Consider the following 114466-nt stretch of genomic DNA (forward strand, 5'->3'; position numbering starts at 1 on the left):
CCTCGTCTTCGTCGACGCGCCCTGCACGGGCACCGGAACCTGGCGCCGCCGGCCCGATGCCAAGTGGCGCCTGAAACCTGGCCAGCTGGCCAAACGCCAGCAGGAACAGACCGACATTCTCGCCAATGCCAGCGAATTCGTGAAGCCGGGTGGACGACTGGTCTACGCGACCTGCAGCTTCCTGATGGAAGAGGATGAAGACCGTGTGGCAGAGTTCCTCTCCGGCCATCAGGACTTTACCGAGGAAGACGCCGCTGAAATGGCGATCGCCTCGGGCCTGCTGACCGATGAAGGCGCCGCCATGGTCCGCAACTACCGCGGCCCGTCAGGATCGGTCCGCCTGACCCCGCGCCGGGCGGAAACGGACGGTTTTTTCTTTTCGGTGCTCAGGAAGTCTGGCTAGGGCTCAGAACCCCGGCGCGAACAGTTTCGTCAGCAGGACGCGCTGACGGGCGGAAAGTTCCGGTCGCCAGATCTCGAAGATCAGAACGAAGCGCGACTCGGCACTCTCGTTCCAGGCTTCGTGATTGATGGAGTCGTCGAAGATGAACATCTTGCCGGGCTTCCATTCGCGCGTGTCGTTGCCAACGCGAAAGCCGCATTTCTCTGGAATGATCAGCGGCAAGTGACAGACAAGCCGGGTATTGAACATGCCAACATGCGGCGGAATCCGAGTTCCCGGTTTGAGCTGCGAAAACAAGACTGACGGGCGTGGCGACGGAAAGGCATCGGCCCCAATCGCGTCGATCGCCGCCATTGTCTTCGGGCACGCCGCAATGTTCTCCGCGATTCGCTCGCCCTGTTTGACGAGGTAGAACGCACTCCAGTCTGTGCTGTTGAGCAGTGGGGAATCTCCCGGCGCGCCTTTCTGGTTCCGGTCTTCGACATAGGGAGAGAATCTTGCCGCCTGACGGGCCTCCGCCAGCACAGCTTCAAGTTCTGCCCGGATGGTGTCGGTTTCCGCTTCCAATGCGGCAGTCCACGGGAATTCATCGCGGTGGAAAAATTGCCGGTTCGGCAGGCCGGCATACAGAAACCGCGACGGCTGGGAATAATATGGCCGCTTCCGTTCGGCGAGGATCTGGAGAGATTCGATCAGGAGCTCGTCCTCGGGCTCGCTGCCGAGCTTATGAACATCGATGAAATCATCGACCGGATGGCGAACGTTCTGAACCGGGCGGGACAAGGCCTGCCGGGCCCGGACGAGGAGGTCGGCAATTTCCGGTGACTTGTTCCCAATCGCTTCTGCTAGCGGAACGGCCTGTTCAAAGAAGGATCGCGCGCGAAGAGACTGGCCGCAGGAGTCCAGGAACATGCCCATGTAAAGCAGCGCACGCGGATTTTCCGGTTCGCGGCGGATCGCTTCTGCAAGTGCCTGTTCGGATCCGGCCATGTCCTTGTTCAGCGATCGCGCATGAGACAGCACAATCCAGATATCGGCGCCTGGCCAGCCAAGTTCTATTGCTTGATGAAAGGCCGCCTCGGCTGCCTGGCCATTGCGCGCATTGAGCGCCTGCATGCCCTGACCGGCAATCTGGCGCGCCTTCTGAAGATTGCTGTCCATGGAAGTCGTCCTTTCGCAGGCCTTGTCCGGTCAATTCCCGGTGACGACTTTCTCTCCGGAGAAAGTGGAAATCGCGCCGAGGAATTTCGCGATTTCGGTACGCTCTTGCTCAGACAGTTCCGGACGCCAGATATCGAACAGGAGGACTACCCGGATTTCGTTCCCATCATTCTTCGCTTCGTGTTCGATGCTATCGTCAAAGATGCACACTTTACCTTCCTGCCAATAATGAGTTTCGCATCCGACACGAAGCCAGGCGGGGCCGGGCACCAGGACCGGGAGGTGACAGATCAGGCGGGTGTTGATCAGTCCGTGATGCGGTGGAATATGTGCGCCAGGTTTGAGCAGGGAAAACAGGACCGACGGCGCCTGTCCGGGCAGGCGGTCGAGTGGAATGTTCTCAAAAGCGGCGGCGGTGACTGGGCACCGTTCGCAATTTTCCTCCACGCGCTCGCCGTCCTTCCAGAGGTAAAAGGCGCTCCAATCATCATTGCCGACAAGCTTGTGGCTCTTCACGTTCGGTTGGCTGTCATGACGCTCCAGATAGGGCCGGAAGGCCGCATGATCCTCCAGAACGCCCATCAGTTCGCGTTTGATGTCGGCCGTCTTCGCTTCGAGGCCGGCGACCCAATTGAATTCGGCGGTGTCGTAGAACTGGATCTGAGGCAGGCCGGGAAAATAGTATTTCGTTGGCTGCTGGAGATAGATACCGGATTTGCCGAGGAGAATATCGACCGATTGGTCGAACCGTTTGCTCCGCCTTGCCTTCGGCAGCTCGCCTTCGATAAAGGCTTCATAGCCTTGCGCATATTCTGCGAGACGGGCTTGCGCCCGTTGGACACCTTGCCGGATCCCTGGCGCCACTTGTCCGCCGGCAAGCTGGATCGCTTGCAGGGCGCCAGAATAGGCGCGGCTCGCATCCTGAGTACGTCCGCCGGCGTGCTGGACGTCTCCGAGCAGCAACAATGCTCCAATGTCCTGCGGCACTTCCTTGAGAACAGAGAGCAGCAACTCGGCTGCCTCGCCAAATCGGCCAGCGCGGGCATGCTCAAACGCAGCCTGTTTGCGGCTTTCCAGGGGGAGGGTGGTTGTCATTCCGGCAGGAAATGCCGGTCCGTCAGCAGGGTCAAGCGCCAGTAGCGCCGCAGCCGCATCTTGATGTGGACGAATCTCTCATCCTCGGCTAAGCGGCGCCATGACTGACCAGAGACACGAACGCGCCCTTATCGTCGACTTTGGAAGCCAGGTGACTCAGCTGATCGCCCGGCGTCTTCGCGAGAGCGGCGTCTACTGCGAAATACACCCCTTCAACAAAGTTGATGCTGCGTTTCTGGCAGATTATGCCCCGAAGGCCATCATCCTCTCAGGCGGCCCGTCCAGCGTCACCTGGGAAGGCAGCCCAAGGGCGGACGATGCCGTCTTCAGCCTCGGCGTTCCGGTACTTGGAATCTGCTATGGCCAGCAGGTGATGATGGAACAGCTGGGCGGCAAGGTCGAAAGTGGTACCAGCCGCGAATTCGGTCGGGCGTTCATCGAAAAGGTCGTCGATGACCCGATCCTTGAAGGCCTTTTCCACGCCGGTGACCACGAGCAGGTCTGGATGAGCCATGGCGACCATGTTGCCGACATGGCGTCCGGCTTCGGCGTAATCGCGAAATCCCCTGGCGCACCTTACGCAATCATCGCGGACCCGGAGCGGCGCTTCTATGGCACGCAGTTCCATCCGGAAGTCGTTCACACGACCCATGGCCGCCAGCTGCTTCGCAATTTCACGCATGGTGTCGCCGGTCTGAAGGGCGATTGGACGATGGCTGCATACCGCGCTGAAGCAGTCCAGAAGATCCGTGATCAGGTCGGTGAGGGGCGCGTGATCTGCGGCCTGTCTGGCGGGGTCGACTCCTCGGTTGCCGCTGTTCTCATCCACGAAGCGATCGGCGACCAGCTGACTTGCGTCTATGTCGATCACGGGCTGATGCGCGCGGGCGAAAGCGATCAGGTCGTGAACCTGTTCCGCGAACACTACAATATTCCGCTGGTCCATGTGGATGCGTCGGACCTCTTCCTCGGCAAGCTCGAAGGTGTGACGGATCCGGAGCGCAAACGGAAAATCATCGGCGGCCTGTTCATCGACGTTTTCGAAGACGAAGCGAAGAAGATCGGCGGCGCGGATTTCCTTGCTCAGGGAACGCTTTATCCGGACGTGATCGAGAGCGTTTCTGCGCTCGGTGGACCGTCCGTCACGATCAAGAGCCACCACAATGTTGGCGGCCTGCCGGAACGCATGAACATGAAGCTGGTCGAACCGCTTCGCGAATTGTTCAAGGATGAGGTCCGCGCGCTTGGCCGGGAGCTTGGCCTGACCGATGCCTTTGTCGACCGTCATCCGTTTCCGGGCCCGGGCCTTGCGATCCGTATTCCGGGTGCAATCACACGCGAGAAGGCCGACACGCTGCGCAAGGCCGATGCGATCTATATCGAAGAGATCCGCAAGGCGGGTCTCTACAATGAGATCTGGCAGGCTTTCAGCGTCCTGCTGCCTGTAAACACGGTCGGCGTGATGGGCGATGAGCGCACCTATGAAGCCGTCCTCGCGCTGCGGGCTGTGACATCCACAGATGGTATGACTGCGGACTATTATCCCTTCGAGCATGAATTCCTCGGCCGCGTCGCGACCCGGATCATCAATGAAGTGAAGGGCGTCAATCGCGTCGTCTACGATGTGACGTCGAAGCCGCCCGGTACAATCGAGTGGGAATGATTCCGCGTCTCTCGCGGACTATCGCGAACGATCAATAAATTCAACAAATACAATAGCTTGATACCGATTTTCGTTCGGTGTCTATCGCCTTCTATCGCGGGCCAACGGAACATTCTGACGGTATCGCCTGACGGTATACAAATTGCCTCTTCCTGCCTAAAGTCAAAATACCGTCAGCCCATTTTGGCGGCCTGACGGTATTTTTTCGGCATAACGCATTGAAAAATAAGTTTTTTGTTGTGGAAAATTGGCCATTTCGGCCTGACGGTAAAATTGGTGGGAAGGAGGCGCAACATGCTGACCGATATTGCAATCAAGTCTTTGAAATCAAAGGATAAACCCTACAAGGTCGCAGACCGGGACGGTCTCTATGTGTCCGTCGCGCCGACGGGCACCAAGACCTTCCGCTACGATTACCGTGTGAACGGGCGCCGGGAGACGCTGACCATCGGGCGTTATGGCAAGTACGGGATCACGCTGGCGGCTGCGCGCGAGAAGCTGATCGATGCGAAGAAGCTCGTGGATGAGGGTGTCTCACCCGCCAAGGAAAAGAAGCGGGCCAAGGCCAAAGCGAAATCCGAAGGGACGTTCGGGGAGCTTGCTCAGCGCTGGCTCGCTGAGAGCGAGATGTCGGACTCGACCCGCGACATGCGTCGTCACATTGTCGATCGTGACCTGATCCCGGCGCTGGGCAATTACACCTTGCGCGAAGTGACGAGCGAGGACGTCCGTCAGCTCTGCGACAAGATCAAGAAGCGGGGCGCGCCTTCAACGGCGCTGCACGCCCGCGAGTTCATCAAGCTCATCTACGCCTTCGCCAATTTGCACGGCATCCGTGTCGAGAATCCCGCCGAGGAGGTCGATCCCCGGTCGATCGCGCGTGTCCGGCCCCGCGACCGCTCGCTCACGCCGCTGGAGATCCGGGTCCTCTATCGCGTGCTCGAAGAGATCACCGCCAATCCGACGCTGAAGCTCGGCGTGAAATTCATCCTGCTGACGATGAAGCGCAAGACCGAGGTCGCCCATGCGACATGGGATGAAGTCAGTTTCCAGGATGCGGTCTGGACCATCCCGAAGAAGCGGATGAAGACCGGCCTCGACCACAATGTCTATCTGTCGAACCAGGCGCTCGATATTCTGGTGGCGCTTAAAACCTGCGCAGGCGGATCGAAATACGTCTTCCCGTCGCGCTATGACACGTTTCGCCCGATATCGAATGCGACCTTCAACCGGATCACCGACAGCGCCCACAAGCTGGCAAGCGAGATGGAGCTTCCGCTGGAGCCTTTCACCGTCCACGACCTGCGGCGCACGGGCTCGACGCTCCTGAATGAGCTTGGTTTCAATCGCGACTGGATCGAAAAAAGCCTCGCGCACGAAGACCGGCGCTCTTCGCGTGGGGTCTACAACAAGGCCGAATATGCAGACCAGCGCCGCCACATGATGCAGGAATGGGCCGACATGATCGATGCCTGGGCTGCGGGTGAAAGCCGCAAGCCGAACATCATCCCGGAGAGCATGGCGGTCTACGCCGCTGATCCGAGGGTGGGGTGATCGTCACTTCCGGTTCGGGCGCAGAAGGAGTCTTTACGACCGGCATGAAGCGTAGGCCAAAGCTGACGTTTGCGATTGCGGCGCGAAGCAGCGCTGATGGCGCCAAACGGCCAATCGTGGATCCCAGGTCAGATTGGATGAATGTCGTGGACAATCCCATGTTGCAACACATCGGTCTAAGTAGGAAGGTGTAACTATGGGGGGCACCGTGGACATCAAAGACATTTTCCCGCCGCCTGGTCACGTGCAGCGCTTGAGGTGCTCTGACTGCGACGGTTGGCTCGATCTCGCTTATGCTGACTTCGACGAAACTGTGTCAGGGGCGCGGATAGCCATCAAAGGGCTGCCCGTACTTCGGTGTTCTACGTGCGAGAAGGACTATCTTCCGGACCGATCGCGCATCTCGATCATCCGGCTGCACGAGCAGTGCGTGTCCAAGGTATCCGCCGGTGTCACCGTAACGCGTAGGAAGCTTGAAGACCGCTACCCCTTCACGGACGTGCCGTTCCAGTATGATGCGGACGACTACGAATACCTGCCTGGCCTTCGCGGGCAGGGGGACGGTTTTCTCACACTTGTGTTCTTCAAGAGAGGGGTCTTGCTGAAATACGACACGGCGTCGGGCTATCGCCTGACGTTTGCGTCTCGGACGTACGGCACGATCACCACGGACGAAGACAACCAGATAAGCTTTGGCATCAACCGAAATGGCCGCGTCGTGATGTGGCTCGGCGACATCGCGACATTGCCCGTGCCGGAACAGTATTACCTGCTGTCTGAAAACGTGGAATCGGATCACTCCATCGGCAGCGAATTCTACGATGGACAGATCGACTGCATATTTTCCGATCCAACACCGGAAAACGACCTACTCGCGGCAAGGACGGACTTCCTCGAAGCTGCCAGGATGCATTTTGGAGCGACGCTCGCCCACCTTGAAGCCGAAGTGGTGGCGATCGCCCTCGACTTTGCGAGGCCGCTCACAGACAGCGTGAAGAACCAACAGCATGCGGCGGACGCGCTCAACAAGATCCACGTCGAATCTCTGGATACACAGGCCATCGGGAAGTTGCTGAGCGCGGCCGGAGGCGATCCCAAAGGCCTTGGCGGCCTGAAGCGCCTGCAGACACTACTTGAAACGCTTCCCGGCAGTTCCGCAATTTCGAATCTCATGCTGCCGCTCTTCGTGACCTACGATCTCCGGGTGGCAAACCTGCATCTCACATCTACGGGGACGGCGTCGGACAAGATGGACGATATCACGAGCCGCCTTGGTCTCCCGGCCGCCGCGCCGTTCTTTGATGTCTACGACGCGCTGGTGAAGCAGCTTGCGGCGGCTTATCGCGGGTTGCAGGAGCTCCTCACCCCGTAGCTGCAAGAGGCGGTGGCTGATCTTTCGCGGCCTCTAGTCCAAGACGGGGCCAAGCGATGCACTGTGCCTTCGTCAGCTGCTTGTTCAACTCATCCTGCGGTGGGCGGCTCGGAAGATGCTTTGGCGGTGTCGCAGTCAATACGACTTAACGATTGGATGTCTGCTAACGGGCGCGCTGCCTACGAAACGCAGCATTGTCCGCAATGAGGGATATTTGAGACAGTTCACCGCATTCGATAATCCGGATGCGGTCCGCAGCCTTCGCGACCCTTGCGCCTTTGGGCGTCGATCCACTCCAGCACTTCGGCGAGGGGCCAGACGACGCATCGGGGTGTCAGGTAGAACCGCTGCGGAAATTCGCCCTTCTGTTCGAGTTCGTAGATCGTCGTATCGGAGAGCGGCACAAGCTTGCGAAGCTCCGGCCGCCTGACGGTTCGGCGCCTGAAGATGTCGGCGGGCGTGATCCGTTCAGGATCGGTTGAAGTGACCGGAGCAGGGGCCTTTGGCGGCGGGTTCAGGTCCCGCGCGAAATCCCTAAGCCCTGTGCGCCCGCCCTCCTTTACGCGATGCAACATGACGCACTCCGATTACACCGTCTTCGCCCGGTTCCACACCATCACGCCGGTGCCGTCTTTCTCGTTCTCGAAGAAGGCCGCGCGCATGGGGCTGGCAAAGCTCGGGTCGTCGAGTTTGACGGCGAGGTAGGGCGTTTCGCCATCCTTGCTTTCCTGACGCCAGGCAGCGCCGAGTTCGGCCCCGCCGGCATAGAGGCGGAAGTCGGGGGCACCGTCTGAGGCCTTGTCACTGTTGGGAACAAGCTGGGCTTTGACATTGATGGTCATGGTGCGGATGGTGCCGGTATAGCTGCCTTCCTTCAGGGTGAATGTTCCGATCTGTGCCATGGGTTTAGGTCTCCGTGCTGGCGGTTGAATGAAGGGCGCGTCGCGCCCGCTTGAACCCGGCGTCGGACGCCAGGAAGCTCTCGATCATGGCCGGGATCAGCGCTTCGGGCTTTTCCTCCGCGCCGTAGGTCTGGCGGTAGATTTCGGCATAGTCGCTGAGCGCGCTGGCGAGCTCGGGATCGACCGAGAGGCTCATGCGCACCGGGGTGCGGTCGGGTAATTGTCCGAGACGAAGGGTCATCGTGTGGCTCCTTGGGGATGGGGTCTGAGAATGAGATCGCGGGTGACGACCACGCGCACCGGCCAGCCGGGGCGCACGCGGATGGTTGGCTGGATGCCAAGATTGCGCTCGACGACGCGTTGACCGGCCTGGTTGACGGTGTCGGTCGTGCCGCGGCGGATGGCGCGTTCCAGGTCGCCGTCTCCGTCTGCGCCAAGTTCGGCGCCGACGCCGAGAATGGTCGCGAGGCCTGCCGCGAGGAACACGCGGTCCCAGTGGTGATCGGTGCGGTCGGACAGGCCACGAACATGACCGCGATCATGATGAAGTTATGAAAAAACGAAATCGGCCCCAGCATGTCGCTGATCTCTTCGAGCAGCGGCTGACCGGCATCGAGACCGACACTGGCAATGAAGCCGGGGCGCAGGAGATCATCGGCAGTCATCGTCCCGCCGCCAGCGGTCACGCCAAGCTCGGCGAAACTGTCAAAGACGATACCGGCGAGGAGAGAGAAGTTGCCGATGATGAAGGCGAAGAAGCCGACATAGAGCACCTTCTTCAGGAGCCCGGCGATGACGTCCGTGTTCTGGCTTAGCGCCCAGAACAGGCCCGCCAGCGTGATGTCGATGGCGATGAGCGTGGTCGACAAATAAGCGACATCGCCCGCCAGCAGGCCGAACCCGCTGTCAATGTAAGCTATGAAGGTCGCAAGGAAGGTGTCGATCACGTCCATGGCGCGCTATTCTCCGAGGAAGGCCCGGGTGCGTGCGCGACCACGTTCGGCTTCGGCGAGTTGGCGCGCCCGCTCCAGCGCCTCGGCGCGGTAATGGGCCGCCATCATGGCTTCCATTTGCATGAGCTGCTCGGTCTGCAGGGCTTCGATCTGGTTGCCGGCCTGGGCGACCTGGAGATTGCCGACGGCGGACTGGCTGTCCGCGATCAGCCGGTCGAGGCTGTCACTGTCAGCCCGCGCTGTGGAGACGACCTGCGCCGTGACGGTCAGGCTGTCCCTGTAAGCTGTGCGCGATTGCCGCCAGCGGGCGCGGGCCTCTTCGACGAGCACGGCCTGACGCGGCGGCTCGGCGCCATAGTCTTCCGGGTACACCTCTTCATACTCGCGCTCGATTTCCTCGACGCGGTAGCCGATGCCTTCGGCCTCGCGCATCAGCTCCTCGATGCGGCGCATACGGCGCAGGATGTCGTCAGCGATAGAATCCGGCAGTGCTTCCAGATCGCGCGCCATGTTTTCCAGCATTTCGATTTCATGGGTGAGCTGCTGGATCTGCTGGTTGACCTCCTGAAGCGAGCGGATGGCCTGGTAGATGTTCTGGATGTGATTGGCCGGGTCATACACCGTCCATTGGGCCGAAGCGGGCGGCGCGATGAGGATGGAGAGCGGCGCGGCGCAGATCAAAGCGGAGGCAAGTATGCGTTTCATCGGGGGCTCCTATTCGGCGGCGAGGATGTGGGAGGGATTGAAGGGCGCGTGCGCCTCAGGCTCCGGCGCATGGCCGGGCCAGCGGGTGAGAAGCTCGGCTGCCCAGGGCAGGCCCTTTTCGATCAGCCAGCAGGCGGAAAAGCCGTCGCCTTCCGTCTCGGCCCAGATGCGATCCATGCGGGCCTGGTCTTCGGGCGATGACGCGCCGCAGACGGACAATGCAATCGGCCCGAGGCCAAGATCGAAGACACGGGCCCCGAGGGGCGACTGGTAGTAATAGTCGCGCTTCGGTGTGGCCCTGCTGATCAGTTCGATCTGGCGCGCGTTGAGGCCGAACCGCTGATAGGTCTCGCGGGATTGTGGTTCCTGCGCGCGCTCGTTCGGCAGGAAGATGCGCGTGGGGCAGGATTCGACGAGGGCTGGCGCGATGGTGCTGTTCGCAATGTCGGCAAGGCTTTGCGTCGCGAACACGACGGACACGTTCTTCTTGCGAAGGGTCTTCAGCCATTCACGGATGCGCGCGGCAAACATGGGATCATCGAGGAAGAGCCAGGCTTCATCGAGGATGAGCAGTGTTGGCCTGCCATCAAACCGCGCTTCCAGCCGGTGGAAGAGATAGGTGATCACAGGCGCCACGGCGCCTTTCGCATGCATCAGCTCTTCCATCTCGAAGCAGACTGTGTCGGCGAGCGCGAGGCTTTCATGGTCGGCATCGAGGAGCCGTCCGTGCGGACCTTCCAGCGTGAACGGATGCAGCGCGGATTTGAGCGTGTCGTCCTGCAGCATCAGGCTGAGGCCTGTCAGCGTGCGTTCGGGTTCAGGCGCTGAGCTGAGAGACTGGATCGCTTCCCAGAGCTTTGCCTTGAGGTCCGGCGTCATCGCGACGCCTTCATTGGTGCAAAGACCCGCGAGCCAGTCGGCGGCAAAGCTTGCGCCATGTTCGGTGTCGATATCTTTCAGCGGCTGGAGACTTGGCGCGCGGGCACCGCCGAGATCGATATGTGCACCGCCCATGCAGAGCGTCGCGGCGCGGGCCGAGCGGCCCTTGTCGAACAGGAAGACCTGCGCCCCCTCATAGCGCTTCCATTGCAGGGCTAAGAGCGAGAGCAGAACAGACTTGCCCGCGCCGGTCGGGCCGACGACCAGCGTATGGCCGACATCGCCAATATGCAGGTTCAGGCGGAACGGTGTCGTGCCATCGGTCTGCGCCTGAATGAGCGCCGGGGCGTTGTGGTGACGATTGGTGTCTTCGCCCGCCCAGACGGCCGAGAGCGGCACCATATGGGCAAGGTTCAGCGTGTGCAGAATGGGCTGGCGGACATTGGCATAAGGATGACCGGGCAATGAGCCGAGCCAGGCATCGACCGCGTTCAGTGTTTCCCTGATCGCGGTGAAACCGCGGCCATTCACGATGCGCTCGGCAATTCGGATATGTTCGTCCACCGTGCGGCGGTCGGGGTCAGCAACGGTGATGGTGGTCGTGACATAGCCGTAGGAAACGAGATCACTGCCCAGTTCCTGCAGCGCCGCATCGGCGTCAGCGGCCTTATTGTCAGCGTCATTGTCGACGAGCGCCGCCTGCTCATTGAACATGGTCTCACGCAGCACCGCGCCGATGGATTTGCGCTTGGCGAACCAGTGGCGGCGTTTCTTGCCGAGGACTTTCTCGGCTTCGGCCTTGTCCATCGCGATGAACCGGGTCGCCCAACGATAGGCAAAGCCTTGACGGTTCAGCTCGTCGAGAATGCCCGGCAGGGTCGTGGCCGGAAAGCCGAGAATGGTCAGCGTGCGCAAATGCGCCTCACCAATCATCGGTTCGAGCCCGCCCGCGAAGGGCTCATCGGCGAGAATGGCGTCGAGGAAGACCGGCAGTTCCGGCGTCACGACCGGGTGGCGCTTGGTTGAGATCGTCGAGTGCAGATAAGTCAGCGTCTCGTCGTCAGAGAGCTTCGCAATCTCGGCGAGGCAGGTGGCCAACAGATCAAAGACGCGGTCAGCGTGCTGCTGGAAGGTCTCAAGCCTATGCCGCCAGGTCGCGGCGTCTTCCGTTTCGACACGCTGGATCAGGGCCTTCTCGGCGCGGCCGGTGGCATCGGCGGGCGGCAGCCAGAGCAGGGTCAGATAATACGAACTCTCAAACCGGGTTCCGGCTTCTTCCGCCTGTAATGACCGTTCCTGATCGGTGAGCCAGGTCAGCGCATCGGGAAACTCCGCCTCCGGATAGTCATGCACTTCATGGCGCTGGGCTTCGAAGAAGAGGGCCCAGCCCGAGCCGAACCGGCGCAGCACATTATTGACCCGCGCCATGACGGAGACGAGTTCTTCTTCCGTCGAACTTTCGAGGTCAGGGCCGCGATAGCGGAACGTCGTCTGGAAGCTGCCATCCTTGTTGAGGACAACGCCCGGCGCCACGATGCAGGCCCAGGGCAGATAGTCGGCCAGAAGCGTCGGCGCGTCGGCATATTCTCTGAGGTTCAGCATGTCAGATGCTCCTTGTGGCGCGTCGAGCGGCCTGCGACGGCCATGAAATCCGGATCAGACCGCGCCATGAATACCGCTGCCGAATGCCCCACCGCCCAGAGCACAAGGCCCGGTATCCAGAGCTGGAGGCCGAGGCCGACAGCAGCCGCGAGGGTCCCGATGGCGATGGCGGCGGTTCTTGGCGCGCCCGCCATCAGGATTGGCTCGGTCAGGGACCGGTGGAGCGGGATTTCATAGCCGTCGGCAGACATCAGATGAGCGCTCCGCCGCCGAACGAGAAGAAGGTCAGGAAGAAGCTTGTCGCGGCAAACGCGATCGAAAGCCCGAACACGATCTGGATCAGCTTGCGCATGCCGCCCGAGGTCTCACCAAAGGCCAGCGTCAGGCCGGTAATCGTGATGATGATCACCGCGACGATGCGCGCGACCGGTCCCTCGATCGAGGTCAGGATCTGATCGAGCGGGCCTTCCCAGGGCATGCCGGAGCCTGCCGCATGGGCGGGACCGGCGATCATCAGGCCGAGGCCGATACAGGCCGCGACCTGCACCGTTCGGTTTACGGTCTGGAGGTGGGTGTAGAGGGTCATTGGGTTTCTCCATGTTGGACGAGGGACAGGGAACGGGAGACGAGCGGGGCGGTCTGATACCCCTCGCCGTCAAAACCTGTGACTCGCAGCGCCTCTTCGACGCGGCGCTGGCCGCCCGCGCGGCTCATGAACACGACCACGTCAATCGCCTCTGCGATGAGGTCGAAGGGCGCGCGCGGTGTGGCTTCCAGGGTGAGCTGTTCAAGCCGGGTTAGCGCGCCGTGTGCGGAGTTGGCATGAAGCGTCGTGATCCCGCCCGGATGGCCGGTGTTCCAGGCCTTGAGGAGGTCGAGCGCTTCAGGCCCCCGGACCTCGCCGACAATGATCCGGTCGGGTCGTAGCCTTAAGGTCGAGCGGACAAGGTCCTGCAGGCTGGTGCTGCCGCGATGGGTGCGCAGCTGCACCACATTGGGCGCGGCGCAGCGCAGCTCGCGCGTGTCTTCCAGGATGACAATGCGGTCGTTTTGGAGTGAGGGTTCTGCCAGCAAGGCATTGGTGAACGTCGTCTTGCCGGACGATGTGCCGCCCGCGATGAGGATGTTGGCCTTGCTGGCGATAGCGTCTCTGAGCGCCTGTGCCAGCGCCGGAGCCAAGGCGCCCTGGGTGACATAGTCGCCGAGTTCGAACGGCGTCGTCGCGGGCTTGCGGATCGAAAAGCATGGGCTGGTCGAGACAGGTGGGAGAAGCCCTTCAAACCGCTCGCCGCTGCCGGGGAGTTCGGCCGAGACGATCGGGGACTTGGCGTGAGCGGCCTCTTCCACCCCGGAGGCGACCAGGCGGATAACGCGCTCGCGGTCGCAAGGGGCAAGTGTGTGCTGCGAAATGATGACGCCCACGCCAGCCTTCTCGATCCAGACCGAGCCGTCCGGATTGGCCATCACCTCGATCGTGTCCGGCGCTTCCAGCGCCTCACGCACCACCGGGCAGAAGGCCGTGCGCAGCATGGTGCTGCGCCGGGTTTCTGTTTCGGTATGGTGCGCATGAAGGGACATATCCCAGGGCTCCGACTGTTCATTTCAACAAAGCCAAGGATCGCAGACGGATGAATTCTACGGGAGTGTGAATGGCGGCAAATGGAGGCCGAACGCGGCGCAAGGCGGCGCGTTCCGGCATATTGCGGTAAAGGATGACAAATGCGCTTTTCTGTAGAGTTTGCGGCAGTTTTTCGTGTCACAAGCGAAACGAAAAAGGGTCGTTGTTTAGACGCAAAGCAATTAGAACACTGTTTTCAGACATCTTAATTGAGGTCGTCAGAGAGAAGCGCCAAACAAGCGTTGGCACACTTCTTGCCGGAATTCTCGTAAGAAGGGAGTTCAACCATGAAAACATTCACACTCGAAACAGACGCATTCACCGCAAAGTATGATTATTTGTGGCGGCTCTCGGAGGATCGCTGGGCCTGGGAATATGCCCGTCGCAGCAATAAGGTTCGCCGCTACGCGGAAAGCCGCACGCCGGACGACATTTCCGAGATGCAGGCGCCCTGCGCCAGCATCCGCCTCCTGAAATCCCGCGTGCCTCAGACCATGGCCGAACGGCTCGGCTTTGCCTTTATGCCCGATCCTGCAAAGAACGGATTCGAGGCCGATGTCGTCTGGACCCGGCTTGCCTATCCCGATCAGGTCGAGGTCAATTGCAGCTCGCTTCGCCCCGGCCAGACCTGCGATATCTGGGAGCGCACCGTACCGATCTGCAACATCACCCACATCACCGATTCCATCGGTCGCGAATTCCTGCTGATCCGCGGCAAGGGCTGCGTCGTCCAGGTGCGCTGCACAGGTCTCTCCCTTCTCGGGATGGAGCCAGTGAGGATGAACCTCACCATTTCTGATCTTGATGCCTTCGAGCGCAAGGTGAAGGCCCAGAAAGCCGCGCTTGCGCTGATCGGCGATGGGCCGGACCTGACAGAGCCGCGCTGGACCAAACGAACGGCGATGCTGCGCAATGGCCTCATCGCGCTGGACTGTCTGGAAGCCGGCCTCAATCGCCGCGAAATCGCAGAAGTGATCTTTGGCAAGGACCGCGTGGCCGAGGACTGGAATGGACCGTCGCTGAAACACAGCATGCGTTACCTCATCCTGAAAGCCGAAGCGCTGCGCGATGGCGGCTATCTCGTCGAACTCCTCGGGTCGCAGTTCGGGATCACGAAGACCGCCGCCTGATCAGGGCGTTCAGCGGCACGGAGTCTTTTGCGGCCTGCCCGCGCCTTTGGCGCGGGGCTGTTCGCCCGGCTGTAGGGGCCGTTGAGAGGCATCGGGGCGGTCCGGGGTGATCGCCGACCTTCGCCCGGCGCTCGCCCCGGAGCCGCAGGAGCCATCCTACGCCGACCGGCCCGGCGAGGCTCAATGAGGGTCCGGTTGTTCGTCTAAAGAACGTGGTGCTGGGCCTCGCCGGCTGACCGCGCGCCCGCGCTTCCCACTGGCTGGCGCCAGAGGGGTCGCGGACGCTGATGGTTCAGGTCATCAGGCTGCGTCGCCTTTGACCTCACGAAGCGCCCGGTTGAAAAAGAAGCGGATCAGCTTGTCCCGGGCTGCCGGATCGGTGAGCACGATATCGCGCATGTCATTGTCACGCTGGAACATGCGGATCGCGCCCTGAAAGAACGCTTGCGAGAAAGCGGAATAGACTACATCAGGTGCATTGTTCCGAAGCATGTCTGTCATGTCGTCGTCGAGCGTGGCCTGATAGGTCGGCTCATAACGAATAAAGTCATTCTCGGTGAATTCCGTACCATGACGGTCGTTGAAAGCCTTCACGATTTCCGAGAGCTCGCGCTGTTCATCTTCGGTATAGGGCTTGGCACCAAACTCGCTGATCGCCTTTAGCGCTTCCTTGTCCCCCGGCGAGAGGGAAGCGCTGCCCTGTTCCTTCTGCACGACCTTGAAGGCCTGCAGGCGGAGCATGTCCTGTGTGATTTCTATGTCGGGCGGCACTTCACGGTTCGGCAATAAACGCGAAAGCCAGGACGCATAGCTGTAGAGCTTTTCGAGCGAGGTATCCTCGAGCCGGATAACCTGCGCAACGAAGCCGTAGAAGCGCATATAGCTTTTCAGAAGCTGACGGAATTCTTCCTGGCGGCCTTCATCCTCATCGGCTTCGAAGCGCTGCACCGCTTCTCGGACAAGGCCCTCAAGACGCGCCCGGTCGCTGCCGCTGAGTGCGCCTGAATAGAATGTCTCTGCGAAGCGGTCGATCTCACCGCGATCGAGATAGCCGAATTTGAAAAGGCGGCCTTCGAGTTCGTAGACCTGATTGGGGTCCGACATCGCCTCAAGCGAGGTCGCTTCATAAAAAGGCCGGAACGCGGTCTGGATATCCTCCATCGTGTTCTGGAAATCGAGAATATAGGTGTTCTCCTTGCCAGCTTTCGTCCTGTTGAGGCGCGATAGTGTCTGTACCGCCTGCAATCCGGCAAGTTTGCGATCAATATACATGGCGCAGAGCTTTGGCTGGTCGAACCCAGTCTGGTACTTTTCCGCGACGATCAGGATTTGGTACGTGTCAGGATAAGGCGTGCCGTCCGGCTTGAACCCGTCAAACCGTCCCGGTAGCTCTGTTTCACTAAATCCGTTCAGGTCGGCTTCGGTATAGGTTTCGCCCTCATGGGTGAGTTCGCCGGAGAAGGCGACAAGCGCGCGAAGGTCGCCATAGTTCTCAGCATCGAGATAGGCCTTGATCCCGAAATAATAGCGCAGTGCATGCTCGCGGCTTTGGGTGACAATCATGGCCTTTGCCTGACCGCCAAGTTCGCCCATCACATGGCGGCGGAAATGTTCGACAATGATTTCGACCTTCTGGCCGATCGCGGTCGGATGCAGGGATGCAAACCGCGCCACTTTCCGCTGCCCGCGCCGGCCGCTCAGTTCCGGATCGTCTTCAATCGTCTTCTCGAGTTGGTAATAGGCCTTGTACGTCATGTAGTTCTGGAGGACGTCCAGAATGAAGCCTTCCTCGATGGCCTGACGCATCGAATACTCATGGAAAGCGACCGGCAACCCGTCCGAACCTTTGACGCCGAATCGCTCAAGCGTCACGTTTCGCGGCGTCGCGGTGAAGGCGAAGAAGCTGAGATTGGCCTGCGGTCCGCGGGACTTCTGATAGTCGAGGATCAGATCCTCGATATCTTCGCTTGAGGTTTCATCGCGGGTCAGCGCATCCGTCATCGCCTGGGCCGATTTGCCGGACTGGCTGGAATGGGCTTCGTCGATGATGACGGCGAAGGTGCGCGCGCCCTGACCGGAGATCGCCTTGAGATGATCGGTTGAGAATTTCTGGATCGTCGTAACGATGATCCGTGCCCCCTTGGCGATCGCCTCTTTCAGCTGCTTCGAGGTCCCGTCGATGGTTTTGACAAGGCCCTTGGTTTGTTCGAACTGGGCGACAGTTTCCTGAAGCTGGCGGTCGAGAACAACGCGGTCGGTCACGATGATCGCTGTGTTGAACACCGGGGTGTTCGACCCGTCATGCAGATTGATGGCCTGATGGGCCAGCCAGCCAATCGTATTCGATTTGCCCGAACCCGCCGAGTGCTGGATCAGATAGTTCCGGCCAGGACCATTTGCGCCCGCATGGGAGATCAACCGGCGCACCGCGTCCAGTTGCTGGAAGCGCGGGAAGATCATCACAACGTCTTTGCCTGTCTTTTCGACATGCATAAACTGGCCGACAATCTCGAGAAGGACGCGCCGCGAGAAGATCGCCTCGCCCCAATCGCCGGGGCGGTAGAGATAGGCAACCCGGAATTCGTCCGCGACATCGGGATTGCCTGCGCCCCGTTCGCGCCCGCGATTGAATGGCAGGAATCGCGTCTTGCCATTGGCGAGCCGCGTCGTCATCGAGACATTGTCCTCATCCATCGCGAAGTGCACGAGTGCGCCGCGCTGGAAGGTGAGGAGAGGTTCGCCTGCGGGCGAGCGGTCTTTCCGGTACTGCTTCTCGGCATGCCGGAAGGTCGAACCGGTCAGGAGGTTTTTGGCCTCTATCGTCGCGACGGGCAGGCCATTCAGAAACAGGACCACATCGATCCGGCTTTCATGACGGCTGCTATAGGCAACCTCATCCATGACGCTGAGGATATTGGCCTGATATTCCTCCACACGTTTGGGCTCTAGCGTGCTCGCAGGCCGGAAGTAGCAAAGCGAGAACTTGATGCCGGGCACGATCTTGAGGCCCTGGCGCAGCACATCGAGCAGGTCGCGCTCCTTGAGCGCCCTGGTCAGTTGGGTGAACAGCGTGTCTTCGGCCGAGTCCGAGTAATGCGCGGTGAGTTTCTCCCATTCTTCGGGCTGGCTCTCGCTCAGAAACCGAACCACCAGGTCGCGGTCCATCGCCAGCGCGCGGTCATAGTCGGTCTTGGCATCGCGGCGCAGGTAACCTTCGCCGCTGACCAGCTGATCAATGAGATGGTCCTGCAGGACCTTTTCGCGGTGGGCGCTGTCGGGTGTGTACGTGGTCATGAGTTCAGCACCTTGTTGAACCAGAGCACGCTGGCTTCACCCTCTTTGAGCGTGACCTCATCGACGGTGCGACTGTGACGGATGGTGTTGCGAAGATCTGCCAGTTGGGAGAATTTCTGGCTCAATGCTTCCTTTGTTTTGAACCTGTCAGCAAACCGTTCCCACAGCGCTTTGGAGAGGATCGTGTCCTGCACTTCGCGGAGATCGAAGTGTTCGAGCACGCCTTCTGCCCTGTCGAACCGGTCTGCGCTGAGCGCCGCATTCTTGCGGAGCGCCCTCTGGATTCGCTCTTGCGCATTACCGAGAAGGTGCGGCGGGAGCAGCGACGGATCGTTTTCGATGGCTTCAACAATCACTCTTCGCAGCGCGAGTTCAATCTGCTCGATCGAGGCATCAAGCGCTCTTAGGTTTGCTGGAAGGTCCAGCCGCTCCTTGATGAGCAGGTTCTCGATGCCGTCCAGAAGCGTCCGGTGACGTTCGGCGATGAAATCCTCATAGTCTTCAGGTGTGAAGGGATCACGCAGAAGAATGTCCAACGCGGTCTTGCTGATGAAATGAGATTCAAGAATGGCGACCACTGCCGCTTCGCCATTCTCATCGATCAGGTCTGGAAGATATTCATTCGGCAGCTTTTCGCGGATCACATTACGATTGGTGTCGCTGGTGAGGGGCGAGCGGTTGAGAATGGAATTGATTGCTGGGCCGACCTTGTTCTCGCGTCCCCACCAGGCCGGAACGATATGATGGTCATCGAGATCGCCATAGGGGGGGACATCGCCGCTCATCCAGTCCCGAGCGCCTGCTAGAACGAACAGGTTGAAGATGGCGCTGTAAATCGAGGAGCCGCGCTTCACTTCGCTGCGCATATCGATGGACCGGTACGACAGCGCAAATTCGTCGATCAGGTCCGGCTTGGCGTCCTCATGGGCCATCCATTCGCGCATGGCACCGAAATCGCGCGCAGCGGTCGACTCCACTGAACTCGAATACCGGTTCAGAAAGACCGAGGCCCAGTACCAAAGCCGGACCTTGCGGCGCGCCGACAACTGCCGCTTGGCGGGCTGCGCGCTGACAAGTGTGTTGATAGCTGCGAACGCTGGAACGATCGACGCATATGGAATATAGGCTTGGCCCACTGCGCCATATTCCTGGGGATGACGAAGCAGCGCAATCACCCGTTCCAGCGCATCAACCGCCTGGTTCCAGAGCGTGACGAATTCTGAACTGTCCGCGACGAGAATGTCTTGCCTGCGTGTGCCGTCCGGCAATCGAACCGGCTTCTCGACGCCGGGCTGCAGGAAGTAGAGATATTTCGGCGAGCAATAGCTTTGCCGCAGGATCGACATCACCTGAAGGATGTAGACATTCATTTTCGGCGTTTCGACAAAGCCAAGCCGGTCGCGCGCCTCGCGGTACATGTGCTTGAGCTGGATGTCCTTTGGCTTCATCAGCGCATTCAGCAGGTCGAACACGTCGAGCTGAACGCCTTTGCTGTTGATCTGTGTGAAGATGTCACAGACCTTCTCGACACCGATCTCCTTATCGAGCTCAATGTAGGAAATTTGATACTCGTCCAGAATGTCGGAGACTTCATCTTCGAACGGCGTGGCATTCTCGACATGCGCCATTGCGAGCGCTCGTTCTTCATCGTTCGCAGCGTTCTCAGCGCGCGCCTGCCAGAACTTCTTGTATTCTTCGGTCCAACGGAACAGGGCTTTACTCCGACCACCGAGAACCGACAAAGGGAACATGTGCCGCTCGAAAAGTGCGGGCTCATTCTCCATCATTGACTGGGTCTTTTTCGACAGCCACTCATAGCTAAAAGCATCATCGGTTTCGCCGGCCATGAACTTGTCGACATGGATGAAGTAGATCGCACGCTTGGCGCGGTTCGGCAGGGGCATGTCTGGCGCTAAGAAAGCATAGTGCATCGCCGTTAGGCGCTGCTGGCCATCAAGGACGATGTATTCGGGCGAGCCGCCGCCCGCGTAGCCATAGAGACCTTCGCAGGCGAGCAGCTTGATGTTCTGGTCTTTCGCCTTCCAGAGCAGAAGGCTGCCGATATAATAGTCCGAGAAGATCGACCGCATCAGGTCGCGAATGTCCCAGGGCGCCCATTCGAATTCACGCTGGAAGTCCGGGATCACGAACCGGCCTTCGCGCATGCGGCCAATCAGCGTGTTGAGGCTGACATGGTCTGGTTTCTGAGCGTCTTTCATGCGCGCATCTCCGCTTCGATGGCGTCGAGGCGCCGGTCTGTGTCTCCCTTGCGGGTGTGTTCGGAAACATCGATCTGGCCAGTCACCGCGGCGGTGATCAGAGAGGCGCGGTATTCGCGCAGGCGGTCGATCGATTCTAGAGTTTTGCCTTGAACCGCTCTGAGCTGGGTCGTTTCGCTTTCGATGCGAGATACAATTGCGAGTTGTTCTTCTCTGGCCGGCACTGGCAGGAATACGGGAGCAAATCTAACAAACCTGAACCGTGGTGCTCTCTCACGAACGGACGGACAAAGAACGAATATGTAGTTTCGGCGGGCCATGCACCTTAGGGCGTAGGCGTAGTATTCTGGAACGACTCCCTCGTTACGCGGTCTGCAAACAGCATACTCACCCGTGGACTTACCATCGTCTTCCGAGACACCGATAGCTCCAGCAAAAGCATCCATAGTGTGGATGACGAGATCGCCTTTGCAGATGTGCTGATAGCCGACTTCCAATTCGGCAAATGTGTATCCTTCAGTCCGGCGTCGAGAACGCAAGCAAACCTGACCATCGCGGAACGCCGTGATGACCTCATCTTCTACTTCGACAGGACGCTTCATTTCTTTGAACAAAAATTTTGCGCGAACGAGTTGCCAGTCAGTCGGTATCTCTGAAAGCCATGGACTATCGACCGATGTTCGTGCGCGGTGCGGGTCTTCCGCCCCAGTGGCCAAGAGATCAGCGATATCTGTAATTTTCTGTTTCAGAGCCGCAACCAGCGCCTGCTTCTTCTCCACCAATTGGTCGATGCGGGCGGTTTCGCGGTCGAGGAAGTCGGCGATGGCGCGCTGGGTCTCGTGGTCGGGAAGTGGAATTTTTACCGCACGGAGCTTGCTCCGAGCGAGTTCGATAAATGTTGTGCCTTGTCCTGAAGCCTCAAGCTCTGGTCTTGCAGCGTTCAATGCCCAGAATGCGTATTCCGAAATTATGGGGCCTCGCGGTTCAAGGCCTCTGCAACCTTGATTGAAACACAGCGGTTGAGTCGCGATGGCCATATGGCCGATCGGCGCTCTGATGCTGAGAATAATTGCACCGGGACGAACCATTTGTGTCCCGCAGCTTGCGTAACCGCTTGTGGAAATGTTGCGCTGACCGCTTTCGATATAGCGACTCCCCAGTTTACCTAGATCCGCTGGGGTTACCCAAGCCACGTCACCGTCCCAGTATTCCTCGTTACCGGACGACGGCGTGGCGCCGTTTTTAATGTCAAATACTGCGCCAATCGGAACATATTGAAAGGTCATGCCGCTACCCTCCAGGCTGGCATCTGCTGCCAGTTTGCGGGGAAGCCCATGGCAGCGGTATCTGCGAGCGGGGTTTCCTCGATCAGCGTGATGAGCTTTCGCCGCCAGTCTGAGCCGGGCGCGATGATGCCGATGAGATAACCAATGATGGCGAGCGTATTGTACAGGCGGCGGCTAGAAGCTGGGTTCATCGCGAGCTTCAGCGCTGCGGGTGACTGGGGCAGCTTCATCGTCACCGTGAACTGCTTGTTCCACAGGCGGCCATGATGGGCGCAGATGTTGCGGACATGGGCGAGATGGTGGGCGAGCGACACGAGCACTTTCTCGTCCAGCCCATAGGGCTTCGCGATGGTCTGACGGTCCGCACGGAGTTTCAGATTGCCGAGCCATTTTGACAATTGTCCGAGCGACATGACCTCCGCCGCCATCCAGATGGGCGGCAATTCCGGATCGTCATATTTCGCGCGATAGTGTTCGATGAAGGTATCGCGGGAGCGCTCGATTTCGTTGATTAGGCTTGCGAGCGCCTTCGCGTAATGATCCTGGCGTCCATACAGGGTGCCATCGATATAGCCATGCGGCCCGTACTTGGTGGCGAGGTGATGCGCCCAGGCGCCGCGCAGCGAGACCTCGATCCGCTCTACGGCGTCCATGACATGCAGGCGCAGCTGGCGGTCGAAAACATAGAGGGCGACGGCGTCGTCAAAGCTCGCGCCATTTCTGAACGCATGGTCGCCATCGGCCTCGGCGGCGGTTTCAAAGGGCAGCCAATAGGCCCGCAGCCTGTAATAGCTGATATGGCGCAGATAGTGCTCTGCCCGCGCGCGGTCCGGCACAGCCATGCCGCGTCGCTCGATCAGCGCGATCTGGTCAGCGATGGAAAGGGCGGGTTTGGTGAACTTCATGCACGCCCCGCTTTCAATGAAAACAAGGCGCTAAAACGAAGAAACCCGCCAGGGTGCGCAGTGCGAAGCCGAAACTTCGTCCGAGGCGTGGCGGGTCTTATTACGTCGATATATGGCCCAGCCCGGTTAACATGGCAATAAGCTCGAGCATCAAAATTCTGCGACCTCATGCCACCACCTCCTTCAGGAGTGCGGCGATGTCGGCCTCGAGGGTCTTCAGCTCAGCGTCGATCTCCTCGAGCGGGCGCGGCGGGGTATAGGTGTAGAAATATCGGTTGAAATTGATCTCATAGCCGACCCGGCCAACCTGTTTGTCACTGTCGTCGGTATAGCTCTGATCGACCCAGGCGTCGGGCGCGAAGGGTTTGACCTCGCGCGCGAAATAATCCCGCCAGTCTTCTTTGAGCGGCACAAGCTCATGGTCGCGCAGCTGCGTGTCCGGCTCCGGATTACCGTCCTTGTCGCGGCAGATTTCGGCCGTCTCATCCCGCGCGCCAAGCGCCTCGACTATGGCCTTCATCACCGGCGAGCCGACTTTGATGCCCTTGGCTTTCAGCGCCTTGTTCAGCGCTTTGAGGAAGACAGCGCGGTCGGTGAAACTCTGACCGGAAAAGGCGCTGGCGATGGTGCTGCGGATGGCGTCCTGCTCGGCAGCGTCCAGCTTCTCGAACGCTTTCTGGCCGCTGAGGGCATTGAGCGTTTCTTCGGTCACATCGAATCGCAGGCGCAGGGGCCGCTCGACGCGGATTTCGCGATAGCCGAAATCGCTGGTGTCGAAGATCTTGGCGACGTCGCCTTCGCCGCTCTCGCCATTGAGGAAATCGGCATAGAGCCGGACAATCTGGTCGCGCGCCGTTTCGGGGATTTCCCGTCGCTTGGAGCCAAGCGACTTGCGCATGCCGGTCCAGAAGCGTTCGCCCGACGCGTCGATCAGCTGGACCTTGCCCTCGCGCGCCTTCGGCTTGCGATTGGTCAGGAGCCATACATAGGTCTGGATGCCGGTATTGTAGAAAAGGTCTGTCGGCAGGGCGACAATCGCCTCGACCCAGTCATTCTCCAGCATCCAGCGGCGGATTTCGCTTTCCCCCGAGCCGGCGCCGCCCGTGAAGAGCGGCGATCCATTCATGACGATGCCGATGCGCGAGCCGTCCTCGTCGTCACGCATCTTGGAAATCATGTGTTGCAGGAAGAGGAGCTGGCCGTCGGAAATACGCGGCGTGCCCGCGCCGAACCGCCCGGCATGGCCCTGATTGGCGGCTTCCGCCTTGATCGGGTCCTGATACTTCTTCCAGTCCACGCCATAGGGCGGATTGGACAGCATGTAGTGGAACTTGCGGTTCCCGTGCGCATCATCGGTAAGCGTATTGCCGAAGGCGATCTGTTCGGGGTTGTGGCCCGTGACCAGCATATCGGACTTGCAGATGCCGAAGGATTCGCCGTTGAGCTCCTGCCCGAATAGCTCGACGCGGATCGAATCGTTGAACCGCTTCAAGGCTTCCTCGGCGAGGGCCAGCATGCCGCCCGTGCCGCAGGCCGGGTCGTAAATCTGCCTGATGATGCCGCGCCGGGTGAGCTTGGTGTCGTCATTGGCGATCAGAAGTTCGACAATCAGCCGGATCACCTCGCGCGGCGTGAAATGCTCCCCCGCCGTCTCATTGGAGATTTCCGAGAAGCGCCGGATCAGTTCCTCGAACAGATAGCCCATCTCGATATTGGTGACGGCGGATGGGTGCAGGTCGATCTCACAGAACCGCTCGAACACTTGCCAGAGAATCTTGCCGTCATTCAGCCGTTTGAGCTGTTCGGTGAACAGGAACTTCTCAAGGAAGATGTCACGCACATTGGGCGAGAAACAGCGGATATAGTCGATGAGGTTGGCATGCAGCTGCCGGGCGTCCTGCCCGCGCAGCTTGTCGAAGGTGAGCTCTGACGTGTTGTAGACCTTGATCCCGTCGCCGGCCGCTCCAAACAGGATCATGTCCTGCGTCTCTTCATCGACGCCTTTGGGCAGCGATTTGTGAGCGGCGAGCACCGCCGTCTTGGTCGGCTCCAGGATGCAGTCCAGTCGCCGCATGACCACGAAGGGCAGGATCACCTTGCCATATTCCGATTGCTTGAAATCCCCACGCAGGATTTCAGCGATCGACCAGACGAACCCGCTGAGCGATTTGATGTCGGGTGTTGCACTGGCCGTCATGTATCCTTGTCCCCCTTGGCGCGCTTGCGCGCATCTTCGTCAATCCAGGCATCGATCTCACCCTTGCGGAACCGCCAGGAGCCGCCGACCTTGAAGCCTGGTATCTTGCGCTCGGAGGCCAGCCGGTAGGCGGTTTTCTCCGTAATGCGCAGATATTCCGCCACTTCCTTGATGGTCAGAATGTCGGTTTCCATGACCGCCCCTTGAGCCGAAATCAGCCTGTTTGAGAAAATTAGGCAGAATCGGGAAATAGCACAACCGGGAAACGGCGTTGGGGTGTCGCTCGCGTTCAGCGTGCTCACATGGCCACCCCAGCCTCCCTCCGCCTCAATATCTGTTCCCATCAGTCAGGTGGGCGGACGGTGCGTCTGCCAGAGCGCGGTCGTCGCGCAAGGGGGCGGGACTTTGTCATCTCTCATCGTCTTTTGGCGTCATACCTACAGCTTCCCCTTGCGCGCCGCCCTGATGCGCTCCGGCTGAGCACCTCCTCGCCGCCCACCCGACTGTCGGGAAAAGAACGAGGGCGGGGAAGGAGACTGACATGACTGACCAACTCGCAAACGCTGCACCTCTTGCAGCCAGCGCTGCACCCGCGCGACCCGATAGCCCGCGCATCTACGTGGCATGCCTTGCAGCCTACAATTCCGGCTGCCTGCATGGCCGATGGATCGAGGCGACCACCCCTGACGAGATTTGGGAACAGGTTCGCGCCATGCTGGCGGACTCACCGGAGCCCGACGCCGAAGAATGGGCGATCCACGATTATGAAGGCTTCGAGGGCGCGAACCTTTCCGAATACGCCTCATTCGAAACCGTGTGCGCGCTTGCCGATTTCATCGAGGAACATGGCGAGCTTGGCGCGAAACTCATGAGTCATTTCGGCGACGATCTCGCCGAGGCGCGCGCCGCCTTCGAGGACTATGCGGGCAAGTATCGCAGCGCGGCGGACTTTGCCGAACAGCTGCACGAGGACACGGGAACCGAGATTCCCGAAAGCCTTCGCTACTATATCGACTGGCAGGCCCTTGCCCGCGACATGGCGCTGAATGGCGAGATCATGGTGTTCCAGACGGGCTTCGATGAAGTCCACATTTTCTGGTCACGATAGCGGAGGGCTTGGACATGACTCCCGAAACCACCCGCTATCGCTTCACTTTGGAAGAACTGCAGCAGGCTGACGACTGGTCAGAAGGCTTCTGCTTGGCCTGCCGCGCCCCGCGCGAGTGCTGCGAACCCGATGCGAGCGCTTATCCATGCGACGAATGCGGCGAACATGCCGTCTACGGCCCGCACTGGATCGCGATTGCCGGACTCTTCACGGAGGGCGCACGATGACCTTCACGCAACGCTTCCAGAACTTTGTCTGCGAGGGCGACAGCATCTCTTGCGAGGTCGCAGGCTTCGAGATCACCGCGCGGATTGTGCGCGATGATTGTCCCGATGCGCCCGACGAGCGCCAGGACGGATTCTGGCCATCACTCTACAAGGACGCACCGGGATTTATCGGTCCCGGTCCGAACCATCGCCAGCGCTTCGCCGAGGCGCAGGCCCGCGCCGAAGCCGTCATGGAAGCATGGCGCACGGATGAATGGTTCTATTGCGGGATCGTTCTGTCCGTGGCGCTGGAGGGTGTCACGCTGGACGCCCATGCCGCCAGCCTTTGGGGCATCGAAGCGAACTATCCGGGTAGCGACAATGCCTATCTCACCAAGGTCGCGCAGGAGCTTCTGCCCGAAGCCTTGGACGCAGGGCGCGCCGCCGCCCGCCGCCTTTGCGCGGCGCTGGAAACCAGCGGGGTGCGCGCGTGACGGCGCGCCCCCAATCCACAAACCCCTCAATCGAAAAGGAGCCAGATCATGGCCCAGCCCATTCTCAAAACTATCCCCCTGTCCGAGCTTCGGATTTCCAAACTCAACATGCGCCACAGCCGCAAGAAGCCGGACGTCTCCGACATCCTGCCGTCGATCCGCGAGAGTGGAGTCCGGCAAACGCTCTTGGTGCGCAAGGAAGGCGATCACTATGGCGTCGTCGCCGGACGGCGGCGCTATTTTGCCCTCAAGGAGATCGAGAAGGAGACGGGTGAAACCCCGCAAGTCCCCTGCGCGATCATGACCGAGGAAGACGCCGCGAGCGCCATTGCCGCGTCCGTCATCGAGAATGTCGGACGCTTGCCAGCGTCGGAAATGGAGCAGTACACCGCCTTTAAGCGCCTGCACGATGAGGGGCGCAGCGTGGACGAGATCGCTGGCTTCTTTGGCGTCACCGAGCTTCTGGTGCGCCGCGTTCTGGCGCTGGCTTCACTCGCTGAACCGATCCGAAAACTCTACGCCGAGGACGAGATCGACCGCGAGACGATCCGCGCCCTGACACTCGCCACGCCAGACCAGCAGGCCGAATGGTTGCGGCTTTACGAGAGCGAGGACGAACGCGCGCCTCGTGGCCGGAACTGTAAGGCATGGATCACGGGCGGGGCGATCATCACGACCGACAAGGCGCTGTTCGACATTGCAGACTATGAGGGCCAGATCACCGCCGACCTGTTCGGCGAGCATGGCGTGTTTGCCGATCCCGACGCCTTCTGGAAGGCGCAGTCAGCCGCTGTGGCGCACCGCGTCGAGACTTACATTGCAGACGGCTGGAAGGATGTCATTTGCCTTGAGCGCGGGGCCTTCTTCCATCGCTGGGATCACCAGACGCGCACCAAACGCCAGGGCGGCAAGGTCTATGTCGAGCTACGCCATGACGGCACAGTGACCTTCCATGAGGGCTTCATTTCACAGGCCGAGGCGCGGCGACAGGAGACGGCAAAGACAGGCAAGGACGATGCGCCTGCCGCGCCCGTCAAACCCGAAATGTCCGGCCCGCTGGCGGAATACATTCTCCTGCATCGTCATGGCGCAGCGACGGCAAGCCTTGCGGGCCAGCCTGCCATCGCGCTGCGCCTGATGGTGGCCCACGCCATGACCGGCAGCGCGCTCTGGCAAGTCCGCGCCCATGAATGCACAAGCCGCAAGGAGGACACGCGCGCGAGCCTTGAGGCATCAAAAGCCGCTGCCGAGATAGAGGAAAAGCGCGCCCGCATCGCTTCCCTGTTTGAGGCGCGGGGCGTGTCGGCCGAGGCGCGGCGCAATGGCGACGCCTACCGGCTCTGCGAAATCTTCGCCGCCTTGCTCGCCATGTCGGACGAGAAAGTCATGGAGGTTCTGGCCTTCACCATGGCGCAGACGCTGGAAGCAGGTGGGCCGGTTGTCGAGGCCGTGCTGCATGTCTGCGAGACGGACCTATCCGCCTACTGGAAACCAGACGCAGCCTTCTTCGACTTGTTGCGCGACAAGCGCGCGATCAATGCCATGGTCGCTGACATCGGCTCGAAGTCACTCGCGGAGAGTTGCGCCAGCGACACTGCAAAGGTCCAGAAAGCAATCATCGGCAACCGGATCATGGGTCATGGATGCGAGCCCAATCCCGACTGGCGGCCCGCATGGATGCAGGTGCCGCCCGCCCGCCTTGTCGAGGGGGCAGGTTCACCGCCCGCAGACGCATGGGCACGGGTCGCGGGGCTGTTCGAGCGCGGCGAAGACATTGATGGAGCCGCGACGCAAGCCTTCGATCGGCCACACGCCGCCTGACGGTTCAGTCTCCTCGTCAGGCGGATGACGGAGCCGCCCGGTGACAGTCGCCGGGCGGTTTTACGCGCACTGATTGATGCTGCCTAGGCACAGGCAGAGGGTTCATTGATTGAACCGCGCCGAAAAAAATCGCTCGTCTTTGGGTCTCGCTTGGCTTTCCGAAATGGCGGCCAGCTTCGGTTCATCCGTTTCCAACTGATGCGCTCCGAACCCGACCTCTGAACGCCCATTACCCGCCGCAGCAATCACCCATCTGGATCGGCGGGCATTTCACATCGCCGAAGGAACAATAGACGCAGCAGTCTCCTGGAAGCGGTTTCAGCAGCGCCCCGCATCCCTTACAGTCATAGAAATACTGGCAGGCGTCAGTGGGCATAAGGTCCTTGGACCGATGTCCGCATTGGGGACAGGTCAGCGTCGAAGAGGGCTCAAAGCCATCGCTCATCTGAGGTTCAGCCATCGCAGCAACGCTCCTTCATAAGACGGCAATATCCATGCGCCCACGAGCAGCAGGACAGCCACCGAGACACTGATCCAGAACCGCGTCTTCGGACGCCGACCGCCGCGCAAGGCGAAAACAATGGCACCTGCAAGCAGGAGCATTGCAACGATCATGAAGGCGTTCTTGTAGCGGGCGAAGAAGCCAAGATTGGCGACAAGCGCGCTGCTGACGCCAAGGTTTACAAGCAGGATTGGCAGCACGCAGCACGAGGCCCCAAGGAAGGCGAAAAAGCCGCCGAGGACGCCGCCGCCCGCCAGCCAGCCATTGGCGCGGGACGCCTTGGTCACAGTCACATCGTTGTCAGTTTCAGCGGTCATCTTTATGGCCTACAATCTGTAGCCGCTACAGAAGCAAGAGGCAATTTCATGACCGGGTTCAGAATCGGGCGATTGAGCGAGGAAACGGGCGTCCATATCGAGACGATCCGCTACTATGAAAAGATCGGTCTTGTTCCGAAACCTCCCCGCAGCGATGGCGGTAGGCGGCTCTATGACGGTGGTGCAATCCAGCGCCTGCGCTTCATCCGGCGGGCGCGCGACCTTGGCTTTCCTCTCGATGATGTGCGTTCGTTGATGGGCCTTGCGACCGAACCTGGATGCTGCGCGGACGCTTTTGAGATTGCAGAACGTCACCGATCGGATGTGCGAAACCGCATCGCCGATCTGCGTCGTCTGGAACGGCGTCTGGCGGAGCTGACAAAGGCCTGCCAAAGCGATGGCGATCTCGAATGCGGACTTATCGATGCGCTCTCACGGAGCTGAGAATGGCATTGGCCGAGCCAGTTTCCGTGCCGGTCGATGTTCGCTGATACAATGACGACTGGCAGGTAGCGCAGTTCCTTCCGTTTCCACCTGATGCGCTCCGAACCCCTTGTTCCCGTCTCATGCCGTGTGACCTGGACGACGCCTGTCGGGCCTTGAAACCGGCCCATGCGAAGAATTTTCCCCGCCGCTTTGCGGCTCCTCGCCGATCAAAATTCTTCTCCGGGCCGGTGCTCCACTGCGTTTCGCCCGCGAGCGGTTCAGGCCCGCCCTGCGCCGTCCTTTCGGTCCGGCGTCGACGGGGACAAGGGGTCTCCGGGACACGATCAGAAACGAAAGGAACTATCACCATGGCCAACGCACTCGGATATGTCAGCGAAACCAAAACCGGCTTCGAAGGCGCTCTTGCAATGATGAACCTCACCGCTGCCATCCGCATCGAGAAGAACGCGGAGAAAGCCGCCGACGGACAGCCCGACTACCGCATCTTCGCCGGAGAAACCTCGACCGAAATCGGCGGCGGATGGCTTCGCAAAGCCAAGGCATCAGGGCGCGAATATGTCTCGATCACCCTCGCAGACCCGCAGATCGGCCCGCGCAAGATCTACGCGAACCTCGCCCCTGTGAAAGGCAAGAAAGGCCGCCACGTGATCCTCTGGAACCCGCGGGACTAGGGGGCAGATCCATCGCAAGCGAGCCGCTCCGGAGATCAGCTCCGGGGCGGTTTTTGCGTGTAGAAACAATGGTAAACAGGCAGGTGAAAAATTGCGCATGCGCTTTTTGCGGCTACAAATGGCGGCGTCTGGCGGCATCCTTTTCGTGGACTTTACAGCCACGAGAAGGAGCCTGACATCATGGCCAAAGATAACCGGAAACCGCCACAGCGTGAGGAGCTGCCCGAGCTTCTGACCGCTATCGAGGCGGCAGAATTTCTGAACCTGTCGCCCATCACCCTCAGCCATTACCGCTATCAGGGACGCGGGCCGATCTACCGCAAGCATGGCTGGCGCGTCTACTACACGAGAGCTGATCTGGTGGACTGGTCTAACCGCCAGAGATGGGCCTCGACCGGCGAGCCACTGCGGTCATGAGACGGCGGAAACGTGTGATCGGCGTTGGCCTTCTGGGCATCGGGCTCGCCCTGTTCGGCGCAGTTTTTACGCCTCAGGATCGGCTGATCTGGAACCGGACCGGCAGCGCGCCGCAAGGGCTGTACTGGCTGAGCGACGAGCCATTCACCCTTGGCCGATGGGTCGTCGTCTCAGCCAGAAGCGATGACGCGCAGTGGGCTCAGACCCAAGGATTTGTCGGGCGGGATTGGCCTTTATTGAAGCAGATTGCAGGGCTGCCCGGCGATGAAATCTGCCGTTGGGACACGCAGCTTCTGATCAATGGAAAAGTCGGGGGAGAGGCGCGATTGCGAGACTCTTCGGGGCGGGATTTGCCGTCCTGGGAGGGCTGTATGGTGCTTGGGCAAGACCAGCTCTTCCTGATGAATGCGCACCCGGACTCCCTCGATGGACGCTATTTCGGACCCGTTGAAATCCATGATCTCGTTGGCGTGGCGCGTCTGATCCTTGCTTGGCGGTGATCAGAGATGGCGGCGTATTCCGGCATATGGCGGCAATTTGCGGCGAAAGGTGGCATGGGATGGGCCAGCGAACCCGAACGGGCAAGATTAAAGGATGTACGTACACGTCCATCTAATGCCTTGTCTGCACGTCTTTTTTTCGTCGCCTTTTGCCGCAATTTGCGACATACAGGTTATGTGTGTTTTCCCATGAACATTGGGGATTGGGTGTCATACGCGCGGTATCGGCGTAGATGAAAGGGGACAGTGACTTCACCCCGCGCCTTGGGCGTATCCGAGATCGCGGCGAGGCTGGTGGGAAGTCATTTCGGCGTCAGGTGAAACGAGTTGCCGCCCGGCTTAGTAGACCGTCAAGCAAGCGCGGTTTTACCGGACGCAATAATGGCCGCGGAAATGGGGCGACGCCGCAAGCAATGCAAACGCTTCGGCAGATCAGCCGCGCACGCATGCGCCGCGTCATTGTGAAAGTCCATATTGCACGGGCGCGGGGAGGGGGTGGTGTGCGCGCATTTTCTGAGCATGTACGATACATCCAGCGTGACGGCGTTGAGCGCGATGGCAGCGGTGGCAAACTGTATGGGCCTGAGGGTGACGACATTGATGGCCGGGCATTTGCCGAGCGCAGTGGAAATGACCGGCACCAGTTCAGGCTGACGGTCTCAGCAGAAGATGGCGCCGAGCTCGGCGACTTAAAGACCAGTGCACGCGCGCTGATGGCTGCGATGGAGCGTGATCTTGGGACACCGCTCGACTGGGTTGCCGTCGATCACCACAATACAGGCCACTCTCACACCCATATTGTCATCAGGGGCAAAGATGCTCGCGGCAAGGATCTTGTGATTGCCAGAAATTATCTGACGAAGGGAATCAGGGGACGCGCGAAGCAGATCGTGACAGGTTTGCTCGGACCTCGCCGCGACTTGGAGATCGCCGCTGCCCAACAACATGAAGCGACGCAGGATCGGTTCACATCGCTGGACCGGGAGCTTGAGAAACAGGCAGTTGCGAACTGGATTGAGGTTGCACCCGCCCATCGTTCCGGTGATCGCTTTCGCCGGAGCCTTCAGCTTCAGCGCTTGCGGCATTTGGAAAGTCTGCATTTTGCAACTGAAACGAGCCGAGGCGTCTGGCAGCTGAAAGAAGGCTGGCAGACCGCGCTAAAAGCGATGGGACGGCGCGGCGATATTGTCCGAACGCTCAGCGCGGGTCTGGAACCTGGAGAGACTGCGCGGGGCGTACGTTTCTTTGAAGAACGGCCGAGTGATGCGAAGCCAATAACAGGTGTTGTCTTGTCTCAGGGACCAGACGATGAATTGCGCGGTACGCGCTTCCTTCTGATCGAAGACCTTGAAGGTACGCGCTGGCATGTGCCTGCTGGCGGCGTAGAGCCCGGTGGTTTGCCACCACGCGGGGCAATTGTTGAAGTCGCACCGTCTCAGCCCGCGCCGCGAGCCTCGGATAAGGTCATTGCACAGATAGCCGGGCAGACAGGCGGATACTATTCTGACGCGCTGCACGCTGAGGCCGAACCAACCGCGTCTCACAATTACCGGGAAGCTCACAAACGACGGCTCGAAGCCTTAAGGCGAGCGGGATTTGTGACGCGCCGCAAGGATGGCGTCTGGGAGATTGGTGAGGACTATTTGGACAAGGCGACGCAATATGAAACGAGACAAGGTGGGCGCACAAAGCTCAAGGTGCGGTCTTGGATGACACTGGACGCCCAGACCAAGGCCCATGCTGAGACGTGGCTGGATGGAAGGATTGCAGAGGCGGCAAATCCGTACAGGAGATTTGCCAAGGCGCAGCTGGCCCGTCTCAGCTTCTTGCGTGACCGAGGATTGCTTAGGGCGGATGAAGGTCAGCTCTCAGATGAGACACGTAAGCGCCTCCGAGAAGAAGAGCTCAGGCGAGCAGGCGCCTTTGAAGCGGAAAGGAGCGGCAGATCTCAGGTTACGCTGTCAAAAGGTGAACAATTTGAAGGCAAGTTTGAAAAGACCGTCGATCTCGCGTCCGGGCGAAGAGCGCTCATTGGAAGTGAGACAACTTTTGCGCTGGTGCCGTGGCGGCCGGAAATGGAGCGACACCGGGGACGATCCCTGATCATCGAACAAAAGGCAAAAAATCTGTCCTGGTCATTTCCATCCGGCAGAGGGCGAGGCCTGTCGCGATAGCGCTTTTGCAAAGTGTTGCCGGCATTTGCCGCCATTCTCACTGTGCGGGCGATAAAAGACGCGAGACATTGGGTGCGTTTTTATCACGCGGAGTATGACGATCGATGTCGCCGTCCAAAATCCTGATTGGCCAGTTTCTCATTGTGCTATCGATAATTGTGCTGACCCTGTGGGGAGCGACGCAATGGGTTGCGCATGAGCTTGGCTATCAGGCAGCGCTCGGGCGGCCATGGTTCGTGTTGGACGGACAGCCAGTCTATCGGCCCTGGAGACTGTTCCAATGGTGGTATGCCTATGAGGCGTATGCCCCGGAGGTTTTTGCCAAAGGTGGGGCGATTTCGGCAAGTGGCGGCCTGCTCGGCATTCTGGCGGCGGTTGTCGGGTCGGTCTGGCGTTCGCGCTGGGAACGCCGCGTGACGACCTACGGCTCATCGCGGTGGGCAGGCCGCCGCGATCTTGTGCGGGCGAGACTGCTGGGCGGTGACGGCGTCTTCCTTGGTACGTGGAAAGGCAAATATCTCCGTCATGACGGCCCGGAACATGTGCTTGCTTTCGCGCCAACGCGGTCTGGTAAAGGGGTTGGCCTTGTTGTTCCGACGTTGCTGTCCTGGACAGGAAGCGCTGTCATTCATGACGTCAAGGGCGAGAACTGGGACCTGACATCAGGCTGGCGCTCGAAACTCGGCCCATGCATCCGGTTTGATCCAACGGATGTGAACTCCCCGCGATATAATCCGTTGATGGAAGTTCGGCGCGGACCGAATGAAGTACGCGATGTACAGAATATTGCCGACATCCTTGTGGATCCGGAAGGCTCGCTTGAGCGCCGCAGCCATTGGGAGAAGACCGGACATGCTTTGCTGGTTGGCGTCATTTTGCATGTGCTCTACGCCGAAAAAGACAAGACGCTGGCAGGATGTGCGTCATTCTTGTCGGATCCCTCGCGGCCCTTCAAGGAAACGCTCTCGCGGATGATGAACACAAAGCATCTCGCCCGCGGGGACGGGGCGCGGTCGGTTCACCCCGTTGTCGCTCAGGCGGCACGCGAACTTCTGAACAAGGCTGAGAATGAACGCTCAGGCGTTTTGTCAACGGCGCTCAGTTTCTTGTCGCTTTACCGTGATCCTGTGGTGGCCGCAGTTACATCTGAGAGCGATTGGCGGATCAGCGATCTGGTGGAGGGAGCGCGGCCCGTCTCGCTTTATCTTGTGGTTCCGCCCTCGGATTTGTCGCGGACGAAACCACTTATGCGGCTGGTGCTCAATCAGATCGGGCGGCGGCTGACCGAGACGCTTCCAGATTCGGGTCGCCGGAAAGTGCTTCTGATGCTGGATGAGTTCCCGGCCTTGGGGCGGCTCGATTTTTTTGAATGTGCGCTCGCCTTTATGGCAGGGTACGGTGTTCGCGCCTTTCTGATTGCGCAATCCCTGAACCAGATCGAAAAAGCTTATGGGCCGAACAATGCAATTCTCGACAATTGCCATGTGCGGGTCGCCTTCGCGACCAACGATGAGCGCACGGCCAAGCGGATATCCGAAGCGCTCGGAACCAAGACAGAACAGCGATCCCAGAAAAACTATACAGGCCACAGATTGGCACCCTGGTTATCGCACATGATGGTGTCGCGTCAGGAGACCCAGCGCCAGTTGCTGACGCCCGGTGAGATCATGCAGCTCCCGCCCGACAGGGAAGTGGTCATGGTGTCAGGCGCTGCGCCCGTGCTCGCAGACAAGCTGCGCTATTTTGAGGACCGGAATTTCACGACGCGGGTTCTGTCACCGGCTGCTTGCGAGCCAGACGATAGTAAGAACACGTCGGAATGGTCAGATTTCATCGCAGAGCAAGGTTTCGAAGAGGGTAGCATGGCTACAGTGTCGGATGACGACGCCGGCCGAGAATTGCGCCACCAGTTGGAGCGCGAAGATGTGCTGAGTCACAATATTGGGGAACCCGGAGGTCATGAAGTGGAAGATGATCCTGCCGATCCGGCGGTGGCTCAGCACCTCGACGCTGTGCGCCAGGCGCTGGCGCTCGATGAAGTCGATCAGGATGTGATACCGGGGTGGTGAGCGATGAAACGAAATCGAATTAACATTCGCGTTACTGATGCGCTTTGGGAGAAGCTGGTGCTAGAGGCAAGCCTGCACGACGCAAGTATGACGGCCATCATCGAGATGGCTCTCATGCAATACTTCCATCCCGATCAGGTCGAGCGGCGTGATAGTGAGCTTCTTACACGCATGGACAGGTACGATGCGCGCCAGGACCGGATTGAAACCGACATTCGACTCTGCACAGAAACACTTGCCCAATATGTCTTGTACTGGCTCACGCGTATGGAGCCTTTGCCAGAGGCTGAGCGAGAGGCCGCGCATGCGCTGGGCAAGCGCAGATATGATCACTTCGTGCAGCAGGTGGCGAGGCGGATGGTCAGGTTGAAAGAACCAGGATCCGTAGTCTCCGACGACTGATGTTAGGCTAAGAGAAAGATGCTCATACCGGTCGTTTATCGACAGGTATTGGCCTGGCCGGTATCAGTGACTGCAACAGTCCCAGCCTTGCCTTGGTTCCGCCTAGACTGTCCCAGACTCCGATTGTTCATCGGTAAGTACAAGGATAGTCTCCCCTATTTTTAACCGTTAAGGCTCTCTCGTATCGCGGAATGACGATCTGTTGGCGTGAACTGGTATGACTCTAACAGAGCGATCTTTCACCAGATTTCATAATCTACTTTCGCGTCCTTATGCATCATAGCGTGGAACGGAAACACGGAGAACAAAAGGGCTCTTGGGAGGATAAATATGAACCAGAAGTTTAGATTCAATTTAAGCGGCGCAGCAATTTTGCCGATCGCCATTGCCCTTGCCGCGCCAGCCTATGGGCAAGTGGCAGATGTCCCTGCCGAAACAGAAGCGGAGCGGGAAGCAAGACTGACAACAGTGACTGTTACGGCACGTAAACGGGACGAGACGCTGATCAATGCTCCAGTGGCCGTGACCGCCGTTTCCGGAGCAGAGCTGGAAGCGCAAGGGGTCACGAACCTTGAGCAGATTTCCGCGCGCGTGCCGGGCCTGCAGGTCGGTCGGGGAGCGCAAACCTCGAACATCTTTATCCGAGGTGTCGGATCCGGAATCAACAAGGGGTTCGAGCAATCGGTTGGCCTTTATGTGGATGGCGTTTATCAGCCGCGCAGCCGCCAATTCTCACAGTCCCAGTTCGACCTGCAGCAAGTCGAGGTTCTGCGTGGGCCCCAGGGCGTTCTATTCGGTAAGAACACGGTTGCTGGCGCGATCAAGCTTGAAACGGCCTCGCCAGAAGTCGGGGAAGAACTCAATGGTTGGGTCGGTGTCGCCTGGGAACCAGAATTCAATACGCAAAGCTACTCGGGCGTCTTTTCCGCGGGCTTGGCGGATAATTTGGCAGGCCGGTTGGCAATTCGTTATACGACGACTGACGGATATGTTGAGAACCGTGTCTTTGATCGCGACGAAGCCGAGCGCGAAGACATGTTCGCCCGGGCGACGCTCGCCTGGCAACCAACGGAGAGTTTAAACGTTGAGACGAAACTGAGCTATCTTGAAATGGACGGGGTCGGTAAGGAGCTTACCATTAATGCGATTGATGATCGCCTGCCGACGCCTAGCACGATAGCGCTCTCACAAATGCTTCATCCAGACTTTGGAGTTTCTACTGGAGATACCGCTTATGTCAGCTTCAACGGCAATCCCGCATTCCGTGTCGGCGACCCTCCAATCTCCGACACGGAGACAACTGAATCATTGAGCGGATCTGTGAAGGCAGAATGGGAGTTCGATAACTTTACCCTCACTTCGATTACTGGCTACTCCTCTTTCGATTTCGCTCAACATCACGATGTGGATTTTCTGCCTGTCAGCTTCATTCACAATCTTGATGAAGAAGAACTGGACATGTTTAGCCAGGAACTTCGCATTGCCACAGACTGGGATGGGCGCATAAATTTCTTGGGCGGGCTGTATTATGAAAACCAGGATGCTTATATTGAAGAGACAACGGCGTTCAATGGCACATTTGGCGTTTTGCCAACATCGATTTTGCCCGGCGGTATTGTTAACGTTGCTCAACGCACTTTCTTCGATCAACAAGCCGAAACGATTGCGCTTTTTGGCGAGCTTGGCATTGACCTGACCGACAGCGTCACACTTGAACTAGGTTTGCGTTACTCCGAAGATGAGAAGAGCATCGATAAGAGTGTTGTTGTTGGAGCCGGCACACCCCGAGACTTCGTTGGCCTTGTCACACCCGCAGACACGATCGGGTCTGCCGATCTAACCGAATATCTAACCGCCGCCGCTACTGTTGGGGGTGCAGATGGATTGAACTCTGCAACGACTTTTGCCGCATTGCTCAACCGCTTTGCTGCTGACCTCAACGATACGCGAACAGAAGATCATCTTGATCCATCTGTAAAACTGCGCTGGCAGTATGCTGACAACGGGTCGGCCTATATTTCCTATTCCACTGGCTATAAATCTGGTGGTTACAATTTCAGTCCTGACACGGCGGAACCGGATGGGAGCCCGCGTCCGGGTCATGAATTTGAGGATGAGAAAGTCACGGCTTGGGAAGCTGGTATCAAGCACCAGTTCATGGGTGACCGTGCTCGCATCGGGGCAATCATTTTCCGAAGCGAGTTAGAAGACCTGCAGGTAACCTCGTGGAGTGGGACAAGCTTCGTGGTTGGGAACGCGGCTGAACTTCAAGTGCAGGGGCTGGAACTTGATGGCCAGTTCCTTCTCAGCGACGAAATCGAGATTGGCGGTGCGTTCGCCTATCTCGATCACGAATTCCAGTCCTTCCCAGGGGCAGGGTGTTCAGTGATCGAAACGGGCTTGGGCACATGCCCGGATTCTGCAGGTGTGGGTACCAAGGACCTTGCCGGCGAACGCGGGGCCTTTGCGCCCGAGTTCAGTGGTAACGTCTATCTCGCCTTCAATCGCAGTTTCGAGAATTTCGATCTGAATGCCCGGATTGGAGCCAACTTCAAGGACGAGATGTTCCTGGATGGCGACCTCGACCCGAACGCGTTTCAGGAAGGATATACGAAATTCGATGCTCATGTCGGGGTGGAGTTTGGCCGCTACGAATTCCGTGTATTCGGTCGCAACCTAACCGATGAAGCCACCTATACCGCCTCGGTCGACGCGCCACTCAGCCCGGGCGTGTATGTTGGCTGGATCGAAGAGCCGCGCGTGATTGGTGCCGAAGGCCGTATAAATTTCTGATCGTCTTGTAGCAGCCTCCTTTCCATCGAAGGGAGGCTGCTCCAGACTTGAGCAGTTGAAAGCTGACAATAGCAGGTCAGGAGCTTGCGAACATGAAACTCGATGGAAAAGTCGCTGTGGTTACAGGTGGTGCCTCTGGACTAGGCGCTGCTGCGGCGCGCAGTTTTGTTGAGCAGGGCGCACGCGTCGCGCTCTTCGATCTGAGCGAAGTCGCAGGAAACGCGCTCTGTGGCGAACTTGGAAACAAGGTCTGCCAGTTCTTCAAGGTCGATGTGACCGATGATCAATCGGTTGCGGATGCGGTGACAAATACCGTCGAGAAATTCGGGGCCATTCAGATTGCTGTCAACGCGGCAGGCATTCCGGCACCGACCAAAATTCTCGACCGGGACGGCAACCCTTGTCAGCTCGACAAGTTCACCAAGGTGATCATGGTCAACCTCGTCGGCACGTTCAACGTCATGAGTAAATGCGTCGCCGTCATGGCGAGGAACGCACCAGACGATCTGGGCGAGCGGGGAGTCGTTATCAATGTGTCATCCGGTGCCGCCTATGAAGGGCAAATAGGTCAGGCCGGCTATTCAGCGTCCAAGGCGGGTGTGATCGGTATGAACATGCCGGCGGCGCGGGAACTCGGAGCCGTCGGCGTCCGTGTCAACGCGATCGCACCGGGGCTGTTTTTGACACAGATGGTGAAGAGTCTGGGTGAGAAGGTGGTCGTTTCACTGGTCGACACTGTCGAGGCGCCACGCCGCGCCGGAGACCCCATGGAATTTGCACACGCATGCCAGTTCATCGTCGAGAATGGATACTTGAATGGTGAAACAATTCGCCTCGATGCGGCAACACGTTTGAGGGCGAGATAGTGGGGATTGAAACCGGCATCACCGAGCTTGAGAGGATATTCACCCTGCAGCGTTCCCTCACGCGAGAGCAGGTGTCCTGCAGCTATGAAACCCGGATGGACCTGCTGGCTCGTCTTGGGAAAATGTTCGAGACGCATGAAGACGAACTCATTAACGCGGTTACGGCTGATTTCGGAATACGCAGCCGGTATGAAACCATCCTGACAGACATCATGCTGGTTCTGTCGGATGTGAAATTTGCACGGCGCCATTTAAAACACTGGATGAAGCCGCGCAGTGTCAAAACTGACACGTTTGGATTGCCGGGATCTTCGCGGCTAATTCCGCAACCCCTTGGTGTCGTCGGCATTCTCGGAACCTGGAACTATCCCTATGGCACAGTATTCGCCGGTGCGGCGGGTGCGTTGGCGGCTGGCAACCGGATTATTGCCAAGCCAAGTGAAATTTCGGCTCATTCAGCTGAAATTTCGCAGCGTCTTGTTCGCAAGTATTTTTCAGAAGAAGAGATGGCAGTGGTAATCGGCGGCCCGGATGTCGCGCAGCAGATGACGTCTCTTCCATTCGATCATATTCTCTTCACCGGTTCGCCCAATACAGGTAAAAAAGTCGCCCAGTCGGCCGCAGCCAATTTGACACCAGTGACGCTTGAGCTTGGCGGCAAGTGCCCCATTATCATTGATAAAAGTGCTCATTTTCCAGAAGTCGCGCAGAGCCTTGTTTTCGGCAAGCTCCTCAACGCAGGACAAACGTGCATCGGTGTCGACTACGCATTCGTTCCAGAAGGGAGTGTAGAAGACTTTGTGTCAGCGCTCGCCAGGCAGGTGCACAAGTGTTTTGGCGAGATCGAAGCCAATCAGGACTATACAAGCATTATAAATCACCGGCAGTTTGACCGTTTGCGGGGACTGGTTGAAGACGCCCGCGCAAAAGGTGCCGGAGTGACCAATCTCGCAGGCAGTGGCGATGGCATGTTCGAGGCTGCTCATCGAATAGCCCCGCTGGCTGTGACCAATGTTGCAAGCGATATGGGGCTGATGCAGGAAGAGATTTTCGGGCCGATTCTGCCGATCCTGACCTATCGTACGGAAGACGAAGTAATCGAGTACATCAATGCTGGCGAGCGGCCACTGGCACTTTACTATTTCGGTAAAGACAGTGCAGGTCGACGAAAAATCCTTGGCGAAACCCATGCTGGCGGCGTGACCCTGAACGGCACGGTGATGCACGTCTTCCAGCGCCGTCTTCCATTTGGCGGCATCGGGCAAAGCGGGATCGGATCCTATTTGGGGCCGGGAAGTTTCGAGCGGTTCAGTCATTTGAAGCCGGTGTTCTCACAATCGAAGATCAGTGTGCTTAGCCAATTGCTGCCTCCCTATTCTTCGAAGACGGGCTGGTTGCTGAATCTATTTAAAAAGCTGCTTTAAATCGATCCTGTACGCAGCAATCTTAGGGTGGTGTAGACAAAAGGGAGGACAGTCTCTGTGTTCGGAATTTTCTCAAAAAAGCGCAATGACCGTGAACTGATGCCTGTTGACGTCGCTCCAAGTTCTGCTGCAGCATTGGTTTCGACAGAAGGCGGGCGGGTAAATTACAGCCGTGTCATGCAAGGGCTCGCGGAATCCTTCGGAGATCGTGAGGCGATTGTGAATCTTGAGCGTGGCCGCCGGCTGAGTTTTCGTGACTATCACATCATAACCAATCAGATTGCACATATTCTCAATGGAAACCTGAATCTCGGCGCGGGCGACCGATATGTCTGTATGCTGCAAAATGACAATCTCTCCCTGTTCCATTGGGGGTCAGCTGCAAAAGCTTATGCAACATGTTGTCATGCCAACTACCTCGACAGCCTGGAAACGCATCTTGGCCAGATCGACATCGTCAAGCCCAAAGTCGCATTCATCGAGAATGACCTCCTAGCCTCCCATGCTGGCCCGCTTACCGAACGCGGCATTCAGATTGTTGTGATGGATGCTCTGGTCAAGCCATATTCAGGCGTGTTGGCCCTTCCCGATCTTTTGGCGAACGCGTCGACAGAGAACACAGATATTGAAATCGATGATCGAACGCACGTCGTGCTCATGCGCTTTACAGGAGGCACGACTGGTGACAGCAAGTGCGCGAAGTATTCAATCGACAACATTCTGGGGTGCCGCGATAGTTTCCTGACACTTCCAGACCCGGATTTCTTCGATGGCTGCCGCATGCTGCATATAGCTCCCATTAGCCATGGCAGCGGTATGATGCTTTTGCCGGTTCTGTTCAGCGGTGGTTGCACGGTAACAATGAACGAGCCCAGTCTGGAGAACTGGTGCCGCTATATCCAGCAAGAGAAGATTTCTCACGCCTTCATCGTACCGACTCTGGCGTACCGCCTTTTGGAAATGCCCGAAGCACGAGAGTATGACCTATCCTCATTGCGCACGGTGTTGTATGGCGCGGCCCCCATGAGCCCGGCCAAGGCCAAGCTCCTGGTTGAGCGATTCGGTTCAATATTCACACAAGTGTACGGCTCCACGGAACATCTGGCGGCAACCCTCTGCCTAAGCAAGAAAGATCATATCGTGGACGCTGAGACTGAAGGCCGACTCGCGTCCGCGGGTCGACGCTCAACCGGGATCGAACTGTCGGTTTGCGATGATGATGGTAATCCAGTTCCTGTAGGCGAACTCGGCGAGTTCTATTTGCGATCGCGCTCAACCTGTCTTGGCTATGAAGGCAATCCAGAGAAGACGAAGGAGGAATTCGTCAACGGATACTGGAAGTCAGGGGATATCGGATATACGGACGAAAACGGATATTGCTACCTGGTTGATCGGAAGAAGGACATGATCATCACGGGTGGTTTCAATGTCTATGCGACTGAGGTTGAGGCCGCAGTCAACTCCCATCCTGGTGTTTTGATGTCAGCGGTTGTCGGTGTTCCCCACGAAGAATGGGGCGAGGCTGTACATGCGGAAGTCATCCTTAACGACTCTGTTGAGGTGGCCGAATCTGACCTGATTGCCTATGTAAAAGAGCAGATCGGATCTTTCAAAACACCAAAATCCGTGTTGTTCGTGGAGGAACTGCCTCTGAGCGTCGTTGGTAAGGTGTTGCGAAAGGATGTACGTAAGAAATACTGGGGCGGCCAGGTCCGCAGTATTGGCTGAAGCGTGTACAATCCTGTTCAAAAATTGGACAAACCGTCATGAACCGATAAAGCTTGTCATCGAAGACGGTCGTACAGGACAATCGATATTTGAACCACACATCATCAGGTAAGGCGCAACCAGAATTGAGTGAGACGCGGTCAGTCATTGCATCCTGGCTCATACAGATTGTGGCCATATTGGACGAATTTGACTTTTCCATTGATGTACCAGATCTACTGCGGCGTGCGGAAGTTGATCCTGATATTCTCCAGGACCCGAATGCCAGGGTGCGGTCTAGACGATTCAGTCGCTTCATTGAGCTCATCGTAGAGGCGACAGGTGATGAGACGATCGGGCTGAAGCTGGCCGAGCGAAATACGCCCGGCTCAATGCATGCGCTTGGGTATTCATTGTTCTCAAGCCGAACGCTGGAAACATTCTTCCACCGGTTTGATCGTTTTTTCAGGCTAATTTCTCATTCTGCTGAGACAAGGTCTGAAATCAGGAAGGGGTGCCTCATTCATTCCATTGAACTCAAGGAAGACGTGCCGCCGGTCCGCCAGGATGTTTTTTTGGCGACGGTGCTTCGCTTCGTCAGAATGGTTTACCGAGCGGACTATTCTCCTGTTTTGGTAAGAATGCGTCGTCCGAAACCTGGTAAGGTCGCGATGGATGAATTTGATGCCTTTTTCTGTTGTCCGATCGAATATGGTCACGACAGTCTAGAGCTGCATGTGGCCGAGAAGGACTATACGCGCGTGCTGCGCGGCGCGAATTCCGACATTGTTCGAAGGAATGACCAGATTGCGATGGAATACATTGCCCGGTTCGATGAACAACAAATTATTCCGCGGATCCGGGCGGCGATTGTCGAAATGCTACCGGATGGAGCTGTCTCCCTGGAGTCGGTTTCAAGAGAGCTAAATACAAGTAACCGAAGTCTTCAGCGCCAATTACAGGATGAGGGCACAACCTTCAACACCGTGCTCGACGATGTTCGCCAGCATCTCGCTATCGGCTATTTGCGGACAGGTCGTCGGTCCATCAAGGAGATATCGTATCTGTTGGGATACAAGGACCCCAGCAATTTCTCCCGTGCGTTTCGCCGGTTAACGGGGCAGTCCCCGCAGGAATTCCTCGAGAATGAGCGCCAGCTGGACGATAGCTGACATCGCTAGAGCTCTGCATTGCCTTGGGCGGCTCGACTGACGACGCTTTGGCGCACGGTGACATGCGTCTGATGTTCAATAAGTTTTCTGGCCCGATAAAGTGAAGCCTCATCTGGAACGGGCCAAGTTTTGGAGCGAACGCGGCCCAATGCTTGGAATTGGACAATTGTCGTTTGAAACCCTGAAATTTGAGGCGGAAGATTCGTGTGCACGAATTACCCTGACGCGTCCGGGCAGCATGAATGCACTGTCCGCTCTAATGGTGAATGAACTTGCGCAATGTGTGAAAGATGTTGCCGAGCGCGATGAGATTCGAGTGCTGACTATCACTGGGAGCGGGCGCGCCTTTTGCTGCGGTGCTGACCTGAAGGGCGTTTTGGGGGAAGTTCAGGCTGGTGACAATACCGGGTTTCTTGGCTTCCTTCGCGACATTCAGAACGTGTTTTTGGCTATTCGTGCTTTGCCGAAGCCGACAATTGCAGCGCTCAATGGATTGACTTTGGCCGGCGGACTGGAGCTAGCCATGACCTGCGATGTCGTGATGGCGGCGCGCAGTGCGCGGCTGGGCGACGCCCATTCCAATTTTGGTGTTCTGCCGGGCGGCGGGGGATCTCTCTTGCCGAGGTATGTTGGCGAAAAGAAAGCGAATTATCTCCTATTCTCCGGCGATCATTGGTCGGCGGAAGCGTTTCGTGAAGCCGGATTTGTAAGCCAAGTTGTTGAGGATGACGACTTGTCATCGGTTGCAGAGGCGCTTGCTGCAAAGCTGGCGGAGAAAAGCCCGCTTGTACTTCAGCGTATGAAGGAGATGGTTGCCGGAAGCGCACACTTGTCCGCGCGCGAAGCCATCGCGTTGGAAATGCGCCATCTCGAAGCGCATGCAAAATCCGCTGACTTCCTCGAAGGGCTTTCAGCCTTCAGTGAGAAACGAACACCGAAATATTCAGGCCAGTAGCGGCCATCTGTAGATGGGGAGAGAGTCTTGTCGGATAGTAAGATTTATATTGTAGGCGTCGGCATGACGCATTTCGGGCGGCATCTGGAAGCAAGTATTTCTGAATTGCTGGACACCGCCATTTTGCGTGCGGCGGATGATGCAGGCTGCACCAAGGCCGCCGTGGAGGCAGTTTACCATTCCAGTGCGACCCAAGGGTTCTTGCAGGGACAAACCTTTGTTCCTGGCCAGGTTGCGCTCAGCAAGATCGGGCTGACAGGTATTCCCGCATTCAATATTGAAAACGCCTGTGCGTCCAGTTCATCCTCCTTTCACCTTGCTGTTCAGGCGCTTAAGGCTGGTATGCAGGACGTTGTCCTGGCGGCGGGTGTCGAGAAAATGAACGTGCCTGACAAGGCGAGGATGTTCGCTGTGTTCGATGGCGGTTGGGATGTTGAGACACCTGAGGAGAATGCCAAAAGGCTTCTCCAGTTGGGCGAAGGTGTTGCCGAACCGGAGGGATCGGAATCTGAACGCCCTTATAGCGTATTCATGAAAATCTACGCAGCGTTCGGCCGGAACCATATGAAGCGCTATGGCACGACTCAGCGCCAGATTGCTGCGATAGCCGCGAAAAATCATCAGCATTCAGAGCATAATGAGTATTCGCAATACCGTCAGCCTTACACGATTGATGAAATTCTTTCAGCACCTCCCATCACTTACCCTTTGACGCTGCCAATGTGCTCACCGATCTCGGATGGTGCTGCAGCGGTCATCCTTTGCAATGAGGAAGGCTTGAGGAAGATTGGTGCCACTACGTCACGAGCCGTCCAGGTCATGGCCAGCGCCGTTGCAAGTGGAAACCCCGCGCGCAGCGCCGATGCACCGGAACGCCATGTTGCGCGAATTGCCGCTGAGAGGGCGTATGAAATGGCCTGCCTTTCACCAGAAGACATGGACGTTGCCGAGGTGCACGATGCAACCGCGATTGGTGAGTTGATGCACGCCGAGAACTTGATGTTAGTTCCGATCGGTGAAGCAGGCCCGGCAGCGGAACGCGGGGACTTCACGATTGGCGGCTCAATCCCGATCAATCCGTCTGGCGGGCTGGAGTCCAAAGGCCACCCCATCGGCGCAACCGGGCTGGGGCAAATTCATGAGCTTGTCACCCAATTACGCGGCGAAGCTGGAAAGCGCCAGGTTGATGGTGCCCGACACGCTATCCACGAAAACAGCGGCGGCCTAATTGGCATTGAGGAGGGTGTTGCTGTGGTCAACATTTTCAAGAGGGCAAATGCATGATTGGGGGATTAGATATTTTCTTTGACAAGGCTGAGCTCGCCGCAATCGAAAGCCTGCGTCGCTATCTTGATGAGCAGCTGGAGCCGGAACTGGCTGCGCATGGGGAAGACTTCGTTCCAAAGGACAAAATGCAAAGCTGGACGCAAAAGCTGGCAGAATTTGGTCTCGTCAACGCCCCACAGCCGGAATCTGCCGGCGGGCTGGGGTTGTCCTGGAAGCTGCACGTTCAACTAATTGAAGAGCTTGCCTATAGTTCGGGAGACTTGGCGATAGCCGCACTTGTTAATGGCAGCGCAGCGTCGATGCTGGTCAAACTCGCGCCGGAGCACATCAAGACACGTTACCTGCCTAGATTGTTGGCGGGGGAACTTTTTGCGTCTGTCGGCATTTCCGAGCCGGATGTCGGTTCGGATGTCGCGGCGGCGAAAACCAGGGCTGTGCGAGATGGTGACCATTGGGTGATTTCTGGTGAGAAAACATGGATCACCAATGGTGAGTACTCAGATTTTTTCATCTGCACCTGCCGAACTGGCGAGAACGAACTGACCCATATCCTGCTCGATCGCAATGAGCATCCTTATGAAGTCCGCGGTATTCCAAAGATCGCGCTCAATCGACAATCAACATCACAGGTTTTTCTCGATGATGTGCGCGTTCCGGTCGAGAATACTATCGGTGAAATAGGCTCGGGTCTGAAGAACACGCTCACCCTGTTCGAACGCGCGCGAGTTCACGTCGGGTCGTGGGGCTATGGCATGGCGCGGCGCGCGCTTGATGAGTCAATAAAATATGCAATCGACCGTTCGCAGCATGGCAAACCAATTGCCGGCCACCAGCTCATTGCAGAAAAGTTAGCTGTAATGGCCACAGAGATCGATGCAGCGCGCCTGTTGTCTTTGCGCGCAGCGGGCATGATTGACGCCGGACAGCGCTGCGACAAGGAGTGCGCAATGGCAAAATGGTACGGTACCGAAATCGCTGTCAGTGCAACGCGCCAGGCAGTACAGATTCACGGCGGTAATGGCGTCACGAAGGAGTTCATTGTCGAGCGCCTCGCCCGCGAAGCGATGATCGCACCCATTCCGGATGGAACGACGGAGATCCAGAAACTCCTTATCGGGCGGAGCCTGACGGGCGTCTCGGCGTTCAGGTGACGTCCCGTGTCTAAAGGACCTCTGCAGGGCATTCGGATTGTCGAAATCGAGGGCATTGGGCCGGCGCCCTTTTGTGGCATGCATCTGGCCGATCTGGGCGCGGATGTCGTTCTCATAGAGCGAAAGACCAAGGGCTCCGATCCGGGATCGACTTTGCCTGTCGGCATTCTGAAAAGAGGCAAGCGCTCGATCGCTCTGGACCTGAAAGACTCTGAAGACCGCGCGGTCGCGCTGGATCTGATTGCGACGGCGGACGCCCTGATCGAGGGCATGCGGCCGGGAGTGATGGAACGCCTGGGCCTTGGTCCGGAAGTTTGTCTGGGGCGGAACCCACAGCTTGTCTTTGGTCGCATGACGGGCTGGGGGCAGGCGGGACCGCTCGCCCAGGCGGCTGGACATGATATCAATTATGTATCCGTCAGTTCAGCTGCCTGGTTTGCAAGCCCAACTGGAACGCGATCACTGCCGCCACCAGGCTTGATCGGGGACATTGGCGGCGGTGCGAACTATCTGACGATTGGCATTCTCGCGGGCATTCTAAAGGCCAGGGCCACCGGTGAGGGCGATGTGATTGATGCAGCGATTGTCGATGGGTCGGCGCATATGATGAACCTCATCTTCGATTTGCTGCCCAGCGGCATGATGCAAGCCGAGCGCGGGCGCGGCTTTCTGGATGATTCCCCTTGGTACAGTTCCTATCGCTGTGCAGACGGGCGTGACATCACGCTTGGCGCGCTAGAACCGAAATTTTACGCAGAACTTCTACAGCGCCTCGGTCTTGCAGGCGATCCCGACTTCGAAGACCAGTATGATCGTGATAGCTGGTCGAAGCAGTCAGAGAAGTTTCGTGCTCTTTTCGCAACCGAACCATCTGCATACTGGCAAGACTTACTAGAGGGGACCGATGCATGCTTTGGCCTTGTGGAAAGTCCGATCAGTGCACCTTTGCACCCTCATAATCTGGCGCGCGGAATCTTTGAAAACAGCCAGGGTTATGTTCAGGCTGTTCCGGCCCCGCGTTTCCAATCGAACGTGCAGGCAATCCCCGGTCCAGCACCTGAGCATGGTCAGCACCAGCAAGAGCTGCTCAAGGAGTTGAAAACCCGCAACTAGATCCGTTGCAAGTAGGTGTCCCAGGCTTTGTCGCTGGCACAAAATGACGGAACATTGGCGTTGCGCGGGGCTTGAGAAACTTCGCCGTTCCAGTGCAATCTTGCTTGGTATGAGAAAAAATCCAGAACCTCATCCACTGGGGTGTCCGGGAGGACAAAATGAACGGCAAAAAAATGCCCGCCACAGCGCTGAAAGTCATTCTGACGGGTGCTACGATCGGTCTTCTGGCTGCCTGTGGAGGGGCGGTCGACTCTGGCGACGCTTCCACACAAGCCTCCCAGGGGATCAATGAGGAACGTTTGCTCAATGCTGCAGGCGAACCACATAACTGGCTTACTCATGGTGGCACGTTTTCAGAAACGCGGTTTAGCGCGCTTGACGCCATTAATCTGGAAACAATCGACCAGCTGGATCTTGCCTGGGCGGCACCGCTTGGCAGCTATCGTGGCGTAGAGGCAACCCCGATCATTGTTGATGGTGTCATGTACACTACGGGTTCGTGGAGCGAAGTGCTGGCGCTTAATGCTGCCACAGGAGAAATTCTTTGGCGCTACGATCCGGAGGTTCCCCGATCAAAGGGCGCACATGCTTGTTGCGATGTCGTCAATCGCGGCGTGGCTGTCTATAACGACAAGGTCATATTCGGGTCGCTGGATGGTCGTCTGATCGCTCTTGATTCAAAGTCAGGCGAACAGATCTGGGAGACCCGTACTGTACCGCTCGAAGAACCCTATACGATCACAGGGGCGCCTCGCATTGTGAAAGGCAAGGTCATCATCGGAAATGGCGGTGGTGAGTTCGGCGTTCGCGGATTTGTTGCAGCGTATGATGCTGAAACAGGTGAACAGGCCTGGAAGTTCTACACTGTGCCGGGAAATCCGGATGATGGATTCGAAAACGAAGCCATCGAGATGGCCGCTGAGACCTGGACAGGCGAATGGTGGAAGCTGGGCGGTGGCGGGACTGTCTGGGACAGCATGGCATTCGATCCTGAACTGGACCTACTCTATATCGGCGTTGGAAACGGCTCGCCCTGGAATCAGAAAGTACGAAGCCCGGACGGCGGCGACAATCTGTTCCTGTCATCAATCGTCGCGTTACGTCCAGACACAGGAGAATATGTCTGGCACTATCAGACGACGCCGGGCGAAACTTGGGACTACACAGCTACGCAGAATATCATTCTAGCTGATCTTGAGATCGAGGGAGAGCTTCGTAAGGTGCTGATGCAAGCGCCGAAAAACGGCTTCTTTTATGTCATCGACCGAATAAGCGGCGAACTTATTTCCGCAGAGCCATTTGTTCCCGTTAACTGGGCCACACATATCGATATGGAGACCGGGCGTCCTGTTGAAAACCCCGAGGCGCGCTATCTGTCTGGTGGACCTGCGCTCGTCAAACCCAGCCCATTTGGTGCCCACAACTGGCACCCCATGTCATTCAATCCGGAAACAGGGCTGGTATATATTCCCGCACAAGATGTTCCTTTCCTCTATTCCGATCAGATCGAGGGCGAGATTGCCCGCTTTGACCGAGACGCATTCAATATCGGTGTCAGCCTGACAGACGCATTACCGGAAACAGAAGAAGCACGTCGCACACTTCTGCGCCAACTTGTCCAAGCACATCTTGCTGCCTGGGATCCGGTAGCTCAGAAAGAAGTCTGGCGTGTTCAGCATGAGCGAATGTGGAATGGAGGTACGCTGACAACGTCTGGAGATCTGGTATTCCAAGGCACGACGAGCGGCGTTTTCAATGCTTACAACGCCAAAACAGGCGAAGAACTGTGGTCGTATCCGGTTGGTGTCGCAATGGTCGGTGGACCTGTGGCGTATGAGGTCAATGGCGAGCAGTATGTTGCTGTATCAGCTGGTTGGGGCAGTGGTGCCAATTTGCTCGCCGGCTTCTATGTCGGGCAGACAGGAGGCCCGGTTGAAGGCCATGTACTTGCCTTCAAACTTGGCGGAGAGGGCGAGCTAAACGTCGCCGCGCTTCCGCAGAAGGCAACGCCTGAGCCAGCGCGACAGCCGCATTCGGCTGAAGCGGTTGTACGGGGCACAGACCTCTACGGTCGATTCTGCGGTGTCTGCCATGGCGGCGCGGCCATTTCGTCCGGAACGCTCCCCGATCTGAGGCAGTCAGCGACTCTCGGGATAGACACTTTTGATGCTTTCCTCCTTCAAGGGGCCGGCGAAGCGATTGGCATGCCCAACTTCGCCGGCCGCCTAAGCCAACAGGAAGTCGATGATATTGAGGATTTCATCCTCTCTCGAGCCTGGATGGCGTTTCAAGACGAGCAACAGTCGACGTCTCAAGCTGAATAGTATTCTGACAATTCGCTAAACCAGTACAAATCTGTCACTCTGGGAGACAACAAATGAAACCTCATATCGCTGCTGCTGCAGTCGCAATCGTAGCCGTGCTTGGTGCATGCTCCACTATCCCAGTCTTTGATGCGTCGGGTCCGGAGTTTCCTCCAATGAACCCAAATCTGGTGGACAGCGAGCTTGCCACCACGCATTTTAATCCGGCTCAACAGGATTCCCTTCCGTTTGCTGGGCCGGTCGGTATTCACGAGATTGATGATGAGGGTATTCAAAGGGTCCCGGCAGGGTTGGTGAACCTCACGCTTATGCAATTACCAACTTATCCTTCAGGTGAGCAGGTGGCCATCTCCGCCAACAATAATCGTATCTCCAAAATCCTGATTAGCGATGGCAAGTTTCAACTGATCAATGCTCTGCCTGTGGAAGGTCAACCCTTCATGTCTGTCGAGGATGCTGAACGTATCGCCGTCGAAATGGATAGTACGGCCTCAGAAGCTGAACTGCTTGGCTATCTCAATCGGAACTATCCACGTTATGTTGAGCGGGTCGTCGCCAGAGCAGCAATCTATAATGTCGTCGACCGCAATGGTGACTTCTACACTGTCGTCAACAACGATGTCGTCGTTTATGGTGATGCCGAACCCGGCAATCCGCTGTCACCACTGGTGGAAAAGCGCCGCTTTCAGCTGCCGCGCGAATATTTCAATCCAACACTGGAAGACCCTGATGCTGTGTTCGGATTGAATCTGACTTATGATGGCATGCTGGCGCTGGTGACGATGGGCGGCGTTGTCGTCATCGTAGACCGAAATTTTGAACAGGCACCGATCATTCATGAGTTGGCTGACGATGAGCAGGTTACGAACTCGATCGCCATTGATGAGGGTGGTGGCATTTATGTTCTCTCAAATAGGAGGCTCCATAAACTGGTTTGGGACGGGGAAACACTTCACTCTAGAGGGTATGGCGCGTGGTCATCAGAATACGATTCCTTCACCGGCAAACTTGGCGGCGTGAGTCTCGGCAACGGATCAGGCTCTACGCCCTCACTTATGGGCTTCGGAGACGAGGAAGACAAACTTGTTGTCATCACGGACGGAGAGTTGATTATGAATGTCGTCGCCTTCTGGCGCGACGATATTCCAGAGGATTTCGTCCAGAAGCCAGGGACCAAATCGCGTCGAATTGCCGACCAGATTCAGGTTAGTTTCGGAAAGTCTGACCTTGAGCGCGCCCAGTCTGAGCAATCCGTTGCGGTATATGGCTACGGTGCCTTGGTGGTAAACAACACATTGCCATCGCCATTGCCAACAATGCTGGAGAATGTTGTCATGTCTGGTAGACTACGCAAAGGACCGACGGGTGCTGAAAAGTTTGAATGGGACGTTGAAGCTGACCGCTGGGTGCGTGCCTGGGCAAATCCCACTGTATCGAGCCCATCAACCGTCCCCATGATTTCTGGCGGCGCCCAACAGGTCTATGTCAATGGTTTCGTAGACGGAAAATGGGAGGTCACAGGTCTTGATTGGGAGACGGGTGAAGCCGTTACACGGCTTCGCCTTGGTGATAGCCACATTTACAATGGCGCTTACTCTGTCATTCACCTCCTGCCGGGCGGCGATATCGTTCTTGGAGGATTGCTGGGCATGATGCGGATATCGGTCGAGCGCTAGGTGTTGACTTTAGTATGATGTGTTGAGTTTCGGCGCTCTGTGCATTGTAGTTAGCGGTGAAATCTAGTTCTATAGATCAAGCTTGATTTGGCAGGGAGTACAATCCGCGTTAACTATGGCTATCGGTGCCGGTGAGCGGCGTCGAACTCAAGCGGTCTACAAAACTGTGGACCAAAATCAGACCGAACTGAGGACCAAGAATCGATTACACCTCCCGTAAGTGATTGAAAAATATGGATAAAAAATATGGAATGTGGCACGTCACTCGCGCCAAACTAAACTATATAAGCCGTTGATTTGCAAGCGGAAAAAACCCGACGATCTGTGCTGCTTCGGGTTAGGCGCGACATTCGGGGTTCGAACCTTGAACACCTCGAATAGGCATCCCGCGCTTTCGTCGTTAGCCTGTTTGGTAACAAGCCTGACGATGAATATGCGATGACGTTTCTGCTCCAGCCCGTGAAGAATGATGAGCGTGCACTTGCCGGTGCGCCCATGATTGGCGCGGCTCAGAAACTTCTGGCGTATCTGGCCGAACATGATGCGATCGGCCTGACGAAGGGCAAGGCGTTTCAGCGCAAGTTCGTGCACTGGGCGGCTGCCGAGTTCGCCTGGCCGGGCTGGGAAGAGGACAAGCTGTTCCTCGTCAATAAGGTGCTGAATGAGGACGATTTTCCGCCGCTCGAAGCTCTGCATTTCCTTCTGCTGAAACTCGAGCTGATCCGGCATTACAAGCTGACCTGTCGGCTCACCAAGGCGGGCAGGGACATTGCTGACAAGCCCGGCGATCTCTTCAACCTGATCGCGCCATTCTGGTTGTTCGAAGTCGATCATGCCGCTTCGTCGCGGATGCCCGAGCCGAGGCTTGGCAACTGGGATGTGTTTCTCGGTGTGCTGAATACGGAGGCGGTGCCAGGCGTGACATGCGGCGCGCTTCGTGAAATCCTTTACGGTCCGCCGGACGCCGGACAGCCCTATGACCGCTTGCCGGGAATGATCTGGTCACAAATGCTTCAGCCGCTGTGCTGGATGGGGTTGCTGGCCGAGACAATGTCAGACGATCGACAGCATTTCGCAGATCGCGTCTACAGCACCACCGGTCTTTGGTCCGAGGCCTTCTTGTTCCCGTTTGATGACCAGGTCGGTTTGGTGACGCTGCATTGACGTCATCGCTTCGAGCACTTGAAGCCGCGCCCGTCGGGTGTCGCACAATGGGTATTTCGTGACCCATTCAAAACTTTAATGGGTCACGAAGGGGGCGGCGAAAGTCTTTGGCCGGGCAGTTTCGGCCTGTCAGGCGATACTGTTGGGAGGAGCCTCGATGGAATTGATCTCCGCTTCGAGCACTGCGATCGTTTCCAGAATGGCGTCGAATGGCTCGGGCGCATCGAACAGCATTTCAGCCATTTGCGCATAGTCAGATCGAAGTGCGGCCTCAAGTTCAGGCGCTGGCGCGAGTCTGAGCGTTGGCGGTCGGGCCGTCTCATAATTTGCCCAGGCCGCCCGGAAGAAGACGGATTTGTGAAGCGCCACAGCTTCAAGAAGCGCCAGATCGCTCAGGGCCTGAGGCCTTGTTTTGGATCGGGCGAGTTGCGCGAGGTCGTAATAGTGACGCGACATCCTCTCACCGAGCGGCCTCGCCGCATCCCGGTGCGCCAACATGTGAAGGATGGTCGCCTTTTCCCAGAATGTCCGGGCAGCTGACAAGGTCTTCACCGATACGCCTGGCTCTGAGAACAGGTCCGGAAACTGTTCGTTCACAAAGGGAAAGATGTCCCGCTGCTCTGCCGGTAGGTGATCCGAGCGTGCGCCGAATTCGAGGCGAACGAACGAACGCACATAGGGCAGGGCGGCTGTCGCAGGCAGGCTTTCCGGATAGGTGAAGATCAGCGTTTGCGGGTCATCATCTGAAGTTTTCAGAAGGACCGGTTTGCCAAGCGCTTCGCTCATCGCTTCTGACAGAGCGGCTTTGACCGAACCGCCGACTGCCTCAATGGCGCAGGCTTCGAGTTCGTCGAGCAAGGCCTTTCGGGTCTTATTGCTTGTCGCGTTGGCCGGGTCGCGCTCACCGGTGAAACCGAGATCATGGCGGTCAAGGCTGAGATCGATGTCTTCGGAGAAGCGGCGGATCAGGCCATAGGCTTTCGAAAGAGACGTGCCGCCTTTGAAGATCAGGCCGGGAATCCTATCGCCAAGTGAGAAAGCGCGCTTGATCGTCCAGCAGACCCAGAAGTCTTTCTCGACAATGGCGGCTTGCACGCCCATCCGCGCAGCCGTCTCCTGAAAGACCTCCGCGCGGATGGTTGCGGTTTCCTGCGCGAAACCATCCACTGTCAGGCCGCCGCGATCTGCTGAACCACCGGGCGCATCCATCCTGGTGCCTGAAGGGCATCTTTAACGAGGGCGCGGCGGGTGTCGGCGTCAATCGTCCTGGAGAGGCGCGCTACGACGCTTGCATCCACCCCATCCTTGCCGAGATAGCGCAGCGCCTGGAACACTGCACCGGTCGGTTTGCCAGCGCCGACAAGGTTCCTGGCGGCGGCGTTGCGCATGATGATGGTCTGCGCCCCGATCTGCTTCGTGCGGCTTGGTCCATCTGTCAGATAGACAGCCTTCGCCGGAACCTGTGTGGTCAGGCCGAGCATGTTCGCCGCGCGCGCCGGCGAGACCTGGACGACGCGTCCATCCTTTCGGGCGATGGCGGCGGCGACAGCATCAGGATCGGGCGACAGGCGGCCCAGACGAGGACTCGTCTTCGGGTAGTCATAAATGCCCCGGGCGAGTCGACGGATCACGCCCTGATCGGTCAGTCGCGACAGCGTCTGATCGACAGAGGCGCGCGAGCCGAGATCAAGGAAATCCGCGGGGGTAAAGACAGCCCCGCGTCCCTTGCCGATGATGCGGCGTTTGATCTTGTCGATGGCCATAGCCGGCTCCTTTATGTCAGAAAATAGGGCAAGTATTTCTGACAGTCAAGGGGCTGATTGGTGTGTGGTTCGCCACATGGTAATGTAGGCTTGGGGCGCGTGAAAGCTAAACGGCGAGAGGACCGCGATCCGGCGCGTGCGTCGGTCAGGGGGCTGGTAGCTTGAGGTATGTTTCAAACCCTCGGACAAGGCGCGCTTCTGTCCGATGAAATGTAACTTGCCGAGCTTTGTGTTGAGCGTCCCGCTACTTAAGCCCAGTCCGGCAGTGCTGAGGTCAGGGCGAACTGGAGCCGACACCGTAATTCGGCTACGCTCAGGCCGTGCACCGGAATCGTGTCAACTGCAACGATACGTCATGCGTGCATCATTCAATTTGCCTACGGAATGATATTGCCGGAATCGGCGACGGTAGTTTTCCACAGGCTTTTTGCAAGGTATTGATTCAATACAAAAATTGCAGTTCTTTCATCATCGAGTGGGAATAGGGGCTGTATTCCGATGAGCACCAATAAACGTATCGTTGTGTCCAGCGATCACGCGGATATCGAGCTTCGCAAGACCATTGCAGTGCATGTCGCTGCTCAAGGCTGGGATGTGGTCGATATCGGACCGATGACGTCGGAAAGCACCCACTATCCGATTCACGGAGAAGCAGCGGCACAGAAGGTTGCTTCCGGCGAATGTCAGCTCGGGATCATCGTTTGCGGCACCGGCCAAGGCATTATGATGGCGGCCAACAAGGTGAAAGGTATTCGTTGCGGTGTGTGCAGTGACACCTTCTCTGCCCGAATGATCCGGCAACATAATGATGCGAACATGCTGTCCCTGGGCGCGCGCGTCGTTGGGGAAGGTCTGGCGCTGGACATCGTCGACGCTTTCCTGAATGCCGAATTCGAAGGCGGTCGGCACGGAACTCGCGTCGATATGATCAAAGCCCTCGAAGGTTAGCGCCGGGGAAGTGTGGCAATTCCTGCCGGTCTCGCCGAATATGGCGGAGACAAGGGAGGAAAGTATGGAACAGGCAGGCGACTTCCTCGAGGAAAGCCGGGCCCTTTACGGGCTACTCGTAAACCGCCCCGAAGCAGACTTCGGCAAGGTGACCCAGTTCAAGGACTGGACGGTCGATGATGTGCTCCGCCACCTCCATTTCTGGAACTGGATGGCTGAGCTTCAAATCGTGGATGAAGTGCGGCTCGAAGAAGAACTCGCAGCTGTCGGCGCCCAAGGTATGCGCTCTCGTGAGCAGGCTCATGTAGACGGGGCATCCGGTCGCCCGCTGCTCTCGGTGTGGTGGGATCAGGCGCAAAAGACTGCAGAAGTTTTTGCAGAAGCAGACCCCAAAGCCCGCCTGAAGTGGGCCGGGCCATCCATGAGCGCGCGCTCGTCCGTAACGGCAAGACTTATGGAGACCTGGGCCCACGGACAGGAAATCTATGATGTGCTTGGGGCGGAACGGGTGGACGCCGACAGGATAAAAAATATCGCCGTGCTGGGGATCAATACTTATGGCTGGACTTACCTGGTCCGCAAGGAGGAGCCAATCGGCCCCATGCCTTACGTGAAGCTTACGGCACCGTCCGGAGAAATCTGGTCGTTTGGCGAAGAAGACGGCGCCAATCGGATTGAGGGCCGCGCCACGGAATTCTGCCAGGTGGTGACGCAGACACGCCACATAGAGGATACAAACCTGAAGGTGACAGGACCGGTTGCGGAAGACTGGATGTCGAAGGCGCAGTGTTTCGCCGGCGGCCGGAATGATCCACCAGCTCCAGGAACCCGTTTCCGTGCGAAAATCCTGACCTGAGACGAAATCACTCCGGGCAGATACATGGACAAGCGGGGCAGGGGCTGCCAGTTCTCCTGCCAGCAAAATTGGAGGCAAGCCGTATGTCGGTCATCAAACTCGAAAAACAGGGTCCCATCGTCGTCATGACGCTCAACCGGCCGGACGCAATGAATGCGCTCGGTCAGGATGGTGACGGCAAGGCCATTGCGGCGGCCTGCGCGGAAATCACAGCGGATCCGCAAATACGGTGTGCCATCCTCACTGGCGCCGGCCGGGCCTTTTCGGCGGGCGGCGACGTCAAGGCGATGCAAAACAAAACCGGCGCCTTCGGAGGCAAACCGCACGACATCCGCGAAGGCTACCGCCGGAACATCCACGTGATCGTGCGGTCTCTCTACAATCTGGAAGTCCCGCTGATCTCAGCGATCAACGGTCCGGCCATCGGCCTTGGCTGTGATGTGGCCTGCATGGCGGATATCCGGATTGCATCAGAGAAGGCCAAGATGGGCGTGACCTTCCTGAAACTGGGGCTGATCCCAGGCGATGGCGGCGCCTGGCTTCTTCCGCGCCTGATCGGCTCCTCGCGGGCAGCACAGCTCCTCTTCACCGGTGACGTCATCGATGCCCATACCGCTTGTGAGTGGGGGCTCGTCTCTCAAGTGGTTCCAGGAGAGCAGCTGATGGACGAAGCCATGTCGCTCGCTCAGCGCATTGCAGGCCAGCCGCCGCAAGCACTGCGCCTCGCCAAGACGCTGATGCGCCAAGGCGCGACGACATCCTATGACACAATCATGGAAATGTCTGCCGCAGCGCAGGCGCTGATGCACGAGACCGACGATCACATGGAAGGCGTCAACGCCATCCTCGAAAAGCGCACACCTGAATTCAAAGGCGAATAGGCGCTACTTCACGACTCCGTCGGCATAAAGCGCGTCGATGTCACCGGAGGGCAATCCAAGCCTCTCCAAGACATCACGCGTATGTTCTCCAAGTTTCGGTGACGGTCCTTTCGGGCCGTCATCGGCACCCGGGAACCGGACAGGCGAAGCAGGGGAAGGGAAGGTCGACCCGTCGCCCTTGCTGCTCGGAACGTCCACAATCGCACCGGCTGCCTTTGTCTGCGGATCCTTTGCGACTTCAGCGAGTGTCTGCACCGGCGCCCAGGCGATGGAATGCTCATCCAGACGGGCGGAGATTTCGTCCTTGGTGAATTTGGCAAATCCGGCGTCGATGATATCGACGAGTTCGGCTCCATTCTGACGGCGGGCCTTGGAACTCGTGAAGCGGGGATCTTCCAGCAGGTCTCCGCGGCCAATCACCTTGCACATGGGTACCCAGTCCACATCACCCTGACGCTGGACGATACAAATCCAGCTATCATCCTTGGTTTTGAAGAAGTTGGTCATAGGCACGTTCTGCTCATGCCGGCTCTTGGTCGAGGCGACACGATTGAAGAAAAGCTGGATCGCGAAATCTGATCCGAGGGCGTAGAGGCCGGCACGGAAAAGCGATGACTCCACCAGACGTCCTTTTCCGGTCCGGGTCGATTCCACCAGGGCCGCGCAGATGCCTGCTGCGGTTGCCATGGACGTCGTGTGATCACCGAAGGCCGTCCGTAGAGGGAAGGGCTCCTGCCCCTTGGGCACGGTCAAGGCGCCGACACCGGTCCGGCTCCAGAAACTCGCCACGTCAAAACCCGGCCGATCGGCATCGGGACCTTCCAGCCCGTAGCCTGTGAGGGAACAATAGACGAGTTTCGGATTGATCTTGCTGAGTTCCTCATAGCTGAGACCGGATCGTTCCAGTCCGCCTGGCCGGACATTGGTCAGGAATACATCGGCTTCTTCGACCATCTTCCTCAGCAACTTCTGGCCTTCCGGCTTGGAGGTGTCGATCGCGATCGACTTTTTCCCGCGGTTGTCGAAATCGAACACGGGATTGTCCTGGATATCCGTTCCAAGCGTCCGGAAGAATATCCGGATGGGATCCCCGCCCGGCGGCTCGACTTTGATGACGTCTGCGCCCCAGTCACTGAGAATCGATCCCGCACCTGGCGCGGCCATATAGGTTGCGTATTCGATGACCTTGATGCCCTCGAGCATGGGCGAATTCCTCCGGATTATATGTCGTTTTCCTGAGAACCTTCGGACAGTCCGGGCCTAATATCCAGTCCTTCCGCAAAGAGAGTCGGGCAGGCGAGCGCAGATGGGGGCTTGCCTGTCGCGCCCGGATCGTGAAAACAGCCGTTTGCCGCGGAGGAGTGGCAGAGTGGTTGAATGCGGCGGTCTTGAAAACCGTTGAGCCTTTACGGGTTCCGGGGGTTCGAATCCCTCCTCCTCCGCCAGCAAATCTGATTTGTCCTCAGAACCGGCCTTTTCGCATTACCAGCGGTTGCGGACTTCTTCTGCAAAACCGGGAAGTCTTTCAATCTTCAGTACCGAACCGTCGTCCAGTTTTACATTGCCGGAGAATGTGCCGAACACTTGATCCTGTGAGGTTTTGAACAGGCCGAGATTCGTCGTGTGGTGGCGATTGACGATCGGGTCGAAGTTCAATTCGAAGCGGCCATCATTGCTGGTGAAGCGCCACGGAGCGCTATCCGGTGACCCATCCGGCATGTGGAAGGTTACCTGATCGAGCTTGTGGGCCTTACCATCCACGAACACCATGTTTTCGGACGCTGACGACGTGTCGCCGAAGCCGTAACCGATATTGAAGCCAACGCAGCGGTCTTCGCACATTCCGGAGGCCGATCCCCAGTACCAGACATTGCTGTAGGTCCACACACCGCGCCCCCAGTCCAGGACGCCGAAAGCGGAATCCGGGCTGAACCGGAAGGTGTCTCCGCCGATCACGATCTCGCCTTTGGCGGGCAGGCAGTTGATTTTCTGATTGTAATAAAAAGCCTTGGATGCGTTCGGGAAAGGCGTGGCGATGACCATCCGGTCCATCGGCGGCTGGGCGAGCCACAATTCGCCCTTCAGGCCCCGGCCTCCGTCAAAACGCGGCGCGTCAACGATCAAACGGCGTCCGCCGGGCTCATGGAGGAAGCTGAGCGACATGTCCTTGTGGTTCTGGACGATGTCTCCGCGGTCTGCGGATTGCGGCAAACCCATTCGGCCCATGGGAAACGGGATGACGGCACCATCATTAACGGCTGTCCCGGTCTTCAGGTCCATCCAGGAAGTGCCCAGAAACCCGAGATAGCCGTTGTCGGCGACCGTGAAGGCCAGGCCGTAGTCCGGCGTGAGGATGCAGTAATAGTCCCACTCCTTGATCCGGAGACCGTTCGTCCGGATGGCCGATCTTTCGTACTGCCGGACTTCTTCGATTGCCCATCCGCGCTCAACCAACCGGCCACGCGCATCGAGCAGGGGGCCTTTGCCCATTCTATGCTGCATCTGGTGTATTCCTCCTGCGGGGCGGTTCTGGGCCAGCTCTCGCTCTGATTGATGTCGCACCTCTTCACCTGTGTTTATGGCAAACGGCAAGAGTGCAGCTTGAAAACCCGTAAACAAGCGGTAACCGTATTCTTAGGATCCTTCAGGTGAGGTTCATAAGGCCTGCACCACACTATGCTACAGAGGGTTCGCTGGAGGGCAGAAAAGCCGTCCCAAAGGGTCATAGAATGACCCGCAGCTCAGAATGAGGTGAACCTTGAAGACCGTTTCTTCCGCATCGAAATCGCTGCATTTCCCGTCGCTGGTCCTTACCGGCGCGATTGCACTTGCCCTCGCTGCTCCGGCTCATGCTGGCAAGCGCGACCCGGCTCCGATTGTCTATGCCACTGGAACGTCGCCTTATCCGGAAGGCAAGCCGCAGTACATCGAGCCGAGCCGCGCTCCAGATGCAAAGCAGAAGAAGCAGGCGCGCATTCAGTTCCGTTATCCGGGCCCTGCCGGTGCGGTTGAAAGCTCTGGCATGACGGCAGAGCAGGGCCCCCAATATCAGGAACCGGCTGCCCGCGAATATGCGAGCATTGAGGGCCCCACTCCGAATTATTCTACCGTTTCCGGTACGAGCCCGAACAGCTTCGACGCACGTGCGGCTGCTGCGCGCATTGAAGCCCAGCGGTCCGTGTCTGCTGTGGAAAGCGAGCCGCTGGAGAGCCTTCAGCCGGTCACACCGCCACCCCCGGCACCTGCAGCTCCTGCAGTTTCTCTGTCATCATACCAACCTGCCGCCCGGACGCTCACTCCGGCCGCAGCATATGCCGTTTCCAGCGAGCCCGTTCCGGTGTTTGACGAAACGAGCGTCGCGATTGTCTATGGTGCGGAATTCAACGGCCTGCCGACCGCCAATGGCGAAACATTTGATCCGAACGCCATGACGGCTGCTCATCCCACCCTGCCTTTGCCGAGTCTCATTCAGGTCGTGAATACGGAAACTGGCCAGGAAGTCGTGTTGCGCGTTAACGATCGCGGCCCGTTTGAAGACGGCGCTTCGCTGCAGGTTTCACCGCGCGCCGCAAACGAACTCGGCATGAACGGGGCAGGGAAGGCTACACTCCGCGTTCGCTATCTCGGCGCTGCGCCAGCGGGGGCCGCCTCGTCCTCACCGGAACCAGCACCGCAAATGGCTTCGAGCACGTCTTATGAGGCAGCTGACTATGTTGCCCCAGTTGCATATAAACCCGCTCCGGTGGCGCCACAGCCGCGCGAGGAAACGCGAACCTATACCTACAGTGCTCCCGCACCAGCCGCAGATGCGGGCGACTATTTCGTTCAGATCGGATCTTTCACCGACATTTCGAATGCGCAGACCCTCAGCAATCGCGTTCAGGCATCTCTGCCAGTAACGATCGTGCCGGCACGTGTGAACGGTGCAGATTACTTCCGTGTTCGCGTTGGCCCGTTGCTCAGCCGGTCTGAAGCGGAGCGCGCACGGAATGACCTTTCCTATGCTGGTATCTCGCAAGGGCGCATCGTTGTTGGCGAATAACCGCACGCGGCACCATTGACCCTGACCACAAACCGGCCCTTTTTTCTGTTTAATCGGAAATGGGGCCGGATCTGATTCCGGCCACCGAACAGAACGTTGGAGGCCCCTTCCATGAATTTGCCGAAGATTGCCCGGAACACCGTCGCCGCAGCGGCTTTCGCTGTCGCAGGCATTGCAGGTTTCGCAAACGCTCAGATCCTGGATACGCCGGCAACGCACGCCGTCATCATGGACCACGAAACTGGCGCCATCCTTTTTTCAAAGGCTGGTGAAGAGCCGATGGTCCCTGCCTCCATGACCAAGATGATGACCGCTTATACGGTTTTCGAAATGGTTCGACGTGGCGAGCTTTCGATGAGTGACAAGTTCACCGTCAGCGAAAATGCCTGGCGTGAAGGCGGGTTCCCTTCCGGGACGTCGACAATGGGGCTCGCGCCCGGCGATACGCCAACTGTCGAAGAACTGCTTCATGGCATTATCATCATGTCGGGCAATGATGCCTGTATTACACTGGCTGAGAATATCTCTGGTTCAGAAGAAGCCTTCGCGCGCCGGATGACCAGTCTGGCTCATGAACTGGGTCTCAATTCTGCAAACTTCCTAAATTCCACGGGCTTGGAAGCTGTTGGGCACGTGATCTCTGCCGACGATCTCGCCAAACTCGCCAAGCTGACAATCGACAATTATCCCGAATATTATGCTTGGTATTCGCTGCCTTCCTACACGTGGCGGGACTTTACCCAGGCGAACAGAAACCCGCTTCTGGAAGTGTCCGGCGCCGATGGCGTGAAAACCGGACATCTCGAGGTTTCAGGTTACGGTCTGACCGCATCGGCTGTCCGCGATGGCATTCGTCGGACGATCGTCATCAATGGGTTGCCCTCCATGGCTGCGAGAGCCGCCGAAGGCGAGCGCCTCATGCGGATCGCGTTCAACAGTTTTGACCTGAAGACCCTGACACCGGATTCGGTTGATCTGCCTGGCGTTCCGGTCTGGCTTGGTGAAACACAGACGATTCCGGTGAAGCTCGCAGGTGAAGTTCGGGTCGCCGGCTACAAGGCCAGCATGGAAAAAGCGACAGCCGAAATCGTCCTGCCTGGCCCAATCGAAGCTCCCGTAAAAAAAGGCGATGAAATCGGAAAATTGGTCATCACAATTGCGGGTCAGAAGCCAGTGGAAGCACCGATCCTGGCTGACGCGGACGTCGCAAAGCTCGGCTTTTTCGGCCGAGCGATTGAAGGGCTTAGCCACATGCTCGGCGGCAGCGAAAGCCAGTCGTGAATCGTGGACGCTTCATAACGCTGGAAGGCGGTGAAGGAACCGGCAAGTCGACCTTGCTGGCTGCATTGCGCGACAAGCTGGAGGCAACAGGTCAGATGGTCGTGCTCACTCGAGAGCCGGGTGGCACCGAGTTGGCCGAAGAAATCCGAAACCTTGTCCTGCATCCTCCGAAGGGACAGGTCTGGTCTTCCATGGCCGAGGCTCTGCTGATGAATGCAGCGCGCACGGATCATCTGGAGAAAAAAATAAGACCCGCCCTGGCAGCTGGAAGCTGGGTCCTTTGTGATCGGTTCGCTGACTCAACGAGAGTTTATCAGAGCGTTCAAAATGGCGTCGGAATCGACGTCCTCCGAATGCTGGAAAGCTCTGTCCTCGGTGAAACCAACCCTGACTTAACGCTCGTACTGGATGCGCCCGTGGAGCAGGCCGCCAGCCGCCGCGCAGAACGCGGAGGAGATGCCGATGCCTTCGAGTTACGCGACCGGGCATTTCACGAGGCCGTTCGACAGGCGTTTATTGATGTTGCCAGAAGCGAGCCAGAGCGATGCATGTTGCTGGATGCCTCACGCAGCCCCAGTGAGGTGGCGAACAACGCCTGGCACGAAATTGAGTCCCGACTACTGGGACAGAAACAGGGTTTGCCATCATGACGGCGGCCCTGCCTCTTATCGGCCATGCGGAAGCGCAAAGCGCCTTTGAATTCGCGGCAGCAAGCGGCCGGATGCACCACGCTTGGATGATTGAAGGACCGTCAGGCATTGGAAAGGCGCGGTTCGCCTTGCGGTGCGCCGCCTGGCTGCTTGGCGCCCGCGGACCAGCGGATGCCCCGTTCGATGCACCACAGGATGATCCTGTCATGTCCCGGTGCCTATCTGGCGGACATCCGGATCTTCGCGTTCTGACACGCGAACTGAATGACAAGGGAAAGCTGAAGCAGGATATTTCGATCGAACAAATCCGGGCTTTCAATGAGTTCTTTACCTACCGTCCAGCCCTTGGCGGATGGCGTGTAGGGATCGTCGACTCGCTGGACGAATTGAATCGCAATTCAGCAAACGCTGTCCTGAAGACGCTGGAAGAGCCTCCAAACGCAGCCATGATGTTCCTTATCAATCATGGATCGAGACCCGTATTGCCAACGATCCGGTCGCGCTGCCGAACGCTGCGTCTTCGCCCCCTTGAACGGGAAGATATGGAGGCAGTTCTTCAGCTGGAGGGTTTTGGCGGCAATGCTTCAGAAATTCATCATGGGCGGCCTGGCCTTGCTGTCGAACGATCATCAGAAACTTGCCGGATCGCGACCAACGCGGCTCGCACGCTTATGAAATCCATGCCTCGACCCAACGACGCTATCGTGACCCGCGCCATTCAGGCAGCGGGAACCGACAGCGCTGCGTTCGCCGCCTTCAGGGACGAAGTATTGTCCAGGCTGGCCGATACCGCGATTGAATCGCCACAACGCTCTCGTAAGTGGTTGAGTGCAGTCTCACTGATCGGTGAGACGGATGAACTGAACATGGACCCGGAGCAGGCGGCCGCGAAACTCATCTCGGGACTTTTGTCTGCACCAGACCGACACTAGATCGCACTTTATGTTTGATACTCACGTAAATTTACACGGTGAACCGTTTGCGGACGATCTGGAGGAAGTGCTGACGCGCGCGCGGAGCGCAGGTGTCAGCCGGTTCCTGGCAATTTGCGACCGTTTTGACAATTTTCCCGCTATTCTCTCCATCGCGCAGGCGAACGATGATATCTGGTGTTCTGCGGGGGTTCACCCGCATCACGCGAAGGACTTTGGAAGCCTGACGGTGGAGCAACTGATCGACGCGGCTTCAAATCCGGAAGTGGTCGCAATCGGCGAAACGGGTCTCGACTTTCACTACGGCTACAGCGCCGAGAAGGATCAGGTTGAGAGCCTTCAGAAGCATATTGCTGCCGCACGGAATACCGGCTTGCCACTAATCCTGCACACGCGCGAAGCAGATGATCTTATGGCGGATATTCTGGAGAAGGAGTTCCAGAAAGGCGCTTTTCAGCCTTTGCTTCATTGCTACACGGGAGGCGCAGACTTGGCCCAGCGCGCTTTGGCGTTGGGGGCTTATGTGTCCGTGTCTGGAATTCTGTCATTCAAGAGCGCCGGGGAGGTTCGAGCTGTGATCGCCGACGTCCCGATGGATAGAATTATTCTGGAAACAGATTGTCCTTATCTGGCTCCAGTGCCAATGCGCGGGAGAAGGAACGAACCTGCTTACCTACCATTCGTTGCGGACGCACTCGCGGACCTAAAAGGCATGTCCTCTGACGAGGTGAAACAGATTACCGAAGAGAATGCGATCCGTTTGTTCAGTAAGGTAACCGCATCATGAGCGCAGGTATGCGCTGTACGCTGCTCGGTACCGGGTCATCTGGCGGAGTGCCGCGCGTAGGAGGCGACTGGGGCGCATGTGATCCCTTGGAACCAAAGAACAGGCGTCGCCGGTGCTGTGTGCTGATCGAGAAAGAGCTCGAATCCGGAGGGCGGACTTCCGTCCTGATAGATACGTCGCCCGATCTGAGAGAGCAGCTCCTGGAGGCTGGCGTCACCAATCTTGATGCGCTGGTCTACACGCATGAACATGCGGATCAGGTACATGGTATCGATGACATCCGGCCATTGGTGATCCGGCGACGGGCCGCGCTCCCAACATATATGAATGAGGCGACCCGGGAAATTCTGACGCGCCGCTTTGACTATTGCTTCGAAGGCAAGGGCGGCTATCCGCCTATTCTTGATCTGCAGCCGGATATCGCTCCGGGAGAAACGTTTTCGGTTTGGGGGGCTGGCGGGGAAATCGACCTTCTACCCTTCGACATGGAGCATGGCCGCATCAGGTGTCTGGGATTTCGGATCAGGGATTTTGCTTACTGCAATGATGTGAGCGACCTGCCGTCACCGACTAAGGACCTGTTACGGGATCTCGACACTCTCGTAATCGATGCGCTGCGATACACAGACCATCCGACCCATGCCAACGTGTCAAAAGCGTTGGACTGGATTGCGGAACTAAAGCCCCGAAAGGCAGTGCTGACCAATATGCATGTCGATCTGGATTACCAAACCCTGAAAAGGGAGCTGCCCTCGAATGTCGAACCAGGTTTCGATGGGATGGTCGTGGATATCCTATAAGCCAGTCCACATGAGCGGCAAACATATTTCCCATAATGATGATTATGCGACTTGAGGATGAAAAACGACTGGCATTACAGGTACTTAGACTTACTCGTAAATTCGTCCTGTCGGTCCGAGCTGACGTTCACACGTCTTCTGCCCATCGTGCCTCAGCAATCGCGGAACCGTCATCAGGTGCAAGCGTGTCTGCAATCAAACGTCTGGAAAGGATTTATTAAGCAGCGCCTTTGGCTTTCGGGTTGCCAACGGGCACCCCTTCCCCGCCGTCTGGCGGTCCAATAAGCGAAAAAAGGATGTGATCGAGCATGGGTTTGCGGATGAACGCTGTGAACCCTGCTTTGATCGCGAGCTCCTCAAGACCGGATGTTTCCCAGCCTGACACCATTGCTGCCGGTGTATCGACACCCTCCTCTCGCAACGCGTGGAGAAGGTCCACACCGGACATTTCTTCCATTTTATAATCGATGAGCAGGTAATCAAACGAATTTCGAAGTGGGGATTCCAGGAACCGCACTCCACCGTCAAAACCCATTGATGCATAACCGCGCGCTGTCAGCAGTACGCCCAAGGAGCGTCGTACGGCTTCGCTGTCGTCAATAACAGCAACGTTTTTTGGTCTGTTCAGCAATGCGTTCGACATGGCCACCCAACAACAGGAATACCGAGCCTGTATGTTGGCGCATGGCTTGTATGCTGTCTTTAGGTACTAGTCCGTAACCTTGCCATCGAATCCGATGCCAGCAGCAAACGCGATCCGCAGCACACCCGACAGACTGGTGGCCCCCAGTTTTTCCATCAGGTTGGCCCGATGGATTTCGACCGTTCTCGGAGAGATATCGAGTGAGTCGGCAATCGACTTATTCGTGTGGCCGTCCACCAATCCCTCTAGAACTTCTCGTTCGCGTGGGGTCAGATGTTCGATTTTGCCTCGCGCCTCATCGACCAGCAGGTCCCGTTGAGAACGTTCTTCGAGGCGCTGGAACGCACGATTAAGTGCATCCACAAGCGTTTGTTTTTCATAAGGCTTTTCAACGAAGTCGACAGCGCCGGCTTTCATGGCTTTCACAGCGACATTCACATCGCCGTGTCCTGTCAAAACGATCACGGGCATCGCAATACCGCGAGCGTTGAGCTGCTCCTGAACTTCAAGCCCATCCATTCGTGGCATTTGAACATCCAGCAAAATGCAGCCTGCGGCCGCCTCTTCTGCAACTTCGAGAAAGGCCACGCCATCGGCGTAGGTTTTTACGGCAAACCCCGCATGTCGCAGCATGAAGCTTGCCGAATGCCGCACAGCGTCATCGTCGTCGACGAGGTGTATCAGTTTTTGTTCACTCATGAAGATGCACTAGCGGTATCACGCCTAAGTGTGAACCGAAAACACGTCCCACCTTCCTCCGCAGGAACAGCTTCGATCTTCCCACCATGCGCCTCAACGATTGTCTGACAAATGGACAGGCCGAGCCCCATGCCTTGGGACTTTGATGTCATGAATGGTTTGAAGAGCGTTTTTCGAACCTCTTCGGACATACCGGGGCCATTGTCGCAAACCTCCACGGTAATAAACGAATCCGGACCCTTTTTCGCACTTACCCGCATCTTCGGTGCCGTCACGCCATTCAGGGCTTCAGCAGCATTGCGCAGGAGATTGATTGCGACTTGCTGAACCTGAATCGGGTCCACCAGAACCGCGCCAAGATCCGGCTCTATATCCTTTTCTATCGGTATGTCCGCCATATCGCCTGATATCCGGGCCAGAGCGATCGAATCGATCAGGATCGGCGCCAGGAGAACTGATCGCGCATCTATCTCTCCGCGGGACACATAGCCGCGCAGCTTTCTGACAATTTCGCCTGCCCGCACCGCCTGCCGGGAGGCTTCATCCAATGCTTCATGAAGAATTTCCCCGGCGTCCTCCGAATCGGAATCCAGCAAGTCCCGGGCTGCCTCGAGGTAGTTTGCGACGGCTGTCAGGGGCTGGTTCAACTCATGAGCCAGGGCCGAGGCCATCGTGCCCACAGCGCTCATGCGCGAGAAATGGACCAGTTCTGCCTGCATCTCCTGCATGCGAAGTTCGTTGCGACGCTGCTCCGACAGGTCGCGGACGAATGCAGTGAAGAGGTAATGGTCGCCGACCTTCGCTTCGCCGATTTTCAGGTCCACCGGGAAGATCGTGCCGTCCGACCTTTTGGCAGAGACGACCCGGCCCACGCCGATGATGTGGCGTTTGCCGGTCTCGAGATAGTTATTGACGTAGGTTTGATGGTTGGCTTCGTCATGCCCGCCCATAAGAAGGCTGACGTCTCGACCAATGACGTCTTCGACTTTGTAATTGAAGAGTTTTTCAGCGGCGCTGGAGAAAGCGAGGATCTTGCCGTGCTCGTCAATCACGATCATTCCATCTGGCACGGAAGCCAGAATGGACCTCAGATGGAGCTGGAGCGCTTCCAGATCAGTTGATACTGCGTCGCCGGTAAGATCGCTCAAAATTCAAAGTCCCGAAAGCCGTGTCACGTTACGCCAGAAGAGGCGCCAATCGTGATTATCGGCGAACCGGCACCGCAGCACGACGCGACGATGCCATGATCATAACCGCAGCATAAACGACCATCGCTGCCCCTGCCGCTGCTACCGGACACCCCCAGCAATGGCCTGCAAAGGTGAGGAAGGAATCGCCATGTGCCTCTGTCGCGGATCCGCACCGGAATGCGAGATAGTCCTGCAGGGTCATTGGAGCGCTTGTGTGCTGCCAGATCTTCAACAAACCGGCCACGAGAAGGGCTGTTCCCGCCATCAGCCATTTGGTCATCTGTTTGCTCCTTCGGGCATGTTCCAATACGATTTGTGAACTAGGCGGATGCGACAGCGAAGCCCATCCGTAGTTTACCGTATACCGGTTCGAAGTCGACACCGGCAATTAGGCGCCAGAATTCCAACGACTCGCAGGGGGTCAATAACGTGAGCACGTTACAAACAAGACGGTCCTCGGCATTCGCCAGCATTGGCAGTGTCGCGGCTTTTACCAGCATCTTCGCCATTCTGGCGTTGCTGATCGCCAGCCATGCTGCCGATCCACTTATGGGCGCACATGCCTGGCTCTTCCTCGGCCTTGCCGTGGTGGGGCTTCTGGCACTGGCGCTCTGGGCGGGCAGCCTGGGTGACCGGGATCCATTCGATCAAACGATCTACGAAGACACGATTGTAAAATTCGGTGTCACCGCTTCAATGTTCTGGGGCATTGCCGGTTTCCTGGTCGGGCTTATCATCGCCCTCCAACTGGCCTTCCCCAATATCTTCTACTTCGAACAGCTCGGCTGGACGAACTTCGGACGCCTTCGGCCGCTGCACACATCAGCGGTCATTTTTGCGTTCGGCGGCAACGTCCTGCTCGCCACAAGCTTCTACGTTGTCCAGCGCACCTGCCGGACTCGCCTGGCTGGCGGCATGTGGCCATGGTTCGTGTTCTGGGGCTACAACCTCTTCATCGCGATTGCCGGCACCGGCTATCTGATGGGCGTTACCCAGTCCAAAGAATACGCTGAACCGGAATGGTATGCAGACCTCTGGCTGACCATTGTCTGGGTGGCTTACCTTCTGGTCTTCCTCGGTACGATCTGGAAGCGCAAAGAACCCCACATCTATGTGGCGAACTGGTTCTATCTCTCCTTCATCGTCACGATCGCGATGCTTCACATTGTGAACAACCTCACAGTGCCTGTCACGCTGACCGGTTCCAAGAGCTACCAGCTCTTCGGAGGGGTTCAGGACGCTCTGACGCAGTGGTGGTACGGCCACAACGCTGTGGGCTTCTTCCTGACTACGGGCTTTCTGGCGATCATGTACTACTTCATTCCGAAGCGGGTTCAGCGGCCGGTCTACTCCTATCGTCTGTCGATCGTGCACTTCTGGTCGCTTATCTTCATCTATATCTGGGCTGGTCCGCACCACCTGCACTACACGGCTCTGCCGCAGTGGGCGCAAACGCTGGGCATGACCTTCTCGGTAATGTTGTGGATGCCCAGCTGGGGCGGCATGATCAACGGCGTGATGACGCTGTCTGGTGCATGGGACCGTCTGCGGACTGACCCGGTTGTCCGGATGATGGTCGTCGCCCTCGCCTTCTACGGCATGTCGACCTTCGAAGGGCCGCTGATGAGTGTCCGGGCCGTCAACGCTCTGTCGCACTACACCGAGTGGGGCATCGCCCACGTACACTCGGGTTCGATGGGCTGGGTCGGCTTCATCTCCTTCGGTGCGCTTTACTGTGCAACGCAGTGGCTGTGGAAACGTCCGTCGCTCTATTCGCTGAAGCTTGTCGAATGGCACTTCTGGCTCGCGACCATCGGCATCCTTTTTTACATCGTTGCGATGTACTTCGCCGGTATCCTCGAAGGCCTGATGTGGCGTGCATACAATGAATACGGCTTCCTTGAGTACAGCTTCGTTGAAACTGTCGAAGCCAAGCACATCAGCTACATCATCCGCGCCCTGGGTGGCGGCCTGTACCTCACGGGTGCGCTGATCATGGCCTACAACCTCGTCCGCACGGCTCTCGGCCACGGCGCTGCCGCTGAAGGCACCCGTCCCGTCGATGCACCGGCCGCCGCGACGCTCCAGCCCGCTGAATAGGAGACTTACTGATGGGCTTGATGAAAAAGCACGAAACGCTTGAGCGTCACTCTCTGGCTCTCACGCTTGGCATCCTGGTTACTGTTGCCATCGGCGGGATCGTGGAAATCGCACCGCTTTTCTATCTCGAGAACACGATCGAGAAAGTTGAGGGGATGCGTCCGTACACGCCGCTCGAACTTGCTGGCCGCAATGTCTACATCCGTGAGGGCTGCTATGTCTGCCACTCGCAGATGGTGCGGCCGTTGCGGGACGAAGTGGAGCGTTACGGCCACTACTCTCTGGCGGCGGAAAGCATGTATGACCACCCGTTCCAGTGGGGCTCGAAGCGGACCGGACCGGACCTTGCCCGCGTCGGCGGCAAGTATTCGGACACATGGCACGTGGATCACCTGAAAGATCCTCAGTCCATGGTGCCTGAATCGGTCATGCCGCCGTACGCCTTTCTAGCGGACAATACACTGCATTTCGAAACGATTGACGACCACCTCAAGGCACTTCGCTTTGAAGGGGTTCCGTACACCGACGAAATGATCGAGAACGCTCAGGCCGACCTGATCGCCCAGGCTGATCCCGATGCGGACTATGACGCACAGGATGCGCTCGTGGCCCGTTATGAGGAAGCTGCAGGTCGTGAAGGCACGGTCCGGATCGCTGACTATGACGGCAACCCGGAAAAGGTCACCGAACTCGATGCGCTTGTCGCTTACCTTCAGATGGTCGGCACACTGGTGGACTTCTCCACCTATGAAGCCGACGATCTGGACAACCGCAGGTAAGGAGCAGGGCCATGTATGAGATTCTGTCAAAATTTGCCCAGACATGGGGCCTGGGCTTCTTCGTTCTGATGTTTGCTGTCGCGGTCGCATATGCGCTGTGGCCATCAAACAAGGAAAAATTCCAAGCAGCGGCTCATTGGCCGCTCGATGAAGGGGAACCTGGAGATGAGTGAGACCGACAAGGAAATCGACGCCCTGTCCGGTGTGGAAACAACCGGCCATTCCTGGGACGGCATCAAGGAGCTGAACAATCCCCTTCCCCGCTGGTGGCTGTATATTTGGTATGGCACGATATTCTGGGCGATCCTCTACATGATCGCCATGCCAGCCCTGCCGTCGCTTCCAGGTATGGGTGGCCGGAACACTCCCGGAGTGCTCGGAATGTCTGACCGCGATGCGGTGGCCGAAAGTGTCGCTTCGCTTCACGCTGAACGCAGCGCCGCTTCGGCTCAGCTGCTGGATGCATCGCTGCAGGACATTCAAAACAACCTGGATCTGCAGCAGTTCGCGATGGCCATGGGTGAAAGTGCCTTCGGCGACAACTGTGCAACCTGCCACGGCTCTGGTGGCCGCGGCGCCAAGGGCTACCCGATGCTGGCAGACGATGTCTGGCTTTGGGACGGCACGCTGGATGGCATCGAGCAGACGCTTCGCCATGGTATTCGCCATGAAGAAGACCCGGATACCCGGTTCTCTGCAATGCCAGCCTTTGGCCGCGATAGCCTGCTGACGTCTTCTCAGATCGATGATTTGGTTCAGTATGTTCTCAGTGTCAGTGGTCATGAGGCAAATGCGGCAGCGGTGGCTCGCGGGGATGAACTCTTCCTCACGAATTGCGCGAGCTGTCATGGCATGGATGCTGAAGGCTCCCGAGATGTCGGTGCGCCGAACCTCACGGATGCTGAATGGCTCTATGGTTCGAGCCCGGACGACATCCGTGCCACCATCACCAATGCTCGTAACTCCCACATGCCCGCATGGCAGGGTCGTCTCGACGATGCTACCATCAAGGCTCTGGCTGTCTACGTGCACTCCCTTGGTGGCGGCGAGTAAAGTTCAGTAACAAAAGTATATTGGTGCCCGGGTAATGACGACTGTCATCGATCACACGAAGTCAAACGAGACGCCTCCGTCGCTCTATGAGGGCCGGAAGCAGATCTACCCGAAACTCGCCCATGGCAAGTTTCGGATGGTCAAGTGGATCGTGATGGCTGTCACCCTGGGCATCTATTACGTCCTGCCCTGGATCCGCTGGCCACGAGGCGAAGGCATTCCGGATCAGGCAGTTCTTGCAGATTTCGATGGTGAAAAGTTTTACTTCTTCTGGTTCGAAATTTGGCCGCAGGAGCTCTATTATCTGGCTGGCCTGCTGATCATTGGCGCGCTCGGCCTGTTCCTGGTTACTTCGCTATTCGGGCGGGCTTGGTGTGGGTATACCTGCCCTCAGACCGTCTGGACCGACCTCTACATCTGGGTCGAGCGGGCATTCGAGGGCGACCGAGCCGCTCGCATGCGGCTCGACGCACAGCCATGGTCTTTCAACAAGGCCTGGCGGAAGATTGGCAAGCACATCATCTGGCTCGTCATCGCGTTCTGGACCGGTGGTGCGTTTGTGCTCTACTGGCACGACGCGCCGACGGTGGCGAAGGGGTGGTTTACCGGCGAAGCTCCGCTGACAGCCTATTTCTTTGCCGGGATCCTGACCTTCACGACCTACTTCCTGGCAGGCTGGATGCGCGAACAGGTCTGCACATACATGTGTCCATGGCCTCGCATCCAGGGTGCCCTGACGGATGAGAACGCGCTGAACGTGACCTATCGGTTCGACCGCGGGGAACCTCGCGGACCGCACCGCAAGAACGAAAGCTGGGAAGGCCGCGGCGATTGCATCGACTGCAAGCAATGCGTGCAGGTTTGCCCAATGGGGATAGACATCCGCGATGGCGCTCAGCTTGAGTGCATTCACTGCGCGCTCTGCATCGATGCCTGCGACGATATCATGAAAAAGATCGGCCGCCCGACAGGTCTGATCGCGTACGATACTGACGTTGCGGTCGCGGACCGTGCGGCAGGCCGTAAGCCGACCTACAAGATCTTTCGTGTGCGTACCATGCTGTATGCAGCACTGATGCTGATCATCGCCTCAATGGTTGGCTTTGGGTACTTCAACAAGTCGACCTTTGAGGTGAACGTCCTGAAGGATCGCTCCCCGCCATTTGTTCGCCTTTCTGATGGCGATATCCGTAACGGTTACACGCTGAAACTGGTCAACAAGGCCGCCTCCAAACGCCATGTGGCGATCGAAATCGAAGGTCTCGACGGCGCAACACTTCAGATGGTTGGCCTCGAGACCGAAAGTGACGGTACAGTCGAGCTGGATCTCAACGGCCACGGCGTTTCCAGGTTCCGTATGCTGGTAACCCGCAGTTCTGATGATACATCTCCACGTGTGGACTACACCGTCCTTGTCCGGGATACCGAGACCGGTGAAGTGGAAGATGCGGCTGCCGTCTTTGTTCAGGGAGGCAACTGATGCCTGTGACTGCAACTCCCAAACCTTTCCGGCTCACGGGCTGGCATGTTTTCATGCTGCTGTGCGCCTTCTTTGGCTTCATGTTCATTGTGAACGGCATCTTTCTCTGGGCGGCGCTCAGCTCCTTCCCGGGTGAGGATGAGCAGAAATCCTACCTGCAAGGGCTTCACTACAACGAAGCGATCTCTGCCCGCCGGATTCAGGAAGAACAGGGCTGGTCTGCCCAGATCGGCCTGACGCCAACAGAGACCGGAGACCGTTTGGTGGTCCGGTTCCTCGATATCGACGGATCTCCGCTGCCTGCGCAGGATATCGAGGCCCAGTTGCGCCGCACCGTGACCGGTGCTGAAGACGTGCCAATCGACCTTCAGCGCGGCATGGATGGCGATTATTTTGCTGACATCTCTCTGCTCGACAAAGGCGTCTGGGAAGCACGCGTGCAAGCCATTGTGCCTTATGGTACGGATGAGGTTGAGTTTGTAGCGAGCAAGAAGCTGATCATCCCATGAGCACGTCGGACGTCCTCGCTCATACGCGAGACTGGTCCCTCGGCGACACACCAGAACAGGAGTCGCCATTTGCGGGCCTGTCTGCATTTGTGCAGAAAAATGGCAAATCCCAGCATCTAGAACTTCATGTGTCCGGCGCAAAGTGCGCTGGATGCCTCGCCAAGATCGAGAAGTCTGTCGGGGCGCTGGAGGGTGTCTCAGAAGCGCGACTGAACCTTTCGACGGGAAAGTTCGACATCACCTGGCAGGGCCCCCTGCCCGCTTCAGAGATCGCGGAAACAGTTTCTGGTCTGGGCTACGGCGTCAGCGCCGCCGCCGAAACGGATGCGGACGAGGTCCAGCGCAAGGAAGAGCGTGAACTTCTGCTGGCCATGGGCGTCGCGGCCTTTGCTGCTGCAAACATCATGCTGCTCTCAGTGTCAGTCTGGGCCGGCGCCGGAGAGATGGGATCCAACACGAAACAAATCATGCATGCCATATCCGGTGTGATCGCACTTCCGGCGGTTGCGTTCTCCGGCAGGCCCTTCTTCCGTTCCGCCTGGTCTGTGCTGAAACGCGGGCGAGCGAATATGGATGTTCCGATTTCTCTCGCGATCACCCTGGCCTTCACGGTCAGCGTCGTAGAAACCATTCGCGGTGGAGAGCACGCGTATTTCGACGCCGCTGCCATGCTCATCTTCTTCCTCTTGATCGGCCGCTTTCTAGAAGCTCGTGTCCGTCGGCGGGCCTGTTCTGCTGCAAATGATCTGGCCGGCATATCCAACCGCGCCGTTACGCGGATCGATTGCGATGGAAATGCGATCAAGGTGAACCCCGGCGTTGTGGCCCCTGGCGACACGATCCTGCTGTCCCAGGGTGAACGGGCGGTCGTCGATATGGCACTCTCTGATGAGTTTTGCGAACTCGACGAAAGCCTGGTGACCGGGGAAAGCGCCCCGCATGTTCTGTCAAAAGGCATGCGGATATACGCCGGCGCAGTCAATTTGTCTGGTCCGGTGCAGGCCAAAGCCCTATCTCGGGCTTCAGATTCCCTGCTCGCCGACATTGGCCGAATGCTGGATGCTGGAGAACAAAGACGGTCTGCCTATCGCAAGATCGCGGACAAGGCGGTCGCCCTCTACGTGCCTTTCGTTCACTCTGCGGCGGCACTTACTTTTATCGGTTGGATGCTGGCGGGCGCAGGGTTCCGGGAATCCATTCTGATTGCGGTTTCCACGCTCATCATCACCTGCCCTTGCGCCCTCGCGCTTGCCGCACCAGTCGCGCATGTCGTTGCCGCCGGCAAATTGTTCCAGCTGGGCATATTCCTGAAATCCGGGGACGCCCTTGAGCGTTTCGCTTCAGTTGACCGGATCGTGTTGGATAAAACCGGGACTTTGTCTTTGGGCATTCCCCAACTCAGTGAGGAAACCGACGAAAATACCATCGCAGACGCCGCCCTGTTGGCGAGATCCAGTCGTCATCCACTGTCTCGCGCCATTTCGGACGCCGCAGGACCGGGGCCTGTCGCACCGAATGTGAAAGAAATTCCCGGTTGTGGACTGGAAGCAACCATTGAAGGTCAGCTTTGGCGCCTTGGGTCCGGTCGCTGGGTTGGTTTGAACCAGGATGCTTCGCACACGCGCAACCTGTATCTCCAGCGCGGTGATGAAATGCCCATCGCGCTGGAGTTTGCAGACCGCCTGATTCCGGGAACCGATGAAGCGATCAAGACACTTGAAGCTGCCGGCTATCAGACGGAGATACTATCCGGCGACACAGAAGACCGGGTGTCCGAAGTTGCCCGCGAGCTTGGCGTGTCAGACTACACATCTGCGGCATCCCCGCAGGAAAAGGCCGCCCGTCTCGAAACCCTTCGCGACCAGGGACACAAAGTCCTCATGGTGGGCGATGGCCTCAATGATGCCGGGGCACTCTCATTGGCCCATGCGTCAGTTACGCCAGGCACGGCCATTGATATCAGCCAGGCCGCAAGTGATGCTGTCTATTCAGGGGGAATTTCCTCACTGCCGGTATTGCTGAAAATTTCGAAACGGACGCGCAACGTGATGCTCGAAAACTTCACATTTGCAGCGCTGTACAATCTGGTAGCCATACCGATTGCCGTAACAGGGCATGCAACGCCGCTGGTTGCAGCGCTTGCCATGTCCTTTTCATCTGTGGCTGTATCCCTGAATGCCATCAGACTGGCTGCTTTTACGGAAGGAAAGTGATTTGAGCGGCATTCTCTTTCTCATCCCGATCGCACTGTTCATGGGCCTCTTAGGTCTTGGGGCGTTTATCTGGTCTGTGCGCACCGGTCAGTTCGATGACCCTGCCGGTTCTGCAAACCGCATCCTCATTGATGAGGATAAACCGCTCTAGAGCATCAGGTCCGGTAGCCAGTCCCAGAAAAATTCCAATTTTTCGCGCAGTTCCCTGGCTGCGTCGTCTGGACTCCTGAGCAGGAAATGAATGCGCTCCCCAGGACGGATTTGTCCTAACAGATGCCGGTCCACGCGGGCCACTTGCAAGATGTGTGGATAGCCGCCCGTCGTCTGTGCATCCGGAAGCAATACGAATGCCGCGCCTGCTGGCGTCAACTGTACGGCACCGGGAAAGACGGGCGAGCTTGCCTTCATCGCGGCTTGGTCTGGCTTGGGCCATGATCCAGAGATTTCAATTCCAGTCCGGTCTGCGCGGCGGGTTGCGACGAAATCCTGATGCGCTTCCCAACCTGCAATCTTGTCTGCATCCGGCCCCGGAACACATCTCAGCGCATAACTGTGCTGGAATTCTTGCTGCATTCTGTCGGGCGTTTCCAGCGCGCTGGGCGCAATAGGTATGGTATTTGTACTGATAATATCCCCAGTCTTCAACGCTCGCCCAGCCAGCCCACCAAATCCAGCTGGTAAACAGGTGGAGCGGCTTCCGAGAAATTCGTCACCTGCAAATCCACCGGCAACCGCGAGGTATACTCTGGCGCCGGCCTCAGGCGCTCCAATCGTAATTGTCTCTCCTGCCATCACAACGAGAGTCCGATGCATTCCAACGCCGCGGTTTCCAATGTGCGCCGCCACCTGGGCACCAGTAATCGCAATTGAACAGTCTGTCCTTGCCTTGAGGGATACCATTCCGAGCGGACATTCGAGCGCACATTCATCAACCGCATTGCCAACCAGCTTGTTGGCGAGTGCCATGGAAAGCGGATCAGCTGGTCCCGATGCTGGTACACCGAAGTGGCGCATTTGTCGTCTGGGAGCCGCTTGCAATGTTGCCTGGATACCGGGCTTCAGAACTTCAAAGCTCATATCAGCGTCCCATCAGGTTCAGGCGGACACGCGTGCCTTCAGTTAAAAGGAACGGACGCTCGCGATGCAGGTCGAACAATCTGTTCGTCAGCCGCCCAATGATTGGCCACCCCCCGGGACCGGAAAGCCCGTAAAGACCCAGTTGCCCCTGGAGCAGACCAACGGATCCTGCCGCCACCCTCTGCCGGGGAACTGCAAGACGTTCAGCTTTCAAGACCGGATCCAAACCTTCGACGTAGGCAAAACCCGGTGTAAATCCGAGCATATCGACGACAAGGTCGCTTTGCGTGACCTTTTCAAGAAATGCCGCTGGTGAAAGCTCATTGCTGGCCGCCAGATGTTCAAGATCAAGTGCATTGGGACTGGACGTATCGAGGTGCAGATCCACCACCTCCCCTTCCTGATCGGAATCGGCATGAAAACCTTCAAGCCAGGCTTCCATGCGTCGAACAGCATCCTTCGGCGAGAGAGAAGCCGGATTGAATTGCGCAGCAACAATCTCCTTGCCCGGCACAACATCGACCCATTCGCCGGACGAACGGAGGGACCGCGCAAGCGGGTGTCTGACGATCCGGTCTGACGGCTGCACGGCAACGGCATCGTCACCAATGAGGAAGATCTGGAAATCCTTCATTTCCTATTGCGCCTTTATAGATACACCACGCTCCAGGAGCGCTTTCTTCAATAGCAACGCAGAGCGTGCCGCGCCTGGTGTGTCTCCATGCAGGCAAATGGTTTGCGCAGGCACGGCGATGCGCTCGCCGGTACGAGCATTCACCGACCCAGATTCTACAAGACTGAACACCTGATCCAGTTGCCGGGCTTCGTCTGTGATGACTGCGCCTTCCTCAGTTCTCGGAGTAAGTCTGCCATCTGCTTCGTAAGACCTGTCCGCAAATGCTTCTGCAACAAAAGAGACTCCGGCCTGCTGTGCTTTATGATGCAAGGCCGACCCAGGCGGGCCGATCAATTCCGGGATCTTGGTGTCCAGACAGATGGAAACCACTATTTCCGCGAGCGCCTCGCTTTTGGCGGCGTCATTGTATAGTGCCCCATGCGGCTTCAAGTGCGCCACATCGGCATTAAACTCCGAAGCAATTGCCTGAAGCGTTCGAACCTGGGCCAGAAGCGTACTCGCGAGATCATTGTCACTCAGATTCATACGTGAACGGCCAAACCCTTCCCTATCGGGGTATGAGGGATGCGCACCAATGCGCACTGCCAGGTCGCGGGCCGCGCTAACGGTAGAAGTCATCGTTTCCGTATCTCCGGCGTGCCCGCCGCAGGCGATGCTGCAACGTGTGACGACGTCCAGAATTGCCCGGTCCAGAGCCCGGCCTTCGTTGCCCGGCAATTCACCCACGTCGGCGTTTAGACAAATGAACTTGCTCATGGCCAGACTCCCAGGGCCCGCATGATGAGGCGGAGGCCAAAGCCTGCCGCGATCAGCACAACGCCGCCGCCGAGCAAGTTACTCGCCCAACCATTGACGTGGGTACCGAGGATCGACTTGCGGTTCATGGTCACAATCAGGAAAATGGCGATGATGGGCAACAAGATCCCGTTCGCCACCTGCGCAATGAGGATCAGACTGACAGGCTTCAAGCCCAGCGAAGCGATCAATGTGCCAATGGCAAGGATACCAAGCGAGATGGCGCGGAACGCGGCGCCCGTCCTCGGCAAACGCGTGACCTCGCAGACTGCATAGGCGGTGGCGAGCGGCGCGGTAACCGCAGAGGAGAGCCCCGCAGCGAACAGGCCTGTACCGACCAGCAGGCGCGCCGCGGAGCCGTAGGCTGGCTCGAGGCTCGCTGCCATATCCGCCGCACTGTGGATGGTCACACCGGAACCGAAGAGACTGCCCGCCGCTGTTGCGAGGACAAGAATGGAGATGAGGCCGCCGAAGCCGATGGAAAGCCGCGTGTCTGCGCTCGCTGCATTCAGGGCCCCTTCCCCTCCATCCGGCCATTTCTCCCGCACAGAGGCAGCGTGCAGGAAAAGGTTGTAAGGCACGATAGTCGTACCGATCAGGGCGATTGCTGTCAGCAGGCTACCTTCCGGCAAACTGGGCCTAAGACCGCCGACCAACGCGCCGAAATCCGGACGGACGAGAATGAGACTGCCCGCAAAGGCGACGCTCATGAGAAGGACGAGGCCAACAAGCAGTCGTTCCAAAAGCTTGTATCGTCCAATGAGCAGGAACAAGGCAGCAAGTAACGCCAGCCCCCACACGATGAGGCGTTGCACATTCGGAGGCCAGCCGAACGCGGCCCCAGCTCCCAGAGCTCCGCCGGACAGGTTGCCTGCCTCATAGGCCGCATTGCCTAGCGCCAGTGCTGCCAGAACCAGCACAACCGAAAGCCATTTCAGAATTGCGGGCGTTCCTGGCGCGACCAGCGCGTCGCCGAGCCCCATACCGCCCGCAATGCCCAGCCGCGCGGCCATGTCCTGCAAGATCATCGTGGCAAACGTCGCGAAGACGAGTGCCCAGATCAGGGCATAGCCGAAGTTTGCGCCGGCAAGCGTACAGGCTGTGACCGTACCCGGACCGATGAAGGCCGCGGCAACGAGCGCTCCGGGGCCGACGGAAAGCTTCATTCGCTGCGAATGCCTCGCCGTGTTTCAAGATAGGTCGCAAAGCTTGCCAGCCAGTGACCACCAGAATAGTGCGTGTCGCTTACCGCAGCGATGCCAGTCTCCTTGTGGCGGGCTGCGGCGGCCAGCAACGCGGTTCGGCGCGGGTCACTTTCCGGAAGAGCCGAGGCGATGCCCTCCAGCGCCCAGGCGCGGGAGAGGTTCACACCATCGAGGTGCACCAGCTTACCGTCAGACGGATCCAGAACCATGCCGGGCTCCAGCCAGTCGGCGCCGCCATTTACCGGTATTTGCGGCAGGAACAGGCTGAGCCAGGCGGCGTATTGCTCTGTACCCATCACACGGCGCATGACGTCAGCTTCCATCAGGCAGGGCGAGAGGAAGTCCTCGCCCGATGGCTCGTAGGAGAGCGGGCAGTTCACGTCCTTCTCATAAAAGCCCAGCACTTTCGCGGAGAGTTTTTCACGAAACGGCATCCGCTCTGCCGTGTCGGCCCAGTCGAGCATCAGGCCGAAGGCGAAGGCTGTTTGGTTATGGGTGCCAATACGTATGGGATAGACCAGTTTGTCGAGCCAGTCAGAGGTGTTTTTCTCGATCAGGTCTTCGAGTGGCGATAGGGTTTCGATCCATGTAGCCGCCTCCGGGAAGTCAGCTTCGCGCAGCTCACTCATCAGCTGGAGAAACCAGGCCTGGCCATAGGGACGCTCGAAACTCTTTCGGTCAGGCGCCTCAAAGTAAGCGAGTTCGCCGGCGATGTTCTCCGGTGTGAAGCTCTGCGACAGGGCCTTGATGATCGTATCGTGGTAGGGCGTTTCCGGATCCGTGTTCAGGATACGCACCAGTAGCCAGTGGCCGTGGACCGAGGAGTGCCAGTCGAAACAACCATAAAATGCCGGATAGAGATCGCGCGGTGCGTCGACGTCGGCATCCGAATTCAGTAGATGACCGATCTTGTTCGGATATTCCTTGTGTACGCAGGCAAGCGCGAGGCGAGCGAAGCGATCTGTCGCAACCCCTTCCCTTGGTTCCGGCAGCTCTGTGGCAGGCTGTGTCACGGCGGGCTTCTCCTCCTCGGGCGCAGGTGCACACGCCGCGAGCCCTGCCACCACAACCATACATGCGGCCAGTCTTCCGATCATCTTGACCCCCTGAACATGACTTGAAGCATCCTGCGTAACAGGCAGGACAGCGCAAGGGCAAGAAAGCCGCTGTTGAGGCCTAGATGTGGAGGACGCGGCCTTCCGCGTCGAGCACCGATTCGTGCATCATTTCCGACAAGGTCGGATGCGGGAACACGGTGTGAGCGAGGTCCTGCTCCGTCAGTTCACCTTGCCGGGCGATGACATAGCCCTGGATCAGCTCCGTGACCTCCGCGCCGACCATGTGGGCCCCCAGGAGTTCGCCGGTCTTCTTGTCGAAAACGGTCTTCACGAAGCCGTCTGGCGCGCCGAGGGCTATTGCTTTGCCGTTTCCGATGAAGGGGAAACGGCCGACCTTGATGTCGTAGCCCTTCTCCTTCGCCGCTTTTTCTGTGAGTCCGACGCTCGCGACTTGCGGATGCGAATAGGTACAGCCCGGGACATTCCACGGATCGAACTTCTCGCCATGGCCTTTGCCGGCGATCCCCTCAACGCACATCACTCCCTCATGGCTGGCCTTGTGGGCAAGCCAGGGCGGGCCGGTCAGGTCGCCAATTGCATAGAGGCCGGGCACACCGGTCTTGCCATGTCCGTCAACCACGACGTGCGTCTTGTCGATCTTTGCGCCGAGGGTTTCGAGGCCGAGATTCTCGACATTGCCGACAATGCCGACGGCGAGAATGACGCGGTCGAATTCCTGCGTCACCTTCTTGCCGTCCTTGCCGGTGATCTCGGCGGTGACGGTGTTCTTGCCGGGCTTCAGATTGCCGACCTGCGTGCTGGTCAGGATCTTCATCCCCTGCTTCTTGAATTCCTTCTCGGCGTGTTTCGAGATTTCCTCGTCTTCCACCGGCAGGATACGGTCCATGACTTCGACGACTGTCGTTTCCGAACCAAGTTCATTATAGAAGCTCGCGAATTCTATCCCGATGGCGCCGGAGCCGATGACCAACAGGCGCTTCGGCATCACGTCCGGCGTCATGGCCTCGCGATAGGTCCAGACGAGCTTGCCGTCGGCGACGAGGCCGGCTTGCGGAATGTCCCGCGCGCGGGCGCCGGTTGCGAGGATGACGTGTTTGGACTGGTAGGACGTGTCTTTCCCATCCTTGCCCTTCACGATCACCTTGGGGGCCGGCGCGCCCTTCTCCAGCCGCGCTGTGCCTTCGAGAACGTCGATCTTGTTCTTCTTCATGAGGAACTTCACGCCGTTCGAGAGTTGGCTCGCCACGCCACGCGAGCGCTTCACGACCGCTTCCAGATCAAAGTCTGCCTTGTCGATGACGAGGCCGAAATCCTTGGCATGCTTGGCGAGATAGAGCACCTCGGCCGAGCGCAGCAACGCCTTGGTGGGAATACAGCCCCAGTTCAGGCAGATGCCTCCGAGCGCGTCACGCTCCACGATGACCGTCTTCATGCCGAGTTGGCTCGCCCGGATTGCGGTGACATAGCCGCCGGGGCCGGAACCGATGACGATAAGGTCGTACTGGGTGCTCATGGAATTCCCTTCCGGCCTAGAGAAGCATCGCTTCAGGTGTTTCTACGTAACGCTTGAAGGCCTGGAGCCATTTCGCGCCTTCTGCGCCGCCGATCACGCGGTGGTCGCAGGTCAGCGTGACGGTCATGATCGTTGCGGCTTCGACATTGCCCTTGGCGTTCACAACGGCGCGTTTCTCGCCGGCGCCGACGGAGAGGATCATGCCCTCTGGCGGGTTGATGATGGAGGCGAAGGATTTGATGCCGAACATGCCGAGATTCGAGATCGAGAATGTGCCGCCGATATATTCCTGCGGCTTCAGTTTCCGGTCCCGGGCGCGCTCGGCCAGATCCTTCATTTCTTTTGATATTTCGGCAAGGCCCTTCTCTTCCGCCTCGAAAATCACCGGGGTGATCAGGCCGCCATCGATGGCCACGGCGACCGAGACATTGGCGTGCTTGTGATAGGCAATGCCCTTGTCGGTGTAGCTGGCATTGCAGTCCGGCTCGTCCATCAGGGCGAGGGCGGCGGCCTTGATCAGCATGTCGTTGACGGAGATTTTCACGCCCTTCTCAGCTGCAGCATTTATTGCAGATCGTGAGGCGAGTAGCCGGTCGATGTTGAGGTCCACATTCAGCGGGAAGTGCGGCACCTGCATGAAGCTCTCGGTAAGGCGGCGCGCGACCGTCTTGCGCATGCCGTCTAGCGGCTTCAGCTCATAGCTGTCGGGCGCATAGATCCGGTCGTCCAGCACTTGCGGCAGGATCAGGCCATCCGGCTTCGGTGCTGTTGCAGTTGCTGCAGCGGACGCGGCGCCTGGCTTCGCGTTTTCGACATCGCGCTTGATGATGCGCCCACGCGGACCTGTGCCTGAAATGGCCGACAGGTCGATGCCTTTCATGTCCGCGATCCTGCGGGCCAGCGGGCTCGCCTTGATACGTCCATCGGCGGTGTTGGCGGACGGCAGCGGCGTGGTCGCCAGCTCTTTTTTGCCCTGACTACCACCGACTTTATCGGACTTCGCCATGACTATATCGGACTTAGCCCTGCTTTCTTCGGACTTCTTCGTGTCTTCAGATGACTCTTTCTTAGCCTCTTTGTCAGGCTGCGGCGCAGCCTTCGCCTCCGGCACCTCAACCGAGGTGGCATCCTCGCCCTCTTCCGCCAGGACGGCGATCACGGCGTTGACCTTCACGCCTTCGGTCCCGGCCGGAACGAGGAGCTTCGCGATGGTGCCTTCATCCACCGCCTCGACTTCCATCGTGGCTTTGTCGGTTTCGATCTCGGCGATGACGTCACCGGAGGCGATCGTATCGCCTTCCTTGACGAGCCATTTGGACAGCGTGCCTTCTTCCATCGTGGGAGAAAGAGCCGGCATGGTAATGTTGATGGACATGGCTTCTCGTCCCCTTACTTCACGTAGCAGACCTTGAGCGCCGCCTCGACGATGTCGTCGGCGTTCGGCAGGCTCAGGGCTTCGAGGTTGGCGGCGTAGGGCAGCGGTACGTCTTTCTGGTGCACGCGGGCCGGCGGGGCATCGAGATAATCGAAGGCTTCGGCCGTCACCGTGGCGGCAATCTCTGCGCCGACCCCCATGAAGCGCCAGCCTTCTTCGCAGCAGACGATGCGGTTCGTCTTCTTCACGCTTTCGATGATCGTGTCCGTATCCAGCGGGCGGATCGTGCGCAGGTCAACGACTTCGGCGTCGATCCCCTGCTCCGCAAGTTTCTCTGCGGCTTCCAGCGCGAAACCGACCATTCGGGAATGCGCTACCAGCGTCACATCCGTCCCCTGACGTTTGATGGCGGCCTTGCCGATCGGCAGGACATAGTCATCAAGATCCGGCACCGGGAAGGAATTGCCATAAAGCAATTCATGTTCAAGGAAGATGACCGGGTTCGGGTCGCGGATGGCGGCTTTTAGCAGGCCTTTCGCGTCGGCGGCATCATAAGGCGCAACGACTTTCAGACCCGGAATGTGGCCATACCAGGAGGAGTAGTCCTGACTGTGCTGCGCCCCGACGCGGGCTGCGGCTCCGTTCGGGCCGCGGAAAACAATGGGACAGCCCATCTGCCCGCCTGACATATAGCGCGTCTTGGCGGCAGAGTTCACAATCTGATCGATGGCCTGCATAGCGAAGTTGAAGGTCATGAATTCGACAATCGGCTTCAGGCCGGCAAAGGCCGCGCCGACGCCGAGACCGGCGAAGCCGTGCTCCGTAATCGGCGTGTCGACCACGCGGCGGTCACCGAATTCCTGCAGCAATTCACGGGAGACTTTGTAGGCGCCCTGATACTGAGCGACTTCCTCGCCCATCAGGAAGACATCCTCGTCCCGGCGCATCTCTTCAGCCATCGCATCGCGCAGAGCATCCCGGACGGTCGTCTCGGTAAAGCTCGTGCCTTCCGGAATGGAGGGATCTGAGAGCACTTTGACCTCTGGTGCATCCGGCGCGGTGGCGCCTTCGGAAGCGGGCGTTTCGTCTTTCTTTTCGGTCTCAGGCACGGGACCGCTGTCAGGCGCTTTTTTAGCCGTGACGCTGCCTGCATCCTCGCCGTCTTCTGCTAGGACGGCGATCACGGCATTCACCTTCACGCCTTCGGTACCTGCCGGCACGAGGATCTTGGCGAGCGTGCCTTCATCGACGGCTTCGACCTCCATCGTCGCCTTGTCGGTTTCGATTTCAGCAATGACATCACCGGAAGAGATCGTGTCGCCTTCCTTCTTGAGCCATTTGGAAAGCGTGCCCTCTTCCATCGTCGGAGACAGGGCGGGCATGAGAATATCAACGGACATCAAAAGGCTCCGGAAATCATGTTGGTTTTCTGCACGATCTGGCGCACAGCGTCATGTGCCGCGCCCATGGCGTGACCTTCAAACAGGTCATCCGTCATCGCACTAATCCTCCACTGGCCTGAAAAGGCCCTTGAAACAGAATGCGTGGGGAACCGGCCAGTTCCTGTCTTCACGCGACCTCCGCATCTTTCAATACGTCGGTCCACAGTTCACTCGGATCGGGTTCTGGGCTTTCGAGCGAGAAGTCGGCGGCTTCCTTGACGATTGCCTTGATCTCGTTGTCGATCTTCTTGAGTTCGGTCTCGTCAGCATGCCCGACTTCAAGAATGTGCTTTTTCAGGCCATCGATCGGGTCGTGATGACTGCGCACGTCGTCCACTTCTTCCCGCTTCCGGTATTTCGCCGGGTCGGACATTGAGTGGCCGCGATAGCGGTAGGTCTTCATTTCGAGGATATAGGGGCCTTTGCCGGAGCGCGCATATTTCACGGCGCGCTCACCGGCTTCACGCACGGCCAGCACATCCATGCCGTCGACTTCTTCTCCTTCGATCTCGAAAGAGATGCCGCGTTTGAAGAGCTCAGTCTCGGCAGAGGCCCGGTCCACGCTCGTGCCCATGGCGTACATGTTGTTCTCGATCACATAGACGACCGGCAGGTCCCACAGCGACGCCATGTTGAAGGATTCGTAGACCTGGCCCTGGTTCGAGGCGCCGTCGCCGAAATATGCCACTGAGACATTGTCGGTGCCGCGATACTTGTTGGCAAAGCCGAGGCCTGTGCCAATCGGCACCTGCGCCCCAACGATGCCATGGCCGCCATAGAAGTTCTTTTCCTTCGAGAACATGTGCATCGAGCCGCCCTTGCCTTTCGACAAGCCGCCGCTCCGCCCGGTCAGTTCGGCCATGACGCCTTTCGGGTCCAGACCGCAGGCCAGCATATGGCCGTGATCGCGATATCCGGTGATGACCTGGTCGCCATCCTTCAGGCAGGCTTGCACGCCGGTCACGACGGCTTCCTGTCCGATATAGAGGTGACAGAACCCCGCGATCTTGCCCATGCCATAGAGTTGGCCGGCTTTCTCCTCGAAACGCCGGATGAGCAGCATGTCGCGGTAGTATTTGAGAATTTCGTCTTTACCCGCTTTAGTGGGTACTTTTTTTGAACTCTTGGGTTTTGTAGCCATGGGTCCTCCTGCCTATGGCCGTTATGTGGGGACTGTACCGCGGGGGCAAGCCCAACCAGCTATGTCATTTTGCAGAGGTGGTGTCCGATGCGAGGAGAACAACCTCGTCCGGATAGACAAAAGCGAGCTTCTGTCGGGCCAAGGCTTCCACATAGTCAGGGTCGACAGAACCAGGCGTCAGGCGACGGATATCGCTGCGCAAATGCTCTATTTCACCGTTGATCTGGGCCAGTTCGGCCTTCCGGTCCTGCAGCTCTATCTGCGCATCGGTCCAACGGCCAAGGCCCTTCTCCCCCGCAAAGGCGTGGTAGGCGAAGTAGAGAATCACAAGGCAAAGGCCCAAGGCCTCGAGTCGGGAGGTCATGGGTTAAAGCTTGGCGTGTTTTGGTTAAGAGAGGGTGAGGACGGCTCGCGGGGAGCCGCCCTCAACAGCTATTATTCAGCGTTGATACGCGAGCGGCCGGCATAGATGCCAACCGGGCCCAGCTCTTCCTCAATCCGGATCAGCTGGTTGTACTTGGCGATCCGGTCGGAGCGCGACAGCGAACCGGTTTTGATCTGACCGCAATTCGTGGCGACGGCGAGGTCTGCAATGGTCGAGTCTTCGGTCTCGCCGGAGCGGTGAGACATGACGGCCGTGTAGCCATGCAGATGCGCCAGTTCCACGGCGTCGAGCGTTTCCGACAGCGTGCCGATCTGGTTGACCTTCACGAGGATCGAGTTGGCAGCGCCCTTCTGGAGGCCGATGGACAGACGGTCCGGATTGGTCACGAACAGGTCGTCACCGACCAGCTGGACGCGGTCGCCGATGGAATTGGTCAGGGAGATCCAGCCATCCCAGTCGTCTTCGGCCATGCCGTCTTCGATGGAAACGATTGGATAACGGGCGCAAAGATCGGCCAGGTAAGCGGCAAACTCGTCGGAACCGAGCGATTTGCCTTCGCCGGCCAGCTCATACTTGCCGTTCTTGTAGAATTCGGTGGAAGCCGCATCGAGGGCCAGCGCGATATCTTCGCCCGGCGTGTAGCCTGCCTTCTCGATGGACTTCATGATGAAGCCGATGGCTTCGTCGGTGGAGGCAAGGTTCGGCGCGAAACCGCCTTCATCGCCCACGTTCGTGTTGTGGCCGGCATCGTGCAGCGTTTTCTTGAGGGCGTGGAAGACCTCGGCGCCCATGCGGACAGCGTCGGACATGCTTTCCGCGCTGACCGGCATGATCATGAATTCCTGGATGTCGATCGGATTGTCCGCGTGTGCGCCGCCATTGATGATGTTCATCATCGGTGTCGGCAGGACACGCGCGTTCGGGCCGCCGACATAGCGGTAAAGCGGCATGGCGGTATATTCCGCCGCGGCCTTGGCGAGCGCCAGCGAGACGCCAAGGATGGCGTTAGCGCCAAGGCGGGATTTGTTGTCCGTGCCATCAAGGTCGATCATCAGCATGTCGAGCATACGCTGATCGGTGGCGTCGAGACCGGTGAGTTCGTTGCAGATCTCGCCATTCACGGCATCGACGGCCTTCAGGACGCCCTTGCCGAGGTAGCGGTCCTTGTCTCCGTCGCGCTGTTCGTGGGCCTCATAGGCGCCGGTAGAGGCACCCGACGGGACAGCGGCGCGGCCGGTGGAACCGTCGTCCAGGGTCACATCGACTTCGACGGTCGGATTGCCCCGGCTGTCGAGGATTTCGCGGGCGTGGATGTCAATGATCTCGCTCATGGATGTCAGGCTTTCCGTGTTTTATCTGGCCAAAATGCAAGGCGCCCCCTACCCGCTGGCAGGAGGCGCCTGAAGCCTTAGTCGGCTGCGCCAGAAAGCGCAACAGCCGGTAAATGCTAGATATCGTCGCGCGGCTCGAGGACCTGGCGGCCGCGATACTCACCCGACTTCAGGTCGATGTGGTGCGGGCGGCGCAGCTCGCCGGAGTTCGCATCTTCGATGTAGGTATTCATCGACAGACGGTCATGCGCACGGCGCATGCCGCGGCGGGATTTCGATTTCTTACTCTTTGGGACTGCCATGACAGGTATCCGGAGTTGTTGCGCCAGAAGGCACATGTGAATTGGAAACGCGCGTCTTACAGAGCCGAATCGGACTTTGCAAGGCTTCAGCGTCATCCGGCCGGGCTTTTCTTCAGCCCGGCCGATCCGCCCTATTCCGTAGTTTCCTTCGCAGCTTCCGCCTGACGCAGCACACGCATCAGGTTGCCACCCCAGATCTTGGCCAGGTCTTCCTCGGTATAGCCCTCCTCAAGCAGACGCTCGGTGACTTTCGGAAGGAAGGAGACATCTTCCATGCCGGTCACACCGCCGCCGCCGTCCCAGTCCGCACCCATGCCGACATGATCCGGGCCAACCAGTTCGAGCGCGCGGAGCATGTGCTCCATGAATTTCTCAAAAGTCGAGCGCGGTGGCGGGAATTCGGCGTTGATGGCCTGCATCCGCTCCATGTAGCGGGCTTTTGTTTCATCGTCGGCGGTAAATGGGTTCACGCCCTCAAATTCGGACTGGAGTTCCTCCAGCGCGGCTCGCCGCTTCGGCGAATCTTCCAGTTCTTCCAGGTAGCCGCTGTAAGCGTTGATCTGGATGACGCCGCCCTGCGCCGCGATTTCCTTGAGGAAGTCGTCGGTGATGTTCCGCGGATGGTCGTAGACAGATTTGAGGCCCGTGTGGGTCAGAATGACCGGTGTCGTGGACAACTCTATCATGTCCTTCACCGATGCGTCGGACGAGTGAGACCCATCGACCACCATGCCCAAGCGGTTTGCTTCGCGCACGAGCTCTTTTCCGAGGTCTGTCAGGCCCGTGTCGTCAGGGCTCGTGAAGTCCGTTGCGCTACCGCCGAACTGGTTGTCACGAAAGTGGATCAGGCCCACCATCCGAACACCCTTGTCATAGAAAGTCTTCAGATTGGAAGCGTCGAGCATCAGCGGATAGCTGTTCTCGATCGACTGCAGGACCACCTTCTTCCCGGAGGCCGCAATGCGCTCCGCATCGTCAGCGGTATAGGCCAACTCGAACGCGTCGGGATGATCCGCCACCATTTTCAGGATTTCGTCCTGGCGCGCGGACGCCGCCTTGAACGCCGCATCATAGGCTTCCTCTGTCAGAGGCCCCTGAGGCGTAAAGATCACCCAGAAACCGCCATCCAGGCCGCCGCGATCCATCTTGGGCACGTCCACCTGCACAGAACCGATCTCAGTGGGATTGTCCGCCATGATGTCGAAATCCGGCTTGGACAGGTTGGCTGGCGTGTCGAGGTGGGAATCGAACACCATCAGGCTTTCGTGAATCTCTGCCGGTGTGGCGGCCTCGACGGCTTCGTCGGGCGCGGTCGGTTCGGTTTCAGCGGCTTTCGGGGCACAGGCACCCAGAAGTGCGATGGCTGACACAGCCAGGAGCATTTTGCGCATGTGAGTCTTTCCTTCCAATGCTGCGCGAACCGTAGAGGCTCATGACAGCGTGGCAAGAAACCCGGCAGCAGAAAAAGGCCGCTCCCGGGGGAGCGGCTAAGGTTTAGCAAGAAGGACGTCGACCTGATGCCTTTGCAAGCAGCCGAGGCTCCCGGCCGACATCGATATTTCTAGCGAAGTGAGTCTGAACAGGATGGCGGCCCACTTGTTGTGTTCCGTTCACCTTTCAGGCGAGTGATCAAACGGGCATTACAACCAGTTCACGAATCGGTGTCTGCGCGCGTGAAAATGGCCTCCACACTCCGCAGGTTCATACCGTTCTTGAGGTAGTTCGCGGGTGTAAGATTGACCGCCTTGATCATTCCTCGCTCGATCTTTGTCCGATTGCCGGACTCGTCCGGAACGAGATCAAAATCGATGATGTTGACGCACCCGGTGTCCTGCTCAAACCCCGCACTGGCGCCGAGCGGCGCACCAATGACCGACGCCAGCACCATCCGGTTCACGACTTCATGTGCCACGACCAATGCTGACGCCCAGCCCGGTCGCATCAGCAGGTCTGTCAGACCGTCCATGATGCGAACCATCGCGTCGGAGAATTTCTCACCGCCCGGCAGGAATTCTGCGTCAGGTTCTCCTGCCTGCTCGAACAGGAAAGTCATCGTCGCCGCAAGATGCTCTGCGGAGCTGAAATTGATGTATTGGCCGGACCGCAACTCCTGGAACCGTTCTTCGACTTCCAGTTCGGGTGCGTCCGGGTGTTCCGCCAGCACGATTTCGGCTGTCTGGCGCGTCCGCTTCAGACCGGAACAGATCGCAAGATCAAAATGAACCTCCGACAAGGCCGCTCCCGCCGCCTTCGCCTCTTCTTCACCCTCAGGGGTCAGGCTGACAATGGACGGGTCGCGCGTCCGGCGGACTTCTTCAGACGTATAATCAACGAAGCCGTGCCGCATCAGATAGATGCGGCGCCGGCCTGTCGTTCCGGGAAGTGCACTCATCCCCGGGAAACGCCCCAATCCTTCAGGATTTCATCCGTGTGCTCACCAAGTCCGGCCGGACGGCGTTGCACTGCGCCGGGCGTTTCGGAGAAACGCGGCGCCGGCGCTGGTTGAACCACACCTTCGAGTTCAATGAACGTATCGCGATCGGAGTTGTGCTTGTATTTCGGGGCTTCGGACATGGAGAGAACCGGCGCGAAACAGATGTCGGTGCCTTCCATGATTTCGCACCATTCGTCGCGCGTCTTCGTCTTGATGACGTCCATGACCTTCTTCTTGAGTTCCGGCCATTTGGACTTGTCCATCTGGGCGTCGAACGCCGGATCGGTCAGCCCCGCCTTCTCACGCAGGATGGCGTAGAATTGCGGCTCGATGGAGCCGAGGGAGATCCACTTGCCATCGGCACACTCGTACGTATCGTAGAAGTGCGCACCGCCATCGAGCATGTTGGCTTCGCGGTCGTCGGTCCAGATGCCCGCAGCCTTCATGCCGTAGAACATTGCCGCAAGCGATGCGGCACCATCCGACATGGCGACGTCGATGACCTGGCCTTTGCCGCCATTCTTCACATTGATGATCCCTGCCAGAACCCCCATTGCGAGATAGAGGGCACCGCCGCCGTAATCGCCAACGAGGTTCAGCGGCGGACGCGGACGGCCGTCACCATCACCCATGGCATGGAGGGCGCCTGTGATGGCGATATAGTTCAGGTCATGGCCGGCGGAATGAGACAGCGCGCCGGTCTGGCCCCAGCCGGTCATGCGACCGTAAACGAGGTTCGGGTTGCGGGCGAGTACGACATCCGGTCCCAGCCCATTACGTTCCATAACACCCGGACGGTAGCCTTCGATCAGGGCATCGGCCTGCTCGAGCAGTTTCAGGGCGACTTCAATGTCTGCCGGATCCTTGAGGTTGAGACCGATCGAACGGCGGCCGCGGCTCGTCACGTCAGCGGCGCGTCCCGGCCGGCCATCTCCCGGACGGTCGATTCGAATCACGTCCGCACCCATGTCTGAAAGGAGCATGCCGCAGAAGGGGCCAGGGCCGATTCCCGCAAACTCTACGATTTTCACTCCGCTGAGAGGTCCCTGAGCCATCTCCATACTCCCTTTCTAAGCCGTAATCTCGGTATTAGCAGATCATTAAGGCGGCGCGCTCCAAAAGGAAGGGGTACCCCGACGTCGCCTGTCGCGACGGTTTCAGAGTAGCGTATGATTGATCTGTCTTTCCTCGACCCTCCCATAGAGGTCGCCGCCGCGGGCCCGCGGCTGGAGATGATTCTGACCAGACTCCGGTCTCACGGGATGCGCGCCTACCCGGCCAGCGATCCGATTGATTTCGACGCGACTGAGCCCCTTCTCATAGATCTGGAAAGCCTGCCGGTCGGCTTGCGTGAACGCGACATCCGGCTGAGCGACGGCGCAGAGCGGCGACCGCTGGTTCTGCTCACACCTGACTCACAGGTTGCCGATGGTGTCGATGCGCTGATCGTCAGCCGGGACAGCGACCTGGACATGTTGCGCCACCGGCTCGCTTCGCTGGTCCGGCGGCAGGCTCGTACGGCCGAATTCCGGATCCGCATGGAGACCGCAGAGAAATTCGGCGCCGCCGAAATCAGCCCGCCCCCCGAACGGCGCCCGGAGGTTCTGTATCTCGGAGATGGCGGCGTTGGCTTCTTCTCATTGCGAGCTGCGCTCAAGGCGCATGATATTCCAGTCACTGCGGCCCTTACCCTTCGGACCGCTGCCGACTACCTGAAATCCGGACGCTTCGCGGCCCTTCTGGCCGACCTCACCCCCGGCGGCGGCGATGCCGCCAATCATGTCGACTGGAGCCGCGCGGAAGCGTCCCTGACCGGCACCCCCCTGTTCGTCCTTACCCAACCGGGCGCGGATCTGACGGAAGCCCACCTCGCCGCATTGATGGTCAGCACCGATCTCGTCGAACAGTCTGGTGATGCCGAGGCGCTTGCCGGAAGAATTTCTCGCGCCATCAGCCATCACGCGGCAAGCGCACCTGTGTTGCCGGCACAATTGCAAGCAACTCCGTCCGTTGATCCGGATACCGGCCTCTTCCACCGGAACTTCATTAAGTCACACCTTGAGCGCCAGATTTCCCTTTCTTCTGAAAGAGGCGAACCACTCTGTGTCCTGACGATCAAACTGGATGAGGAATTCACCCCCTTGCTTCCAGAATTAGCCCGCGTGACCCGCACATGCGTGAGAGACACAGACTGCATTGCCCACTTTGGCAACGGAACGGTCATCGTGTCCGCGCCTCTGACTCCCTATCGGGGCGCCGTGCGGCTAGCAGAGCGACTCATGAAGGCCTTCGCGCGCAACTCTGCGCTTGAAGGCCTGCGGCTGAGCTGGCGAGTCGTTGAGAAGCGGTCCTACCATACGGCAGGCACACTCCTGGCCGAGGGACTGTCCGGTCCGTACACACGTGAATACGCCGCCTAGGCGCCAACCAGGCCCGCGACTGCTTCCAGTTCCTTGAGGAAAGCCCGGACCCGGCCGAGCCGTGTGGCTGCATCGCCGCCCGTAAATGAGTGTACCAGCTTCGAATCCGGCCGAAGGCGCAAGACATTCGGACGGGAGCGAACAATTTCCATCAGGCGTGCCGGATCCAGCACAGTATCCTGCCGGAAGGCAAACACAGCGCCCTTGTCCCCTGCATCGAGCTTTTCGATGCCGAGCGATTTGCACTGAACCTTGATCGCGGTCACTTCAAGAAGCTGCTTTGTTGCTTCGGGCAACGGGCCAAACCGGTCGATCAGTTCCGCGGCAAAGCCTTCCCGTTCCTGGCTCGTCGAGATCTCTGACAGGCGCCGATAAAGCGACAGGCGGATCGACAGGTCTTCGACATATTCTTCCGGGATCAGAACCGCGACACCCATATTGATCTGTGGTGACCAGTCGTCGGCCACGTCATCATCACCCTGTGCACCAGCTTTCAACGCGTTTACCGCGTCTTCCAGCATGGACTGGTAGAGCTCGACGCCAACCTCACGCACATGTCCGGACTGCTGGTCTCCCAGCAGGTTACCCGAGCCGCGCATGTCGAGGTCGTGGCTCGCCAACTGGAAACCTGCCCCAAGACTGTCGAGCGACTGAAGCACACGCAGGCGGCGTTCTGCCGTCTCGGTGATGACCTTGTCCCGTGGCGTGGTGAAATAAGCATAGGCGCGAAGCTTCGACCGGCCGACGCGGCCGCGCAACTGATAGAGTTGGGCTAAGCCGAACATGTCGGCGCGGTGAATAATCAAGGTGTTCGCACGCGGAATATCTAGGCCGCTTTCAACGATCGTCGTCGACAGAAGGACGTCGTACTTGCCTTCATAGAAGGCCGTCATGATGTCTTCCAGTTCACCTGCGCCCATCTGGCCGTGCGCGACGATGAATGACACCTCGGGTACGTTCTCAGACAGGAACCGTTCCAGCTTGTCGAGATCCTGGATGCGCGGCGCCACAAAGAAGGCCTGTCCACCGCGATATTTTTCTCGCAAGAGTGCTTCGCGAAGTGTGACCGTGTCTTCCTCAGTGATGTAGGTCCGCACCGATAGGCGGTCGACAGGCGGCGTTGCGATGATTGAGAGATCACGGATACCCGTGAGCGCCATCTGCAGCGTCCGTGGGATGGGCGTCGCCGACAGTGTCAACACGTGAACATCCGCCTTCAGTTCCTTCAGGCGTTCCTTGTGCTTCACACCGAAGCGCTGCTCTTCGTCCACGATCAACAGGCCGAGGCGCTTGAACTCAATGCCCTTGGCGAGCAGCGCGTGGGTTCCGACAACCACATCCACGTTGCCGTCGGTAAGTCCCGCCCGGGTTTCCGAAGCTTCTTTCGAACCGACAAGGCGTGACAGGTGGCGGACTTTGAGAGGCCAACCGGCAAATCGCTCCTCGAATGTCTTGAAGTGCTGGCGCGCCAGCAAGGTCGTCGGTGCGATAACCGCCACCTGCTTGCCGCTCATCGCCGCGACGAAGGCGGCGCGCAGAGCAACTTCAGTCTTGCCGAAACCGACATCGCCGCAGACCAGACGATCCATCGGCCGGCCTGAACCCAGGTCTCCGAGAACGTCTTCGATGGCATTCAACTGATCGTCTGTTTCCTCGTATGGGAAGCGTGCGGCAAACTCCTCATAGATGCCCTGCCCGGCATTCACCGCATCGGCACGCTTGAGCTCCCTTGCTGCAGCGATCGCCATCAGCTCTGCTGCCATCTCCAGAATACGTTTCTTGGCTTTGGCCTTGCGGTTCTGCCACCCTGCACCACCGAGCCTGTCAAGTTGGCTTTCAGCCTCCTCGGACCCGTAACGCGAAATCAGGTCGATGTTTTCGACCGGCAGGAAGATCGTGTCTCCACCCGCATACTCCAGCTGGAGACAGTCGTGCGGTGCACCTGTGACTTCCAGCGTCTTCAGGCCAACATACCGCCCCACCCCGTGATCGACGTGAACGACGAGATCACCAGCATTCAGAGTGGCCGCATCTGTGATGAAGTTGGCTGTCTTCCGCTTGCGGCGCGGTGCGGCCAGGCGGTCGCCCAGAATGTCCGCTTCGGAAATAATAGCCAGATCACTGGTGACGAATCCCGTCTCCAATGGAATCTCGACAACGGAGGTCTCCGCTTTCCGGGCCGCCTCCAGCGAATGCACCTGGACAAGGTCTTCAAGACCATGGTCAGCGAGCACATTGATCAGGCGATCTGCAGAACCGGTCGACCAGGCGGCGAACACAACGTGACGCCCGGATTTCTGTAGGTCCTTCGTGTGCGCAATCGTAGCTTCGAAAATGTTCTCCTGGCTCATCATTCGTTCAGGCGCGAAGTCCCGCCCCCGGCGCACTTCCATGTCGTAGTGACCGGGTGCAGGTTCGGCAGGATTGAAGCGCGCAACCGCGCGGGCGCTGAGGCCTTGCTCCAGTTCCGCCGGGTCGAGATAAAGCTGCTCAGGCGCCAGCACTTTCGCTGCACTGGCATCACCGCCACCAGCTTCGAGTCTTGCCTGATAGTAATCCATCGCTTGCGCCAGGCGTTCGGCAGCCGCCTCGCCAGAAAGATGCCCAAAGCCGATCAGTGCGTCTGCGCCGATATAGTCGAACAGGGTATCCAGCGACTTGTGGAACAGCGGCAACCACGCCTCTACCCCCTGCCGGCGGATTGACGCTCGGGCCGCCTCATACATCGGATCACCGGAGGGCGGTCCGAACACGTCGAGGTATTTCTCCCGGAAGCGGCTCAGCACATCGTCGTCAAACAGGATCTCACTGACCGGCGCAAATGCCACCGACCGCGTATCGCCCGTGGACCGCTGGGATTCCGTATCGAATGTGCGGATCGTCTCAAGCGTGTCGCCGAAGAAGTCGAGGCGCAGTGGTTCGCCAGCTGTGGGCGGAAAGATATCGATGATCCCGCCGCGGATCGCATATTCGCCCTGCTCCCGTACTGTGCTGGCACGGACATAACCGTTCACGAGGAGATATTCGTTCAGCTCTTTCTGGCTGACCGATTGTCCTGCTGTCATCGAGAAGGACGACCGCCGCATCGTTTCAAGCGGTGGCACGCGCTGAACGATCGACGTCGCCGTCGTCACCACAAGCAGAGGTCCTTGCTCGGCCTCATAGCGCGACAGCCGAGCGAGTGCCGCGCACCGGCGCGCAGCGACGCTCGCTGTTGGGCTGACCCGGTCGTAGGGCAGCGTGTCCCAGCCGGGCAGATCCACCTGATCGAGGCGCGGCGCAATGAATTCGGCCAACCGCCGGGCGGTGGCCGCAGTTTTATCGTCCCGGGCGACATAAACCCCTATTCCGCCTCGCGCCTGCAGCGCCGGGATAAAGGCCATCAGGTCCGCGCCAAATGGGGCGCCGCCCAGTGCAGCCGGACCACTCAGGGATTTCAGGAGTTCGACAGGTGTCATGCCAGACCTTCAGACGCAATTAGGCCGTGAGCCCGGTCGCCGAAGCGTCTGCTCAACCGGCCTGCGCGGCGTACTTGAATGCGATCAATTGGTCCAGAACCGGGCTGCGCTGATCGTCGGAAACATCGGCTTGGCCCACCAGCCAGGCATAAACTTCCCAATCGGGCAGGTTCAGCAGCGCCTCGAACTGATCGAGTTCTGTTTCATCATAGGTATCAAGGTGTTGATCCGCGAAGCTGCCCATCAGGAGGTCCATTTCCCGGAATCCCCGGCGCCAGGCGCGGAATTTCAGCTTGCGGCGGCGGGCATCCATGGTCGGCTCCTTGGTCTGGGCAAAGACATAAGGCCTTTCCCGCCCAGGTCAAAGCGACGTTGTGCCATCGAAGGGCGCAGCATAGGTTCGCCGGAATGCGAGACGAGCGACTCTTTCCCCTGTTCGAGCCTCTGGATTCCCTCTCGGGCGTCGGGCCGAAACTGAAACCAGCGCTGGAGCGACTGGTGGACGGCGAGCATGTCTGGGACCTGCTGCTTCACCTGCCTGAGCGGTGGGTGGACCGGCGGGTCCGCGCCACGATTGATGAAACAGAATTCGGTGAGGTCGCGACAGTAAAGGGCGAAGTTCACGCTTATCACCCGCCCTACAACGACAAGTCGCCTCACCGCGTGCAGCTTTACGATGGCACCGGCTTTCTAACCCTCGCTTTCTTCCGGGCAGATGGCCGCTGGCTGCAAGGCCAGTTCCCGATGGGCAAGGAGCGGATCGTCTCCGGACGGATTGAGGACTATCGCGGCGAACGCCAGATGACCCATCCTGACTATATCGTTGATCCTTCTCGTGGACCTTTACCGCCCGCCGTAGAACCGATCTACAGGCTTACGGCCGGCCTGACGAACAAACGTGTGCATGGTTTCGCGGAACAGGCGCTCGAGCGGGTGCCGGACGATCTACCGGAATGGGCCGATATGGGGCTGGTTGAAGCCAAGCGCTGGCCCGAGTTCAAAGAAGCGCTGCAATGGCTGCACACGCCTGAAACCTATGACGACGAGAAATTTGCGCTCGCACGTGAGCGTCTTGCCTACGACGAGGCCCTGGCACGGGAGAGTGCTTTTGCCCTGGCGCGCATGGCGCGCAAGCGGCGCTCAGCGCCATCCATTCCCCACGCGGATGAGCGAATTGCCGAGCTGATACGATCCCTGCCCTTCGTGCCAACAGGCGCACAGATGCAGGCGTCCGAACAAATCGCAGAAGACATGGCGGGCACATCACCTATGCGGCGGATGCTGCAAGGCGATGTCGGCGCCGGGAAAACGCTGGTTGGTGCCATGGCAGCGGTACAGGCTGCAGCAGGCGGCTTCCAGTCCGCCTTCATGGCACCGACGGAAGTTCTCGCGCGCCAGCAATACGAAACCCTGTCCCGTCTTTTGTCTCCACTGGGCTACACCGTTGCCGCACTGTCCGGAAGAGACAAGGGATCCGTTCGCGAAGCCATACTGATGGGACTTGCGGATGGATCAATCCAGATCATTGCCGGCACGCACGCGCTTTTCCAGGAGACGGTTCGATTCCGGAATCTCGGTCTGGTCATCGTCGACGAGCAGCACCGTTTCGGCGTTGCCGACCGGATGAAGCTCGCCGGCAAGGCCGAAAGTCCCCACATGCTGGTCATGAGCGCGACGCCTATTCCACGAACCCTGGCACAGGCCGTCAATGGAGACCTGGACGTTTCGATCCTCGACGAGAAGCCCGCAGGGCGAAAACCGGTCGAAACGCGTGCCATCCCTGATACGCGGTTGGATGAAGTCGTCGACGCGGTCGGACGTGCCATCAGCCGCGGCGAACGGGTGTTTTGGGTCTGTCCGAAAGTCGATGTTGATGACGATGATTCCACAGCCGTCGGTCGCCACGCGATGCTGTCAAAACAACTGAAGGTCCCGGTCGGTTTGGTCCATGGGCGCCTTAAGGCCGCAGAAAAAGACTCAGCCCTCGAGGACTTCCGGACCGGCGCCACTCGGGTGCTCGTCGCGACGACGGTGATTGAGGTCGGCGTCGACGTCCCGGAGGCGACCATTATGGTTATCGAGCGCGCCGAAGGGTTTGGTCTTGCCCAGCTGCACCAACTGAGAGGCCGTGTTGGCCGCGGCGACAAGCCTTCCTATTGCCTGCTACTTTACCGCCCGCCGCTTGGCGAATTGGCGCGGGAAAGAATCGAGACGCTGCGGCGCACTGATGACGGCTTCGAAATCGCAGAAGCGGATTTCAAGCTGCGCGGTCCGGGCGACATTCTTGGCCTTCGCCAAGCTGGCGCGACAGATTACCGCGTGATCGACTTGTCGAAGGACGCACCATTGCTCGCCATCGCGGCGAAGGATGCCGAAGCCCTCGTCAATTCGGATCCTGATCTTGAGTCGGTTCGGGGCCGGGCTCTGCGTCTTGCGAGGGAGTTGATGGTGCCTCGGTCTCTTTCTTAGAGGACTGGCTGTTTGCCGCTTCGATAGCGGCTTTCACATCCGGGTGTTCCGGCACAACAAGGCCGGCCGACAGGATCATGCGGGCGCCTTCTTCCACGCTCATGTGCAGCTTGATGGTATTCTCTGCCTTCACGAACATGATGAAACCCGATGTCGGGTTCGGTGTCGTAGGCACGAAAACCCCAATATACTCTTCGCTGAGGTGCGACCTGACTTCTCCGCGCGCCGGTGCTGCAACGAAGCCCAGGCACCAGCTGTCCGCGCGGGGAAACTGGATCAGCACACATTCGCGAAACTGTTCCGTGGGATTATTCGCGAAAACGTCGACGAGCTGTTTGAACGAAGAATAGACCGTTCTCACAATCGGAATCTGGCTCAGCACCCGATCCGTAATGACGACAACCGATCGCCCCAGAAGATTGGTCGTAATGGCACCGAGAATCGTGAGGAACAGGACCAGCACGATGACACCGAAGCCCGGCACGGCATAATTCAGATAGGTTTCCGGCCTCAGGGATTCCGGCAAGATCGGAACCACGCGCTGATCGATGTAATTTATGAAAAACTGCAGGATCGCGAACGTCACGACTATCGGAAGCGCGATGACCATGCCGGCGAAGAAGCGCGCACGCAGCCAGGCCCAGGCACTGACACGAGGCAGTTTTTCTACCTCCAGAATGCCCATGTCCTTTTTTGGCTTCTTGGCCATCGATTGAAACTCCTTCCGGACCGCGCGTCATGCTCTCGCAAGGGAAGAGCTTGGCGCGACCTTTCTTCCCTGCAATTGTGGCGAAGATGGGAAGTAACGAACAGATCTCAACCGCGCTAGAGGGCTGGGCCGAAGCAAAATACGGCACAGGCAGTAAAGTAGGCGGTCTAAAGCGGCTATCCGGCGGTGCAAGCCAGGAAACCTGGGCTTTTCAGGTGTCGGAAAACGGGCATGAAATGCCTATGATTCTCCGGCGTGCGCCTGGAGGCGTCGAAGCGGCCCGCTCTTCACAAGCGATCGGCCTCGCCATGGAGGCAACCCTTTTAACTCATGCGGCCAAGGCGGGTGTGCCGGTGCCACCGGTTCTCGGCGTGTTCGAAGACGATCCGCAGCTGGGCCAAGCCTTCGTGATGGATCGCATAAGTGGCGAAACGCTTGGTCGAAAAATATTGCGTGACGAGGAATACTCGTACGCTCGCAAGATTTTGGCGCGGCAGTGCGGCCAGGCTCTCGCAGGAATTCACTCCATTCCGCTGGAAAACTTACCAGAACTGCCGGTAAGCGATGGCATAACCCAGCTTGAGAAATACGAATCCATCTATCGGGCTTACGATCTTCCCCGCCCTGTTTTCGAACTCGCCATTTCCTGGCTGAAAGAAAACGCGCCCACGGCCCTGCCTGTCGTTCTGGTGCACGGAGACTTTCGTCTTGGGAACCTGATGGTCTCTGAAAAGGGTCTGGCATCTGTGCTCGACTGGGAACTCGCCCATATCGGAGACCCACGCGAAGATATCGCCTGGCTGTGCGTCAATTCCTGGCGTTTTGGGCATGCCGACAAACGCGTCGGCGGATTTGGTGACCTGACTGACCTTCTGGATGCTTACGCGGCGGCCGGTGGCCCGCAAATGACCCCACGCGACATCGATTGGTGGGAGATGATGGGCAGCCTGAAATGGGGCATCATGTGCATGACGATGTATGAAGCCTTCCGCTCCGGAGCGGATCCAAGCGTGGAACGTGCAGCCATCGGGCGCCGCGTTTCAGAAACCGAGATCGATCTAGTGAACCTGCTGGAAGGAGTGCGCAACCATGCATGACGCCCCCTCTACGGCCGAACTCGTCGAAGCGGTGAAACGCTTTATCGATGACACTGCATCCCCTCAACTAACGGGCCACGCTGCTTTTCATGCCCGTGTCGCATCAAACGTGCTGGCGACCATACTTCGAGAACTGGAACAGCGGCCTGGCGCCGAGGCAGACGAAAAAGACCGACTGATTGCGCTTTTGGGTGCAGACGTGGATACCCCTCTCGATGCGCTTAATCGTGAGCTGTGCAAACGCATCCGGTCGGGGAACATGGACCTTTCTACAGATGGCCTGTTGGACCATCTAAAAACCACCACAATTGCGCAGTTGTCTGTCGACCAACCTCGTTATTCTGGGCTGGCTCTCGCGTTGCAATCACGTGGCTGAGCCACAACCGCAACCGGACACGCCTCAATGAAGAAACCTGTTCTCTGGATCGCATCCGCCCTCATCGCGATTGGTTTGGGGACCTGGCTTTGGCGCACGGTGATATCTCCCCCTCCCTTCATTGAAGTGAGCCCGCTCAGCTACACCGACTATGCCAGTTGGTCTGTGGTCCCGAAGGAAACCCCTCCGGCTGTTTGGCAGGATGGCTGGGCGACGGATGTCTTCCTTGTCGACAGCGCATCTGAATTGAAGGGCCGCACCGGCAAGCAACTCGACAAGAAAGAACAAAACGCCCGCCTTCAGGGCCGCATGCTGGAAGACGGACTTTCGGCGATTGGGCCTGTTTATGCCCCCCTGTATCGCGCAGACGCGAAAGGAGACGATCTGGCCCGCGCGTTTCTGATCTATCTCAGGAAACACAATCACGGACGCGCGCTGGTCATCGCATCGGATACGGCGCTCCCCGACGCATTGTTGGCCGAGTTGGAACTTGAGCCTGAATTGATGGAACGCTTTGGGGGCTTCTACCGGATCGGAAAGAAACCCGAAACGCTCTCGCTGACCGACAATCCAGAAACGTCAGTAGAGACTTACTGCCCTTCTCACCTGACTGAGAGCGCCGCGTGCGTGAAGGATATCACCACCGTCCGTAAAGGTGGTTTTGCCGTGCTCGCTCCGGACTCTTCCGTAACAGAATCCGCTGCAGCGTTCGGTGAATGGCTGAATGCAAACGCATCGCCCATGGCTGAACCGTTGGGTGATCTCGAGGAAGTTGAGATCGTTGATATCCGCCGGCCAGGCGACACGGATGAGCGCCGCGAGAAAAAGAACCGCGACTAGGCCGGCTTGTTTGCGTCCGGCGAAGCTTTTTTGAAAGCGTCCAGTTCCAGGCACGACTTATCCAGCGCCAACAGCCCGGGAAACGCGGACAGGTCCATATCGAACCGGCGGGCATTGGCGATCTGGGGAACCAATGCGATCTCTGCCATCGTAGGGGCATCTCCGAAAAGAAAGCGGCTACCGCTTCGCCCGGCTGCAAAGGCTTCCAAGGCCTTGAACCCACGACGGATCCAGTCATGGTACCACCGCGTGACAGACGCATCGTCAGCGCCGAATTCATGACGCAGAGTGGAAAGAACCGCGAGATTGTTCAGCGGGTGTATATCGCACGCAATCGTATTGGCGAATGAGCGTGCCTGGAGGCGGTCCCATGGATCGTGTGGAAGAATTGATGGCTTAGGGTAAGCTTCTTCCAGCCACTCCAAGATGGCAAGCGACTGTCCTGCCCGCTGTCCGTCCACGTCGAGCGTCGGAACGCGCATCTGCGGATTCACGGACTTATACTCGGCTGATTTCTGTTCATCTGATCCTGGAGCTATATTCACCGGAACCTGCTCATAAGAAATGCCTTTGAGGTTCAATGCGATGCGAACACGGTATGCAGCAGACGATCGCCAATAATCGTAGAGACGGATCATGCCAGTTCCTCCAATTCGAGTACGTCGAGCAACGCCTCTCGCGCAATTCGGCACTCGTCGGCAAATGACGAATCCGCGAGATCCTCTGGAGCAAGCCGGTCGCGATAAGCCGTACGCACCACTGCCTGCAAGGCGTCGATCCGTTCCTCGGTCAGCAATACTCCCTGGTGACAGGCCGCTAATTCAGCGTCTGTCATGACGACTCGCAAACGCAGGCAAGCGGGCCCGCCGCCATTTCGCATGGATTGGCGCACATCTACATACTGAACCCGGCCGATCGGACCGTTGCCGGCAACCAAACGCTCGCAATAGGCCCGAGTTGAATCGGTTTCCTGCACCTCAGTTGGCGCAACCAGCACCAGCCGGGATTCACCCGGCATAACCAGGAGCTGAGAATTGAACAGATAAGAGCGGATGGCATCTTCCAACGAGACTTCGCTGTCCGGAACCATCACCGGTTTCAAGTCAAACAAACCGGTTGCAGCAGATCGAAGCTCCGCCAGTGTTGCTTCAGTATCTTCGAACGCTGCCTCATGGAAAAACAAGGTGTCGGCGGCCCCCACACACACCACGTCGTTATGGAAGGCTCCCGCATTGATGGCTTCTGGTGATTGGCGAACGATAACTGCGCGATCTGGTTTCAATCCGTGAGCACGTGCAATGCTCTCAGCGGATAGTCTGGTCTGCCGGGCCGGAAACCCGGCCCGGTCTTCGCCCGGCTCACGGCCATAGACGAACAGTTCCACACCCGGTGCGCCATGCGACGCACACAGACGGACATGGTTCGCCGCGCCTTCATCCGCAAAGTCCGGATGCATCGGAAGAGCGGCATGAACCGAAAAATGCTTATCATCACCGAAAATCGCCTGCAGCGAGGCCGTCGTGTCCGGATGCTCCAGAGACCTGTGCAACATCGTGGAGAGATTTGCTGCCGTCAGATGAAGGCGTCCATCCTGTGTATCCGCCGATGGCGACACCGTTGCGGCATTGGCCGTCCACATGCTGCTGGCGGAATAAGCCACTTTCAGCAATCGAGGCGCCCGTTTGGCGGCCTGGTCGATTATCTGCTGGTCTGTGCCGTGAAAGCCCGCTGAAACAAGAAGATCAAAGTTTGGGCGCGGAAGTGGCGGCAGGACACCCTGAGTGAGCCCTGCCCTGACCAGCGTCCGCATCTTTTCCAGCCCCTGCAGCGCTGCCTCGCGCGGATTTGAAACATCGCCGGCGTTTCGGGAACTCGCAAGATTACCGTCGGACAAACCACCATAATTGTGGCTCGGCCCGATCAGGCCGTCGAAATTGACTTCCCGTGCGCTCACTTTGGGAATCCCTGGGCAGTCATTCGCTCTGCCTTGTCAGATACCTGGCTCGCCTGCGGCCATGCACAATAATCTGCCGCATAATACGCACCCGGACGGAAATTTCCGGAAAGACCCGGGCCACCAAATGGCATGGCGCCGCTGGCGCCCGCAGTCGGCCTATTGCGATTCAGGATGCCGGCACGCATGTCATGGTGCGCCCTGACCCACAAAGTATCATCATCACTTACAAGCCCACCTGAAAGCCCGTAGCGGGTGTCATTGGCGCGCTCAATCGCCTGATCAAAATCCGAGACGCGAATGATCTGCATGACGGGCCCGAACAACTCCTCATCCGGGACGTCTGTGGCGTCGGTTACATCGATGACACCTGCGGAGACAAAGCCGCCGCCCCTCTCCAGCCGATCGAGCGCTTTCAGTGTCCGTCCGCCGCGGGCGAGCAGCATGTCCTGGAATACCGCAGCATTCGTGGCCGCTCTTTCAGAAACCAGCGGTCCCATGAACACGCCTTCTTCGTTCCAGGCACCTATCTTCAAACCTTCCGCGCGCGCAACGATCGCATCGGTAACCTGGTCTCCCCATTTTCCTTCAGGGAGGATCACCCGGCGCGCGCAGGAACAACGCTGTCCGCTTGTCAGGAATGCTGATTGAGCCGCGATGTCGGCGGCGGCGTCGACATCCGCCGGATCCCAGATAATCAGCGGATTGTTGCCGCCCATTTCGAGCGCGAGAATTACTTCGGGACGACCCGCAAAGTGTTTGTGGAAAAATACCCCCGTTGCCGCAGAGCCGGTAAACAGCAGACCATTTATATCTTGGTTCAGCAGCGCGCCGCCGGTGTCACGTCCGCCGTGAACAATGTTGAGACACCCTTCTGGAAGTCCAGCGGCGGCAAATGCCTCAGCCATATGGAATGCCACACCAGGCGCCAGCTCAGAAGGCTTGAACACGCACGTATTGCCCGCAAGAAGCGCCGGCACAATGTGTCCATTTGGCAAGTGGCCGGGAAAATTAAATGGACCAAACACGGCCATGACGCCGTGTGGTCTGTGTGTCAGGTGAGATGACCCAAAGGCGGCCTCAGAAAATTTCGTTCCGGCACGCTCCACCTGCGCTGCGATTGAAACAGCCACTTTAGCTTTCATGGTCGCGGCTTCAGAGATAGACTCCCACAGAGCCTTGCCCATATCGCGGCTAACAGTTTCAGCGATCGCATCGGCGCGCTTGGCGATCTCATCTGCATAACGCTCCAGGATGGCCGTTCGGTCAGACTGAGGCAGCCGGCTCCAATGCCGAAAAGCCTTACGAGCCGAACTGACCGCCTCATGAACTTCAGATTCATCGGCGCCGTGCCCTTCCCAGACAACTTCCCCAGTCGCAGGACAGTGGTTTTGGAAATGCGCAGCCTTTCCGGCACGCCAGCGACCGTCGATATAAGCACCATTCATTACGACTTGCTCCGTTGCCAGATGCGCCCTTCAGCGCCTGGCTTCAGTTTGAGGATCTCAAGGGTATCAGGGCTGACCACCGCAGTATCCGGGTCTTTCAGAATGCTCTTGGCAAGGCTCGCCCGGAATTCCGGTAGCGTGTCACTTGATGCCAGCCCCTGCACCGCAGCAGGATCAGCATCGACGTCACCGGCTTCAAAACGTATACGGCAGCTTTCCTGAATTGTCCGTATGTGCCGGCGTTGTGCCGTCACAAGCGGCCCCCCGTCAAATATGTCCACCGTTCGGTCGAACTCGAAACCTTCCCATTGCAACAGCTTGTAGGCACCGACACCATCGGAATGGCATCTGCCGATCACTTCGCGCGCTTCTGGTGGCAACAGATCGACATAGATCGGATACTTGGGCATCAAATCCAGGATAAATTGGTTATCTGTCGTGGCGGACAGCCGATCCGCTTCGGTGAAGTCCATACGGAAAAAATGCCGTCCCAGACACTCCCAGAATGGCGACCGACCTTCATTATCGACGACGCCCCGCAGCTCCGCGAGCACTTTGTCACCAAAACGATCCGGGGCAGCCGCCATAAGCAGATAACGTGACTGCGCAGCTAGACGCCCCGCCCCGCCACCGCGGTGCTCTGGTTTCAGGAACAGGGTTCCGACCTCCGTATACCCCACATATTCATTGGTCAGGACCAGCGCATCCATATCAAAGCGGAGGTTTCCCGCCGCCTGGCTGGCCTGCGCCAGTGTAATCACGCGATAATTGAAAAACGGCTGGTCAATACCAGTCCCCGCCTTCACAGCGGAGCAACCCACCACTTCACCTGTCTCTGCGTCTTCCATCATCAAGAGATACTTGCCGTACTCTATCCGATGGAGGCGCCCAAGGAATGCATCGTCGGACTTTTGCAGACGTTCCCGCAAAATCTGCACATCGACCGGAAGACTGGTAAATCCGGGTCCGGACAGTTCGGCCAGTTCAATAAGCGACTGCAAATCACCCAGCCGCGAGGGCCGCATCACATAGTTTACTGCCATGATCAGTTATCCATCAGCGCTTTGATTCCCGCGCCATCCAATCTGCCATCCGCGAGCCTGTTCAGAAGGAGCGCCGACAAGATCGCTCGCTCCGAAAAACTGCTCGTAAGCACATATTCTTCATTGGAGTGAATGCGTCCGCCCATGACACCCAATGTGTCTACGTTCGGCACCCCCGCTGCGAAGATATTGTTACCTTCGCACACGCCGCCGGTGTCTTCGAATACGAGGTCCAGACCAATCGCCTGCCCGGTCGCCCGAACGGCATCGAAAAGGGCCTGCTGCGCAGCATTGCGAGGCTTGGGCGGCCGGTAGAATCCGCCATGCAAATGACCATGAATTCCATTCCGCGCTGTTGCCCTAGCGAACAGGCGTTGTACTTCCTCGGTTGCCCAAGCCGCTGCATCTGCATCAGGAGCACGCGCGCCAAAACGCACAATCGCAAGATCGGGTACGATGTTTACCGGACCTCCTCCATCAATGGAGCCGACATTCAGGGTTACGCCGTCTCGCTGACCGTTTAACATCTCGAGCCCGACGACGAGTTCGGCGGCTGCTTCGATTGCACTACGGCCTTCGTCCTTCGCCCGGCCGGCATGGGCAGCCCGACCATGCAAGACGATGTCGAACACGGCAGACCCTTTTCGTCCGCCAGACATGGCACCTGTGTCCATGCACGGTTCGTAGGTCATCCCGATATGCGCCCCCGAACGAGCGGCTTCGGTCAACGCGCGGGCACTGGCAAAATTTCCGATCTCTTCGTCCGGTGTGATGACGATCTGGTATCCAAGCCGGTCTTTCAGCGAACCGGCCTCGAAAGCAAGGAGCGCTTCCCGCATGACGCAGAGACCGCCCTTCATGTCCGCCAGTCCAGGGCCATTCAGACGTCCGTCACCAAGATCACGGATCGTCTCAAACGTTCCCGGCGGGAAGACGGTGTCATAATGCCCTGACATGATCACCTGAACGGGCGCATCTGGCCGGGCGGAGACACGTATGACCGAAGAGGTTTCTGTCGTCTCGGTCTCCCCTGCATCATTCACCGACTCGAACGGGTCACCTGCTTCAAGGCGAACCTCTGCATCAAGTTCTGCAAAAGCATCCGCCAGAATAGGCGCCAGCTTCCGCAATCCATCGACGTTCCAGCTGCCTGTGTTGATGGATGCCCAGCCTTGTGTCTGGGAAATCATGTCGGAAGCGCGCGATTTGAGGCGTTCTCGCGCCGCCTCATCATCGTGGCTCAATGTGCTCAGATCAATCATGGCTCTTGGTTTCACAGGAAACGATTTCCGGCAAGGCCCCGTGCTGGAGGCCAAAACAAAAATGGCCCGACGCAATGCCGGGCCATTCTCAATTTCTTGCGTAAGCCGTCTTACTGAACGGTGATCACGACTTCCGAGCGGCGGTTCAGCGGCTCGCGAACACCGTCGCGGGTTGCTTTTGCCAGTTCGGTTTCGCCTTTGGCTTCTTCGGTGATGAGCGAAGCATCGATGCCACGGGCGATCAAAGCCTGACCAACGACATCAGCGCGGCGCTGAGACAGACGCTGGTTGTAAGCGCTGGCACCCGACGTATCGGTGTGGCCGGCGATGCTAACCGAGCTGGTCGCACAGCTTGCTTCAGACTGAATGTTCGCCACAGCCTGATCGATCACGGCAGAGGCCTGGCTCGTCAGATCAGCGCGATCCCACTCGAAATACACCACGAAGCTCTGGCCGAGATCCGAGCAAACCACTTCCGGACCGGTCGAAGCCTCGGTTGGAGGCGGCGGAGGCGGCGGAGGCGGAGGCGGCGGAGGTGGCGGCGGAGGCGGAGGCGGCGGAGGTGGCGGCGGCGGAGGCGGCGGAGGCGGAGCTGCGCCGAACGCCCAGCGGAGCCCCACAGTCGCTACGTGATCCGTGTAGGTGCCGTCGTAATCCGTGCCATCCGAAGGATTGCCAGCGAATTCCAGATCGTCAGCAACAAAGTACTTGTAGCCGAGATCCAGGGTCAGGCGGTCGGAAACTTTGTAACCAAGACCGAGCAGACCTTGGTAGGCAAGCGTCGTATCGGTTTCGTTGAAGCCGTTAACCGCAGCCCAGTTGCCAGCGGTGCCGACATTGAGGTTGCTGGCTTTGGCATTCAGACGTGCACCGCCGACACCAAGACCGATATACGGCTGAACTTTACCGGCACGATTGAAATCGTAGAAGCCGTTCAGCATGAAATCGGCGATTTGCAGGTTACCATGCGGATCTGACGCAACGCCTGTCACACCCATGCCGAAATCGGACGGAACGTTGAGTTCACCGCCACGGTAGCCCAGCGCACCTTCAAGGCGGAAGCCATTGTCAAAATTGTAGCCGAGCCCCAGCTGGCCGCCGAGCATCTCGTCGGAATCCGAGCTGCCCTGGAGCGAGCCAGGCACATCTTGGGTCACCGGATCGTGGTCCAGCTCACCAGAGAATCCATATTGGACATCAGCGCGGCCATACCAGCCGTCGTCCGCGTGGGCGGCGAGACCAGCCGTCGCGAACGCGGCCGCGGCTGTCGCGCACATAAGAGTTTTCTTCATACTCAATCCCCTTTTATGTGCCGAATGACGGGATTGTCCTCGGCCGCAGGTTCATACGGGCAGACTGCCCGATGATTCCTGATTAAACTCAATTTACTCTCGCTGCGAGCCCCTTTAGGAGTGAAGGCCCCGAAACGGCAGGGTTTTTCCACCCACCGCGTCCCTTTTGCAACAGATTGTATCAAGTGCGTCAAATTACGCGCGGGACAGAAATTCGTTCCATGGCGCACGGGATAAATGAGGTTTGCACGTGATATTTGTGGGAGAGATGGTACCGCCTCCCCGGTTCGAACGGGGGACCTCTAGATCCACAATCTAGCGCTCTAACCGACTGAGCTAAGGCGGCACTGGGGTTGGCAGATACAACCCATAAAGTGAGGATTCAAGCGTGACCGGCAGAGGTTGGAGCCGAAATCCCCTATTATTCCGTCAGACTTTGGTGACCTGTTCGAATTCCAGATCCACAGGTGTCCCACGTCCAAAAATCGAAACGGTTACCTTGAGGCGGCCATTGGCTTCGTCGATCTCTTCGACAGCGCCTTCGAACCCCTGGAAAGGACCGTCGTTGACCTGAACCTGCTCACCAACTTCGAACGAGATTTTGGGACGCGGACGATCGGCATCCGAATCAGTCGCAGTGCCAAGGATGCGATCCACTTCACGCTGGCGGACAGGGAGCGGCTTCTTTCCACCTTCGGCACCGAGGAAGCCCGACACTTTCGGCGTATCCTTCACGAGGTGGTACACATCGTCAGTCATGACAGTCTTGAGGAGCACATAACCGGGGAAGTGCCGGCGCTCGACGGTCTTTTTCTTGCCGCGTGCGACCTCTACCACTTCTTCAGTCGGAACCTGAATGTCCTCGATCAGATCAGACAGCCCCTTGCGCTGGGCTTGTTCCAGAATCGTTGCCGCCACCTTCTTTTCGAAGTTGGAATAGGCATGGACGATGTACCATTTCGCTTCAGCCATGGGGCCAGCGCACTCCTTGAAATACGTCGGTCACCAGCCCTTAGAGGCCAGTAATCGCTTTAACAAACAGGTTGATCAAGAAATCAGCGGCAAACAGGAAGAGCGCAATGAGGACTGACATCACGACAACGAAAATCGTTGCCTGAACCGTCTCCTGACGCGAAGTCCAGGTCACCTTGTTCCCTTCCGCGCGCACCTGGCGCAGGAACGTAAAGGGCCCGACCCGTTTCTTCTTAACCTTATCGGCCATTCCGACACTCTCTTGAAAAGCGGGGAGTTAGCGGTTTTGAGCCGCTACGTCCACGCCTAAACTACACCAATTTCAATGTGAAGGCATGTGAGGTGCCTGATAGGCTCCTGCAAGGCCGTCTTCCGAAACTGCAATATCAAAGTGACAGACGACCAAACTCCCTGGCCGGCCGGCCAGCCACATCGACCTGAACCGCAAATAAACTGCCGGACAATGGCCGGGCATCCAGCTGAGGAAAAGTCATTCCTGCTCTGGCTGTTGTAATGAACATAGTCCTGAAATCCGGTCCTCCAAACGCGACGCTGGTCGGACGCGGCGCTGCAAGAATGATGACCTGGTCGACTTCTCCACCAGGTGTGTATCGAACAACCCGCGATGCGCCCCACAGGCAAACCCAAAGGCAGCCTTCCGAGTCAACCGCCGACCCGTCCGGATAGCCGTCAAATTCATATGTCGATGCAAACACCCGACGTCCACTCAAGGAGCCGGTTTCAGGATCGAAATCGTATGCCAGGATTTCCTGTTCGGTGCTGTCGCACGTGTAGAAGGTACGCCCATCAGGCGAAAACTGCATCGTGTTGGTGACCATGACAGATGGCAGGCGTAACTGGGTGAGCGTCTGGTCGGCGCCATATCTGAAATAGCTACCGCGTGCCTCTTTCTCGGCATCATCCATGGTTCCGAACCAGAATGACCCATCTGGAGCGACACCGCCGTCATTAGTGCGGTTCCCTTCCGGCTCACCCTCAATTTTGAGAATCCGGTCATATACCTCCGTAGCCGGATCGTAGACCCCTATTTCCTGGTCCCCAACCATCAGAAAATTGCCTTCGTACAACGCGAACGCACTCGCGCGCAAAGGCAGGTCGTATCGGCGAGTATTGCCGGTCCGGGGATTGTAACGATGCAGTTTGGCGCGCTTGATATCGACCCACCAGAGAAACCCCTCGGTCTCACTCCACACCGGGCCCTCACCCAGCACACACCCCGTCGGGGCGACGCATTCCGGCGCCAGCATCATCCGATCAGCCCTGCCTCTTCCGCCAATTCAAACAGACCGTCCTGTGTCGCTTCTTCCGCAGAGCATTCGTCAAATTCGGCGCCCAACGTGTCCAGCGCCAGACGATAGGATTCCATGATCGCTCCATCAGCAACGAGCGTGAGCTCATCTCCCGGATCGTAGTGCGCCGCAATGTCTGCTCCGATCAACAGTCCTGTGAGCGCCGTCTCATGATACTTTGGATCCAGGACGCCTGTCATGCGCGCTGCGCGCACAGCGAAGGGTGATGCCGCATCATCCGTATCCAATGAATATTCCACCCATTCCCGGAATATGGCCTCACTGAATTCCTGCTCAACGCCCTCAGGCGTTTTCAAGCCGCCATTAGCCAGCAACAACGCTCGTAACTCACCCGTCATTTCCGTTGTGAATCCGAGGATCTGTCCATGTTCCACCGTAACATGTTTTGTATGAGTTCCCGGAATACACACGGCGCCAATCGGGTCTTCAAGCGCGAACAGTTGTGTTTCCTCCCCTCGCATCACATCGGGCGGTGAGGCCTGTTTCAGCCCCGGAACAATATGTATGCCGTTCGACTGCACGAGGTGGCTCGGCAGGTCTGCAAGCATCATCGGAACAGGTCGGTGACCTGTATTGTGGATGCCTTGGGTTCCACCGATTCCACCGCAAGCGATGATGGGCACTTCCGGCCATTCGCTGAGCCATTCATTGATGTGGAACTTGAGGCGCCCCATCGCATCGCCGGAATGGGTGAGAATACCGTCCGGCACGGAAATTCCACCTATGACGTCCCCTTCTTCGTCAAACGCCCAGGCACGAAAAGTCGAGGCGCCCCAGTCGATGCCGATGAGAATAGTACGATCTTTCATGTATGGCGCCCCGTTATTGGCTTTGAAGATCTGCAGAACACAGGTCGCATGCCTTCACGTCTCTTGCACCGCCGGGAAAGTCAATCCATTCCGGTAATGTCGTCAACGCCGCGATCGCGGCGCATCATGGTCAGAACCAGCCCCGCAAAATCAACAGGAACGGCTTCATGGATCCATCTACCCTGTCACGCCACCAACGCGCAGCTGACGAATTCGTTCGCCTGCTTGAGATCATGGCCCGCTTGCGTAGTCCTGAAGGCGGCTGTCCATGGGATCTCGAACAAACGTTCAAGACTATCGCCCCCTATACGATCGAAGAAGCTTATGAAGTTGCGGATGCCATTGAGCGCGGTGACATGACTGAACTTCGGGAAGAATTGGGTGATCTCCTGTTCCAGGTCGCCTTCCACAGTCAAATGGCTGAAGAGGAAGGCGCGTTTGAAGCCGCAGACGTTGCGGCGGCCATCAACGAAAAGATGGTTCGGCGCCATCCGCATGTCTTTGTGGCGTCCGACGAGCGTTCCTCCGACGATCAGATCGTGGCATGGGAAGTCGTGAAGGCTGAAGAGCGCGCTGCCAAAGCCAAGGAGCGAGGAAACGCCAGCGCTCTGGACGGAGTCGCCCTTTCCCTGCCTGCGCTCCTCCGCGCCGAAAAGCTTCAGAAACGCGCTGCCCGCACGGGATTTGATTGGACCGAAGCGGACCAGATCTTCGACAAGCTCGAAGAGGAAACGGAAGAGGTCAAAGAAGCCATTGCATCCGGTAATGCAAACGCGGTCATGGATGAGATCGGAGACTTGTTGTTTGTTGCGGCAAACCTTGCCCGCCGCCTGAAAATCGATCCGGAAGCTGCCCTTCGGCAAGCCAATTCAAAATTTGAACGCCGTTTCCGCGCCATGGAAGCCTTGGCCGCCGATCGAGGTGATGACTTCAGCCAGCTAGATCTCAATGCGCAGGAAAACCTAT

General features: G+C 58.3%; 105 protein-coding genes, 2 tRNA genes and 2 pseudogenes (1 of these 109 cut by a window edge). 52 read left to right on the forward strand and 57 right to left on the reverse strand.

Annotation, left to right across the window (positions count from 1 at the left end):
* Positions 1-403 (forward strand): annotated as a pseudogene (locus HY17_RS05120) (MFS transporter); the annotation flags it as partial.
* 3 nt (positions 404-406) lie between these two features.
* Here HY17_RS05120 and HY17_RS19220 read toward each other — a convergent pair.
* Positions 407-1564, reverse strand: coding sequence for an aspartyl/asparaginyl beta-hydroxylase domain-containing protein (locus HY17_RS19220; RefSeq protein ID WP_051599717.1), 1158 nt, complete (start codon positions 1562-1564; stop codon positions 407-409).
* 30 nt (positions 1565-1594) lie between these two features.
* Positions 1595-2659, reverse strand: coding sequence for an aspartyl/asparaginyl beta-hydroxylase domain-containing protein (locus HY17_RS05130; protein ID WP_051599718.1), 1065 nt, complete (start codon positions 2657-2659; stop codon positions 1595-1597).
* A gap of 100 nt (positions 2660-2759) precedes the next feature.
* Between HY17_RS05130 and guaA the strand changes: the two genes are divergently transcribed.
* The 3 genes from guaA (at position 2760) to HY17_RS05145 (ending at position 7248) form a co-directional block, all read left to right on the forward strand.
* Positions 2760-4322, forward strand: a complete 1563-nt coding sequence (gene guaA / locus HY17_RS05135; protein ID WP_034763717.1) for a glutamine-hydrolyzing GMP synthase — start codon at positions 2760-2762, stop codon at positions 4320-4322.
* A 294-nt stretch (positions 4323-4616) separates the two neighbouring features.
* Positions 4617-5876, forward strand: a complete 1260-nt coding sequence (locus tag HY17_RS05140; RefSeq protein WP_034763719.1) for an integrase arm-type DNA-binding domain-containing protein — start codon at positions 4617-4619, stop codon at positions 5874-5876.
* A gap of 208 nt (positions 5877-6084) precedes the next feature.
* On the forward strand, positions 6085-7248 hold the full coding sequence (locus HY17_RS05145) for a hypothetical protein (RefSeq protein WP_034764008.1): 1164 nt from the start codon (positions 6085-6087) through the stop codon (positions 7246-7248).
* 224 nt (positions 7249-7472) lie between these two features.
* On the opposite strand, the gene HY17_RS05150 is transcribed toward HY17_RS05145, so the two are convergent.
* From HY17_RS05150 to trbB, 10 genes and pseudogenes are all read right to left on the reverse strand, one after another.
* Complete coding sequence (locus HY17_RS05150) at positions 7473-7823, reverse strand: AlpA family transcriptional regulator (protein WP_081812989.1); 351 nt, start codon at positions 7821-7823, stop codon at positions 7473-7475.
* Between the two features lie 12 nt (positions 7824-7835).
* Positions 7836-8150 (reverse strand): DUF736 domain-containing protein, encoded by a 315-nt coding sequence (locus tag HY17_RS05155; protein WP_034763723.1) that lies wholly within the window; start codon positions 8148-8150, stop codon positions 7836-7838.
* 4 nt (positions 8151-8154) lie between these two features.
* Positions 8155-8391, reverse strand: a complete 237-nt coding sequence (locus HY17_RS05160; RefSeq protein WP_034763727.1) for a DUF2274 domain-containing protein — start codon at positions 8389-8391, stop codon at positions 8155-8157.
* The gene (locus HY17_RS19845; protein ID WP_233348647.1) at positions 8388-8636 is read right to left on the reverse strand and encodes a TrbI/VirB10 family protein; all 249 of its coding nucleotides are present in this window, start codon (positions 8634-8636) and stop codon (positions 8388-8390) included. Before HY17_RS19845 ends, HY17_RS05160 begins: the two co-directional genes overlap by 4 nt.
* Before the next feature lie 32 nt (positions 8637-8668).
* Positions 8669-9103: pseudogene (locus HY17_RS19850) on the reverse strand (type IV secretion system protein); the annotation flags it as partial.
* A 6-nt stretch (positions 9104-9109) separates the two neighbouring features.
* Positions 9110-9808 carry a P-type conjugative transfer protein TrbJ gene (trbJ, locus tag HY17_RS05175; protein ID WP_034763738.1) on the reverse strand — a complete coding sequence of 233 codons (699 nt, stop codon included), beginning with the start codon at positions 9806-9808 and terminating at the stop codon, positions 9110-9112.
* 9 nt (positions 9809-9817) lie between these two features.
* Positions 9818-12289, reverse strand: a complete 2472-nt coding sequence (gene trbE / locus HY17_RS05180) for a conjugal transfer protein TrbE (RefSeq protein WP_034763743.1) — start codon at positions 12287-12289, stop codon at positions 9818-9820.
* Positions 12283-12540 (reverse strand): VirB3 family type IV secretion system protein, encoded by a 258-nt coding sequence (locus HY17_RS05185; protein WP_034763746.1) that lies wholly within the window; start codon positions 12538-12540, stop codon positions 12283-12285. The genes trbE and HY17_RS05185 overlap by 7 nt, the downstream gene beginning before the upstream one ends.
* Positions 12540-12875: a TrbC/VirB2 family protein gene (locus HY17_RS05190; protein WP_034763748.1), complete on the reverse strand. Its 336-nt coding sequence runs from the start codon at positions 12873-12875 to the stop codon at positions 12540-12542. The genes HY17_RS05185 and HY17_RS05190 overlap by 1 nt, the downstream gene beginning before the upstream one ends.
* Positions 12872-13867, reverse strand: coding sequence for a P-type conjugative transfer ATPase TrbB (trbB, locus tag HY17_RS05195; protein ID WP_034763750.1), 996 nt, complete (start codon positions 13865-13867; stop codon positions 12872-12874). Before trbB ends, HY17_RS05190 begins: the two co-directional genes overlap by 4 nt.
* A 327-nt stretch (positions 13868-14194) precedes the next feature.
* Here trbB and HY17_RS05200 point away from each other — a divergent pair, with 327 nt between their 5' ends.
* Positions 14195-15037, forward strand: coding sequence for a DNA -binding domain-containing protein (locus HY17_RS05200; protein WP_034763753.1), 843 nt, complete (start codon positions 14195-14197; stop codon positions 15035-15037).
* Between the two features lie 300 nt (positions 15038-15337).
* Here HY17_RS05200 and HY17_RS05205 read toward each other — a convergent pair whose 3' ends face one another.
* The 6 genes from HY17_RS05205 to HY17_RS05230 all read right to left on the reverse strand — a co-directional run bounded on the left by HY17_RS05205 (position 15338) and on the right by HY17_RS05230 (position 25132).
* Positions 15338-18331, reverse strand: coding sequence for a type I restriction endonuclease subunit R (locus tag HY17_RS05205; protein WP_051599719.1), 2994 nt, complete (start codon positions 18329-18331; stop codon positions 15338-15340).
* Positions 18328-20550 carry a DUF262 domain-containing protein gene (locus HY17_RS05210; RefSeq protein ID WP_034763758.1) on the reverse strand — a complete coding sequence of 741 codons (2223 nt, stop codon included), beginning with the start codon at positions 20548-20550 and terminating at the stop codon, positions 18328-18330. Before HY17_RS05210 ends, HY17_RS05205 begins: the two co-directional genes overlap by 4 nt.
* Complete coding sequence (locus HY17_RS19855) at positions 20547-21836, reverse strand: restriction endonuclease subunit S (protein ID WP_081812990.1); 1290 nt, start codon at positions 21834-21836, stop codon at positions 20547-20549. Before HY17_RS19855 ends, HY17_RS05210 begins: the two co-directional genes overlap by 4 nt.
* Positions 21833-22741 carry an Abi family protein gene (locus HY17_RS05220; protein ID WP_034763760.1) on the reverse strand — a complete coding sequence of 303 codons (909 nt, stop codon included), beginning with the start codon at positions 22739-22741 and terminating at the stop codon, positions 21833-21835. Before HY17_RS05220 ends, HY17_RS19855 begins: the two co-directional genes overlap by 4 nt.
* A 166-nt stretch (positions 22742-22907) precedes the next feature.
* Positions 22908-24938 (reverse strand): class I SAM-dependent DNA methyltransferase, encoded by a 2031-nt coding sequence (locus tag HY17_RS05225; RefSeq protein WP_081812991.1) that lies wholly within the window; start codon positions 24936-24938, stop codon positions 22908-22910.
* The gene (locus HY17_RS05230) at positions 24935-25132 is read right to left on the reverse strand and encodes a helix-turn-helix domain-containing protein (RefSeq protein ID WP_034763762.1); all 198 of its coding nucleotides are present in this window, start codon (positions 25130-25132) and stop codon (positions 24935-24937) included. Before HY17_RS05230 ends, HY17_RS05225 begins: the two co-directional genes overlap by 4 nt.
* Before the next feature lie 347 nt (positions 25133-25479).
* Between HY17_RS05230 and HY17_RS05235 the strand changes: the two genes are divergently transcribed.
* The 4 genes from HY17_RS05235 to HY17_RS05250 are packed head-to-tail and all read left to right on the forward strand — an operon-like array spanning position 25480 to position 28567.
* Complete coding sequence (locus HY17_RS05235; RefSeq protein WP_155843530.1) at positions 25480-26046, forward strand: antirestriction protein ArdA; 567 nt, start codon at positions 25480-25482, stop codon at positions 26044-26046.
* Between the two features lie 14 nt (positions 26047-26060).
* The gene (locus HY17_RS05240; RefSeq protein WP_034763765.1) at positions 26061-26273 is read left to right on the forward strand and encodes a hypothetical protein; all 213 of its coding nucleotides are present in this window, start codon (positions 26061-26063) and stop codon (positions 26271-26273) included.
* Positions 26270-26746 (forward strand): hypothetical protein, encoded by a 477-nt coding sequence (locus HY17_RS05245; protein WP_034763768.1) that lies wholly within the window; start codon positions 26270-26272, stop codon positions 26744-26746. Before HY17_RS05240 ends, HY17_RS05245 begins: the two co-directional genes overlap by 4 nt.
* A gap of 48 nt (positions 26747-26794) precedes the next feature.
* Positions 26795-28567, forward strand: coding sequence for a ParB/RepB/Spo0J family partition protein (locus HY17_RS05250; protein WP_051599720.1), 1773 nt, complete (start codon positions 26795-26797; stop codon positions 28565-28567).
* A gap of 229 nt (positions 28568-28796) precedes the next feature.
* On the opposite strand, the gene HY17_RS20645 is transcribed toward HY17_RS05250, so the two are convergent.
* Positions 28797-29012: a GDCCVxC domain-containing (seleno)protein gene (locus HY17_RS20645; protein ID WP_081812992.1), complete on the reverse strand. Its 216-nt coding sequence runs from the start codon at positions 29010-29012 to the stop codon at positions 28797-28799.
* The gene (locus HY17_RS05255) at positions 29009-29386 is read right to left on the reverse strand and encodes a hypothetical protein (RefSeq protein ID WP_034763771.1); all 378 of its coding nucleotides are present in this window, start codon (positions 29384-29386) and stop codon (positions 29009-29011) included. Before HY17_RS05255 ends, HY17_RS20645 begins: the two co-directional genes overlap by 4 nt.
* Before the next feature lie 48 nt (positions 29387-29434).
* Between HY17_RS05255 and HY17_RS05260 the strand changes: the two genes are divergently transcribed.
* The 19 genes from HY17_RS05260 (at position 29435) to HY17_RS05350 (ending at position 53698) form a co-directional block, all read left to right on the forward strand.
* Positions 29435-29830, forward strand: coding sequence for a helix-turn-helix domain-containing protein (locus HY17_RS05260; protein WP_034763774.1), 396 nt, complete (start codon positions 29435-29437; stop codon positions 29828-29830).
* Between the two features lie 350 nt (positions 29831-30180).
* Complete coding sequence (locus tag HY17_RS05265) at positions 30181-30504, forward strand: DUF736 domain-containing protein (RefSeq protein ID WP_013300169.1); 324 nt, start codon at positions 30181-30183, stop codon at positions 30502-30504.
* A gap of 180 nt (positions 30505-30684) precedes the next feature.
* Complete coding sequence (locus HY17_RS05270) at positions 30685-30921, forward strand: helix-turn-helix domain-containing protein (protein ID WP_197020226.1); 237 nt, start codon at positions 30685-30687, stop codon at positions 30919-30921.
* Positions 30918-31421: a S26 family signal peptidase gene (locus HY17_RS05275; protein ID WP_034763782.1), complete on the forward strand. Its 504-nt coding sequence runs from the start codon at positions 30918-30920 to the stop codon at positions 31419-31421. Before HY17_RS05270 ends, HY17_RS05275 begins: the two co-directional genes overlap by 4 nt.
* Before the next feature lie 500 nt (positions 31422-31921).
* Positions 31922-33595, forward strand: a complete 1674-nt coding sequence (locus HY17_RS05280) for a DUF3363 domain-containing protein (protein ID WP_197020227.1) — start codon at positions 31922-31924, stop codon at positions 33593-33595.
* Positions 33596-33699: 104 nt separating this feature from the next.
* The gene (locus HY17_RS05285) at positions 33700-35664 is read left to right on the forward strand and encodes a conjugal transfer protein TraG (RefSeq protein WP_034763788.1); all 1965 of its coding nucleotides are present in this window, start codon (positions 33700-33702) and stop codon (positions 35662-35664) included.
* Positions 35665-35667: 3 nt separating this feature from the next.
* Positions 35668-36066: a hypothetical protein gene (locus HY17_RS05290; protein ID WP_051599722.1), complete on the forward strand. Its 399-nt coding sequence runs from the start codon at positions 35668-35670 to the stop codon at positions 36064-36066.
* 330 nt (positions 36067-36396) lie between these two features.
* A complete protein-coding gene (locus HY17_RS05295; protein WP_081812994.1) occupies positions 36397-38859 on the forward strand; it encodes a TonB-dependent receptor in 2463 nt (820 codons plus the stop codon).
* A 92-nt stretch (positions 38860-38951) separates the two neighbouring features.
* On the forward strand, positions 38952-39725 hold the full coding sequence (locus tag HY17_RS05300) for an SDR family NAD(P)-dependent oxidoreductase (protein ID WP_034763796.1): 774 nt from the start codon (positions 38952-38954) through the stop codon (positions 39723-39725).
* Complete coding sequence (locus HY17_RS05305) at positions 39725-41149, forward strand: aldehyde dehydrogenase family protein (RefSeq protein WP_233348649.1); 1425 nt, start codon at positions 39725-39727, stop codon at positions 41147-41149. The genes HY17_RS05300 and HY17_RS05305 overlap by 1 nt, the downstream gene beginning before the upstream one ends.
* Before the next feature lie 57 nt (positions 41150-41206).
* Positions 41207-42877, forward strand: coding sequence for a class I adenylate-forming enzyme family protein (locus HY17_RS05310; protein ID WP_197020228.1), 1671 nt, complete (start codon positions 41207-41209; stop codon positions 42875-42877).
* Positions 42878-42966: 89 nt separating this feature from the next.
* Complete coding sequence (locus HY17_RS05315; RefSeq protein WP_175354394.1) at positions 42967-44028, forward strand: AraC family transcriptional regulator; 1062 nt, start codon at positions 42967-42969, stop codon at positions 44026-44028.
* Positions 44029-44176: 148 nt separating this feature from the next.
* Positions 44177-44983, forward strand: coding sequence for an enoyl-CoA hydratase/isomerase family protein (locus HY17_RS05320; RefSeq protein WP_051599723.1), 807 nt, complete (start codon positions 44177-44179; stop codon positions 44981-44983).
* A 27-nt stretch (positions 44984-45010) separates the two neighbouring features.
* Positions 45011-46267: a thiolase family protein gene (locus HY17_RS05325; protein WP_233348651.1), complete on the forward strand. Its 1257-nt coding sequence runs from the start codon at positions 45011-45013 to the stop codon at positions 46265-46267.
* The gene (locus tag HY17_RS05330; RefSeq protein ID WP_051599724.1) at positions 46264-47421 is read left to right on the forward strand and encodes an acyl-CoA dehydrogenase family protein; all 1158 of its coding nucleotides are present in this window, start codon (positions 46264-46266) and stop codon (positions 47419-47421) included. The genes HY17_RS05325 and HY17_RS05330 overlap by 4 nt, the downstream gene beginning before the upstream one ends.
* Positions 47422-47427: 6 nt before the next feature.
* Positions 47428-48534 carry a CaiB/BaiF CoA-transferase family protein gene (locus HY17_RS05335; protein WP_034763804.1) on the forward strand — a complete coding sequence of 369 codons (1107 nt, stop codon included), beginning with the start codon at positions 47428-47430 and terminating at the stop codon, positions 48532-48534.
* A gap of 158 nt (positions 48535-48692) precedes the next feature.
* Positions 48693-50858: a PQQ-dependent dehydrogenase, methanol/ethanol family gene (locus tag HY17_RS05340; RefSeq protein WP_197020229.1), complete on the forward strand. Its 2166-nt coding sequence runs from the start codon at positions 48693-48695 to the stop codon at positions 50856-50858.
* A gap of 53 nt (positions 50859-50911) precedes the next feature.
* Entirely contained in the window at positions 50912-52534 is a 1623-nt protein-coding gene (locus HY17_RS05345; protein ID WP_139068737.1) for a hypothetical protein, read from the forward strand.
* Between the two features lie 438 nt (positions 52535-52972).
* A complete protein-coding gene (locus HY17_RS05350; RefSeq protein WP_051599726.1) occupies positions 52973-53698 on the forward strand; it encodes a hypothetical protein in 726 nt (241 codons plus the stop codon).
* 129 nt (positions 53699-53827) lie between these two features.
* On the opposite strand, the gene HY17_RS05355 is transcribed toward HY17_RS05350, so the two are convergent.
* Together HY17_RS05355 and HY17_RS05360 are read right to left on the reverse strand one after the other, a co-directional pair.
* On the reverse strand, positions 53828-54907 hold the full coding sequence (locus HY17_RS05355; protein WP_155843532.1) for a nucleotidyl transferase AbiEii/AbiGii toxin family protein: 1080 nt from the start codon (positions 54905-54907) through the stop codon (positions 53828-53830).
* The gene (locus HY17_RS05360; RefSeq protein ID WP_045693911.1) at positions 54868-55461 is read right to left on the reverse strand and encodes a DUF6088 family protein; all 594 of its coding nucleotides are present in this window, start codon (positions 55459-55461) and stop codon (positions 54868-54870) included. Before HY17_RS05360 ends, HY17_RS05355 begins: the two co-directional genes overlap by 40 nt.
* A 498-nt stretch (positions 55462-55959) precedes the next feature.
* On the opposite strand from HY17_RS05360, the gene rpiB reads away from it, so the two are divergent.
* From rpiB to HY17_RS05375, 3 genes are all read left to right on the forward strand, one after another.
* Complete coding sequence (gene rpiB / locus HY17_RS05365; RefSeq protein ID WP_034763808.1) at positions 55960-56409, forward strand: ribose 5-phosphate isomerase B; 450 nt, start codon at positions 55960-55962, stop codon at positions 56407-56409.
* A 64-nt stretch (positions 56410-56473) separates the two neighbouring features.
* Positions 56474-57265 carry a TIGR03084 family metal-binding protein gene (locus tag HY17_RS05370; protein WP_034763811.1) on the forward strand — a complete coding sequence of 264 codons (792 nt, stop codon included), beginning with the start codon at positions 56474-56476 and terminating at the stop codon, positions 57263-57265.
* An 83-nt stretch (positions 57266-57348) separates the two neighbouring features.
* Positions 57349-58146, forward strand: a complete 798-nt coding sequence (locus tag HY17_RS05375; protein ID WP_034763814.1) for a crotonase/enoyl-CoA hydratase family protein — start codon at positions 57349-57351, stop codon at positions 58144-58146.
* A 3-nt stretch (positions 58147-58149) separates the two neighbouring features.
* On the opposite strand, the gene HY17_RS05380 is transcribed toward HY17_RS05375, so the two are convergent.
* Positions 58150-59349: a CaiB/BaiF CoA-transferase family protein gene (locus tag HY17_RS05380; protein WP_034763819.1), complete on the reverse strand. Its 1200-nt coding sequence runs from the start codon at positions 59347-59349 to the stop codon at positions 58150-58152.
* A gap of 152 nt (positions 59350-59501) precedes the next feature.
* Between HY17_RS05380 and HY17_RS05385 the strand changes: the two genes are divergently transcribed.
* Positions 59502-59591, forward strand: a tRNA-Ser gene (locus HY17_RS05385).
* Between the two features lie 37 nt (positions 59592-59628).
* Here HY17_RS05385 and HY17_RS05390 read toward each other — a convergent pair.
* Positions 59629-60648, reverse strand: a complete 1020-nt coding sequence (locus HY17_RS05390; protein ID WP_034763822.1) for a DUF2804 domain-containing protein — start codon at positions 60646-60648, stop codon at positions 59629-59631.
* A 256-nt stretch (positions 60649-60904) separates the two neighbouring features.
* Between HY17_RS05390 and HY17_RS19225 the strand changes: the two genes are divergently transcribed.
* The 6 genes from HY17_RS19225 (at position 60905) to HY17_RS05420 (ending at position 66638) form a co-directional block, all read left to right on the forward strand.
* Complete coding sequence (locus HY17_RS19225; RefSeq protein ID WP_051599727.1) at positions 60905-62188, forward strand: septal ring lytic transglycosylase RlpA family protein; 1284 nt, start codon at positions 60905-60907, stop codon at positions 62186-62188.
* Between the two features lie 111 nt (positions 62189-62299).
* A complete protein-coding gene (locus HY17_RS05400; protein ID WP_034763826.1) occupies positions 62300-63469 on the forward strand; it encodes a D-alanyl-D-alanine carboxypeptidase family protein in 1170 nt (389 codons plus the stop codon).
* Positions 63466-64119 carry a dTMP kinase gene (tmk, locus tag HY17_RS05405; protein WP_034763829.1) on the forward strand — a complete coding sequence of 218 codons (654 nt, stop codon included), beginning with the start codon at positions 63466-63468 and terminating at the stop codon, positions 64117-64119. Before HY17_RS05400 ends, tmk begins: the two co-directional genes overlap by 4 nt.
* Positions 64116-65051 carry a hypothetical protein gene (locus tag HY17_RS05410; protein ID WP_051599728.1) on the forward strand — a complete coding sequence of 312 codons (936 nt, stop codon included), beginning with the start codon at positions 64116-64118 and terminating at the stop codon, positions 65049-65051. The genes tmk and HY17_RS05410 overlap by 4 nt, the downstream gene beginning before the upstream one ends.
* Positions 65052-65061: 10 nt before the next feature.
* Entirely contained in the window at positions 65062-65838 is a 777-nt protein-coding gene (locus tag HY17_RS05415; RefSeq protein ID WP_034763832.1) for a TatD family hydrolase, read from the forward strand.
* Positions 65835-66638: an MBL fold metallo-hydrolase gene (locus HY17_RS05420; RefSeq protein WP_034763836.1), complete on the forward strand. Its 804-nt coding sequence runs from the start codon at positions 65835-65837 to the stop codon at positions 66636-66638. The genes HY17_RS05415 and HY17_RS05420 overlap by 4 nt, the downstream gene beginning before the upstream one ends.
* Positions 66639-66855: 217 nt before the next feature.
* Here the strand turns inward: HY17_RS05420 and HY17_RS19230 are convergent, their stop codons facing one another.
* From HY17_RS19230 to HY17_RS05440, 4 genes are all read right to left on the reverse strand, one after another.
* Positions 66856-67281 (reverse strand): response regulator, encoded by a 426-nt coding sequence (locus HY17_RS19230; protein ID WP_051599729.1) that lies wholly within the window; start codon positions 67279-67281, stop codon positions 66856-66858.
* A 66-nt stretch (positions 67282-67347) separates the two neighbouring features.
* Positions 67348-67980 carry a response regulator transcription factor gene (locus HY17_RS05430; protein ID WP_034763839.1) on the reverse strand — a complete coding sequence of 211 codons (633 nt, stop codon included), beginning with the start codon at positions 67978-67980 and terminating at the stop codon, positions 67348-67350.
* Positions 67977-69128, reverse strand: a complete 1152-nt coding sequence (locus HY17_RS05435) for a PAS domain-containing sensor histidine kinase (protein WP_034763842.1) — start codon at positions 69126-69128, stop codon at positions 67977-67979. The genes HY17_RS05430 and HY17_RS05435 overlap by 4 nt, the downstream gene beginning before the upstream one ends.
* A gap of 55 nt (positions 69129-69183) precedes the next feature.
* Complete coding sequence (locus HY17_RS05440; protein ID WP_034763844.1) at positions 69184-69450, reverse strand: hypothetical protein; 267 nt, start codon at positions 69448-69450, stop codon at positions 69184-69186.
* A gap of 269 nt (positions 69451-69719) precedes the next feature.
* Here HY17_RS05440 and ccoN point away from each other — a divergent pair, with 269 nt between their 5' ends.
* From ccoN to ccoS, 8 genes are read left to right on the forward strand one after another with little or no spacing between them, the layout of a single operon-like run.
* Positions 69720-71270 carry a cytochrome-c oxidase, cbb3-type subunit I gene (gene ccoN, locus HY17_RS05445; RefSeq protein ID WP_197020232.1) on the forward strand — a complete coding sequence of 517 codons (1551 nt, stop codon included), beginning with the start codon at positions 69720-69722 and terminating at the stop codon, positions 71268-71270.
* Positions 71271-71281: 11 nt separating this feature from the next.
* Positions 71282-72049: a cytochrome-c oxidase, cbb3-type subunit II gene (ccoO, locus tag HY17_RS05450; protein ID WP_034763848.1), complete on the forward strand. Its 768-nt coding sequence runs from the start codon at positions 71282-71284 to the stop codon at positions 72047-72049.
* Positions 72050-72060: 11 nt separating this feature from the next.
* Positions 72061-72222 carry a cbb3-type cytochrome c oxidase subunit 3 gene (locus HY17_RS05455; protein WP_034763853.1) on the forward strand — a complete coding sequence of 54 codons (162 nt, stop codon included), beginning with the start codon at positions 72061-72063 and terminating at the stop codon, positions 72220-72222.
* Positions 72215-73102, forward strand: a complete 888-nt coding sequence (gene ccoP / locus HY17_RS05460; protein WP_034763857.1) for a cytochrome-c oxidase, cbb3-type subunit III — start codon at positions 72215-72217, stop codon at positions 73100-73102. The genes HY17_RS05455 and ccoP overlap by 8 nt, the downstream gene beginning before the upstream one ends.
* Positions 73103-73136: 34 nt before the next feature.
* Positions 73137-74582, forward strand: a complete 1446-nt coding sequence (ccoG, locus tag HY17_RS05465; protein WP_034763862.1) for a cytochrome c oxidase accessory protein CcoG — start codon at positions 73137-73139, stop codon at positions 74580-74582.
* On the forward strand, positions 74582-75091 hold the full coding sequence (locus tag HY17_RS19235) for a FixH family protein (protein ID WP_051599732.1): 510 nt from the start codon (positions 74582-74584) through the stop codon (positions 75089-75091). Before ccoG ends, HY17_RS19235 begins: the two co-directional genes overlap by 1 nt.
* On the forward strand, positions 75088-77304 hold the full coding sequence (locus tag HY17_RS05475; RefSeq protein ID WP_051599733.1) for a heavy metal translocating P-type ATPase: 2217 nt from the start codon (positions 75088-75090) through the stop codon (positions 77302-77304). The genes HY17_RS19235 and HY17_RS05475 overlap by 4 nt, the downstream gene beginning before the upstream one ends.
* Before the next feature lies 1 nt (position 77305).
* Positions 77306-77455, forward strand: coding sequence for a cbb3-type cytochrome oxidase assembly protein CcoS (ccoS, locus tag HY17_RS05480; RefSeq protein WP_034763866.1), 150 nt, complete (start codon positions 77306-77308; stop codon positions 77453-77455).
* Here the strand turns inward: ccoS and HY17_RS19865 are convergent.
* The 15 genes from HY17_RS19865 to HY17_RS05555 form a co-directional block, all read right to left on the reverse strand.
* Positions 77452-78381 carry a biotin-dependent carboxyltransferase family protein gene (locus HY17_RS19865; RefSeq protein WP_081812997.1) on the reverse strand — a complete coding sequence of 310 codons (930 nt, stop codon included), beginning with the start codon at positions 78379-78381 and terminating at the stop codon, positions 77452-77454. The two genes, ccoS and HY17_RS19865, sit on opposite strands and share 4 nt — an antisense overlap.
* 1 nt (position 78382) lies before the next feature.
* Positions 78383-79015 (reverse strand): allophanate hydrolase subunit 1, encoded by a 633-nt coding sequence (locus tag HY17_RS05490; RefSeq protein WP_051599735.1) that lies wholly within the window; start codon positions 79013-79015, stop codon positions 78383-78385.
* 3 nt (positions 79016-79018) lie between these two features.
* The gene (gene pxpA / locus HY17_RS05495) at positions 79019-79774 is read right to left on the reverse strand and encodes a 5-oxoprolinase subunit PxpA (RefSeq protein ID WP_034763869.1); all 756 of its coding nucleotides are present in this window, start codon (positions 79772-79774) and stop codon (positions 79019-79021) included.
* Entirely contained in the window at positions 79771-80979 is a 1209-nt protein-coding gene (locus HY17_RS05500) for an Nramp family divalent metal transporter (protein ID WP_034763871.1), read from the reverse strand. The genes pxpA and HY17_RS05500 overlap by 4 nt, the downstream gene beginning before the upstream one ends.
* A complete protein-coding gene (locus HY17_RS05505; RefSeq protein WP_034763876.1) occupies positions 80976-82115 on the reverse strand; it encodes a DUF2891 domain-containing protein in 1140 nt (379 codons plus the stop codon). Before HY17_RS05505 ends, HY17_RS05500 begins: the two co-directional genes overlap by 4 nt.
* A gap of 79 nt (positions 82116-82194) precedes the next feature.
* Positions 82195-83610 carry a dihydrolipoyl dehydrogenase gene (gene lpdA / locus HY17_RS05510; RefSeq protein ID WP_034763879.1) on the reverse strand — a complete coding sequence of 472 codons (1416 nt, stop codon included), beginning with the start codon at positions 83608-83610 and terminating at the stop codon, positions 82195-82197.
* Between the two features lie 16 nt (positions 83611-83626).
* The gene (locus tag HY17_RS05515) at positions 83627-84985 is read right to left on the reverse strand and encodes a pyruvate dehydrogenase complex dihydrolipoamide acetyltransferase (protein WP_034763883.1); all 1359 of its coding nucleotides are present in this window, start codon (positions 84983-84985) and stop codon (positions 83627-83629) included.
* Positions 84986-84999: 14 nt separating this feature from the next.
* On the reverse strand, positions 85000-86385 hold the full coding sequence (locus HY17_RS05520) for a pyruvate dehydrogenase complex E1 component subunit beta (protein ID WP_034763896.1): 1386 nt from the start codon (positions 86383-86385) through the stop codon (positions 85000-85002).
* A gap of 169 nt (positions 86386-86554) precedes the next feature.
* Positions 86555-87568 (reverse strand): pyruvate dehydrogenase (acetyl-transferring) E1 component subunit alpha, encoded by a 1014-nt coding sequence (pdhA, locus tag HY17_RS05525; protein WP_034763898.1) that lies wholly within the window; start codon positions 87566-87568, stop codon positions 86555-86557.
* A 64-nt stretch (positions 87569-87632) separates the two neighbouring features.
* Positions 87633-87932, reverse strand: coding sequence for a septum formation initiator family protein (locus HY17_RS05530; RefSeq protein WP_034763903.1), 300 nt, complete (start codon positions 87930-87932; stop codon positions 87633-87635).
* A gap of 71 nt (positions 87933-88003) precedes the next feature.
* A complete protein-coding gene (gene eno, locus HY17_RS05535; protein WP_034763905.1) occupies positions 88004-89284 on the reverse strand; it encodes a phosphopyruvate hydratase in 1281 nt (426 codons plus the stop codon).
* A 116-nt stretch (positions 89285-89400) separates the two neighbouring features.
* Positions 89401-89586, reverse strand: coding sequence for a 50S ribosomal protein L32 (gene rpmF, locus HY17_RS05540; protein ID WP_034763908.1), 186 nt, complete (start codon positions 89584-89586; stop codon positions 89401-89403).
* Between the two features lie 131 nt (positions 89587-89717).
* The gene (locus tag HY17_RS05545) at positions 89718-90977 is read right to left on the reverse strand and encodes a dipeptidase (RefSeq protein ID WP_034763911.1); all 1260 of its coding nucleotides are present in this window, start codon (positions 90975-90977) and stop codon (positions 89718-89720) included.
* 260 nt (positions 90978-91237) lie between these two features.
* Positions 91238-91978: a histidine phosphatase family protein gene (locus HY17_RS05550; protein ID WP_034763915.1), complete on the reverse strand. Its 741-nt coding sequence runs from the start codon at positions 91976-91978 to the stop codon at positions 91238-91240.
* Complete coding sequence (locus tag HY17_RS05555; RefSeq protein ID WP_034764084.1) at positions 91975-93075, reverse strand: CaiB/BaiF CoA-transferase family protein; 1101 nt, start codon at positions 93073-93075, stop codon at positions 91975-91977. The genes HY17_RS05550 and HY17_RS05555 overlap by 4 nt, the downstream gene beginning before the upstream one ends.
* Before the next feature lie 114 nt (positions 93076-93189).
* Between HY17_RS05555 and HY17_RS05560 the strand changes: the two genes are divergently transcribed.
* Positions 93190-94440: a hypothetical protein gene (locus tag HY17_RS05560; protein ID WP_034763919.1), complete on the forward strand. Its 1251-nt coding sequence runs from the start codon at positions 93190-93192 to the stop codon at positions 94438-94440.
* Here the strand turns inward: HY17_RS05560 and mfd are convergent.
* Positions 94437-97898 (reverse strand): transcription-repair coupling factor, encoded by a 3462-nt coding sequence (gene mfd / locus HY17_RS05565; protein WP_034763922.1) that lies wholly within the window; start codon positions 97896-97898, stop codon positions 94437-94439. The genes HY17_RS05560 and mfd overlap by 4 nt on opposite strands.
* A gap of 52 nt (positions 97899-97950) precedes the next feature.
* On the reverse strand, positions 97951-98211 hold the full coding sequence (locus HY17_RS05570) for a succinate dehydrogenase assembly factor 2 (protein ID WP_034763924.1): 261 nt from the start codon (positions 98209-98211) through the stop codon (positions 97951-97953).
* 95 nt (positions 98212-98306) lie between these two features.
* Between HY17_RS05570 and recG the strand changes: the two genes are divergently transcribed.
* On the forward strand, positions 98307-100367 hold the full coding sequence (gene recG, locus HY17_RS05575; RefSeq protein ID WP_034763927.1) for an ATP-dependent DNA helicase RecG: 2061 nt from the start codon (positions 98307-98309) through the stop codon (positions 100365-100367).
* On the opposite strand, the gene HY17_RS05580 is transcribed toward recG, so the two are convergent.
* The gene (locus HY17_RS05580) at positions 100282-101076 is read right to left on the reverse strand and encodes a DUF502 domain-containing protein (RefSeq protein ID WP_065382957.1); all 795 of its coding nucleotides are present in this window, start codon (positions 101074-101076) and stop codon (positions 100282-100284) included. The genes recG and HY17_RS05580 overlap by 86 nt on opposite strands.
* Before the next feature lie 86 nt (positions 101077-101162).
* Between HY17_RS05580 and HY17_RS05585 the strand changes: the two genes are divergently transcribed.
* Genes HY17_RS05585 through HY17_RS05595 form a run of 3 tightly spaced genes read left to right on the forward strand, consistent with a single transcriptional unit; the run spans position 101163 to position 103389 of the window.
* Positions 101163-102173, forward strand: a complete 1011-nt coding sequence (locus HY17_RS05585) for a phosphotransferase family protein (protein WP_034764090.1) — start codon at positions 101163-101165, stop codon at positions 102171-102173.
* A complete protein-coding gene (locus HY17_RS05590) occupies positions 102166-102549 on the forward strand; it encodes a DUF6285 domain-containing protein (protein WP_034763929.1) in 384 nt (127 codons plus the stop codon). The genes HY17_RS05585 and HY17_RS05590 overlap by 8 nt, the downstream gene beginning before the upstream one ends.
* Positions 102550-102576: 27 nt before the next feature.
* The gene (locus HY17_RS05595) at positions 102577-103389 is read left to right on the forward strand and encodes a hypothetical protein (RefSeq protein ID WP_034763933.1); all 813 of its coding nucleotides are present in this window, start codon (positions 102577-102579) and stop codon (positions 103387-103389) included.
* On the opposite strand, the gene maiA is transcribed toward HY17_RS05595, so the two are convergent.
* The 11 genes from maiA to HY17_RS05650 all read right to left on the reverse strand — a co-directional run bounded on the left by maiA (position 103386) and on the right by HY17_RS05650 (position 113500).
* Complete coding sequence (maiA, locus tag HY17_RS05600; protein ID WP_197020230.1) at positions 103386-104027, reverse strand: maleylacetoacetate isomerase; 642 nt, start codon at positions 104025-104027, stop codon at positions 103386-103388. The two genes, HY17_RS05595 and maiA, sit on opposite strands and share 4 nt — an antisense overlap.
* Positions 104024-105343 carry an N-succinylarginine dihydrolase gene (gene astB / locus HY17_RS05605; protein ID WP_034763936.1) on the reverse strand — a complete coding sequence of 440 codons (1320 nt, stop codon included), beginning with the start codon at positions 105341-105343 and terminating at the stop codon, positions 104024-104026. Before astB ends, maiA begins: the two co-directional genes overlap by 4 nt.
* The gene (gene astD / locus HY17_RS05610; RefSeq protein WP_034763938.1) at positions 105340-106791 is read right to left on the reverse strand and encodes a succinylglutamate-semialdehyde dehydrogenase; all 1452 of its coding nucleotides are present in this window, start codon (positions 106789-106791) and stop codon (positions 105340-105342) included. The genes astB and astD overlap by 4 nt, the downstream gene beginning before the upstream one ends.
* Complete coding sequence (locus HY17_RS05615) at positions 106791-107834, reverse strand: arginine N-succinyltransferase (protein ID WP_034763940.1); 1044 nt, start codon at positions 107832-107834, stop codon at positions 106791-106793. Before HY17_RS05615 ends, astD begins: the two co-directional genes overlap by 1 nt.
* A gap of 2 nt (positions 107835-107836) precedes the next feature.
* Positions 107837-109096: a hydrolase gene (locus tag HY17_RS05620; RefSeq protein WP_034763943.1), complete on the reverse strand. Its 1260-nt coding sequence runs from the start codon at positions 109094-109096 to the stop codon at positions 107837-107839.
* Between the two features lie 110 nt (positions 109097-109206).
* A complete protein-coding gene (locus HY17_RS05625) occupies positions 109207-110388 on the reverse strand; it encodes an OmpA family protein (protein WP_034763946.1) in 1182 nt (393 codons plus the stop codon).
* Positions 110389-110657: 269 nt separating this feature from the next.
* Positions 110658-110734 (reverse strand) — tRNA-His (locus HY17_RS05630).
* Positions 110735-110817: 83 nt separating this feature from the next.
* Complete coding sequence (gene nusG, locus HY17_RS05635) at positions 110818-111360, reverse strand: transcription termination/antitermination protein NusG (RefSeq protein ID WP_034763949.1); 543 nt, start codon at positions 111358-111360, stop codon at positions 110818-110820.
* Positions 111361-111400: 40 nt separating this feature from the next.
* Positions 111401-111610: a preprotein translocase subunit SecE gene (gene secE / locus HY17_RS05640; RefSeq protein WP_034763952.1), complete on the reverse strand. Its 210-nt coding sequence runs from the start codon at positions 111608-111610 to the stop codon at positions 111401-111403.
* A 136-nt stretch (positions 111611-111746) separates the two neighbouring features.
* A complete protein-coding gene (locus HY17_RS05645) occupies positions 111747-112631 on the reverse strand; it encodes an SMP-30/gluconolactonase/LRE family protein (RefSeq protein ID WP_051599736.1) in 885 nt (294 codons plus the stop codon).
* Positions 112628-113500 carry a 2-dehydro-3-deoxygalactonokinase gene (locus HY17_RS05650; protein WP_051599737.1) on the reverse strand — a complete coding sequence of 291 codons (873 nt, stop codon included), beginning with the start codon at positions 113498-113500 and terminating at the stop codon, positions 112628-112630. The genes HY17_RS05645 and HY17_RS05650 overlap by 4 nt, the downstream gene beginning before the upstream one ends.
* A 167-nt stretch (positions 113501-113667) precedes the next feature.
* Here HY17_RS05650 and mazG point away from each other — a divergent pair, with 167 nt between their 5' ends.
* Positions 113668-114466 carry the 5' portion of a nucleoside triphosphate pyrophosphohydrolase gene (gene mazG, locus HY17_RS05655; protein ID WP_051599738.1) on the forward strand. 35 nt of this gene lie beyond the right edge of the window, so the window shows 799 of its 834 coding nt (coding positions 1-799); its start codon is at positions 113668-113670; its stop codon lies off the right edge, out of view.

Source organism: Hyphomonas sp. CY54-11-8, from assembly GCF_000682735.1.
In the GTDB taxonomy this organism is placed as follows: domain Bacteria; phylum Pseudomonadota; class Alphaproteobacteria; order Caulobacterales; family Hyphomonadaceae; genus Hyphomonas.

Excerpts from the sequence above, each read along its gene's own strand:
- HY17_RS19220 (WP_051599717.1), bottom strand. The coding sequence starts at position 1,564 with ATGGACAGCAATCTTCAGAAGGCGCGCCAGATTGCCGGTCAGGGCATG.
- HY17_RS05130 (WP_051599718.1), bottom strand. The coding sequence starts at position 2,659 with ATGACAACCACCCTCCCCCTGGAAAGCCGCAAACAGGCTGCGTTTGAG.
- guaA (WP_034763717.1), top strand. The coding sequence starts at position 2,760 with ATGACTGACCAGAGACACGAACGCGCCCTTATCGTCGACTTTGGAAGC.
- HY17_RS05140 (WP_034763719.1), top strand. The coding sequence starts at position 4,617 with ATGCTGACCGATATTGCAATCAAGTCTTTGAAATCAAAGGATAAACCC.
- HY17_RS05150 (WP_081812989.1), bottom strand. The coding sequence starts at position 7,823 with ATGTTGCATCGCGTAAAGGAGGGCGGGCGCACAGGGCTTAGGGATTTC.
- HY17_RS05155 (WP_034763723.1), bottom strand. The coding sequence starts at position 8,150 with ATGGCACAGATCGGAACATTCACCCTGAAGGAAGGCAGCTATACCGGC.
- HY17_RS05160 (WP_034763727.1), bottom strand. The coding sequence starts at position 8,391 with ATGACCCTTCGTCTCGGACAATTACCCGACCGCACCCCGGTGCGCATG.
- trbJ (WP_034763738.1), bottom strand. The coding sequence starts at position 9,808 with ATGAAACGCATACTTGCCTCCGCTTTGATCTGCGCCGCGCCGCTCTCC.
- trbE (WP_034763743.1), bottom strand. The coding sequence starts at position 12,289 with ATGCTGAACCTCAGAGAATATGCCGACGCGCCGACGCTTCTGGCCGAC.
- HY17_RS05185 (WP_034763746.1), bottom strand. The coding sequence starts at position 12,540 with ATGTCTGCCGACGGCTATGAAATCCCGCTCCACCGGTCCCTGACCGAG.
- HY17_RS05190 (WP_034763748.1), bottom strand. The coding sequence starts at position 12,875 with ATGACCCTCTACACCCACCTCCAGACCGTAAACCGAACGGTGCAGGTC.
- trbB (WP_034763750.1), bottom strand. The coding sequence starts at position 13,867 with ATGTCCCTTCATGCGCACCATACCGAAACAGAAACCCGGCGCAGCACC.
- HY17_RS05200 (WP_034763753.1), top strand. The coding sequence starts at position 14,195 with ATGAAAACATTCACACTCGAAACAGACGCATTCACCGCAAAGTATGAT.
- HY17_RS05205 (WP_051599719.1), bottom strand. The coding sequence starts at position 18,331 with ATGACCACGTACACACCCGACAGCGCCCACCGCGAAAAGGTCCTGCAG.
- HY17_RS05210 (WP_034763758.1), bottom strand. The coding sequence starts at position 20,550 with ATGAAAGACGCTCAGAAACCAGACCATGTCAGCCTCAACACGCTGATT.
- HY17_RS19855 (WP_081812990.1), bottom strand. The coding sequence starts at position 21,836 with ATGACCTTTCAATATGTTCCGATTGGCGCAGTATTTGACATTAAAAAC.
- HY17_RS05220 (WP_034763760.1), bottom strand. The coding sequence starts at position 22,741 with ATGAAGTTCACCAAACCCGCCCTTTCCATCGCTGACCAGATCGCGCTG.
- HY17_RS05225 (WP_081812991.1), bottom strand. The coding sequence starts at position 24,938 with ATGACGGCCAGTGCAACACCCGACATCAAATCGCTCAGCGGGTTCGTC.
- HY17_RS05230 (WP_034763762.1), bottom strand. The coding sequence starts at position 25,132 with ATGGAAACCGACATTCTGACCATCAAGGAAGTGGCGGAATATCTGCGC.
- HY17_RS05235 (WP_155843530.1), top strand. The coding sequence starts at position 25,480 with ATGACTGACCAACTCGCAAACGCTGCACCTCTTGCAGCCAGCGCTGCA.
- HY17_RS05240 (WP_034763765.1), top strand. The coding sequence starts at position 26,061 with ATGACTCCCGAAACCACCCGCTATCGCTTCACTTTGGAAGAACTGCAG.
- HY17_RS05245 (WP_034763768.1), top strand. The coding sequence starts at position 26,270 with ATGACCTTCACGCAACGCTTCCAGAACTTTGTCTGCGAGGGCGACAGC.
- HY17_RS05250 (WP_051599720.1), top strand. The coding sequence starts at position 26,795 with ATGGCCCAGCCCATTCTCAAAACTATCCCCCTGTCCGAGCTTCGGATT.
- HY17_RS20645 (WP_081812992.1), bottom strand. The coding sequence starts at position 29,012 with ATGAGCGATGGCTTTGAGCCCTCTTCGACGCTGACCTGTCCCCAATGC.
- HY17_RS05255 (WP_034763771.1), bottom strand. The coding sequence starts at position 29,386 with ATGACCGCTGAAACTGACAACGATGTGACTGTGACCAAGGCGTCCCGC.
- HY17_RS05260 (WP_034763774.1), top strand. The coding sequence starts at position 29,435 with ATGACCGGGTTCAGAATCGGGCGATTGAGCGAGGAAACGGGCGTCCAT.
- HY17_RS05265 (WP_013300169.1), top strand. The coding sequence starts at position 30,181 with ATGGCCAACGCACTCGGATATGTCAGCGAAACCAAAACCGGCTTCGAA.
- HY17_RS05270 (WP_197020226.1), top strand. The coding sequence starts at position 30,685 with ATGGCCAAAGATAACCGGAAACCGCCACAGCGTGAGGAGCTGCCCGAG.
- HY17_RS05275 (WP_034763782.1), top strand. The coding sequence starts at position 30,918 with ATGAGACGGCGGAAACGTGTGATCGGCGTTGGCCTTCTGGGCATCGGG.
- HY17_RS05285 (WP_034763788.1), top strand. The coding sequence starts at position 33,700 with ATGTCGCCGTCCAAAATCCTGATTGGCCAGTTTCTCATTGTGCTATCG.
- HY17_RS05290 (WP_051599722.1), top strand. The coding sequence starts at position 35,668 with ATGAAACGAAATCGAATTAACATTCGCGTTACTGATGCGCTTTGGGAG.
- HY17_RS05295 (WP_081812994.1), top strand. The coding sequence starts at position 36,397 with ATGAACCAGAAGTTTAGATTCAATTTAAGCGGCGCAGCAATTTTGCCG.
- HY17_RS05300 (WP_034763796.1), top strand. The coding sequence starts at position 38,952 with ATGAAACTCGATGGAAAAGTCGCTGTGGTTACAGGTGGTGCCTCTGGA.
- HY17_RS05320 (WP_051599723.1), top strand. The coding sequence starts at position 44,177 with ATGCTTGGAATTGGACAATTGTCGTTTGAAACCCTGAAATTTGAGGCG.
- HY17_RS05330 (WP_051599724.1), top strand. The coding sequence starts at position 46,264 with ATGATTGGGGGATTAGATATTTTCTTTGACAAGGCTGAGCTCGCCGCA.
- HY17_RS05340 (WP_197020229.1), top strand. The coding sequence starts at position 48,693 with ATGAACGGCAAAAAAATGCCCGCCACAGCGCTGAAAGTCATTCTGACG.
- HY17_RS05345 (WP_139068737.1), top strand. The coding sequence starts at position 50,912 with ATGAAACCTCATATCGCTGCTGCTGCAGTCGCAATCGTAGCCGTGCTT.
- HY17_RS05350 (WP_051599726.1), top strand. The coding sequence starts at position 52,973 with ATGACGTTTCTGCTCCAGCCCGTGAAGAATGATGAGCGTGCACTTGCC.
- HY17_RS05355 (WP_155843532.1), bottom strand. The coding sequence starts at position 54,907 with ATGGATGCGCCCGGTGGTTCAGCAGATCGCGGCGGCCTGACAGTGGAT.
- HY17_RS05360 (WP_045693911.1), bottom strand. The coding sequence starts at position 55,461 with ATGGCCATCGACAAGATCAAACGCCGCATCATCGGCAAGGGACGCGGG.
- rpiB (WP_034763808.1), top strand. The coding sequence starts at position 55,960 with ATGAGCACCAATAAACGTATCGTTGTGTCCAGCGATCACGCGGATATC.
- HY17_RS05370 (WP_034763811.1), top strand. The coding sequence starts at position 56,474 with ATGGAACAGGCAGGCGACTTCCTCGAGGAAAGCCGGGCCCTTTACGGG.
- HY17_RS05375 (WP_034763814.1), top strand. The coding sequence starts at position 57,349 with ATGTCGGTCATCAAACTCGAAAAACAGGGTCCCATCGTCGTCATGACG.
- HY17_RS05380 (WP_034763819.1), bottom strand. The coding sequence starts at position 59,349 with ATGCTCGAGGGCATCAAGGTCATCGAATACGCAACCTATATGGCCGCG.
- HY17_RS05390 (WP_034763822.1), bottom strand. The coding sequence starts at position 60,648 with ATGCAGCATAGAATGGGCAAAGGCCCCCTGCTCGATGCGCGTGGCCGG.
- HY17_RS05400 (WP_034763826.1), top strand. The coding sequence starts at position 62,300 with ATGAATTTGCCGAAGATTGCCCGGAACACCGTCGCCGCAGCGGCTTTC.
- HY17_RS05410 (WP_051599728.1), top strand. The coding sequence starts at position 64,116 with ATGACGGCGGCCCTGCCTCTTATCGGCCATGCGGAAGCGCAAAGCGCC.
- HY17_RS05415 (WP_034763832.1), top strand. The coding sequence starts at position 65,062 with ATGTTTGATACTCACGTAAATTTACACGGTGAACCGTTTGCGGACGAT.
- HY17_RS05420 (WP_034763836.1), top strand. The coding sequence starts at position 65,835 with ATGAGCGCAGGTATGCGCTGTACGCTGCTCGGTACCGGGTCATCTGGC.
- HY17_RS19230 (WP_051599729.1), bottom strand. The coding sequence starts at position 67,281 with ATGTCGAACGCATTGCTGAACAGACCAAAAAACGTTGCTGTTATTGAC.
- HY17_RS05430 (WP_034763839.1), bottom strand. The coding sequence starts at position 67,980 with ATGAGTGAACAAAAACTGATACACCTCGTCGACGACGATGACGCTGTG.
- HY17_RS05440 (WP_034763844.1), bottom strand. The coding sequence starts at position 69,450 with ATGACCAAATGGCTGATGGCGGGAACAGCCCTTCTCGTGGCCGGTTTG.
- ccoN (WP_197020232.1), top strand. The coding sequence starts at position 69,720 with ATGGGCGCACATGCCTGGCTCTTCCTCGGCCTTGCCGTGGTGGGGCTT.
- ccoO (WP_034763848.1), top strand. The coding sequence starts at position 71,282 with ATGGGCTTGATGAAAAAGCACGAAACGCTTGAGCGTCACTCTCTGGCT.
- HY17_RS05455 (WP_034763853.1), top strand. The coding sequence starts at position 72,061 with ATGTATGAGATTCTGTCAAAATTTGCCCAGACATGGGGCCTGGGCTTC.
- ccoP (WP_034763857.1), top strand. The coding sequence starts at position 72,215 with ATGAGTGAGACCGACAAGGAAATCGACGCCCTGTCCGGTGTGGAAACA.
- ccoG (WP_034763862.1), top strand. The coding sequence starts at position 73,137 with ATGACGACTGTCATCGATCACACGAAGTCAAACGAGACGCCTCCGTCG.
- HY17_RS19235 (WP_051599732.1), top strand. The coding sequence starts at position 74,582 with ATGCCTGTGACTGCAACTCCCAAACCTTTCCGGCTCACGGGCTGGCAT.
- HY17_RS05475 (WP_051599733.1), top strand. The coding sequence starts at position 75,088 with ATGAGCACGTCGGACGTCCTCGCTCATACGCGAGACTGGTCCCTCGGC.
- HY17_RS19865 (WP_081812997.1), bottom strand. The coding sequence starts at position 78,381 with ATGAGCTTTGAAGTTCTGAAGCCCGGTATCCAGGCAACATTGCAAGCG.
- HY17_RS05490 (WP_051599735.1), bottom strand. The coding sequence starts at position 79,015 with ATGAAGGATTTCCAGATCTTCCTCATTGGTGACGATGCCGTTGCCGTG.
- pxpA (WP_034763869.1), bottom strand. The coding sequence starts at position 79,774 with ATGAGCAAGTTCATTTGTCTAAACGCCGACGTGGGTGAATTGCCGGGC.
- HY17_RS05500 (WP_034763871.1), bottom strand. The coding sequence starts at position 80,979 with ATGAAGCTTTCCGTCGGCCCCGGAGCGCTCGTTGCCGCGGCCTTCATC.
- HY17_RS05505 (WP_034763876.1), bottom strand. The coding sequence starts at position 82,115 with ATGATCGGAAGACTGGCCGCATGTATGGTTGTGGTGGCAGGGCTCGCG.
- lpdA (WP_034763879.1), bottom strand. The coding sequence starts at position 83,610 with ATGAGCACCCAGTACGACCTTATCGTCATCGGTTCCGGCCCCGGCGGC.
- HY17_RS05515 (WP_034763883.1), bottom strand. The coding sequence starts at position 84,985 with ATGTCCATCAACATTACCATGCCGGCTCTTTCTCCCACGATGGAAGAA.
- HY17_RS05520 (WP_034763896.1), bottom strand. The coding sequence starts at position 86,385 with ATGTCCGTTGATATTCTCATGCCCGCCCTGTCTCCGACGATGGAAGAG.
- pdhA (WP_034763898.1), bottom strand. The coding sequence starts at position 87,568 with ATGGCTACAAAACCCAAGAGTTCAAAAAAAGTACCCACTAAAGCGGGT.
- HY17_RS05530 (WP_034763903.1), bottom strand. The coding sequence starts at position 87,932 with ATGACCTCCCGACTCGAGGCCTTGGGCCTTTGCCTTGTGATTCTCTAC.
- eno (WP_034763905.1), bottom strand. The coding sequence starts at position 89,284 with ATGAGCGAGATCATTGACATCCACGCCCGCGAAATCCTCGACAGCCGG.
- rpmF (WP_034763908.1), bottom strand. The coding sequence starts at position 89,586 with ATGGCAGTCCCAAAGAGTAAGAAATCGAAATCCCGCCGCGGCATGCGC.
- HY17_RS05545 (WP_034763911.1), bottom strand. The coding sequence starts at position 90,977 with ATGCGCAAAATGCTCCTGGCTGTGTCAGCCATCGCACTTCTGGGTGCC.
- HY17_RS05550 (WP_034763915.1), bottom strand. The coding sequence starts at position 91,978 with ATGAGTGCACTTCCCGGAACGACAGGCCGGCGCCGCATCTATCTGATG.
- HY17_RS05555 (WP_034764084.1), bottom strand. The coding sequence starts at position 93,075 with ATGGCTCAGGGACCTCTCAGCGGAGTGAAAATCGTAGAGTTTGCGGGA.
- HY17_RS05560 (WP_034763919.1), top strand. The coding sequence starts at position 93,190 with ATGATTGATCTGTCTTTCCTCGACCCTCCCATAGAGGTCGCCGCCGCG.
- mfd (WP_034763922.1), bottom strand. The coding sequence starts at position 97,898 with ATGACACCTGTCGAACTCCTGAAATCCCTGAGTGGTCCGGCTGCACTG.
- HY17_RS05570 (WP_034763924.1), bottom strand. The coding sequence starts at position 98,211 with ATGGATGCCCGCCGCCGCAAGCTGAAATTCCGCGCCTGGCGCCGGGGA.
- recG (WP_034763927.1), top strand. The coding sequence starts at position 98,307 with ATGCGAGACGAGCGACTCTTTCCCCTGTTCGAGCCTCTGGATTCCCTC.
- HY17_RS05580 (WP_065382957.1), bottom strand. The coding sequence starts at position 101,076 with ATGGCCAAGAAGCCAAAAAAGGACATGGGCATTCTGGAGGTAGAAAAA.
- HY17_RS05585 (WP_034764090.1), top strand. The coding sequence starts at position 101,163 with ATGGGAAGTAACGAACAGATCTCAACCGCGCTAGAGGGCTGGGCCGAA.
- HY17_RS05590 (WP_034763929.1), top strand. The coding sequence starts at position 102,166 with ATGCATGACGCCCCCTCTACGGCCGAACTCGTCGAAGCGGTGAAACGC.
- HY17_RS05595 (WP_034763933.1), top strand. The coding sequence starts at position 102,577 with ATGAAGAAACCTGTTCTCTGGATCGCATCCGCCCTCATCGCGATTGGT.
- maiA (WP_197020230.1), bottom strand. The coding sequence starts at position 104,027 with ATGATCCGTCTCTACGATTATTGGCGATCGTCTGCTGCATACCGTGTT.
- astD (WP_034763938.1), bottom strand. The coding sequence starts at position 106,791 with ATGAATGGTGCTTATATCGACGGTCGCTGGCGTGCCGGAAAGGCTGCG.
- HY17_RS05615 (WP_034763940.1), bottom strand. The coding sequence starts at position 107,834 with ATGGCAGTAAACTATGTGATGCGGCCCTCGCGGCTGGGTGATTTGCAG.
- HY17_RS05620 (WP_034763943.1), bottom strand. The coding sequence starts at position 109,096 with ATGATTGATCTGAGCACATTGAGCCACGATGATGAGGCGGCGCGAGAA.
- HY17_RS05625 (WP_034763946.1), bottom strand. The coding sequence starts at position 110,388 with ATGAAGAAAACTCTTATGTGCGCGACAGCCGCGGCCGCGTTCGCGACG.
- nusG (WP_034763949.1), bottom strand. The coding sequence starts at position 111,360 with ATGGCTGAAGCGAAATGGTACATCGTCCATGCCTATTCCAACTTCGAA.
- secE (WP_034763952.1), bottom strand. The coding sequence starts at position 111,610 with ATGGCCGATAAGGTTAAGAAGAAACGGGTCGGGCCCTTTACGTTCCTG.
- HY17_RS05645 (WP_051599736.1), bottom strand. The coding sequence starts at position 112,631 with ATGATGCTGGCGCCGGAATGCGTCGCCCCGACGGGGTGTGTGCTGGGT.
- HY17_RS05650 (WP_051599737.1), bottom strand. The coding sequence starts at position 113,500 with ATGAAAGATCGTACTATTCTCATCGGCATCGACTGGGGCGCCTCGACT.